This window comes from Blastococcus sp. TF02A-26 (genome assembly GCF_003319125.1).
GTDB lineage: Bacteria > Actinomycetota > Actinomycetes > Mycobacteriales > Geodermatophilaceae > Trujillonella.
This window is the reverse complement of record NZ_QOHG01000007.1, coordinates 55,433-170,775: the sequence shown is the minus strand read 5'-3', so window position 1 is coordinate 170,775 and position 115,343 is coordinate 55,433. Positions and strand designations below refer to the sequence as shown.

Here is a 115,343-nt window from a genome sequence, read left to right as displayed (position 1 = left end):
AGGACAACCGGTCGGTGCCCTTCGGCGTCTTCTCCGGCGGGGTGTGCGTGAGCACGAAGATCGGCACCTGGAACTCGTAGCCCTCGTCGGCCCAGGAGTCGGGGTCGCCGCCCATCTCGAACGTCCGCCGGCCCATGAGCACCGCGCCGGTCTCGTCCTGCATGGACGTCATGTAGTCGGACCGGCCCAGGACGTCGAAGTCCTCGTACAGCGGCCCGGAGCTGCCCTCGGCGTCCTCCACGAACCCGTCCAGCGACATGGTCATGCCCGCGATCACTCGTCCCATGGAGGTCATGACCGGGCCGGCGTGCGGGAGTCATCGGTCGACCGCCCCCCGGGGCGGGCGATCGGCGGACTCAGTCGTCCTCGAGGACGAAGTCGGCGGCCCGCCAGGCCATGGCCATCATCGGGGCGTTCAGGTTGCCCGAGATCATGGCCGGGAGGACCGAGGTGTCGATGACGCGCAGGCCCTGCACGCCGCGCACCCGCAGCCGGCTGTCGACGACGTCGGTGTCACCCGGGCCCATCGCGCAGGCGCCGGAGGCGTGGTAGCCCGGGCCGCCGTACAGGAAGCCCGACTCCAGGATGTCCTCGTCGCTCTTCACGACCGCACCCGGCTGGATCTCCATCATCACCTTGTCGGCGATCGGCGACTGCTGGATGACCTCCCGCATCTTCCGGAACATGCCGACCGAGACCTCGCGGTCGTGGTCGGAGGTGAGGTAGCCGGGGTCCAGCCGCAGCGGCATGTCCGGGTCGTCCGACTGGATGTGCGCCGAGCCCAGGCTCGTCGGGCGCAGGGCGAACCCGAGCATCGAGAAGCCGGGCCGGTTCTCGACGGCGAACTTGGTCGGCGCCCACCCCATGGTGAACGGCGTGACCAGCACCTGGGCGTCGGGCCGGGTGGCCGACTCCGTGGCCCGGAAGAACGCGAGCATCTCGTAGGCCGGGGTGCCGATCGGGCCCTGGCGGTCGACCAGGTACTTGGCACCGGTCACGCCCTGGCGGACGACGTTGGCGAGCACCTTGTTGTAGCCGATGTTGTCGGTGATCCGGACCTGCAGCGGGAAGCAGCGGTGCTCGCGCAGCCCCTCGCCGACCTGCGGGCTGTCGACGCGGACGTCGATCCCGACGCCGCTCAGCACCTCGCGCGGGCCGATGCCCGACAGCTGCAGCAGCTGTGGGGAGCCGAGGTTGCCCGCCGAGAGGATGACCTCCTTGCGGGCCCGGAACTCCGTCGTCGCGCCGTCGGCGCGGGCGCTGACCCCGACCGCACGATCGCCCTCGAACAGCACCTTGGTCACCTGGACACCGCTGCCCACGGTGAGGTTCGGCCGCTTCTCGACCGGGTGCAGGAACGCCTTCGCCGCGCTCTGCCGCAGGCCGCGCTTGATGCTGCCGGGGGTGTAGCCGATCCGCTCCTCGTCGGAGGAGTTGATGTCGTCGGTGCGCTTCACGCCCACGGCGCCGTAGGCGTCCATCAGCAGTTCGCTGAGCTCCTCGGGCTTCGTCCGCACCGTGACGCCGAGCGGCCCGCCTTCACCGCGCATCGGCGAGGAACCGAGGTTGTGGTCCTCCATCTGCTTGTAGATGGGGAGGATCTCGTCCCAGCCCCAGCCGGGGTTCCCCAGCTCGACCAGGTTGTCGAAGTCGGCCTGCGACCCGCGGTTGTAGACCATGCCGTTGACCGAGCTGGAGCCCCCGATCATCTTGCCGCGGGTCCAGTACTCGGTCTGCTGGCGCGGACCGAACGGCACGGTGGGGTTGATCCACATCTTGTCCGGGCCGAGGAAGGCCAGCCCCTTGGGCACGTGCACCCACGGGTTGCGGTCGCCGCCGCCGGCCTCGATCAGCAGCACCGACGTCCCCGGGTCGGCGCTCAGCCGGTTGGCCAGCACGCAGCCGGCGGAACCGGCTCCGACGATGACGTAGTCGTAGCGACTCATGGGACGTGCCTCCTCAGGACGTGCGGGAGGACGAATGTTCCACAACCATCGAACTGTTGTAAACGGGAGTGGTCGACGCGGACGGCCGATCGCCGCCGTACCGTCTGCGGCCGTACCGTCTGCGGCGTGGCGACCCGGTGGCTCGACGAGGAGCAGCAGCGGGCCTGGCGTGCGTGGCTGAGCGTCAGCGAGCTCGTCCCCCGCGTCCTCGACGCGCAGCTGCAGCGCGACGCGGGCCTGACGCACGCGGCCTACGTCGTCCTGGCGATGCTCTCCGAGGCGCCGGGCCGGGCCCGGCGGATGAGCGACCTGGCCCGCCGGGCGAACCAGTCGCAGAGCCGGCTCTCGCACACCGTCGGCCGGTTGGAGGAGCGCGGCTGGGTGCGCCGCGAGCGGGCCGCGGACGACGGCCGGGGCAACCTCGCCGTCCTCACCGATGCCGGCTGGGACGTCGTGCAGCAGGTCGCCCCCGGCCATGTCGAGGCGGTCCGCAGTGCCGTGTTCGACCCGCTGTCGGCGGACCGCACGCGCGCGCTGCGCGAGGCGCTGGAGCAGGTGCTCGAGGGCCTCGACCCCGACCACAGCCTGCGCGTCGAGCACGGCGCGGACACTGCCGAGGAGCGCTGACCCCTCGTCAGGTCAGGTGCCGGAGGAAGGACTGCGGGGAGCGGAGGAACTGGGCCCAGTTCGCGGTGAGCTCCAGCCCGTCCCACGTCGCCTCCCGCAGGCCCCAGGGCCCGACCTCGAGCAGGTGCGCCCCCGGGAGCGCGGCGAGCACGGGGGAGTGGGTGGCCACGACCACCTGCGCGCCGCGGGCCACCAGCTCGGTCAACGAGGCCACGAGCGACAGCGTGGCGGTGAAGGACAACGCGGCGTCCGGCTCGTCCAGCAGGTAGAGGCCGGGGCGGGTGGCGCGGTCGTGGAAGAGCGTCAGGAACGCCTCGCCGTGCGAGAGCTCGTGGAAGGTCGCCTCGGAGGGGTTGCCGTCGCTGCGGGTCTCCTCCAGGTAGCTGTACAGGCCGTGCAGCGTCTCGTCGCGCAGCAGGTAGGCCCAACGCGGAGCGCCGGGCCCCCGCTCCACGATCAATCCGAGCGAGCCCGGCTCGCTGGGGCGCGTGCTGTAGCGGGCGTTCACCGACCCGCCCTCCGCGTTCAGCCCGACCGCCGCGGCGACGACCTCGACCAGCGTCGACTTGCCCGAGCCGTTCTCGCCGACGAGCACGGTCGCGCCGGCCGGTAGCTCCAGGCCCTCGCGCAGCAGCTGGGCCACGGCCGGGACCGTGGCGGGCCACACGTCGGCCGGGATCGCCTCGGCGCCCGGGTCGGGGCGCAGTCGTCGGACGGGGCGGCGGTCCACGGCGGACATCCTCTCCGGCTCGCTCGTGCTCTGCTCCCGGTGGGGAGCAGAGCGCGAGCGAGCGGAGGAGACCTATCGGCCGAGGTGGCGGTAGCGGTGCAGACGGCTGCGGAAGCGCTCGTTGTCGTCGCGGCCCAGCAGCCCGGCCAGTTCCTCGCCGAGCACCCGGCCCAGCCGCAGGCAGAACTCCTGCGGCTCGTCGGCGGCGTCGGGGCGCTCCGGCACCACCCGGTCGACGATCCCGGCCCGCCACAGCTCGGTGGCCCGCACCCCCTGGTCCGCGGCCATCTCGTCGGCGCGGTCGACCGTCCGGTGCACGATCACGCTCGCGCCCTCCGGTGGCAGCGGCCCGAGCCAGCCGTTGGCCGCCGACAGCACCCGGTCGGCCGGCACCAGCGCGAGCGCGCCGCCGCCGGTGCCCTGCCCCAGCAGGACGGCGATCGTCGGCGCCTTGAGCATCACCAGGTCCTGCAGGCAGCGGGCGATCTCGGCGGCCAGCCCGCCCTCCTCGGCCTCCTGCGACAGGGCGGCGCCCGGGGTGTCGATGAGCGTCACCAGCGGCAACCGCAGCTCGGCGGCCAGCCGCATGCCCCGCCGGGCCTCGCGCAACGCCGCCGGACCGAGCGGGGCCGAGAGCGACTGCCCGCGCCGGTCCTGGCCGAGCACGACGCAGGGCGCCCCGCCGAAGCGCGCCAGTGCCAGCAGCAGGCCGGGGTCCTTCTCGCCGGCGCCGGTGCCGGACAGCCCGACGACGTCGGTGGCCGCGGTCCGCAGCAACCGGCGCACCCCCGGCCGGTCGGCGCGCCGCGAGGCGGTGACGACGTCCCAGGCCGAGCGTCCGTCCTCCGGGTCGTCCGTGTCCGTGCCGTCCTCGGCGGTCGGCCGCTCGGCGCCGGCGACGTCCTGGTGCCAGGTGCGCCGGGCGGCGAGCACGTTGAGCGCCCGGTCGGCGACGTCGGCGATGTCCTCGTGCGCCACGACCGCGTCGATCAGGCCCATCTCCGCCATGTGCTCGGCGGTCTGCACGCCCTCGGGGAACGGCTCGCCGTAGAGGGCCTCGTACACCCGGGGCCCGAGGAAACCGATGGAGGCGCCGGGCTCGGCGATCGTCACGTGGCCCAGCGACCCCCACGAGGCGAGCACCCCGCCGAACGTGGGGTGCCGCAGGTAGACCAGGTAGGGGAGCCCGGCCTCCTTGTGGCGCGCGATGGCGGCGGTGATGCCGATCATCTGCAGGAAGGCGACGGTGCCCTCCTGCATACGTGTGCCTCCGGAGACAGGAGCGGCCAGCAGCGGCAGCCCCTCCTCGGTCGCCCGCTCCACGGCGGCGATCAACCGCTCGGCCGCGGCCACCCCGATCGACCCGGCGAGGAAGCCGAACTCCCCGGCGACGACGGCGACGCGGCGGCCGCGCAGCAGCCCCTCGCCGGTGATGATCGACTCGTCCTGGCGGGTCTTCTCCGCGGCCCTCGCCAGCTCGGCGGCGTACTGCGGGCTGACGTCGCGCGCCGCGACGGGGGCGTCCCACGACACCCACGAACCCGGGTCCAGGACCCGGTCGCGGAGCGTGCGGGCGTCGGTGGTGCTCATGTGGTCCCCTCGGTCAGCCAGGCGCGGAGCTCGGAGTCTGACGCGCCCAGCAGCGGGGGAGCGGCGTGGTCCCGCCTCGTCGTCTCCGTCTCGCCCTCCGGGCCGGCGGCGAAGAACCGCAGCGGCGGGCCGGGCAGCTGCAGCCGGCCGAGGGTCTCGTGCTCGACGTCGACCAGCAGTCCCTGCGACCGGACCTGGTCCCAGCCGTAGACCTCGTCGAGGGTGCGCACCTTGCCGGCGGGGATGCCGGCGGCGTCCAGCCGGGCCAGCAGCGTGGGCGCGTCGATGTCGGCGAAGGTCCGCTCGAGCAGCGCGATCACCCGCTCGCGGTTGCCCACCCGCTCGCCGTTCGTGGCCAGCCCGTCGGCGTCGGGGTCCAGACCGAACTCCGCGCACAGCCGCCGCCACAGCGACTCCGACCCGCAGGAGAGCTGCACGCTGCCGCCGGCGCAGCGGAACAGCCCGTACGGCGCGATCGAGGGGTGGTGGTTGCCCTGCGCCCGGTTCACCTGGCCGCCGACCGTCCACGCCGTCCCCTGGAAGGCGTGCACGCCGACGATCGCGGCGAGCAGCGAGGTGCGCACCACCTGGCCGCGGCCGGTGCGCTCCCGCTCCAGCAGCGCCGCCAGCACGCCGTAGGCGCCGTAGATGCCGGCCAGCAGGTCGCCGATCGGCACGCCCACCCGCTGCGGGTCGTCGGGGCCGGGACCGGTCAGCGACATCAGCCCGGCCTCGCCCTGCGCGATCTGGTCGTAGCCGGCGCGGCCGCCCTCCGGACCGTCGTGGCCGAACCCGCTGATGGCCAGCGTCACCAGCCGCGGGTTGAGCTCGGCGAGCACGTCGGTGCCGAAGCCGAGACGGGCCAGCGTGCCCGGGCGGAAGTTCTCCAACAGCACGTCGGCGCGGCGGACCAGCTCCCGGAGCAGCTCCTTGTCGCCGTCGTCCTTGAGGTCGAGGGTCAGCGACTCCTTGTTGCGGTTGGCCGACAGGAAGTAGGTCGACTCCCGGTCACCACCGCCGTCGGGCTGCACGAAGGGCGGGCCCCAGCCCCGGGTGTCGTCCCCGCTCCCGGGGCTCTCGACCTTGATCACGCGGGCGCCGAGGTCCCCGAGCATCATCCCGGCGTGCGGGCCGGCCAGCGCCCGGGTCAGGTCGACGACGAGGACGCCGTCCAGCGGTCCGGGCACGGTCTGCTCCGATCGGTCTAGAGCCAGCCCGGCACGACGAACACCAGCCAGGCCAGGAACGGTCCGGCGGTGACGACGACGCCGCTGTAGGCCAGCAGCTGCTTGTAGAAGCGGTCACGGTCGACGTCCTGCGCGTTGGCCAGGACCAGCGCGCCGTTGGTCGAGAAGGGGCTGACGTCGACGATGGTCGAGGCGACCGACAGGGCCACCACCACCCCCACGGCGCCGATGTCCCCGGCGAGCAGGAACGGGACGGCGAGGGAGATGGCGACACCGATGATCGCCGTCGAGCTGGCGAAGGCCGACACCACCCCACCGATGTAGGCCAGCAGCAGGGCGACGACGAGCGGCACCCCCAGGCCGGTGACCGCCTCGCCGACGTAGTCGATCGTGCCGGCCTCCTGCAGCACGAAGACGAAGGTCAGCACACCGGCGATCAGCAGCACCGTCGACCAGCTGATCTGGGTCACCGCGCCCTTGTGCTGCTGCGCCGACAGCATGGCCAGCACCACGGCGACGGTGATCGACACCAGCCCGATGTCCAGGTCGAACACCAGCGCGAGGACGGCGACGGTGGCCAGCCCGACCAGCGTGAGCACCTGCTCGAGGGTCACCCGCGAGGTGTGCGGCAGGACGTCGTCGTCCCCCTCGCCGCCGACCGCGGGGCCGGTGGCGGCTCCGTGCCCGCGGACCACGGCGCCGTGCGGGTGGTCGGCGCCGACCTCGGCGTGCGTGTCGACCCGGCGGCCCAGCAGCTCGCGGCCGCCGAAGAGGACGAACAGCACCAGCGCGATGGCGAGGTTGAAGAACAGGCTGGCGAGGAAGACGGTGACCGGGCTGCTGGGCAGCCCCTCGTCCTCGACGATCGTGTTCACGGTGACGCCGTAGACGCTGATCGGGGAGAACCCGCCGCCCTGCGCGCCGTGCACGACCATCATGCCCATGAGCAGCGGGTTGATCCCGTACCGCGCGGCGAAGCCGAGGGCGATCGGCGCGATGATCGCCACCGCCGCGGGGGAGAGGGCGCCGATCGCCGTCAGCAGCGCGGTGACCGCGAACATGATCCAGGGGATCGCCGCGACGTAGCCGCCCACGATGCGTACCGCGCCGCGCACCATCAGGTCGACGGTCCCGTTGTTCTGCGCGATGGCGAACAGGTACGTGACGCCGATCAGGGTCACGACGAGCTCGGCGGGGAAGCCGGCGAGGATCTCGTCGGAGGTCAGGCCGACCGACAGCGTCCCGACCAGGAACGCCGCGACGAAGGCCAGCGCCCCCATGTTGATCGGCAGGAACGTCGCGACCGCGAAGATCGCCACCAGGGCCAGGATCGAGACGATCTCGGGGGACACGGGAGGGCTCCAGCCGTCGGGAACGGGCTGGCGCCACGGTGTCAGGTACTCGCGGGTAGCGCCTGCCAGCCGCCGGACGGGGTCACGACGGCGGCGACCCGCCGGTCGTGCGGCTCGACGGGGAGCTCGTCGAGCAGTTCGTCGTCGTGCACCAGCGCGACGAGCAGGGCGTCGGGGCGGGCGTGCAGCAGGGCCCGGTCGTAGTAGCCGCCGCCGCGACCCAGCCGCACCCCGGAGCGGTCCACCGCCACCGCCGGGAGCACGACCGCGTCCGCCGTCCCGACGGCGGTCGGCCCCAGCCGGGGGCCCACGGGCTCCATGAGCCCGTACCGGCCGGGGGTCAGACGCCCGGTGTCCACGGCCCAGCGCAGCTCGGGATCGCCCTCGTGGACGACGGGGAGCAGGATCCGGGCGGCGAGCTGGGTGTACGCCGCCGGGAGCCGGCCGTGCCCGGGCTCGTACTCGTCCGGGCAGAAGGCGGCGATGGTGCGGAACCCGGCCAGGCCCCGCAGCAGCGCCGTGGTCACCGCCGCCGCCGCGGCCGCCCGTTCCGGCGCCGGCCGCTGCTGTCGTCGCACCAGCAGCTGCTGGCGCAGAGCGGCCTTCGCCGCCCCCACCGGGCCGGGGGGAGTCACCGGCGCAGGTTAGGGCACCGGGCCGCTGGCTACGCTCGCGCCCATGTCTGTCCCGAGCGCGCGCGCCGCCCGCAAGGCCGTCATCCCCGTCGCCGGGATGGGCACCCGCTTCCTGCCCGCCACGAAGGCCGTGCCCAAGGAGCTGCTGCCGGTCGTGGACCGGCCCGCGCTGCAGTACATCGTCGAGGAGGCCGCCCGCGCCGGGCTCGGCGAGGTGCTCATGGTCACCGGTCGCAACAAGGCCGCCATCGAGGACTTCTTCGACCGGACGCCGGAGCTCGAGGCCGCGCTCGAGAAGAAGGGCGACCAGGGCCGGCTGGACGCCGTCCACGAGTCCACCGACGTCGCGCAGGTGCACTTCGTCCGCCAGGGCGAGGCCCGCGGGCTCGGCCACGCCGTCCTGCAGGCTGCGGCCTTCGTCGGGGACGAGCCGTTCGCCGTCCTGCTGGGCGACGACCTCATCGACGCCCGCGACCACCTGCTCGAGCAGATGCTCGCGGTGCAGGCCGAGCACGGCGGCTGCGTGGTCGCGCTGCTCGACGTCGGGCGGGAGAACATCGACAAGTACGGCGCGGTCGCGATCCGGGAGGACGTCCAGGAGGGCGTCGTCACCATCACCGGCCTGGTCGAGAAGCCGCCGGTGGACGAGGCGCCCAGCAGCCTGGCGATCATCGGCCGCTACGTGCTCGCCCCCGAGGTGTTCGGCGTGCTCCGGGAGACCGCCCCCGGTCGCGGCGGGGAGATCCAGCTGACCGACGCGCTGGCCACCCTCGTCGAGCGCGGTGAGCCGGTGCACGGCGTGGTCTTCGACGGCCGCCGCTACGACACCGGCGACAAGCTCGACTACCTCAAGGCCGTCGTCCGCCTGGCCGTCGAGCGCGACGACCTCGGGCCGCCGCTGCGGGCCTGGCTGACCGAGTTCGTGGCCGAGCTGCCCGCCGAGGGCGCGTCGCAGGCCTGACCTCGGCGCCGCAGGGGGGAGCATCGACCGTCGTGATGGGTGTGGACGACGACAGCTCTGCGACGACCGTGCGGCAGCACCGGGAGACGACGGCGCTGGACCTGCGCTCCGGAGCCGTGACGCCGGCCGGCGGCGGGGTCCAGCACACCGCGCAGATCGACCCCGGCGCGATGCCGCCGCCGCCCGGGCAGCCGGAGCTGCCGCGCACCGTGGAGTCCCACCTCGACGAGATCCTCGGCGTGGTGCCCCAGCCCGACCCGATCGAGCTGGCCGTGCTCGACGCCCAGGGGCTGCTGTGCGCCGAGGAGGTCGTCAGCAAGCGGGCGCTGCCCGCCTACGACCAGTCCGCGCTCGACGGCTACGCCGTCCGTGCCGAGGACGTGGCCGCGGCGGCGGTCCAGAACCCGGTCCAGCTGTCCGTGGTGGGGGAGACCGTCGCCGGGTCCGCCGGCCCGACCTCGATCGGTCCCGGCCTGGCGCACAAGGTGGCCGCCGGCGCGCTGCTCCCGGGCGGCGCCGACGCCGTCGTCCCCGCCGTCTGGACCGACGGCGGCGTGGTCACCGTGACCGTGCACGCCGGCGTGGCCCCCGGCAACTACGTCCGCCGCACCGGGGACGACGTCGCCGCCGGTACCCCCGCGGTGGCGGTCGGCACGCCGATCGGGCCGGCGCAGATCAGCCTGCTGGCCGCCGTCGGCCGCGAGCGGGTGCTGGTCCGCCCCCGGCCGCGGGTCGGGATCCTCTCCGGCGGCGGTGAGCTGGTCGACATCGCTAGCGACCCGGCGCCCGGTCAGGCCGTCGACGTCAACAGCTACGCGCTGGCCGCGGCCGCCCGGGACGCCGGCGCCGACGCCTACCGGTCGGGCATCCTCCCGTCCGACGCGCGCCGGCTCTCGGAGGTCCTGGAGAGCCAGACGCTGCGCAGCGACCTGATCCTCATCTCGGGCACCTTCCCCGACCAGGGCGACATGGTGCGCGAGGCGCTGGCCGCGCTGGGCGACGTGCGCTTCCGTCCCGTGACGATGCACCCCGGGTCCGTGCAGGCCTTCGGCCGGATCGGCCGGGACCCCGTGCCGGTCATCGTCGTGCCCGGAGAGCCGGTGGCGGCGCTGGTGGCCTTCGAGGTGTTCGTCCGGCCGGCGATCCGGCTGATGCTGGGCAAGCGGCAGCTGTTCCGCCGCACCGTGCAGGCGATCTGCGCGCAGCCGGTCTACTCGCCGCTGGGCTACCGGCAGTACCTGCACGGCCAGGTCATGCGCCACCCCGACGGCGGCTACGTGGTCGAGCCCCTCGGGGACGGCGACGAGGCGATGCTCGCCCGCATGGCCCGTGCCAACTGCCTGATCGTCGTCGACGAGGACGTCACCGAGGTGGCCGCCGGCGGGCTGGTCACGGTCATGCCGCTGCTGCTCGGCGGCTGAGGTGCTGGCCGATCCCGCGCTGCGCCCCGGCTGGCCCGCGACGCTGCGCGAGGGGGCCGTCGAGCTGCACCCGCTGCGCCGCTCGGACGCCGCGGAGTGGAGCCGGGTGCGGCTGGCCAACGAGGACTGGCTGACCCGCTGGGAACCCAGCGGCAACCAGCCGTGGGCCCGCCGGCACACCCCGACGGCCTACCGGGCGGTGCGCCGCCGTGTGCTCCAGCGCGCCCGCCTCGGCCTGACGCTGCCGTTCACCGTGCGCGTCGACGGCCGGCTCGCCGGGCAGGTCACCCTCGACAACGTGGTCCGCGGCGCGATGCGCTCGGGCAACATCGGCTACTGGATCGACCGGTCGGTGTCCGGCCGCGGCGTCGCCTCGCTGGCGGTCGCGCTGGTGTGCGACCACGCGTTCGGGCCGGTGGGACTGCACCGTGTGCAGGCCGACATCCGGCCGGAGAACGGGCCGAGCCAGCGGCTGGTGGAACGGCTGGGCTTCCAGCGCGAGGGGCTGTTCCGCCGGTACCTGGACATCGACGGCGACTGGCGGGACCACTACACCTACGCGCTGCTGGCCGAGGACCTGCCGGGGGGCGTGGTGGCCCGCTGGCGGGCCGGCGGCCGTGGTTGAGCGGCGGCGTTCGCGGGTATCCCTGGTGGCGCCGCCTAGCACGGAACCCACCGGTCCCCGTCGGTCGCCGTGTCGACACGCCGCCCGGACGGCACTCCAGTCACACAACACTCCGGCGACACACCGCGCGCCTCCCTCGAATGGGCGAGCGAGCTGCATAACCTGCCGCGGCAAGTTACTCGTGTGACGGGTGGTGTTCTCCATGGGATCAGGTGTGCTGCTCGCGGCTCTGGTCGTCCTCTGGTTCGTCGTGCTGGTGCCGATGGTGGTGACCCGCGGCGACGAGCGGACGCGTCCGGTGACGGGCGACTCCGGTCGCACGCTCCAGCGGCGCCGGGTCGTCGACCCGGTGGTGCACGCGGACACCGAGCGCGTCTCGGTCGACCGCGTGCGGCTGCTCGAGACCGGTGAGCTGAAGGTCGACGTGCACGCCGTGCGGCGGCGCACGCTGGCCGGCCTGGTCGCGCTGGCGGTGATCGCCGCCGTGGCCGCGCTCCTCGTCGCCCCGTGGATCTGGGCGGTGCAGGCGCTGCTGGACGTCGCCGTGGTCGGCTACCTCGTGGTGCTGCGCGCCGCGGCCCGTCGCGAGCAGGCCGCCGCCCGCCGCGCCGCGCGGATGGCCGCCCGCCGCGCCGCCCGCCCGGCGCCGGTCGAGGTGGCCGAGGAGTTCGTCGAGGAGTCGCCCGAGGTCGAGGAGTCGCACGAGGCCGCGCCGGTGCACCACACCGTCGGCCTGCGCCACCCGAGCCTCCCGCTGGCCCCGGTGCACCCGCTGCGCCCCGGCCGCGTCGTCGGCGCCCGCACCGGCGCCCCGGCCGGCTGGCAGAACAGCGCCGTCGTCGGCCTGGACGACGACGACATCGGTTTCGCCGACATCGACGAGTACCAGCCGCGTCGGGTCGCCAACCTCTGAGCGCGACACCCCGGCGCCGCCACCCCGTGGCGGCGCCGGGACCCGCGCGCGGTACTCTCGACTCCCGTCAGGGGCTGTAGCGCAGTCCGGTAGCGCACCTCGTTCGCATCGAGGGGGTCAGGGGTTCGAATCCCCTCAGCTCCACCCCGACACCCAGGGCGTCCTCCACCCGGAGGGCGCCCTGAGTCGTTCCGGGGGCGGGTGCGGTCGAGGAGGGACGGCGATGGTGCACGAGAACAGGGTGAGCGGCGGGGTGGAGACGGTGTCCGGTGACCGGCTGCTGCCCGAGGCCGCGCGGATCGCCGAGCACCTGCTGGCCGTGCAGCAGCGGGTCAACGACCAGGTCGACCTGCTCCAGGCGAGCCTCATGCCCGACGTCCGGCGCCGGCTGGGGCTGGGCGAGGTGGAGACGGTCGACGTCTCCGACCTGGTCAACGCGCGGATCGCCGGGCTCAGCGTCGTCGTCACGCCCGAGGCGGTGGCCACGGTGCTGCCGCTGTCGGCGGCGTCGGCCGCCACGACGCGCGCCGGCCGGCGGGCCATGACCGGCATCGTCACCGGCACCGACCGGCGGCTGGCCGTCATCGCCGGCCCCTGCTCGATCCACGACCCGGCGGCGGCGCTGGAGTACGCCGCGTTCCTGGCCCGGATGCGGGAGCGGCAGGCGGAGGACCTCGAGATCCTCATGCGCACCTACACCGAGAAGCCCCGCACCGAGGTGGACTGGAAGGGCTTCGCCTACGACCCCTACCTCGACGGGTCGAACCGGATCAGCGTCGGCCTGGTGGCCACGCGCATGCTCATGGGACGGATCACCGAGCTGGGGATCCCGGTCGCCGCCGAGCCGCTGAACGCGCTGACGCCGCAGTACGTGAACGGGCTGGTCACCTACAACGGGGTCGGCGCCCGCAACGTCACCGACCAGACCGCCCGCGAGCGGGTGTCGGGCTTCTCCGCCGTCGTCGGCTTCAAGAACTCGCCGGAGGGCAGCATCGAGGTCGCCGTCCAGGCGGTGGTGTCGGCCCGCGCGCCGCACGAGTTCCTCGGCGTCGACCGCCACGGGATGACCGCCCAGCTCTCCACGACGGGCAACGAGACCGGCCACGTGATCCTGCGCGGGGACAAGAACGGCCCCAACTACTCGGCCGAGCACGTCGCGGCGACCCGGGCGGCCCTGCGCGCCCGTGGCCTGCCCGAGGTGGTCGTCGTCGACGCCTCGCACGGCAACAGCCAGAAGAACCACCTGCGGCAGATCGACGTGGTGCACGACCTCGCGGGGCACATCTCCGGCGGCGAGCCGGCGATCCGCGGGGTGATGATCGAGAGCAACCTCGTCGCCGGCCGGCAGGACCTGGACCAGCGGGACCCGGGGTCGCTCGAGTACGGCAAGAGCGTCACCGACGCGTGCGTGGACCCCGAGACCACCGAGGCGCTACTGGCGGAGCTGGCGGCGGCCTCCCGCGCCCGTCGCGCGGCCGGCTGACGCCTAGCTCGCGCCGCGGAAGTCCGGCGTCCGCTTCTCGACGAACGCGCGGACGCCCTCGCGCCCCTCCGGGTCGGCCGCGGACTCGGCGATGAGCTGCGCCTCCTCGTCCAGCTGCTGCTCCAGCGTGCGGATGGCGGCCTGGCGCACCAGCGACCGGGTGCGGACCATCGCGCGGACCGGCCCGGCGGCCACCTGCTGTGCGAGCGCGGTGGTGGTGGCGTGCACCTCGTCGTCCTCCACCAGGCGCGCCACGAGCCCAGCGGCGTGCGCCTCGGCGGCGGTGAGCGAGCCGTTGGTCAGGCACAGGTCGAGGGTGCGCGGCGCCCCGAGCGCGCGGGTCAGCGCCCAGGACGTGCCGCCGTCGGGGGAGAGGCCGATCGTCCCGTAGGCGGGGCGGATCTTGGTCGAGCGCGCGCACACGACGATGTCGCAGGCGCCGATCAACCCGACCGCGGCGCCGGCGACCGCGCCCTGGATACCGGCGACCACCGGGACCGGGCAGTAGAGGACCGCCCGGACGACGCGGTGCCAGGCGTGCGCGAGGTCCCCGACGAACCGGCCGGGGTCGGCGGACTCGGCGAACAACCGCACGTTCCCCCCGACGCTGAACCGTGGCCCGTTGGCCAGCAGCAGCACCGTGCGGGTCGCCTCCGGCCGGCCCTCGAAGGCGGCGAGCAGCCCGTCGGCGAGCTCGGGGTCGATCGCGTTCCCCGTCTCCGGCCGGTCGATGGTGATCCGCCAGACGTCGCCGTCGGCCGTGGTGGTCACCGCGGGTCGTGCAGCGCTGGTCATCGTCGTCGTCCCCTCGTCGGCCGGTGCTGCCAACCTAGGGCGGACGTCAGGCGCGCGCCCGGGCGTGCTCGGCCTGGACCTCGCTGTCCACGGCAGCCGGGGCGCCGCCGAACTCGTCGCCCACCTCGCCGGCGACCTCCTCGCTGCCCTCGATCCCGAGCCGGGCGTCCGCGGCGGCGAGCATGCGGTGCCCGGTCGCGAGCACCGCGATGCCGAGGACGACGGCGACGGCGCCGACGACGAAGGGGACGTGGATGTCCCAGGCGTCGACCATCCTCCCCGCGACGTAGGGCGCCAGACCGCCGCCGATGAACCGCACGAAGCCGTAGGCGGCCGAGGCGACGGGCCGCTCGACCGGGGCGACCAGCATGACCGCCTGGGTCGTCAGCGTGTTGTTGATCCCGACCACGACGCCCGAGGCGATCACGCAGGCGATCAGCGCCCAGCGGGTGTCGGTGAACAGCCCGATGAGCAGCAGCAGGACGGCGAACAGGCCCAGCGCGCCGTACAGCGACGGGGCGGTGCCGAAGCGGGCCTGCAGCCGCGGGGCGCCGACCACGGAGAAGAAGGCGACGAGCAGTCCCCAGCCGAAGAAGACGAAGCCGAGCTGGATCGCGTCGAGCTCCATCGGGTACGGCGCATAGCCGAGCATCGTGAAGAAGCCCCAGTTGTAGAGCAGTGCGGTGACGCCCATCGTCAGGAGGCTGCGGTGCCGCAGCGCCTTCAGCGGCGCCAGCAGCGAGGTCTTCTGCGCGGGCTTCGGGATCTCGTCGAGCAGCACGACGGTGGCGATCAGCGCGATGGCCATGAGCGCGGCGACGCCGAAGAAGGGCCCGCGCCAGCTGATGTCGCCCAGCAGGCCGCCGATCAGCGGTCCCGCCGCGATGCCCAGGCCCAGGGCGGCCTCGTAGAGCACGATCGCGCCGGCGAACCCACCCGTGGCCGAGGCCACGATGACCGCCAGCGAGGTGGCGATGAACAGCGCGTTGCCCAGCCCCCAGCCGGCCCGGAACCCGACGATGCCGTCGATCGAGTCGGTCAGCCCGGCCAGGGCGGAGAAGACGACGATGACCGCCAGGCCGGTGACCAGCGTCTTCTTGGCGCCGATCCGGCTGGACACCCACCCGGTGCCGAGCATGGCGACGGCGGTGACCACCAGGTAGCTGGTGAACAGGAGGCTGACCTGGCTGGGCGTGGCGTCCAGTTGCTCGGACAGCGCCGGCAGGATCGGGTCCACCAGGCCGATCCCCATGAAGCTGACGACGCAGGCGAAGGCGACGGCGTAGACGGCCTTCGGCTGCCGGAAGGTGCTCGATCCCGAGCTGGCTGCGTGCGACACGTCTACTGGTTGTACTACCCAACCATCCCGGGGTGCCAGTGGACGATCAGAACCATGACGGGAACCACATCCGCGCCAGCCACTCGCCGTGGGACAGCGGCTGCCCGGTGAGCACCGGGTAGAAGTAGACGAACGTCGCCGCGACGACGCCGACGTAGAGGCAGACCACGCCGAGCCCCACCTGGCGGCGGAACCGGGAAGCGCCGGGGGGACCGAGCACGTCCTGCAGCGCCAGGACGACGGCGAGCACGAAGAACGGCAGGACCGGAGCGGCGTAGAAGGCGAACATCGTGCGCTCGGGGTTGAGGAACCACGTCCCCCACCCGGCGGCCACCATGACCGCGACCAGGATCGCGACCGGGTCCCGCCGCGCGACGATCCGCCAGACCAGCCACAGCAGCGCCGGCGCGAAGGCGAACCACAGCGTCGGCGTCCCGACCATGAGGATGTAGCGGACCACCTGGTCGCCGGCGGAGTCGGTGAGGCCCTGCGGGTTCCACAGCAGGATCGGCCGGCCGTTGACCAGCCACGTCCAGGGCCCGGACTCCCACGGGTGCGGCGAGGAGAGCCCGTTGTGGAACTCCAGCCACTCCGCGTGCTGGTGCCACAGCGACCGCACGGAGTCCGGCACCCAGCCGAACGCGGTGTCGGGGTTCTGCTGGGCCCATGCCTTGCCCTGCGAGGTCTCACCCAGGAACCAGCCGGTGAAGCTGGCGACGTAGGTGAGCACCGGGACCGCGGCCAGCGCCCAGGCGGCCCCCGGCAGGCCACGGCGCAGCGCCACCAGCGTGGGCCGGGGGACGCCCGCCTCGCGCCAGGCCGCACGGTCCCAGAACAGCGACAGCACGGCCGCGGCGGCGAGGAAGTACGCACCGCTCCACTTGACCGAGCACGCGCAGCCGAAGAGGAACCCCGCGGCGATCCGCCAGCCGCGGGGACCGAGCCGGAAGCCCGACCGGGGCACCTCGCCGAGCGCGCGGACCCGGGCCCGCACCCGGTCCCGGTCCACCACCAGGCAGGCCACCGCGGAGACGACGAAGACCTGCAGGAAGACGTCGAGCAGGCCGATCCGGCTGAGGCTGAACGCGAAGCCGTCCAGGGCCATCAGCAACCCGGCGAGCAGCCCGAGGAACGTCGAGCCGGTGAGCCGCCGGGTCAGCCGGACCAGGACGACGACGGCGATCGTGCCGGCCACCGCGGAGGGGAACCGCCAGCCGAAGGAGTCGTAGCCGAACGTCTTGATCCCGAGCGCGATCAGCCACTTGCCCAGCGGCGGGTGGACGATGAACGTGTAGCCGCGGTTGTACTCGTGGCCCCAGGTGAGCAGCTCCTGCGCCTCGGGCGGGTAGTAGGCCTCGTCGAAGAGCAGGTCGCGCGGGTAGCTGAGGTCCCAGAGCCGGGTGGCCAGGGTGAGGACGCCGAGGACCGCGGTCAGCGCCCAGGCCAGCCGGTTGTCGCCGGGCAGCGGGGGGATGCGGTCCAGCCGTCGTCCCGGCAGGCGCCGGCGTGGCAGCGGTGCCGGCGGTCCGGACTCCGCGCGTTCGGGAGCCAGCACCGCCATGGCGACAGGGTATGTGGGTCGCCCGGGCCGACCGCCGTGACAGGCTCGACGCCGTGAGTGGACGGTTGGTGCTCGGTGGGGCGCCGCTCGGGCAGCCCGGCGACGTCGGCCCGCGGCTGCGGTCGGTGATGGAGACCGCCGACGTCCTCGCCGTCGAGGACACCCGCCGGCTGCACCGCCTGGCCACCGACCTCGAGGTGACGCTCACCGGACGGGTGGTGACCTTCCACGAGTCGGTGGAGCGCGCCCGCCTGCCCGGGTTGCTGGAGGCGCTCACCGGCGGGGCCACCGTCCTGCTCCTCACCGACGCCGGCATGCCGTCGGTCTCGGATCCCGGCTACACGCTGGTCCGCGCTGCCATCGACGCCGGCATCGACGTGACCTCGGTCCCCGGCCCGTCGGCGGTGACGACGGCGCTGGCGGTCAGCGGGCTGCCCGTCGACCGGTTCTGCTTCGAGGGGTTCCTCCCGCGCAAGGGCGGCGAGCGGCGGTCGACGCTGACCGCGCTGGCCGGCGAGCGGCGGACGATGGTCTTCTTCGAGTCCCCGCACCGGCTGGCCGACGCGCTCACCGACGCCGCCGCGGCCTTCGGGTCCGACCGGCCCGCCGCCGTCTGCCGCGAGCTGACCAAGACCTACGAGGAGGTCCGGCGCGGTCCGCTGGCGGCGCTGGCGGAGTGGGCGGCCGAGGGGGTGCGCGGGGAGATCACGCTCGTCGTGGGCGGGGCGCCCGAGGTGGCCATCCCGCTCACCCCCGCCGAGCTGGCGGCGGAGGTGGCGGCGGAGGAGGCGGCCGGCGCCACCCGCAAGGACGCGATCCGCGCCGTCGTCGTCCGCACCGGGCTGCCGCGCCGCACCGTCTACGACGCCGTCGTCGCCGCGAAGGGGTCCTGACCGGCTGTCGAGGCATGGGAAGCGATCCCCGCGTCTTGAGGCCGCCGACGTGCGGATCGCTTCCCATGCCTGGCGGTTGTCAGCCCACGCGAAGCTGGGCGGCACGCGCCGCGTACACCTCGAGGACGCGGCGGCGCACCAAGTCCGGGTCGCGCACGACATCGGCGTAGGTGAAGCGGAGCACCACCCACCCCAGTGCGGCGAGAGCCGTGTCCCGAGCCAGGTCACGACGTCGGTCCTCGGGGGACGTGTGGTGCTTCGCGCCGTCCAGTTCGACGGCCAGCTTCACCTCGGGCCACGACCGGTCGAGCCGGACGGCGCCCTGCGGTAGGACGACGCGGTGCTGTCCGACGCTCCGGGGGAGCGAGCGGTGCCGGAAGACGTTCAGGACACCCAACGCCTCCAGTTCGCTCTGGCACCCGTCCGCGATCAGATCGATGGCCTGCGCCAACGCGCGATGACCGCCGACGTTGGGCCGCTCCGCGAGGGCTTGCTCGAGCCCCCGCGCGGTGACGAGACCGCGGCGGGCGGCGTCGAGGAGGAGTGGACGACGGTCGGGGACCGGCAGCAGCGGCCAGGCATCCACCAGGGTCCGCGGCAGGGCGGTGACCCGAAACCCGTTCCTCGTGACGCACTGTGGTCCGTCGGGGCGGAAGCGCAGCCGACGATGCACGACGAGATCCGTCGCTCCGGCTCTGCGCACGGCGTGGTCGACAGTGAGGTGTACCGGACGGCGGAAGGCCACGAGGCCCCACACCGCCAGCGCCGTCGTGTGACTCAGCGCGGCGACCGGGCCGGCATGGCGGAGGGCAGCTCGGAGCAGCAGGTCGTCAGTCGTCGGCTCGGCGACGCGGCAGTACACGTGCGGGAAGAGCCGGCGGAGCGCCCGGCGTCCGATGTAGCCGTCCACGACGGTCTCCGGGACGTGGGCGAGCAGTTCCCGCCGAGTCGCCAGACCGCCGTTGCGCTCGAGGACCTCGTTGATGTGTTCACGCCACTGCACCGCGGCAGCCTCACCGACGTCGTCCTCGGGCCGGCGTGGTCGACTCGACCTGTGGACAACCGGCGCGCTGATGGACAGCCGAGAACTCGACACGGGGGTCGAGGCATGGGAAGCGATCCCCATGTCCACGGCCGTCAGACGTGGGGATGGCTTCCCATGCCTTGGTTGTGCTCGCCCGCTACAGCCAGCCGTTGCGCTTGAAGCCGCGGTACAGCCAGATGCAGGAGACGGCGATCAGCAGCAGCACGAGCGGGTAGCCGATCCGCCAGTGCAGCTCCGGCATGAACTCGAAGTTCATCCCGTAGATCCCGGCGATCGCGGTGGGGACGGCGATGATGCCCGCCCACGCCGAGATCTTGCGCATGTCCTCGTTGTCGGCCATCTGGGTCCGGGCCAGCGACGCCTGCAGGATCGACGACAGCAGCTCGTCCAGCCCGGTGACGGCGTCACGCACGCGGATGGCGTGGTCCTGCACGTCGCGGAAGTAGGAGCGCATCGCGTCGGGGACGACGTCGATCTGCCGCTCGGAGAGCTTCTGCAGCGGCACCTCCAGCGGCGCGACCGCCCGGCGCAGCGCCATCAGCTCCCGCTTGAGCTGGTACAGCCGGCCGATGTCGTCGGTGCGCTCGGGGCTGAACACCGAGGCCTCGAGCTCGTCGACGTCGTCCTGCACGGCGTCGGCGACCTCCACGAAGGTGTCCACCACCAGGTCGGCCACCGCGTAGAGGACGGCGGCCGGCCCCAGGCACAGCAGGTCGCGCTGCTCCTCCAGCCGGTGGCGCAGCTCGGCGAGGTCGCCGTGCCGGCCGTGCCGGACGGTGATCACGTAGTGCTCGCCGAGGAAGACCATGACCTCACCGGTGTCGACGACCTCGCTGGTCGCCGTCAGCCGGTCGTGCTCCACGTAGGTCGCCGTCTTGAGCACCATGAACAGGTCCTCGTCGTAGCGCTCGAGCTTCGGTCGCTGGTGGGCGAAGACGGCGTCCTCCACCGCCAGCGGGTGCAGCCCGTACCGGTCGGCGATCGACTCCAGCTCGTCCTCGGTCGGCTCGTACAGCCCCAGCCACACGTAGCCGCCCTGCTCGACGGCGGCGGCCAGCGCCTCGCCGGGCTCCACCGGTGCCTGCCGGCGGCCGTCGACGTAGACGGCGCAGTCGACGACGGCGTCCTGACCCGGAGGCCGGCTCGGGGTCGTGCGCGGTGCCCCGGCCGGTCGTGGACGGGTCGTGGGGAGCTGCAGGTCCGGAGGGCCGGCGGTGGACGACGGCCCGTCGGGCGCGGCCTCGCGGGACGGGTCGGTCGCGGTCACGGCACGCCTCCACGCTCGCGGATCGGGGAGGTCAGCGTAGGCATGCGCGTCCGGCCCACCCGTGCCACGCTGCCCGGGACGAACGGGCAGCTCGTCCGGGGGGCCGGGAGGGACGTCGTGACCAGCAGCGCCGACCGCAGGAACACCGCCCGCGTGAAGTCCGTCGAGGACTCGATCCGCGACACCGAGGAACCGGAGCACCGGCTCAGGAAGAACCTCTCGGCGCTGGACCTCACGGTCTTCGGCGTCGGGGTGATCATCGGCACCGGCATCTTCGTGCTCACCGGCGAGGTGGCGCGGACGACGGCGGGGCCGGCGGTGCGCTCTCGTTCGTCATCGCCGGCGTCGTCTGCGCGCTGGCCGCCGTCTGCTACGCCGAGTTCGCCTCGACGGTGCCGGTCGCGGGGTCGGCCTACACGTTCAGCTACGCCACCCTCGGCGAGCTGCTGGCCTGGGTCATCGGCTGGGACCTCGTGCTGGAGCTGGCCCTCGGTGCCGCGACCGTGGCCCGCGGGTGGTCCGGCTACCTGAACCAGTTGCTGGGCGACGCCGGGCTGTCGCTGCCGACGTCCATCGCGGGGGAGGACGCGACGGTCAACATCCCGGCCATCGTCATCGCCCTGGTGATGACCGGGGTGCTGGTGCTGGGGATCAAGCTGTCCTCGCGGGTCACCGCGGTCATCGTGGCGATCAAGGTCGCCATCGTGCTGCTGATCATCGTGCTCGGCTTCTTCTACACGGAGGCCGAGAACTACAGCCCGTTCGTCCCGCCGTCGGAGGGTGCCGCGGACGGCGAGAGCGGCTGGCGCAGCCCGCTGATCCAGCTGCTCGGCTTCACCCAGGGGACCTTCGGCTGGGGCGGGGTCATCGCCGGCGCCTCGATCGTCTTCTTCGCCTTCATCGGCTTCGACATCGTGGCCACCGCCGCCGAGGAGACGAAGAACCCCAAGCGCGACCTGCCCCGCGGGATCCTCGGCTCGCTGGCGATCTGCACCCTGCTGTACGTGGCGGTGTCGCTCGTGGTGGTGGGCATGCAGCCCCTACTCCGAGCTCTCGACCGAGGCGCCGCTGGCGGAGGCGTTCTCGAGCGTCGGGCTCGACTTCGCCTCCACGCTGATCTCGGTCGGGGCGCTGGCCGGCCTGACCTCGGTGGTCATGATCCTGATGCTCGGCCAGTCCCGGATCCTGTTCGCGATGAGCCGCGACCACCTGCTGCCGCCGGGCCTGGGCGTGGTGCACCACCGCTACGGCACCCCCTACCGCATCACCATCGCCACGGGTGTCGCCGTGGCCCTGCTCGCGGGCTTCCTGCCGATCGGCACGCTCGCCGAGCTGGTCAACATCGGCACGCTGTTCGCCTTCGTGCTCGTCTCGATCGCGGTGATCGTCCTGCGCCGCACCCGGCCGGACCTGCCGCGGGCCTTCAGGGTCCCCTTCGTGCCGGTCCTGCCGATCCTCTCGGCGCTGGCCTGCCTGTACCTGATGCTCAACCTCCCGGCCGACACGTGGGTCCGCTTCGCCGGCTGGATGGCGCTCGGGTTCGTCGTCTACGTGGTCTACGGGCGGCGGTACAGCCGGCTGGCCGGCGCCGAGGGGGAGGCCGCGGCGGCGCGCGCCACCGCCGACCGCGGGGCGCGCGGCGGCTGACCCGATGGGGTGAGTCCGCGCCCGCGGCCGTACAGCGGGGCGGCGCGGGGGACGACCTGACCGGGGACCGACCGTCCCCGTCCCGAAGGCATCCCCGTGGCGAGCACCACCCCCGACGTCCGAGCCGACGCCGCACACCCGATCCCCCCGGTCACCGTGCTGGCGGCCGCGGGGATCGCGCTGCTGCAGGCGGTGGCCGTGGTCGCCGCCGCGCTCACCGGCCTCGACGGGCTGTTCCGGTCCTCCGGCGGGTCGTCCGGCGCCGTGGCGGCGCTGTGGCTCCTCGGGCTCGCGGCCTGGGCGGTGTTCGGCGCCGGCGGCGGACTGTTGCTGGTCGACGGCTCCGGGTCCCGCCTCCTGGTCGTCGTCGCCTGCACGGAACTCGCCGTCCTCGTCGTCGCGTTCCTCGTGGCCCTGGCGACCCCGTCCCTCGACGCGCTGGGTCCGGGCCTGCCCGTCCCCGCCCTGGCCCTGAGTGCGGTCGCGGTGCCGGTCGGCAAGATGCTGCTGGCCACCGCCCCCTCGGCGACGGCGTGGGTGGCCGCCGGCCCCCGGCCGCGGGAGCGGGCGCCCGAGCTCTCCGAGGACCAGCGCACGCTGCGCGTCGCCACGGTCGCGGTCATCGGCGTGGCGCTGCTCGCGGTGGTCCTCACGAACCCGGCCGATGCGGGCACGGGCACACCGTCCCCGGTCTCGACCAGCCAGCACTGAGCGGGGCTCCAGCGCGGCTCACTACTCTCGTGACGTGAGTGATCGTCACATCCTGACCGCGGTGGCCTGGCCCTACGCCAACGGTCCGCGGCACATCGGCCACGTCTCCGGCTTCGGCGTCCCCTCCGACGTCTTCAGCCGCTACCACCGGATGGTGGGGGACCGGGTGCTGATGGTCAGTGGCACCGACGAGCACGGGACGCCGATCACGGTGGCCGCGGACGCCGAGGGTGTCACCCCGCGCGAGATCGCCGACCGGAACAACCGGATCATCACCGGGGACCTGCAGTCCCTCGGGCTGAGCTACGACCTGTTCACGCGGACGACGACGGCCAACCACGCCGCGGTCAGCCAGGAGATCTTCCTCGGGCTGCTGAAGAACGGGTACGTCTTCCCGAAGACCACCCTCGGCGCGATCAGCCCCTCGACCGGCCGCACCCTGCCCGACCGCTACATCGAGGGCACCTGCCCGATCTGCGGCTACGACGGCGCCCGCGGCGACCAGTGCGACAACTGCGGCAACCAGCTCGACCCGACCGACCTGATCAACCCGGTCAGCAAGATCAACGGGGAGACGCCGAGGTTCGTCGAGAGCGAGCACTACTTCCTCGACCTGCCCGCGTTCACCCGCGCCCTGGGGGACTGGCTGGCGACCCGCAAGAGCTGGCGCCCGAACGTCCTGAACTTCAGCGTCAACCTGCTGGAGGACCTCAAGCCGCGCAGCTACACCCGCGACATCGACTGGGGTGTGCCGGTGCCCCTCGACGGCTGGCGCGACCGGCCCGACAAGCGGATCTACGTGTGGTTCGACGCCGTCGTCGGCTACCTGTCCGCGTCGATCGAGTGGGCCCGCCGGTCCGGGGACCCCGACGCCTGGCGGCAGTGGTGGCAGACGCCGGACGCCGACGCCTACTACTTCATGGGCAAGGACAACATCGTCTTCCACTCCGAGATCTGGCCGGCCCAGCTGCTCGGTTACAACGGCGAGGGCGACAAGGGCGGCACCCCCGGGTCCCTGGGCCGGCTCAACCTGCCCACCGAGGTCGTCTCCAGCGAGTTCCTGACGATGGAGGGGCGGAAGTTCTCCTCCTCCCGCCAGGTCGTCATCTACGTGCGCGACTTCCTCGCCCGCTACGACGCCGACGCGCTGCGCTACTTCATCGCCGCAGCCGGACCCGAGTCGCAGGACACCGACTTCACCTGGGCGGAGTTCCGCCGCCGCAACAACGACGAGCTGGTCGCCGGCTGGGGCAACCTGGTCAACCGGTCGGTCTCGATGGCCGCGAAGAACGTCGGCGCGGTGCCCACCCCCGGCGAGCTGACCGACGCCGACCGCGCCCTGCTGGCGACGACGTCCGGGGCCTTCGCGCCGATCGGCGACCTGCTGGCGCGCAACCGGCAGAAGGCCGCGGCGGCCGAGGCGATGCGCGTGGTGGGCGAGGCCAACAAGTACCTGTCGGACCAGGCGCCGTGGAAGCTCAAGGAGGACCCGGCCCGCCGGGACACGGTGCTGCACACCGCGCTGCAGGCGATCAGCGACTGCAACGCGCTGCTCACGCCGTTCCTCCCGCACTCGGCGCAGCAGATCCACGAGCTGCTCGGCGGCACGGGGGTCTGGTCCCCGGCCCCGCGGATCGACGAGGTCACCGACCTCGACGACGGGTCGCCCTACCCGGTCATCACCGGCGACTACGACTCCGCGCAGGCGGTGTGGACGTCCCGGCCGCTGCAGCCGGGGACGCCGCTCGCGCCGCCCACCCCGGTGTTCACGAAGCTCGACGAGTCGATCGTGGAGGAGGAGCTGGCCCGGCTGGAGGGCGGGAAGTGAGACTTTCGCGCGCGAAAGTGTCCTCGGGGCGGCTGTCGTGAGCCGGTCGTCGTCCTCCCGCGCGAACCGGCGCGGGGAGCTCCCGCCGGACCCGGAGCCCCTCCCGGCGCCGGTCGTCGACAGCCACACCCACCTGGACATCGCCGTCGGCGGCTTCGACCGGGCGCCCGACGCGGCGGAGGTCGACGCGCAGGTGGCGGCGGCGGAGGCGGTCGGGGTGCCCCGGCTGGTGCAGGTCGGCGTCGACGTCCCCTCCTCGCGGTGGTCGGCGGAGCTGGCGGCCCGGCACCCGAACGTCCTGGCCGCCGTCGCCGTCCACCCCAACGAGGCGGGGTCCTGGGTGGACGACGGCGGCGACATGGACACGGCCCTGGCCGAGATCGACCGGCTGGCCGCACAGCCACGGGTGCGGGCGGTGGGGGAGACCGGGCTCGACCGGTTCCGCACCGGCCCGGAGGGCTGGGCCGCCCAGGAGGCGTCGTTCCGCGCGCACATCCGGATCGCGAAGGAGCGGGGCAAGGCCCTCGTGATCCACGACCGCGACGCCCACGACGAGATCCTCCGGGTGCTCGACGACGAGGGGGCGCCCGAGCGCACCGTGTTCCACTGCTTCTCCGGCGACGCCGCGTTCGCCCGTGCCTGCGTCGCACGGGGGCACGTGCTCTCCTTCGCCGGCACGCTGACCTTCGCCAACGCCGGCTACCTGCGCGAGGCGGCGGCGCTCACCCCGCTGGACCAGTTGCTGGTCGAGACCGACGCCCCGTTCCTGACGCCCGTGCCGTACCGCGGCCGGCCCAACGCCTCCCGGCTCGTCCCGCACACCGTGCGCACGCTGGCCGAGGTCACCGGGGTCGACCTCGAGCAGCTCTGCGCCGCTCTCACCGCGACCGCCGAGCGCGTCTTCGGTCCCTGGGAGGACTGAGCGGCCGCGGCCGCCACCGCGGCGGCAGACAGGGGCACACTGGCAGGCGTGGGTCGCCTCATCGCCGTCGTGCTGTTCATCGCCGTGCTGGTGCCTGGTGTCCTGCTCGCCCGCGCCTGGGCCCTGGCCGGAGGCCGTCGGGCGGTCGCCTCGGCGTCGGTCGAGTTCACCTCGCCGACGGCGGAGGCGCGCGACACCGTGCAGCGGCAGGCCACCCACGGACGCCGCGTGCGCCGGATCGGGCTGCTGCTCGGCCTGGTCGCGGTGGCCGGCAGCGTGGCCGTCTTCGCGGAGGCCTCGGTCTTCCTGTGGGCGCCGGCCGTGGCGCTGGGGCTGCTGATCGGGGTCGTGCTGGCCGAGGCCACCCGCCCGCGGCCGCGCTGGACCACGGGCACCCCGCCGCGGCGTCCCCGCCGGTCCGAGCAGATCTCGCTGTGGTTGCTGTGGACGATGCGCGTCGTCGTCGCGGCCGAGGTCGTCACCGCCGTGCTGATGTGGCAGCGCGACGAGCTGCCCGACCGGGTCGCGTGGGTGGCCCTGGGGGCGCCGCTGGCCGCCTGGCTCCTCGCCGAGGTCGCCCTGCTGCGCGCCCTGGTCCGGCCGCTGCCGGCCGAGGGCGCCGACGTCCCGGTCGACGAGGCGCTGCGCACCTGGACGGCGCACCTGGTCAGCGCCGCCGCGAGCGTCGTCGCGCTGCTCCCGCTGGGCTTCCTGCTGCTGGTCGCCGGCGTGCGGCTCGGCGACCGGGTGACCGACGGCGTCGACCTCTCGCCGGTCGCGCTGGTGGCCGGCGGCTTCTCGGCCCTGGCCGCCGGGCTCGCCGTCGCCGCCTTCCTGGTGACCTGGCTGCGGCCGGTGCAGCTGTCGGAGCGGGCACTGGCCGGCTGACGGGTCTACCCGCCTGTGCCCGCGACCACGCGGTGACCTCTGTCACGCAGTGTCCGGCACGCCGAGTCGCCGATACCCGGTGCGACCCGGCCCGTCGATCACTGACCGTGTCGGCGCGCCTACATGTCGACGTGTCGTCCCCATGGTCCACTCCACACGCACCGTTGCCACCCGTATCGCGCCCGTTATCGTGTCGTGACCAGCCGGGGTGGGGACCGACCTCGGGCGGCGTCGCCCGGAGCCATCGCTGGCCCCGGGCAGGCCGTCCGGAGACGGGGCCGCCCGGCGGGCCGCCAGCCGGCGGCGCGCCGGTGGGCCGCCCTCTGCCCGGTTCCGTGACCCCGTGGAAGTGTCGTGCCTCGCAGCCTCAAGCTCCCCCTCCTCGCCCTGGTCCTGCTCGGGCTCGTCGGTGGCGTCGTGGCGTTCTACGCCGCGCAGAAGACGCTGACCCTGACCGTCGACGGGCAGGTCCAGGAGGTCAGCACCTACGCCGACACCGTCGGTGAGGTGCTCGAGGAGGAGGGCCTGGAGCCGCGGTCGCACGACGTCGTCCTGCCCGACACCGGCGCCTCGGTCTCCGACGGCGACACCGTCGTGCTGAACCGGGCCCGGCCCCTGCAGCTGACGGTCGACGGCCGGTCCAGCGAGGTCTACGTGACCGCCCTGTCCGTCGACGGGGCGCTCGAGCAGCTCGGCCTGCGCGCCGAGGGCCTGGTCGTCTCGGCCAGCCGCAGCGAGCGCCTGCCGCTGGACGGCATGGCCCTGTCGATCTCGACCCCCAAGCCGGTCACCCTCGTCGCCGACGGCCAGCAGCGCGTCGTGACGACGACGGCGCCGACCGTCGCCGACCTGCTCGCCGAGCAGGGCATCACGCTCGCCGAGACCGACCGCACCAGCATGTACCCGACCCAGCCGCTGCTCGCGGGCATGCGCCTGCAGGTCTTCCGCGTCCAGGTGAGCGACGTCGTCGAGACCGTCGCCATCCCGCACGGGACCGTCGAGACGCCGGATCCGGCCGCCTTCGAGGGCGACGACGAGGTCACGCAGGAGGGCGTCGACGGCCAGCAGTCGATCACCTGGCGCGTCACCGTCGTCGACGGTGTCGAGACCGGCCGCCAGCAGGTCGCCACCACCGTGACCGCACAGCCGGTCGACGAGCTCGTCACGGTCGGCACCAAGCCGCGCCCGGCCGCGTCGGTCGCCGCGGACGGCCTCAACTGGGCGGCGCTGGCGCAGTGCGAGTCCGGCGGCCGGCCGAACGCCGTCAGCGCCACCGGCCGCTACCGCGGCATGTACCAGTTCTCGAACGCCACCTGGGCGTCCGTCGGGGGCAGCGGGGACCCGGCCGCCGCCTCGGTCGAGGAGCAGACGATGCGGGCCCAGATGCTGTACGCCCGGTCCGGTGCCGGACAGTGGACCTGTGGGCACCACCTCTTCGACTGAGCCGACCCGCTGAGCACTCCGCCTCCCGACCCGTCCGACGGGCTGCTGGGCCCGGCCGCCATCCGCGACCTCGCCCAGCAGCTCGACCTGCGGCCGACGAAGTCGCTCGGGCAGAACTTCCTGCACGACGCCAACACCATCCGGCGGATCGTGCGCACCGCTGAGCTGCGCCCCGAGGACGTCGTCCTGGAGGTCGGTCCCGGCCTCGGTTCCCTCACGCTCGGGCTGCTGCCGGCCGCGGCGTCGGTGACGGCCGTGGAGATCGACCCGCGGCTGGCCGCGCGGCTGCCGCGGACGGTCGCCGAGCGTGCCCCCGGGCTGGCCGACCGGTTGCGGGTCGTGGAGGCCGACGCGCTACGGGTGCGGGAGCTGCCCGGGCCGCCACCCACCGCGCTGGTGGCCAACCTGCCGTACAACGTGGCCGTGCCCGTGCTGCTGAACCTGCTGGAGCTGCTGCCGACGCTGCGGCGCGCCCTCGTCCTGGTGCAGGCCGAGGTGGCCGAGCGACTGGCCGCGCCGCCCGGGTCGCCGGCCTACGGCGTCCCGTCGGTCAAGGCCGCCTGGTACGGGGAGGTGCGCCGAGCGGGCGCGGTCGGCCGGCGGGTGTTCTGGCCCGAGCCGAACGTCGACTCCGGGCTCGTGGCGCTCGACCGCCGTCCGCCGCCGCCCGGTGACCGTGCCGCCACCTTCGCCGTCGTCGACGCCGCCTTCGCGACCCGCCGCAAGGGTCTGCGCGCCGCCCTCGCCGGGTGGGCCGGCAGCCCGGCGGCCGCCGAGGCCCGGCTGCGGGCCGCCGGGATCGACCCCGCCACGCGCGGCGAGCGGCTGTCGGTGACCGACTTCGCCCGCCTGGCCGCCACCGCGGCGGACCCGGCCGGCGGCGGCTCGGCATGAGCCCCGCGTCGCACGGCGGCCCGGGGCGGATCAGCGGCGACGGCGCGGTCGTGGCCCGCGCGCCCGCCAAGGTCAACGTCCACCTGGCCGTGGCGCCCCTGGGCGCCGACGGCTACCACGAGCTGCGCACGGTCTTCCTCGCCGTCTCGCTCTTCGACACCGTCACGGTGCGCCCGGCCGGGGATCTCTCGATCGAGCTGACCGGCGAGTTCGCCGGCGGCCGGTCAGGGCCCGACCGGGTGCCGACGGACCGCCGCAACATCGTGTGGCGGGCTGCGGAGCTGCTGGCCGAGCACGCCGGGGTGCCGGCCGAGGCCGCCGTCACCATCGACAAGTCGATCCCCGCCGCGGCGGGGCTGGCGGGCGGCAGCGCCGACGCCGCGGCCGCCCTCGTCGCGCTGGACACGCTGTGGGGCACCCACGCCACCCGCGGGGACCTCGCGCGCCTGGCCGCCCAGCTCGGCAGCGACGTCCCGTTCAGCCTGCTCGGCGGGGTGGCCCTCGGCTCCGGGCGCGGGGACCGGCTGAGCCCGGTGCTCGCCCGACGCCGCTGGGACTGGGTGCTGGGCATCGCGGGCGCGGGGCTGTCCACCCCGGCGGTCTACGGCGAGCTCGACCGGCTGCGGGCGGCGGGGGAGCTGCCGCCGGGGGAGTTGCTCGCCTCGCCCGACCCGGTGGTCGCCGCCCTGCGCAGCGGCCCGGTCGAGGCCCTCGCCGCGGCGCTGGCGAACGACCTGCAGGCGCCGGCGATCAGCCTGCGGCCGGACCTGCAGCAGGCGCTGGACGCCGCGACGGACGCCGGTGCCGCCGCGGCGCTGGTCAGCGGCTCCGGGCCCACCGTCGCCGCGCTGGCCGCCGACGAGGACGGCGCGGCGGCACTGGCGGCCCGCATGGCCGACCGCGGTCCCTTCCGGACGGTGCGCGCCGTCCACGGCCCGGTCCCGGGCGCCCGCCTCGTCGGCTGACGGCCCCGGTGCAGGGGCCCGCCGCGAGCTGGCGAGCGGTGGGGGGCAGCGGGGTCCTCGCTCAGTCGGAGAGGCGGGGGCGGGACTCCAGGTGCCCCATGCCGTTCCAGGCGAGGTTCACCAGGTGCGCGGCGACGTCCCGCTTGCCGCGGGACCGGTCCTCCAGCCACCACGCGCCGACCAGCGCGACCATCCCGACCAGGGCCTGGCTGTAGAGCCCGGCCAGCCGGGGGTCGTAGCCGTTGCGGGTGAACTGCGCGGCGAGCAGGTGCTCCACCTGGTGCGCGGCCTCGCCGAGCAGGGACGAGTAGTGCCCGGCGGCGTCGCTGATCGGGGAGTCGCGGGAGAGGACGCGGAACCCGTCGGTGTCCTCCTCGATGTAGTCGAGGAGGACGAGGGCGGCCCGCTCCAGCAGCTCCCGCGGGTGACCGCCGGCGGAGAGGGCGTCGGCGAACCGGTCGAGCAGCCGGCGCATCTCCTGCTCGACGACGACGGCGTACAGCCCCTCCTTGCCGCCGAAGTGCCCGTAGACGACCGGCTTGCTCACCGAGGCCCGCGCGGCCAGCTCCTCGATCGAGGTGGCCTCGTAGCCGCGCCGGCCGAACAGCTCCCGGCCGATGTCGATGAGCTGCTGGCGGCGCTGGGCGCCGGTCATGCGCACCCGCGGCCGGGTGCCGCCGGACCCGAGTGCTCCCTCGGGGCGGCGCCGCCCGGGCGCCCGCGCAGCGGCGGGGCGCCCGGGCGGGGGGACGTTCGCGGGCGTGCTCAGCCCGCGGCCTGGACGGGCGCCCGCTTGGCCGCGAGCCGCACGGGGTCGGGCCACTTGACGCTGTGCGCCCAGCCGAGCTTCTCGAAGACCCAGATCACCCGGGCGCTCATGTCGACCTGGCCGCGCAGCACGCCGTGCCGCGCCGAGGTCGGATCGACGTGGTGCAGGTTGTGCCACGACTCGCCGCCGCTGAGGATCGCCAGGGGCCAGACGTTGGTGGCGCGGTCGCGCGAGGCGAACGGCCGGGAGCCGAGCACGTGGCAGATCGAGTTGACCGACCAGGTCACGTGGTGCAGCAGCGCCGTCCGCACCAGGCCGGCCCAGAAGAACGCCGACAGGGCCCCGGCCCACGTGCCGGTGACCAGCCCGCCGATGACGGCGGGCAGCGCCAGGCTGAGGAACGCCCAGACGACGAACAGGCGGCTGACGACCCGCAGGCCCTTGTCCTTGAGCAGGTCGGGGGCGTAGCGCTCGGGGTTGGTCTGGCGGCGGTCGAAGAGCCAGCCCAGGTGCGCGTGCCAGATGCCCTTCATCAGGGACCGGGTGTCCGTGCCGTATCGCCAGGGGGAGTGCGGGTCACCCTCGCGGTCGGAGAACGCGTGGTGCCGACGGTGGTCGGCGACCCACTGCACGACCGGGCCCTCGATGGCCATGCACCCGATGATCGCCATCCCGTAGCGCAGCGGCTTCCCCGCCTTGAACGAGCCATGGGTGAAGTACCGGTGGTAGCCGACGGTCACGCCGAGCAGCGGGATGAAGTAGAAGGCGACCAGCAGGCCGAGGTCCAGCCAGGACATCCCCCAGCCCCAGACGACGGGGACGATCGCGGCCAGTGCCAGGAAGGGGACGATGACGAACAGGTAGAGCGTGATCTGCTCGACCGCGCCCTTCTCCTTGCCGTAGGCGTTGGCCGGCAGGCCGGCGTCCGGGTCGGCCGGCCGGATCGGGGCCGAGGGCCGGGTGAGGGCGGGAGCGGACAGAACGGCCTCCAAGGGTGACGAACCGGTCGGCCGCCGCAGCGTCCCCGACCGTGGTTACGGCTCCGTAACCTACGTGCCGGTGGGAGGGTCCGCCCGGTGGGGTGGGAACCCCCTGTTCAGCGCCCCGGGGCCCCGCTGCGGGCGTGCCGCGGGCGCGCGATCGGTGCGGAGCGGGGGGCGCCGTCACCTAGGCTGCCCGTGGCGCCGGTGCCGGTGCCCCGCGGCGTCCGGACCGGCCGGCGCGGATGGGGGATGGGGTAATCGGCAGCCCGCCGGCCTTTGGAGCCGTGCAGTCTCGGTTCGAGTCCGAGTCCCCCAGCAGCCGTCATCGGCAGCACCGCGGCGAGTGCCCAGCGGTGCACCCGCCCGCCCCGCCGTCCCGAGGAGATCCGTGAGCCAGCCCCGCCCGGGAGACGACCGCCCCGACCAGACCGACGGGGAGGGGATCGCCGCCGTCGTCGTGCTCGCCGCCGGACAGGGCACCCGCATGCGCTCGGCCACCCCCAAGGTGCTGCACCCCCTCGGCGGTCGCAGCATGCTCGGCCACGTCCTCGCGGCCGCCGCGCCGCTGGGGGCCGGCCGCACGCTCGTCGTCGTCGGCGCGGGCCGCGAGGCGGTCGTCGAGCACCTGGCCGCCGTGGCGCCGCAGGCCCGGCCGGTGGTGCAGGAGGAGCAGCGCGGGTCCGGCCACGCCGCGCAGGTGGCGCTGGACGCCGTGCCGGACCTCGAGGGTGCGGTGCTCGTCTGCAACGGGGACTCGCCGCTGCTCACCGCGCGGACGCTCGCCGCGCTGGCCGCCGCGCACCGGGAGGCGGGGAGCGTCTTCACCGTGCTGACCGCGGAGGTCGAGGACCCGACCGGCCTCGGCCGAATCGTCCGCGACGGCGACGGCCGGCCACGCGCCATCGTCGAGGAACGGGACGCCACGGAGGAGCAGCGGGCCATCCGCGAGGTCAACGCCGGCGTGTACGTGGCGAACGCGGGCACTCTGCGCCGCGTGCTGGCCGGGCTCTCGACCGACAACGCGCAGGGCGAGCAGTACCTGACCGACGCGCTGGCGCCGCTGGTGGAGGGCGGCGCGCCGGTCGCCGCGGTGCGGGCCGACGACCCGGTCGACGTGCTCGGCTGCAACGACCGCCGCGAGCTGGCCGCGCGCCGCCGGGTGCTCAACGACCGGGTGCTGGACGAGCTGATGGTCGCCGGTGTCACCGTCGTCGACCCGGCGACGACGTGGGTGGACGTCACGGTGACCGTGGACGCCGACGCGGTGCTCCAGCCGGGGACCCAGCTGCACGGGACGACGCGGGTCGCCGGGGGTGCGGTGGTCGGACCGGACACCACCCTCACCGACTGCGAGGTGGGGGAGGGGGCGTCGGTCGTCCGCTCGCACTGCAGCGGCGCCGTCATCGGCCCGGCAGCGACTGTGGGCCCGTTCAGCTACCTCCGGCCGGGTTCCCGGCTCGCCCGGGGCGCGAAGGTGGGCGCCTTCGTCGAGACGAAGAACGTCGAGCTCGGCGAGGGCTCGAAGGTGCCGCACCTGTCCTACGTGGGGGACGCGACCATCGGGACCGGCTCGAACATCGGTGCCGCGACGGTCTTCGTGAACTACGACGGTGTGGAGAAGCACCGCACCACCGTCGGGGACCACGTGCGCATCGGCTCCGACACGATGCTCGTGGCGCCGGTCACCGTGGGCGACGGCGCCTACACCGCGGCCGGGTCGGTGATCACCACCGACGTCCCCCCGGGGGCGATGGGCGTCGCACGGGCCAAGCAGCGGAATGTGGCAGGCTGGGTGGGCCGCCGCCGCCCGGGCACCGCAGCCGCGCAGGCCGCAGCGGCGGCCGGGGATGCAGGTGCCGCGCCAGCGGAAGACACTCGTCCCGGGACCGGCGAGGGCCGGCCCACGGCCTCCGGCACGACTCTCGACCAGTAGGGGCACCGATCCGATGAGCGCCATCCGGCAGTCCACCAACAAGAGCCTCATGCTCTTCTCCGGCCGGGCGTTCCCCGAGCTGGCCGACGAGATCGCCGGGCACCTGGGCGTCACCCCCACCCCGACCGCGGCCTACGAGTTCGCCAACGGCGAGCTGTTCGTGCGGTTCGAGGAGTCGGTACGCGGCTGCGACGCGTTCGTGGTGCAGAGCCACACGGCGCCGCTGAACACCTGGCTGATGGAACAGCTGATCATGGTCGACGCGCTCAAGCGGGCCTCGGCCAAGCGGATCACCGTCGTCGCGCCGTTCTTCCCCTACGCGCGGCAGGACAAGAAGCACCGCGGCCGCGAGCCGATCTCCGCCCGCCTGGTGGCCGACCTGTTCAAGACCGCCGGCGCCGACCGGCTGATGACCGTCGACCTGCACACCGCGCAGATCCAGGGCTTCTTCGACGGCCCGGTCGACCACCTCTTCGCCCTCGACCTCCTGGTCGAGCACGTCTGCGCCCGCTGGGGCGACCGCGACATCACGGTGGTCTCGCCCGACGCCGGCCGGGTGCGGGTCTCCGAGCGCTGGAGCGACAAGCTCGGCGGCACCCCGCTGGCCTTCATCCACAAGACCCGCGACCCGATGCGGCCCAACGAGGTCGTCGCCAACCGCGTCGTCGGTGAGGTCGAGGGCCGGGTCTGCATCATCGTCGACGACATGATCGACACCGGCGGCACGATCGTGAAGGCCGCCGAGACGCTGTTCGAGGCCGGCGCCGCCGACGTGATCGTCACCGCCACCCACGGCGTGCTCTCCGGCCCGGCCGTCGACCGGCTCAAGAACAGCCGGATCAGCGAGGTCGTCGTCACCAACACGCTGCCCATCGAGCCCGAGCGCCAGTTCGACAAGCTCACCGTCCTCTCGATCGCCCCGCTCCTGGCGCGCGCGATCAAGGAGGTCTTCGAGGACGGCTCCGTGACCAGCCTCTTCGACGGCGCCTCGTGATCTGCGGTCCTCCGGACCGCACCGCGGCCACGTGCCGTCCCGACCTGCGCTGAGCCCCTCCCGTCCCGTCTCGGGGGACCCTCCGGGCCCCCACTCGGCGGAACCCGCTTCACGGAGTGCTTCGCCGGCCCTGCGTCGGGAGCCCTCCGGGCCCCGCTCCGCAGGACCGAGTACGCTTGACCGGCCCGGCGAGGGAGATCCGATCTCCGTTATCGACGTGCGTGTGCTCCGGAAGGTGTGCCGCGCTCGTGTGCGCCGGCCCCAGACCCGAGAGATCCAGGAGCACACCACCGTGGCTGACTACCGCCTCGTCGCCGAGGCCCGCACCGAGTTCGGCAAGGGCAGCGCCCGCCGCACCCGTCGTGCCGGTCGCATCCCCGCCGTCCTCTACGGGCACGGCCAGGACGTCGTCCACCTGTCGCTGCCGGCCCGCGAGTTCGCCGCGGTGCTGCGCAACGGCGGTGGCAACGCGCTGATCACCGTCGTCCTCGACGGCACCGAGCACCTGGCCCTGACCAAGGCCGTGCAGCGCGACCCGCTGACCCGCGAGCACGAGCACGTCGACCTGCTGACCGTCCGCCGCGGCGAGAAGACCACGGTCGACGTCCCGATCGTGGTCGTCGGCGAGCCCGGCGTGGACGCGATCCCGAACCACCAGCTGAACACCGTCTCGATCGAGGCCGACGCGACCCGTCTGCCCGACTCCATCGAGGTCGACGTCACCGGCCGGACCGCCGGTCAGAACATCACCGCCGCGGACCTGGTCCTGCCGGCCGGTTCGACGCTGGTCACCGACCCGGAGGCGCTGGTCATCGGCTTCCTGGGCGCGCCGACCGCCGAGGCCCTCGAGGCCGAGCTCGCCGAGGCCGAGGCCGAGGCCGGCATCGAGCGCGAGGAGTCCGACTCCGCCGCCGAGGGCACCGGCGAGGGCGACGTCGTCCCCGAGCCGCAGGACCAGGGCAGCGGCGAGTCGATGGACGCGGCCGAGAACAGCTGAGGCATCCGCTGACCGAGAGCACGACCCGCAGGGGCGCCGGCACCGCCGGCGCCCCTGTGGCGTCTCCGTCACCAGCACCGCCCTCCGAGGGCCCCTTCCTCGTGGTGGGCCTGGGCAACCCCGGTCCGGCCTACGCCGGCAACCGGCACAACGTCGGCGCGATGGTGCTCGACGAGTTGGCCGCCCGCGCCGGCGTGAAGCTCTCGCCGGGCAAGGGCGCCCGGTCCCGCGCCCTCGTCGGCGAGGGCCGGCTGGCCGGGCGGCGGGTGGTCCTGGCCCGGCCCACCTGCTACATGAACGAGTCGGGCGGTCCCGTGCGCGGGCTGCTCGACTACTCGAAGATCCCGGCCGACGACCTCGTCGTCGTGCACGACGAGCTCGACATCCCCTTCGCGGCCGTGCGGCTCAAGCGCGGGGGAGGCGAGGGCGGTCACAACGGGCTCCGGTCCATCAGCCGGTCCACCGGCACCAAGGACTACCTCCGGGTGCGGGTCGGCATCGGCCGGCCACCCGGGCGGCAGGACCCGGCGGACTTCGTGCTCAAGGACTTCTCGGCGACCGAGCGCAAGGAGCTCGAGCTGCTGATCGCCGAGGCCGCCGACGCCACCGAGGAGCTGCTGGCCCGGGGCCTGGAGGCCGCGCAGAACGTGGTGCACCCCCGCACCTGAGGTCACCGGTCACGCTGCGTGGTGAACGGGTGACGAGATCTGCCCCCCTTCGGGGTGAACGTCACCCTGCGGGTTGACCCTGAGATCACCGACTGTGATGGTCATCCGTGGCGCGGAGTCGCCGTGGACCGCAAACCCGCACGTCAGGCGCGTGTCCACGCGGTGACTCCGACCACACACTGTCACGTCGGTGTCCGGGGGGAACCGTGCTGCTGGATCGGGATCAGGTCAGGTTGGGAGCCACCTCGCTGCAGGCGGCCGCGGCCCCGTCGGTGCAGTTCGCACCGCGCGCCACCGTCCGCCGCACGCCCCCGGCGTGGGCCCGCCGCTACACGCTGGCCCTGGTCCTCCTCGAGTCCCTGGCCGCCGCGGTCGCCGGGGGCGCGGTGCTCCTCACCCACCGCGACTCGCTGTCGGCGCAGCAGCCGCTGCTCTGGGCCGTGGTCGCGCTGGTCCTCGGGTGGCCGGCGCTGCTGGCCGCCAACGGCGCCTACTCCGAGCGGGCGTACGGCACCGGCAGCGACGAGTACCGCCACGTCGGCCGGGCCGGGCTGCTGCTGATCGCCGCCCTGGGCCTCATCTCCTACGCGGCCGCTCTCGACCTCTCCCGCGGCCTCGTGGTCGTCGCCGTCCCGGCGCTGACCGTCGCGACCCTGCTCGTGCGGTTCGCCGCCCGCTGCTGGCTGCGCCGGCTGCGCGCGCTCGGGTCCTGCACGACCCGCGTGATCGTCGTCGGCCGCGGCGGGGCGGTCCTCGAGCTGGCGGAGCGGGTGCGCCGGGAGCGGTTCGCCGGCATGGACGTCGTCGCCGCCTGCGTCACGCCGGAGAGCCGCGACCTCGTCGCGGCCGGCCTGGGCGTGCCCGTCGGTGGCCTGGACGACGTCGTGGCGATGGCCCGGGACCTCGGCGCGGAGACCATCGCGGTGACCTCGGCGAGCGAGACCGCCGCCCAGTACCTCCGCCAGCTCTCCTGGCAGCTCGAGGGCACCGGCATCGAACTGCTCGTGGCCCCGGGTCTGATCGAGGTCGCCGGTCCGCGGCTGCACATCCGTCCCTTCGAGGGCCTGCCGCTGCTCGCCGTCGAGCAGCCTCGGTTCGAGGGGTGGCGCCGCGTCGTCAAGGGCGGCCTGGACCGCAGCGTCGCCGCGCTGGCGCTGCTGCTCATGGCCCCGGTCCTGCTGGGGATCGCCCTCGCGGTCCGGCTGACCAGCGCCGGCCCGGTGCTCTACCGGCAGGAGCGGGTGGGCGTGAACGGGCAGACGTTCACGATGCTCAAGTTCCGCAGCATGGTCGCCGACGCCGACCGCCAGGTGGAGGCGCTGAGCGCGGACAACATCTCCGACGGCCTCCTGTTCAAGATGCGCGTCGACCCGCGGGTCACCCCCGTGGGGCGCTGGCTGCGCCGGCTGTCGCTGGACGAGCTGCCGCAGCTGTTCAACGTGCTGGGCGGATCCATGTCCCTGGTCGGGCCCAGGCCGCCGTTGCCGGGTGAGGTCGCGCGCTACGACACGCAGATCAGCCGCCGGCTGCTGGTGAAGCCCGGGCTCACCGGTCTCTGGCAGATCTCCGGTCGCAGTGACCTGCCGTGGGAGGAGGCCGTTCGCCTGGACCTGCGGTACGTGGAGAACTGGTCGATGGCCATGGACCTGCTGATCCTGGTCAAGACGTTCCGGGCGGTGCTCAGCCGCGCCGGGGCCTACTGACCGGTTCACCCTCACCCCTCCGAGGGAGGAACCCCGGACGGGCCCGCTCCAGCATGAGGAGCTCCCTGCCGATCGGGTGGGGACACGCTGTCGACGAACGGATTCCGATGGACCGCATGAGCATCGCCATGGTCGGGACGCGTGGCGTCCCCGCGCGATACGGTGGCTTCGAGACCGCAGTCGAGGAGATCGGCCGCCGCCTGGCCGACGCCGGCCACCGCGTCGTCGTCTACTGCCGCACGGTCCCCGGTGTCACCGAGACCCGGCCCCGCCGGCACCTGGGCATGGAGCTCGTCCACCTGCCCGCCGCGCGGAAGCGCTCGCTGGAGACCCTCAGCCACACCGCGCTGTCCGTCGCGCACCTCGTCGCGCACCGCACCGACGCCGCCTTCGTGTTCAACGCCGCCAACGCCCCGCTGCTCCCGGTCCTGCGCGCCGCCCGGATCCCGGTCGCGACGCACGTCGACGGCCTCGAGTGGCGGCGGGCCAAGTGGGGTGGCGCCGGCCGGCGCTACTACCGCGCCGCGGAGAGCCTCGCCGTCCGCTGGTCCGACGCGCTCGTCGCCGACGCGCAGGGCATCGCGGACTACTACCGCGACGCCTTCGACGCGCCGACCACCCTGCTGACCTACGGTGCGCCGGTCATCGAGCCGGGATCGGACAAGCTCGCCGAGCTCGGTCTCGAACGGGGTGGCTACCACCTCGTGGTGGCCCGGTTCGAGCCGGAGAACCACGTCGACCTCATCGTCGACGGCTACACCCGCAGTGACGCGGCCAAGCCGCTGGTCGTCGTCGGCTCGGCTCCCTACGCCGACGAGTACACCCGCCGGGTGCACGCCCTCGCCGACGACCGCGTGCGCTTCCTCGGCGGGGTCTGGGACCAGGACCTGCTCGACCAGCTGTACGCCCACTGCGCCACGTACCTGCACGGCCACTCGGTGGGCGGGACCAACCCCTCGCTGCTGCGCGCCATCGGCGCCGGTGCCGCCGTCACCGCCTTCGACGTCTCCTTCAACCGCGAGGTCATCGCCGACGCCGGCCGCTTCTTCCGCACCCCCGAGGACGTCGCCCGGGAGATCGCCGCGGTCGAGGCCGATCCCGTCGGCACCCGTCGCGCCGGTCGCCGGTCCCGCGAGCTGGCCCTCCGCTACGACTGGGACGCGGTCGCCGCCGGCTACGAGGAGCTCGCCGCGACGCTCGCGGCCCGCCGGTTCCCGCGTCGCCGGCCCAGCGGACGCCGCCGGCCGACCGAGGCCGACCTGCCGCCGACCCGTCCGAGCACCACGCTGCCGGACAACGTGGTGCAGCTGCCCACCCCGGCCGGACCGTCGCACTGGGAGCACATGCCGGCGGCACAGCAGTGAGCCGCACCGCACGAAGCACCGATGAGCACGAGGTCGCCCCGACGGGGCGCGGGGGAGGGGACGACGTGGCGGTAGCCGATCGCAGGGGTGGTGGTTCCGAGCCTCCGGCACGGCGCCGGTGGCTCCTCGTCACCGGCGTGGCCGTGCTGGTGGCCCTCGTGGCCCTGGTCGTCGCGCTGGTCGGCGGCGGGGACGACGACCGCGAGACCGCGGCCGGCGACCCGGCCCCGACGTCGGCGACCGCCACCGAGCCCTCGTTGGGCGCGGGCGCTCCCGGCGCGGACGCGACCCCGCCGGAGGTGGCCCCGGAGTCCGGGGCCGACGAGCCGCCCGCCAGCCTGGCGCCGGTCGCCCTCGACCAGGAGGCCGACGCCGGTGACGGCGTCACCGCGAGGGTGATCGGGCTGGAGGCGATCGAGGGCACCGGTACCGGACGCGGGAACGTGTCCGGCCCCGCGTTGCGCCTGACGGTCGGCATCACGAACGGCTCCGGAGACGCGATCGACCTCGGCAGCGTCGCCGTCAACCTGGCCTACGGCGTCGATGCCGTGCCGGCCTCGCCGCTGAACGACCCCTCCCAGGCCCCCCTCTCGGGGTCGCTCGACACAGGGGAGACCGGCGAGGGCGTGTACGTGTTCAGCGTGCCGCAGGACGCCCGCGGCACCGTCTCGGTCTCCGTGGGCTACCGCGCGGGCGCGCCGTTCATGGTCTTCACCGGCGCCGCCGCCTGACCGTCCCCCGAACCGCACACCGCAGGGCCCCGGCGACCGCCGGGGCCCTGCGGGGTTTCCGGGTGCGTGTGTGTCACCCAGAGTGATGATCGTGACCGGCAACAGGCGGGCTGAGCAGGCTTGTCACCGCATCGGGGGATCCCAGGGCCACGTTCGTCACGCTTAGTGTTCACGGGCCTGGCCGCTGGACGGTCATGCGCACGACGCGACACAACGGGGGACATTTCGTCATGTCTGTACGCACGACCGCATCAGCCCGGGCCCTCGTGGCCGGGTTCCTGGCCACGCTCCTGTTCGTCGGGGTGCTCGGTGGCATCGTCCCGGGCACCGCCCGCGCGGATTCCGCGCCGGTCGACCCGGTGAACCCGACCACGCCCACCACCGTCACCGCCGACGCGCTGCCCACGGTGCAGATCAACGGTGTCGCCTGGTCCCAGGTCGTGGTGGGGAACACGGTCTACGTCGGCGGCAGCTTCACCACCGCCCGTCCCGCCGGCGCACCCGCGGGCACCGGAGAGGTGCGACGCAGCCACCTGTTGGCCTACGACATCCGCACCGGCGAGCTGATCACCTCCTTCGCGCCCACCCTCAACGCGCAGGTGATGTCGGTCGCGGCGTCGCCGGACGGTTCCCGCGTCTACGTCGGCGGCGACTTCGACGTCGTCGACGGGCAGTCGCGGCCGCACGTCGCCGCGTTCAGCACCGCCACGGGCCAGCTCGTCCCCGACTTCCGGCCCGTCGTCAACTCCCAGGTGAGCGCCATCGCCGCCACCAACTCCACCGTCTACCTCGGCGGCTGGCTGAGCGCCGTCGGCTCGGTCGCGCGCAACCGCCTGGCCGCCGTCCGTGCCTCGGACGGGGCGCTGCTGTCCTGGGCCCCCCAGCCCGGCGGCACGGTCAACACCGTCACCTCCCTCGTGGTGGCCGGCACCAACCAGGTCGTCGTGGGCGGCCGCTTCGCCTCCATGAACGGTGCCGCGGGCGCGGGTGTCGCGGCCGTCGACGCGACCTCGGGCGCGACGAAGCCGTTCGCGGTGAACCAGATCATCACCAACCAGGGCAACGCGGCCGGCATCACCAGCCTCACCGTGTCCGACGGCGTCGTCTACGGCACCGGCTACGACTTCGGTGGCCCGGGGAACCTCGAGGACACCTTCGCCGCGCGGGCGGACGGCGGCGCGCCCGTCTGGTTCTCCGACTGCCGCGGTGACCACTACTCGGCCTACGTGATGCGCGGCGTCGTCTACACCGCCTCGCACGCCCACGACTGCGCCAACATCGGTGGTTTCCCGCAGTTCGACCCCTGGATCCACATGTTCGGCAACGCCCGCACCGTCGCCGCGACCGGGACCAACCAGCGGATCAGCGACCTGCGCGGCAACACCCGCCTGGCCGGCCAGCCGGCGCCCTCCCTCCTCCCGTGGGACCCGACCTTCCAGTCCGGCACCTACACCGGTCAGGCCCAGGCGGGCTGGACGGTCACCGGCAACGGTGACTACCTCGCCTTCGGTGGCGAGTTCCCGACGGTGAACGGCGTGCCGCAGCAGGGCCTGGTGCGCTTCGCCGTGCCGGCCCTGGCCCCGAACAAGGTCGGCCCGGCGACGACGAAGCCGTTCGCGCTGACCGCCACGCCGGTGCCCGGTGCGGTGCGGCTGAGCTGGCCGTCGGTGGCCGACCGGGACAACGAGTACCTGACCTACCGCGTCTACCGCGACTCGGACGCCGTGGCGCCGGTCTGCGAGACCACCCGGCCGACCCGCTGGTGGAGCCTGCCCACGTTCGCCTGCGCCGACACCGGCGCCGCCGCGGGCTCGCACCGCTGGCTCGTGGCGGTCAGCGACCCGTTCGGCAACCGGCTCAGCTCCACCTGGGTCACCGCGAACGTCCCGGCCGCCAGCAGCGGCACGGCGCGGCCCTACGCCCGGGCCGTCATCGCCGACGGCGCGATCGACCACTGGTACCTCGGTGAGCCCTCGGGCAGCGTCGGCTACGACTACGCCGGCACCTCGGACCTGACCCTGGGCAGCGGCGTGAGCCGCGGGGCAGCGGGTGCGATCTCCGGCGACGCCAACACCGCGTCGACCTTCAACGGCACCTCCAACGGCCGCGCCTCCACCGGCACGGCGATCCCCGGCCCGCAGACCTTCAGCGTCGAGGCGTGGTTCCAGACCACGTCGCGCACCGGCGGCAAGATCGTCGGCTTCGGGACCTCGAACACCGGCCTGAGCACGGCCTACGACCGGCACATCTTCATGGACGCCGCCGGGAAGGTGCACTTCGGCATCTGGACCGGTGACTACCTGCAGCTCACCGGGGCCTCGACCTACAACGACGGCAAGTGGCACCACGTCGCCGCGACCATGAACTCCGCCGGCGTCTCGCTGTACGTCGACGGCGTCCTCGTGGCCTCGCGGGCCGGCACCTACCGCGCCCAGGTCATGAACGGCTACTGGCGGATCGGTGGCGACAGCGCCTGGCCCAACGCCGGCGCCGCGTGGTTCAACGGCCGCATCGACGAGGTCGCGGTGTACCCGTCGGCTCTCTCGGCCGGCCAGGTCGCCAGCCACAACGCGCTGGGTCGCGGGCAGAACCTGGCCCCGGCCGCGTCGTTCACGTCCTCGACCTCGGACCTGACCGCCCGCTTCGACGGCCAGGGCTCGACCGACCCCGAGGGCGCCGTCCAGGCCTACGCCTGGGACTTCGGTGACAACACCACGGGGACCGGTGCCACCGCTGCGCACACCTACGCCGCGGCCGGCACGTACACCGTGCGCCTCACCGTGACCGACGGCGGCGGCCTCACCGCCACGACGACCCGGCAGGTCACCGTGACCGCGCCGCCGACGGGTCCGGGCTCCATCGCCGCGGACTCCTTCGAGCGCGACCGCAGCTTCGGCTGGGGCATCGCCGAGCGCGGCGGGTCGTGGACCACGGCCGGGACGACGTCGGTGACCGGCGGCGCCGGGCAGCTCTCCGGCAACACCGGTCAGGGTGCGACGGCGACGCTGTCGGAGATCAGCCGCACCGACGTGGCCGTGCAGGCCGCGGTGACGTTGCCGGCCCTCTCCACCGGTGGCGGGACCTTCGTCTACCTGACCACCCAGCGGATCGGGACCACGGACTACCACGCGAACCTGCGGTTCCGTCCCGACGGCCAGGTCGAGGTGTTCCTCGCCCGGCAGGTGAACGGCGCGGAGACGATCCTCGGTGGCTACCTGCTGCCCGGTGGCTACGCCGCCGGCACGTCCCTCACCGTGCGGTTCGAGACCAGCGGGACCGCGCCGACGACCCTCAAGGTCAAGGTGTGGCGCACCGGCTCGACCGAGCCGACGGCCTGGGGTCTGACCCAGACCGACGCCACGGCGGAGCTGCAGCGTGCCGGTGCCGTCTCGGTGGGCATGTACGTCTCCGGTACCGCGACGGCCGTCTCCACGGTGCGCATGGACGACCTGCGGGCCGAGCCGGCCGGCACGGTCGTGGTCCGGCCGAACCAGGCTCCGACGGCGCAGTTCACCGCGTCGGCGACGGACCTGGCCGTGGCCGTGGACGGCTCCGGCTCCACCGACGACGAGGGCGTCACCGCCTACGCGTGGGACTTCGGCGACAGCAGCACCGCCACCGGGGCCACGACGTCGCACACCTACACCGCCGCGGGCACCTACACCGTGCGGTTGACGGTGACCGACGCCGCCGGGCTGACCGGCACCACCACGCGGACGGTGACGGTCACGGCCCCGCCGCCGCCGCCGGCCGGCGCGCCCCTCGCCGCGGACTCGTTCGAGCGCACCGTGGCCTCCGGCTGGGGCACCGCCCAGGTCGGTGGGGCGTGGACCACGGGCGGCCCCGCCTCGGTGACCGGCGGTGCCGGTCAGCTCTCCGGGGGTGCCGGCCAGGGCGCTGCTGCCCGGCTGCCCGGGCTGAACCGGACCGACGTGGTCGTGCAGACGACCGTGACGCTGCCGCAGCTGACGACCGGCAACGGGACCTATGTCAGCGTGGCCGCGCAGAGCGTCGGGTCCAGCGACTACCGGGTGAAGTTCCGGTTCCGCGCCGACGGCCAGGTCGAGATGATGCTCGCCCGCACCGAGAACGGGGTGGAGACCGTCCTCGGCGGGTCGCTGGTGACCGGCGGGTACGCCGCCGGCACGCCGCTGACCGTCCGGTTCGAGACCAGCGGCACCGCGCCCACGACCCTCCGGGTCAAGGCGTGGCGGACCGGTACCACCGAGCCGGCGACCTGGACCCTGACGGCGACGGACGCCACCGCTGCCCTGCAGCGCCCGGGGGGTCTGCTCCTGGAGACCTACACCTCCGGTGCCGCGACGGCGCCCTCGGTGGTCCGCTTCGACGACCTGCGGGTCGACCCGGCGGGCACCGTCGTGCCGAACCCGAACCCGAACCCGAACCCGAACCCCAACCCGAACCCGAATCCGAACCCGCAGCCGACCAACCAGGCGCCGGTGGCCGCGATCGCGGCGACCACCTCCGGCCTGACGGTGGCCGTGGACGGCGCGGGGTCCACCGACGACGCCGGCGTGACCGGCTACGCGTGGGACTTCGGTGACGGCAGCACGGGCACGGGTGCCACCGCGACGCGCACCTACGCCGCGGCCGGCACCTACACCGTGCGGCTGACGGTGACCGACGCCGCCGGGCTGACCGGGACCACCACCCGTGCCGTGACGGTCACGGCGCCGGTGCCCCCGGCCGCCGGTACCCCCGTCGCCGCCGACGCCTTCGAGCGTGCGGTGACCGGTGGGTGGGGGACCGCGGACGTGGGCGGCGCCTGGACCGTCGAGGGCGTCGCCGCCCACGCCTCGGTCGTCGTCGGGGCCGGGCAGCTGGCCAGCACGGCGGGTCAGACCACCACCGCGCAGCTCGCGGCCACCCCCGTCCAGGACACCGCCGTCCAGGTCGAGGTGGTGCTCCCGGAGGCGCCCACCGGCGGCGGGACCTACGTCAGCCTCGGTGCGCGCCGGGTCGGCGCCAGCGACTACCGCGTCAAGATGGGGTTCTTCCCCAACGGCACGGTGGACGTGATGCTGACCCGCTACGTGGACGGCGTGGAGACGGTGCTCGACGGCTACCGGTTGGACGGCACCTACGTCCCCGGCACCACGCTCGTCGTCCGCTACGAGGCGACCGGCAGCGGCACCACCACGCTGCGGGCCAAGGTCTGGCGGGCGGGCACCGACGAGCCGGCGGCCTGGGCGATGACCCGGACCGACACCACCGCTGCGCTGCAGCGGCCGGGCGCGGTGTTCTTCCAGCAGTACGCCTCGGGCAGCGCCACGGGTCCCATCGTGGTCCGGTTCGACGACCTGTGGGTCGGCGTCCCGGGCGCGGTGCCGCCGCGGCCGTGACCGACCTCGCCGCCGCCGCGCCGGTACCTCGGGTGCGGCGGCGGGGCCCGGGCCCGGGCGATGATCGTCCGATGCTCGGGGTGGTGGTGGTCAACTACGGGTCCAGCGGCCTGCTGCGGCGCAACCTCGCCGCGGCCGGTCCGCTCGGGCCCGACGTCCGTGTCGTGGTCGTCGACAACCTCAGCACCGTGCAGGAGCGGGCGGCGGTGGGGGAGCTGGCCGCCGCGCACGGCTGGGAGCTGGTCGGCCTGCCGGACAACCGGGGCTTCGGGGTCGCGTCCAACGCCGGCATCGCCCGCGCCCGGGAGCTGGGCTGCGTCACCTTCTGCTGCCTCAACCCCGACGCCTCGGTGACCCCGGAGGTGCTCGCCGCGCTGCGCGCGGCGAGCCTCGCCGAGCCGCGGGCCCTCCTGGCCCCCCGGATCGTCGACTCCTCGGGCGCCACGGTCTTCGCCGGGTCCACCGTCGGGCTGCGGGACGGGCGTACCGGCGCCCCCGGCAGCCCCGCCCGGTCGACGGGGCCGGTCGAGGACTGGCTGACCGGGGCCTGCCTGGTCGTGTCGGCGGAGATGGTGGACCGGCTGGGCGGGTTCGCCGAGGACTACTTCCTCTACTGGGAGGACGTCGACCTCAGCCACCGGGCGCTGGCGGCCGGCGGATCCCTCGTGGTCCGCTCCGACCTGGTCGCCGTGCACGACGAGGGCGGCACGCAGGGCGAGCGGGAGGGGACGGCGAAGTCCGACCTCTACTACCGCTACAACTGCCGCAACCGCCTCGTCTTCGCCGCCCGCAACCTGCCCCGGCGCCAGGTGCTCGGGTGGCTGGTGCGCACCCCGCGGGTCAGCTGGGAGATCCTGCTGCGCGGCGGGCGCCGGCAGCTGCTGCGGTCGCCGCGACCACTGCTGGCCGTGCTCCGCGGCAGCCTGGAGGGTGCGGGCGTCGCCCTCGCCGCCCTGGTCCGCCGGCCCTCCTCCCCGCCCGTTGGGGGGAGGCGCGCGCCGGTTCCGCGGTGATGGGATGGACGCGTGACCGTTGCGACCGCGTCCCCCGCGACTCCCGGGACGACCGCTGAGGGCCGGGTGCCGGTCACCGTCGCCGTGCCCACCTTCCGCCGTCCCGAGGACCTGCGCGATCTCCTGCCGCGGGTGCTCGAGCACGCGGCCGGGGTGACGGCCGCCGGCGGACATGCCGTCGACGTCCTCGTCGTCGACAACGACCCGGCGCGCAGCGCCGCGGCCGTGGCGGCCGCCGTGCCCGGCGTGCGGTACGTGGCCGAGCCCACGCCCGGGATCGCCGCGGTGCGCAACCGCGCGCTCGACGAGGCGGCCGGCTCCCGGCTGCTGGTCTTCATCGACGACGACGAGCGACCCCTCGCCGGCTGGCTCGAGACGCTGCTGGCCACCTGGGCCGCGTCGGAGGCCGCGGCGGTCGTGGGCCGGGTGTCGGCCGAGTTCTCCGGCCCCGTCCACCCGTGGGTCGTCGCCGGCGGGCTGTGGGACCGACCGCGGATGCCGACCGGCACCCCGGTGCCGGTCGCCGCGACGGGCAACCTGCTCCTCGACCTGGAGCAGGTGCGCGCCTCGGGCACGCGGTTCGAGTCGGCGCTCGGGCTCGGCGGCGGGGAGGACAACCTCTTCAGCAGGTCGCTGGTGGCGGCGGGACGGCAGCTGGTCTGGTGCGACGAGTCCGTCGCCGTCGACCGCGTGCCGGCCGAGCGGCTGACCCGCCGGTGGCTGCTCACCCGGGCCTGGAGCCACGGGAACACCGCCGCGCTCGTGGAGCTGCGGCTCGCCGGCGGCGCCGGGGCGCGCCTGCGGGTCCGTGCGCGCGCGCTCGGCGGCGGGCTGCTGCGGCTGGGCGGTGGCGCGGCGCGCTGGACGCTGGGCGCTGCGGTCCGCTCGGACCGGCACCAGGCCCGCGGCGCCCGTGCGGCGTTCCGCGGGGCCGGCATGGTCGGGGGAGCGCTCGGGGTGGTCTACGAGGAGTACGCCCGGCAGGGGCGGCGCTGGCGGCTGGCGCGGGTGGCGGCGCGATGACGCCGTCGGCCGGGAGCGTGCTGCGGGCCGCCCGCCGGGGCGCGCTGACGGCGGGCCGCCGCACCGCGGGGCGCGCGGTCGGCTCCGTCGTCGAGGTGCGCACGGCCGACCCCGTCGTGGCCCTCACCTTCGACGACGGGCCCGAACCGGGTGGGACCGACCGGGTCCTCGCCGCCCTGGCCGACGCCGGGGCCACCGCGACCTTCTTCGTGCTGCTGACTCGCGTGCGTCGGCACCGGGGCCTGCTCGACGAGCTGGTCGCCGCCGGGCACGAGGTCGCGCTGCACGGCGTGGACCACCGCGCCCTCCCCGATCTGCCGCCCGGGGAGGTCGCGCCCACGCTCCGCGCCGGCCGCGCCGAGCTCGAGGACGCCGCCGGTCGTGCCGTGCGCTGGTACCGGCCGCCGTACGGGCGGCAGACCCCGCGCACCTGGCGCGCGGCCACCCGGGCCGGGCTGACCCCGGTGCTGTGGGGGCCGACGACCTGGGACTGGCGTGAGGCGACCCACGAGCAGCGGCTGGCCAAGGCGCGAGAGGGCGCCCGCCGCGGCGCGGTCGTGCTGGCCCACGACGGCTTCGCCGGCCCCGAGGACGGCGCGTTCGACGGTCCGGCGCCGGACCTGGACCGCGGCCGGCTGGTCACCGACGTGCTCGCCGGGTACGCCGCCGACGGGTTGCGCGCCCGCTCGCTCGGGGAGGTCCTGGACGCCGGGACCGCCGTCCGCGAGGCGCGCTTCAGCCGCTGACGGCGGCGCGCAGGCCGGCCGGGTTCAGCGGCGCAGGGCGGCGCCCGCCCGCCGGTAGGCGGCCGCGTGCGCCCGGCCCGCGTCGACCCACTCGCGCCGGGACAGGTCCGGCGGGGCCGCCGGGGGCTGCGCGCGCAGCCGTGCGAGCGTCCCGGTCAGGTCGTCCCCGCTGAGCGGCGGGCGGAAGGTGTGGACCCAGCCGGGGCCCACCTCCTGGGCGAGCCGGCGGTTGGCCGCGTTGTCCGGCACCAGCACCGGGGTGTCCAGCGACAGCGCGGCCAGCGCGCCCCCGGAGTTGTGCATCTCCCGGTAGGGCAGCACCACCAGCTCGGCCTCGGAGACCTCGGCCACCAGCTCGGCGTCGGTCAGGAAGTCCAGGGCCAGCGTGATCCGCGGGTCCGGTCCGGCCGCCGACCGCAGCCGCGTCGCCAGCTCGGCCGAGGTCGGCCGGCCGGCGACGCGCAGGGTGAGCTCGTCGTCGGTCGTCTGCCGGAAGGCGTCGATCAACCCGTCCACGCCCTTGTAGTGCCGCACCTGGCCGACGAAGGACAGCCGGCCCCGGCGGCGCTCCCGCCGGGGGTGCGGCGCGTACCAGTCGCGGTAGTGGCCGTGCACGACCGTCTCGACCGGCGTGCCGCCGTCGAGCTCGGTGGTCTCGTTGATCCGGATGCGCAGCGTCGTCCAGCGCTCGGCCCAGCGCAGCAGCGCGACCTCGCGGCGGGAGATGCCCGCCGGCAGCTCGAGGTTGTGGACGGTCCGGACCAGCGGCCGGCGGGTGAGCCTCAGCCGGAGCAGGAAGAGGGCGAACAGCACCTGGCGGACGGCCTTCTTGACCGGGCTCGCCCCGTCGACCAGCACCTCGGGCCAGTGGGCGTGGAATGCGTCGTACCGGGCGGTCAGCGCGCGCCGCCAGGTGAAGGTCAGCACCCGGGTGCCCGGCACCTCGTCGAGGGCGTCCCGGAGCATGACGACGTAGGGGTTCGTGGTCGGCCGCGGTTCCGGGAACGACTGCAGCACGGTGAACGGCCGTCCGTCCGGCGGACTGCTCTGCACGGGATCTCCAGGAGCCTGAGGAACGACCCCGGCGGGGTCGGGCGGACCCGTCCATCCTGCCGCTCGGAGCGCCGCCGGTCCTCGCCCCTTGGGGTGAGCGACCGCCGCCGACCGGGCCCTTCCGGCACCGGGCCGTGCTTGTATGCGATCGCTCCCGAGGCCGGTGCGGCCGCGGTCCCGGACGAGAGACAGCGATGCCCACCCACGACCTCGGCACCCGCGCGGCACGGGGGATCGTGGTGTCGGTGGCCGGCCAGGGCCTCCGGATCGGCATCCAGGTCCTCTCCGTGCTCCTGCTCGCCCGCCTGCTGGCGCCCGGCGACTACGGCCTGCTCGCGATGGTCGTGGCCGTGATCGGCGTCGCCGAGGTCTTCCGCGACCTGGGACTGACCACGGCCGCCATCCGCGCCCGGCAGCTCTCGGCGGCGCAGCGGACCAACCTCTTCTGGATCAGCACCGCGCTGGGGGCGGTGCTCTCGACCGCGGCGTTCCTCGCTGCGCCGCTGGTCGCGGCGCTGTTCGACCGGACCGAGCTCGAGGACATGACACGGGCGCTGGCCTGGGTGTTCGTGCTCAGCGGGGTCGCCGCCCAGTACCGGGCGGACCTGACCCGCCGGATGCGGTTCGGGGTCCTCGCCCTGGCCGACGTGCTGGCGCCGCTGGCCGGCCTCGGGGTGGCCCTCGCTCTCGCTCTCGGCGGCGCCGGGTACTGGGCGCTGGTCACCCAGCAGCTGGTCCAGTACGGCGTCATGACCGTCGCGGTGGTCGTCGCGGGCCGCTGGCTGCCCGGCCGGCCGTCCCGCCGGACCCCGATGGACGACCTCCTGCGCTTCGGGGCCGGCCTGGTCGGCATCGAGCTGATCGGCTACGCCGGCCGCAACGCCGACAGCCTGCTGATCGGCGCCCGGTTCGGCGCCACCGACCTGGGTCTCTACAACCGCGTCCACCAGCTGCTGATGGTGCCGCTCGGGCAGCTGCGCGTGCCGACGACGCAGGTGGCGCTCCCGGTGCTCGGCCGGCTGCAGGACGACGAGCGACGGTGGGCGGAGTTCGTCCGCCGGGGCCAGCTCGCGCTCGGGTACACGTTGGTGGCCGGGCTGGGGATCGTCGTCGGGACGGCCGGCCCGGTCGTCGCCGTGTTCCTGGGGGACCGGTGGACCGAGACGGTGCCGCTGCTGCGGTGGCTGGCCGTCGGCGGGGCCTGCCAGACGCTGGCCTTCGTCGGTTACTGGGTCTACCTGTCCCGCGGGCTGACCGGTGCCCTGACCCGCTTCTCGCTGTTCGAGACCGGCGTCCGGCTGGTCGCCATCGCCGTCGGCAGCGCGTGGGGTGTCGTCGGCCTGGCCGCCGGGTTCGCGCTCGCGCCGGCCCTGACCTGGCCGATCAGCCTGTGGTGGCTGTCCCGCCTGGCCCCGATCCCGCGTGCCCAGCTGGTGGCCGGCGCGCTGCGGGTCCTGACGGTCACCGGGGTCGTGGCCGCGGCGTCGGCGGGGGTGACCGCGCTGCTGGGGGATGCCCCGGCGCCGCTCGTCCTCGTCCTCGCCGCCGGCGCAGGTGCCGCCGCCTACCTCGCGATCACCGTCTGGGGCCCGTTCCGCGCCGACCTCCGCGAGGTCCGGTCCGCGGTGCGCGAGGGCCTCCGCGGCCGACGGGCCCCGGCGCCGGAGCCCGGCTCCTCGCCCGACCCCGGCGCCGTGGCGGCGGTGCCGGCCGCGGCCGGGCTGCCGGTCGCCGCGTCCTCGGTCGCCGGTGCGGGGGAGGCGTCGTGCCCGGCCCGCTGATCGACCTCCTCGTCCCGCTCGCCGGCGCTGCGCTCGTGGTCGCCGCCGGGACCCTCCTGCTGCGGCGCAGCCCCCGGCTGGCCCTCGTCGTCTGGCTGGTCGTCCTCTGCTTCGTCCCCGTGTGGGCCGGATCGGACCTGGGCCTGCCGCAGGAGCCGCAGGTCGCGGCCACCCTGGGTCTGCTCGTCGCGCTGCTGTCGCTGCGCGGGTCGCTGCCGGTGCGGCTCACGGTCGTCGACCTGCTGGTCATGGGGTTCGTGGTGTCGGCGCTGCTGCCGGTCCTGACCGGGTGGGGCACCTCCCGGGAACTGGACGTCCTGGTCCTGCGCTGGGCCGGCGCCTACGCCCTGGGGCGGGTGGTCGGCCGGCGGGTGCGTCCCGAGCACGTCTACACGGCGGTCGCGGTGTGCTTCACCGTGGTCGCCGCCCTGACCCTCCTCGAGTGGCTCACCGACTGGAACCCCTTCCTGCTGGTGCCGGGGGAGGGACCGCTCGCCGACACCTGGGCCTGGATCCAGGAGCGGGGCGGGGTGGCCCGCGCGGAGGGGGCGTTCGGCCACTCCATCGCGCTCGGCGGGAGCCTGGCCCTCGCCGTGCCGATGGTGCTGGTCAGCCCGCTGCGGGTGCCCGTGCGCATGGCGATGGTGGTGCTGCTGGGCGCTGCGTCCGCGGTGACCTTCAGCCGGATCGGGCTGGGCACCCTGACCCTCGGCCTGCTGCTCGTCGTGGTCTTCCTGCGGACAGGGCTGTCGCGCCGGATGCGGGCGCTGGTCGCTGGCGGCCTGGTCGCCGGCGCCGCCGCGGCCGCGCCGCTGGTCAGCACGGTGTTCGAGGCGGCCGGCGACGAGGCGACGGGCAGCGCGGACTACCGCAGCGACCTGCTGGACCTGCTCGGCCAGGTGCGCCCGCTGGGACTGTCGCCCTCCTACTTCCTCGCGGCGACGGGCGAGTCCTCGTTCGGCACGTTCCGCTCCATCGACAACGCGCTGCTGCTGGCCGGGCTGAACTACGGCTGGATCCCGCTGCTCTTCGTGCTGGCCGCGCTCGCCGTCGCCGTCGGGGCCGTGCTGCGCCGCCGCGCGACCGCGGCCACCATCGCCGTCGTCGCGCAGCTGCCCGCGCTGGGCACGGTCGCCCTGATCACCCAGTACGCCTCCTGGCTGTGGTTCGTCGCCGGGCTGGCGGTGGCCACCCAGGTGCTCGCCACCGCGGGACGCCCGGACGGCGACCTGCGCGAGGACGCTCCGGGACCGGTCCCGGAGGAGCGCCGCGAGCCGTCACTCCTTGTGGGGAGCAGGGGCGAGATCGGTCGCCGGGGCCATTACCGTTCGGACGAGGCGTGACCGTGCAGGCCGCCGCTGCGGGGGGAGAGACAGACGTGGGTTTCGTCGGATACCTGATGCTGCTGCGCCGACGTGCGTGGGGCGTGGCCGCCTCGGTCGTCCTCGGCGTGGGCTCCGCGCTGGTGCTGAGCTTGCTGGCGACCCCGGTCTACACGTCGACCGCAACGCTGTTCTTCTCGCTGCAGAACGGGGACACCGCCAGCGACCTGGCCCAGGGCGGCACGTTCACCCGCGATCAGATCGCCTCCTACGCCACCCTGGCGACGACGCCCACGGTGCTGGACCCGGTGATCGAGCGGCTCGACCTCGACGTCGACGCGGTGGACCTGGCCGGCCGGGTGTCGGCCGCGGCGCGCAACGAGACGGTGGTGCTCGAGATCTCCGTGGACGACACCGATCCCGAGCAGGCGGCCGCCATCGCCCGCGCCGTCTCCGATCAGCTGATCGTGGCCGTCGAGGACGTCGCGCCGGAGGACTCCGAGGGCCGGACCACCGCGCGGGTGACCACCGTGAGCCCCGCGCAGGTGCCGACGGCGCCGTCCTCGCCCGACACCGCGTTGAACGTCCTCGCCGGCCTGGTCGGCGGTGTCGCCCTGGGCCTGCTGTACGCCTGGCTGTGCGAACGCCTGGACAACCGGGTGCGCTCCGCCGAGGACCTCGAGCGGATCACCGACCTGCCGCTGCTGGCGACGCTGGACACCCCGCCCGGCGCGGACGGTCGCCGCGACCTCGTGGTCGTCTCCGCGCCGCGCAGCGCCGCCGCCGAGGCGATCCGGTCGCTGCGCACCGCCGTGCAGTTCACCGCCCGTCCCGGGCAGTCGCTGACGCTGCTCGTCACCTCTGCCAACTCCGCGGAGGGCAAGTCCACCGTCGCGGCCAACCTGGCCGTCTCGCTGTCGGAGACCGGGCTGCGGGTCGCGCTCGTCGACGCCGACCTGCGCCGGCCCTCGGTCGCCCAGGTCTTCGACCTCGAGGGCGCGGCCGGCCTCACCACGGTGCTCATCGGGCAGGCCGAGCTCGACGACGTGCTCCAGGAGTGGGGTGCCTCCGGCCTGCACGTGCTGGCCACCGGTCCGCTGCCGCCCAACCCGAGCGAGCTGCTCTCGTCGCCGGGCATGGCCGAGGTGCTCGAGCGGCTGGGCCGGACCCACGACGTCGTCCTCGTCGACGGCGCGCCCCTGCTCCCGGTGACCGACTCCTCCATCGTGGCGCGGCTCGTGTCGGGCACGATCGTGGTCGGCGACGCCAGCCGTACCCGCCGGCCGGCGCTGGTTCGCGCGCTCGGCATCCTGGACCGGGTGGAGGCGCGCGTCGTGGGCGTGGTCCTGACCCACGTCCGCCAGCGGGCCGCCGAGGTCTACGGCTACGAGCCGCTGGAACCGGCGGAGGACGCCGAACCCCTGCTGTCCCGGCTGCGCCGCCGGGGTCGGGTCGCCCTGACCCTGCTCGCCGGCCGGTCCGGGCAGGCCGCGACCGCCGAGCCCGAGCAGGAGCCGGTCGCCGTGCCGCGGCCGACGACCACCGCGGGTCGGTGACCGGACCGACCCGGAGCGCGCGCGGCGAGGCCGCCGCCGCGGGGGTCGGGCTCCTCGTCGTCTGCACCGCGAACGTCTGCCGGTCCCCGGTGGCCGCGGCGCTGCTGGCGTCCCGGCTGGCCGAGGCGGGCGTCGTCGTGACCAGCGCCGGCACCCGCGCGCTGGACGGGGAGCCGGTGGACCCGCCGATGGCGGCGCTGCTCGAGACCGCCGGCCTGCCGGTCGGCCGCACGGCCGCCCGGCAGCTGCGGCCGGACCTCGCGCGCGGTGCCGCGCTCGTGCTGACCATGACCAGGGAGCACCGTTCCGCGGTCGTCCGGGAGGCGCCCGCGGCCGTCCGGCGCACCTTCCTGCTGACCGAGGCAGCGCGGATCGCCGAGTCCCTGGCCGCCACCGGATGGCCCGCCGAGGCGGGCACGGATCCCGGCAGCCGCCTGGCCGCGATCCCGTCGCTGGCCGCGCCGCACCGTGCCGCTGCTGCGGCGGCCGAGGAGGTGCCCGACCCGTACCGGCGCTCGGCAGCGGACTACTGGGCCTCGTACGCCCTCATCGCCGACACCGTCGACCGGCTGGTCCGCGCGGTCGGCTGAGCCGGGGGCGGGCGGGGACGCCGCGACGCTCGACGGGCTCAGGCGGAGACGTCGGCGGTGGAACGGCCGGGGAGCACCGCGTCCCGGAGCGCCGCCGCGTAGGCGGGCAGGGAGAAGCGGGCCCGGGCGTCGGCGCGACCGGCCGCGCCCAGCGCGGTGGCCAGCTCGGTGTCGGTCAGGAGCCGGAGGACGGCGTCGGCCAGCGCACGCGGGTCGTCGGGGCGCACGAGCAGGCCCGTCTCGCCGTCCCGGACGACCTCGGGGAGCCCGCCCACCGCGGAGACCACCACCGGGCGGCCGTGCAGCATGCCCTCGACCGCGACCAGCCCGAAGGGCTCCACACGCGAGGGGACGAGGACGACGTCGGCGGCGGCGACGTGCGGAGCCGGATCGCAGAACCCGGTGAACACGGTGGCGTCGGCGACGCCCAGGTCCCGCGCCTGGACCCGCAGCCCCTCCTCGACGTGCTCGTAGCCGGGGTAGCTGTCGCCGACCAGGGTGAGCGTCACGTCGTGCCCGGCCTCCCGGACCAGCGCGGTGGCGGCGACGGCGACGTCCTGCCCCTTGCGCTCGGACAGCCGGCCGACCACGACGAGGCGGCGCGGCCCGGCCGCGGCGGGGGCGGTGGTGGCCGGCGGCTGCGGCTCGCGCACGCCGTTGTGCACCACGCGGGTCCGGCGGGCGATCCGGTCGCCCAGCGCCGAGCGGATCCAGCCCAGGCAGTCACGGCTGTTGGCGACGACCGCCTGCGCGGCCCACAGGGGCGACAGCAGCACGGTGCTGGCCAGCCGGGGCCACTGCGGCTCGCTCTCGTGCACGTGGCAGACGACCCGGACCCCGGCCAGCCGCCCGGCGAGCAGCCACTGCGGCGCGGCGACGGTGCTGACGTACAGGACGGCGGGACGTTCCCGGCGCAGCCAGCGGGTCTGCGCGCCCAGCGACCGCAGGAACCGCACGCCGAAGACCAGCACCCGCCATGGGGAGCGCAGCTCCACCTTGCGCAGCACGGGGAACGGCCGCAGGAGGTGCGCGACGTCCCGCTCGGCGAGCGCGTCCACCAGCGGCCCCGGCTGCGGCAGGACCGCGAGGACGCCCGGCGCGAACGCCGCCACGCCCTCGAGGAACATCCGGTCGCTGCCGTACAGGTCGGTGTGCGGGTGGACGGCGATGACGTCCCACCCGCTGCCGCGGGTGGCCACGCTCAGCGGTTCTTCGCGGTGGCGCTGCCCAGGACGCGGGTCTTGATCCGGACCGCCCGGTCGTAGTGCCGCGCGAACGTCCGCTTGAACACCCCGGCCGCCTCCGGTGCCCAGCCGGTGGTGCGCGCGACGACGCTGCCCTCGGGCACCAGCTCGTAGGCGTAGGTGGCGATGGACTTGCGGGTCACCCCCGGCGGAAGGCTCATCCGCGCGAACCCGTGGTAGGTCCGGTCGTCGGTGACCATGATCAGGCCGCGGTTGAACAGCGGCTCGATCGCGCGGGTCTCGCCGTCGGCGCCGTTCTTCACCAGGAGCCGGCCGTCGTACTCGGGCCGCCAGTCCTCGTTGAGGTAGAGCAGGACGTTGAGCGTGCGCTTCCAGTCCGGGTGCAGCGGGTGCATGTTGAAGTCGACGTGGGTGTCGAGGAACCCGCCGTCCCCGCTCTGGTGGAAGCCGCCACCGTGGAAGGCCGGGTCGACGAACAGCTCGGTACCGGTCAGCGTCGAGATGAAGCGCTGGAACTCCGGGCCCATCAGCGCGTCGTAGAAGGCGCGACTCGTGGGGCCCTGCTCCGCGACGCTGGACAGCTCGTGCTTGTTGCCGAAGACGTAGTCCCGCGAGCGCGGCATCGCGTCCGGCGCCGGGAACTCGGCCAGCAGTGCCCGCGCGGTCGCGGTGTCGAGGAAGTCGTCGATCACCAGCAGGGGGAAGGGGGAGGCCGTCCGGAACCGTTCGGCGAGCTCCTCGGCCCGGTCGATCCATGCGTTGAACATCGAGCTACTCCCTGCTGGGCGACGTGCGCCACGGTCCTCCTGGCGCGCGAGGACGGGCCTCGCGGAGCCCGGACGGTAGCCCCGCCGGGGACCCGGTCACCACGGTCGCTGACCCCTTCGGGTGGGGCCGGGCGGGCCCCCGGGCGGCGCCCGGCCCCCGCACCGCCCCGATGGGGTGAGGCGTCCTCCGCGAGACCCCCGGTGCGGTCGCGAGCGGGGGAGACTCCCGGGACCCGACACCCGAGGACACCGGAGGACCCCGTGCTGCAGGACGACGTGGTGGCCGAGCAGGCGGTGCCCGCGGCCGCGCCGGCGCTGCGTCCGGCGCCGGGGGAGACCGTCGCCGACACCGTGCGCCGCCTGGTCGTGGCGCAGAAGGGGGCGAAGGGTGCGCCCGCCTACGGCCGCTTCGTCAACCGCCCGCTGGGCCGGGTGCTGGCCGCGCTCGCCTTCCACCGCGGGATGACGCCCGACGGGGTCACCGCCCTGAGCGCCACCGCCACCTTCTCCGGCATCGCCGCGATCGCACTGGCGCCGCACTCCGTGTGGACCGGCCTGCTCGTCGCCGCGGCCCTGGTGCTCGGGTACGCCCTCGACTCCGCCGACGGCCAGCTGGCCCGGCTCCGCGGTGGCGGCTCCCCGGCGGGCGAGTGGCTGGACCACATGGTCGACGCCGCCAAGATCGGCTCCCTGCACCTCGCGGTGCTGGTGGGCCTGTACCGCGACGGCGACCTGGACGACCGCTGGCTGCTGGTCCCGCTCGCCTTCTCCCTCGTCGCCGTCGTGCACTTCTTCGCCACGCTGCTCAACGAGGCGCTCCGGGCCGGGCACGGGGCGGTCACGCGAGCCGCCCCGACGGGGGAGCGGCCGAGCGTCGTCCGCTCCCTGGTCGTGCTGCCCACCGACTACGGGGTGCTGTGCCTGGTCTTCGCGCTGCTGGGTTCCACCACCTGGTTCCTCGCCGGCTACGGCGTCCTCCTGGCCGGGACGGCCGGGTACCTGCTGCTGGCGCTCCCGCGCTGGCGCGGGGAGATGAGCCGCCTCGGCCCTCGCCCGGCAGGCGCCTGAGCGCACCTCCCTTCGGGTGAACCCACCCCGGGAGATGGTGACGCAGCGTCATCTCCCCTGGTCGACTGGGCCTTCCAGCGACAACGGGGGATGGACATGACGCTGATCGGCTACGCACCGGGTGCCTACGACCTGTTCCACATCGGGCACCTGAACATCCTGCGGCACGCGGCCGAGCACTGCGACCGCCTGATCGCCGGCGTCGTGTCCGACGAGATGCTCCTCCGGACGAAGGGCCGGCTGCCGGTCGTGCCGCTCGCGGAGCGGATGGAGATCGTGCGCAGCCTCCGCTTCGTCGACGACGTCCACGCCGAGGTGGTCCCCGACAAGCTCGACACGTGGCGCGAGGTGCGCTTCGACGTGATCTTCAAGGGCGACGACTGGCGGGGCACCGCCAAGGGCGCGACGTTGGAGCGCGACTTCGCCCGGGTCGGAGTCGAGGTCCGCTACTTCCCGTACACGATGCACACCTCCAGCACGGTGCTGCGGCGCGCGCTCGACCTGCTCGAGGGGGTCGCCCCGGCTCCCGCCGCCGCCGTCCGTCGCGGAGCCGGCCGGTGACACCTCCCGTCCGGCGCGGGACGGCCGGCACCGGCCGATGACCGCGACCGACGTGGGGGCCCGGGTGCCGGGCGCGCCGGGTGCCGGACCCGTCCCCGCCGGACCGATCCGCGACGTCGCGCGGTTGCGGGCCCTCGACGGGCTGCGGGGCGTGGCGGCGCTCGTCGTCGTGGTGCACCACCTGCTGCTGGTCCTCCCGGCCGTCTCCGACGTCGTCGACGTCGACGGCACGGGGGCGGAGCAGCCCACGGCCTGGTCGGCGCAGTGGTGGCTGGCCCGGACCCCGCTGCGGCTGGTCTGGGCCGGCGAGGAGGCGGTGCTCCTCTTCTTCGTGCTCAGCGGCCTGGTCCTGACGCTGCCCGTGCTGCGCGGCTGGGGCCGCCGCGACTGGATGTCGTACTACGCGCGGCGCCTGGTCCGGCTCTACCTGCCGGTGTGGGCCGCGGTGGTGTTCGCCCTCGGCCTGGCGCTGGCCGTGACGCGCGACGTGACGGCGGAGAGCGGCTGGATGGCGATCCACCGCCCTCCGACCCTGCGGGCGCTCGCCTTCGACGGCACGCTGCTGTTCGGCACCTCCAACCTCGACAGCCCGCTGTGGTCACTGCGCTGGGAGGTCTGGTTCTCGCTCCTGCTGCCGCTGGTGGTGGCACTGGTCTGCGCGATCCGGATCGGCCGGTGGTGGCCCGCCGTCGTCACCGGGCTGGCGCTCGGCTCGGCCGCGGCGCGGCTGCCGGGCGTGGGGGAGGGCCTGCCGGCCGGTGAACTGGTGCAGGGCCTGCTGACCTACCTGCCCGTCTTCGGCATCGGCGTCGTCCTCGCCTCGGCGCTGCCCGAGGTGACCGCGCTGGCCGCCGGCGTCGGCGCCGCGGGGCGGGCACGTCCGGCCGCGCTGTTCGCCGCCGCCCTCCTGCTCACGGTCGCCCCCGCACTGGGGGACGCCGGCACCGCGCCGGCCCCCACCGCCGTCGCGCTCCGTGCCGCCGGGTTGCTGGGCGTCGTGGGACTGATCCTCCTGGCCCTCGGCTGGCCTGCCCTGCGGCGGGGGCTGGAGCGGCGTCCCGTGCAGTGGCTCGGGAGCCGGTCGTTCAGCCTGTACCTGGTGCACGAGCCGCTGCTGGTCGCCGCGGCGCTGCTCCTGGGCGGACCGTCGGTGGCCCAGTGGGGCCTGGTCGCCGTCCCCGTGCTCCTGCTCGCCCTGGTCACCGCCGAGGTGTTCCACCGCGCCGTGGAGGGGCCGGCCCACCGGCTGGCCCGGCGGGTGGGGGAGTGGCCGCGCCGGCCCGCGGCAGCTGTCGCAGTCGCGGACTAACCTCGACTGCCGGGCCCCCGCCGCACTCGGCGGCACTCCGCGGGGGCCGGCGATCCTGTGGGAGTTCGATCTCGTGTCCCTGCGCGGCGTGCTCGACGTCGTCCTGACCGACCCCGGCCTGGCCCGGGTGGTGGCCGCGGCCGGCTCGGCCGGGATGGCGGTCACCGCCCCACCGCCGGTGCAGCCCCTGGTCGCGGCGGCGCTCGCCGCCCCGGCACCGGGGGCCGGCGTCCCCGTGCTGGTCGTCACCGCCGGTGAGCGCGACGCCGACGCGACCGCCGACCTGCTGCGCTGCTTCGTCCCCGGCCGCCGGGTCGAGGTCTTCCCCGCGTGGGAGACGCTGCCGCACGAGCGCCTGTCGCCGCGCGCGGACACCGTCGGCCGCCGCCTCGCCGTCCTCCGCGACCTGACCCACCCCGGCGACCGGCCGCCGGTCGACGTCCTGGTGGCGCCGGTCCGCAGCGTCCTGCAGCCGCTGGCCCCGGGCCTGGGCGACCTGACCCCGGTGGAGCTGCGGCCCGGCCAGGAGGCCGACCTCGACGACGTCGCCCGGGCGCTGGCCGATGCCGCGTACACCCGCGTGGAGCTGGTGGAGAAGCGCGGCGAGTTCGCCGTCCGCGGCGGTCTGCTCGACGTCTTCCCGCCGACCGAGCCGCACCCGGTCCGCGTCGAGTTCTGGGGCGACGAGGTCGACGAGCTGCGCTACTTCTCCGCCGCCGACCAGCGCTCCCTCGACGAGCGCCCCGAGCGCCTGTGGGCGCCGCCGTGCCGCGAGCTGCTGCTCACCGACGCCGTCCGCGCCCGGGCGGTGGAGCTGGCCACCGAGCACCCGGCGCTCGCCGAGCTGCTGGGCAAGCTCGCCGAGGGCATCGCCGTCGAGGGCATGGAGTCGCTCACCCCGGCGCTGCTGGGCGACGAGCCGATGCAGCTGCTCACCGACCTCGTGCCCCGCGGCACCCACGTGCTGGTGTGCGACCCCGAGCGGGTGCGCAGCCGCGCGGCGGACCTCGTCCGCACCGCCGAGGAGTTCCTCGCCGCCAGCTGGGCCACCGCCGCGGAGTCCGGCGAGGCGCCCCTGGACCTGGGGGCCTCCTCCTTCCGCGACCTCGAGGACGTCGAGTCCGCCGCCCGCGGCCGCGGGCTGCCGTGGTGGACGACGGGGTCGTTCACGCTCGCGGCGGAGGACGACGACACCCACGTCACCCTCGACGCCACGACCGTCGACCGGTTCGCCGGTGACGTGCCGAAGGCGATCGAGACGATGCGCGGCTGGCACCGGGAGGGGTGGCGGGTCGTCGTCACCTTCGCCGGTCCGGGCCCCGCCCAGCGCGCCGCCGACCAGTTCGCGGAGGCCGAGCTGGGCGCTTCGCTGGTGCCGGGCATCGAGTCCGCGCCGGAGCCGCGGCTGACCACGGTCACCCAGGGGAACCTGGAGTCGGGCTTCGCCTTCCCCGGCGTGGGGCTGGCGCTGCTGACCGAGCACGACCTCACCGGCTCGCGCGGCACCACGATGCGCGACGCGGTGAAGATGCCGGCCCGCCGCCGCAACGCCGTGGACCTGGTCCAGCTGCAGCCGGGCGACCTCGTCGTCCACGAGCACCACGGCATCGGCCGGTACGTGGAGATGATCAGCCGCACCGTCAACGGCGGGCAGCGCGACTACCTGATCGTCGAGTACGCGCCGGGCAAGCGGAACCAGCCACCGGACCGGCTGTTCGTGCCCACCGACTCCCTGGACCAGCTGACCCGCTACGTCGGCGGCGAGGCCCCGGCGCTGTCCAAGCTCGGCGGCGCCGACTGGCAGAAGACCAAGGGCCAGGCGCGCAAGGCGGTCAAGCAGATCGCCGCCGAGCTGATCCGCCTCTACTCCGCGCGGATGGCCACGAAGGGGCACGCCTTCGGCCCGGACACCGTCTGGCAGCGCGAGCTCGAGGACGCCTTCCCCTTCCAGGAGACGCCCGACCAGCTGGCCGCGATCGACGAGGTCAAGGGCGACATGCAGAACCCGGTCCCGATGGACCGGATCATCTGCGGCGACGTCGGCTACGGGAAGACCGAGATCGCCGTCCGTGCGGCGTTCAAGGCGGTGCAGGACGGCAAGCAGGTCGCCGTCCTGGTGCCGACGACGCTGCTGGCCAACCAGCACTTCAAGACGTTCTCCGAGCGGTTCGCCCAGTTCCCGGTGACCGTCAAGGTGCTGTCGCGGTTCCAGTCCGACGCCGAGAGCAGCGAGACGCTGCGCCAGCTGGCCGCCGGCGAGGTCGACGTCCTCGTCGGCACGCACCGGCTGCTGCAGCCGACCACCCGGTTCAAGGACCTCGGGCTGGTGATCGTCGACGAGGAGCAGCGCTTCGGCGTCGAGCACAAGGAGTACCTGAAGACGATGCGGACGGCGGTCGACGTCCTCTCGATGTCGGCCACCCCCATCCCGCGCACCCTGGAGATGTCGCTGACCGGCATCCGGGAGATGTCGACGATCCTCACGCCGCCCGAGGAGCGGCACCCGGTGCTGACCTACGTCGGCGCGTGGGAGGACAAGCAGATGGCCGCGGCGATCCGCCGGGAGCTGCTGCGCGACGGCCAGGTGTTCGTGATCCACAACCGGGTGCAGTCGATCGACAAGGCCGCGGCGAAGATCCGCCACCTGGTGCCCGAGGCCCGCGTCGCCGTCGGCCACGGGCAGATGAAGGAGCACGAGCTCGAGCGGATCATGGTCGGCTTCTGGGAGAAGGAGTACGACGTCCTCGTCGCGACCACGATCGTCGAGTCCGGCCTGGACATCCCCAACGCCAACACCCTGATCGTCGACCGGGCCGACACCTTCGGCCTCTCCCAGCTGCACCAGATCCGCGGGCGCGTCGGCCGTGGGCGGGAGCGGGCGTACGCCTACTTCACCTACGACCCGACGCGGACGCTGACCGAGACCTCCGTCGACCGGCTGACCACGATCGCGAACAACACCGACCTCGGTGCCGGCATGGCGGTCGCGATGAAGGACCTGGAGATCCGCGGGTCGGGCAACCTGCTCGGTGGCGAGCAGTCCGGGCACATCGCCGGCGTCGGCTTCGACCTGTACGTCCGGCTGGTCGGCGAGGCCGTGGCCGACTACCGCGCCCAGGTCACCGGCGAGGAGGCTCCGGCCGAGCCGGTCGAGGTCCGGGTCGACCTGCCGGTCGACGCGCACCTGCCGCACGACTACGTGCCCGGCGAGCGGCTGCGGATGGAGGCCTACCGCAAGGTGGCCTCGGTGCAGGACGACGAGCAGGCGCAGGCCGTGCTCGACGAGCTGACCGACCGGTACGGCGCCCCGCCGGCGCCGGTGCTGAACCTGCTCGCCGTCGCCCGGTTCCGGGTGGCGATGCGGTCGCTGGGCATCACCGAGGTGTCGCTGCAGGGCCGGGTCATCCGGGTCGGCCCGGTCGACCTGCCGGAGTCCAAGCAGATGCGGCTGGCCCGCCTGGCCGAGGGCGCGACGTACAAGGCCGCGGCGTCGACCATCTCGCTCAAGGTGCCCGTGGGCCCGGACCGGCGGACCCCGCTGCGCGACGTCGCGCTGCTGGAGAACCTGCACGCGACGCTGACGGCGGTGCTGGACCGGCCCGTCGCGGTCGCCTGAGCGGCGACGCCGGTCAGACGGCCGCGGCGGGGGAGGCGGCGGGGGAGAAGGACTTCAACCGCCGGGCCGGGACCCCGCCGTACACCCCGTAGGACTCGCAGCGACCGGCGACCACGGCGCCGGCGGCGATGATCACCTCGGCCTCGATGACGGCGCCGGGCAGGACGACCGCCCGGGCCCCGATCCACACCTTGTCGCCGATGGTCACCTCGCGGCCCTCGGCGCCGAAGGTCCACGAGCCCGTCTCGTCGATCGGGTGGTGGCTGGTGAGGATCATGACCTCGGGGCCGAGGTGGCACTCCCTGCCGATGACGACCGGGGCCACTGCCTCGATGGACACCCGGTGGTTCATGTAGGAACCGCGGCCGACGCGGAGGTTGGCGTGCACGCCGGAGAACCGGAAGCCGCGGCCGGGCGCGGCCTCCAGCCGGGCACCGGCCCAGCTCATCAGGCGCTGCCGCCACCGCTTCGGCGTGTACGAGCAGCCGGCCAGCTCGGCCAGGGCGACCGAGCGCAGCTTCTTCAGGTCCACGTCGATCATGGTGGCCGACGGGGCGCCCCCCGCGGATCCCTCGTCAGGAGGAGAACCGCGTCCGGTCCGCGTCGCCCGGCCGGCTGCGACGGCGATCACAGGGGGTGTGGGAGTCTCGCCGTCGTGCGCACGCGTCGACCCGCCGTCCTCGCCCTCGCCCTGCTGGCCGCCGTCGGCCTCGCGGGCTGCCGGACCTCCCCGAACGTCGCGGCCTACGTCGGCGACGAGACGGTGACCGTCGACGAGCTGGACCGGGCGGTCCAGGCCCACCGCGAGGACCCCGACGTCACCGCCGGCGAGGGCTCGGACTACCGCCGGACGATCCTCACCGAGCTGGTCCGCAGCGAGGTGTTCTCCTCCGCGGCCGAGCACTTCGGCGTCCCGCGCGACCCCGGCGGGCTGGAGGACCTGCTCACCCGGCTCCTCGGCGGCACGCCCCCCGAGGAGTACTTCGCCCAGGCCGGCGCGCAGGGCTACAGCCGGGAGGACGCCCTCGAGCGGGTCCGGCAGGTCGCCGTGCTGCAGGCCATCGCGGTGGCCGAGGGGGAGGCGGAGGAGCCGACCGAGAACTCGCTGCGCGCGACCTACCAGCAGCGCCTGGCCGAGCAGCCGGCGCAGCTGGACCTGGGTTACGTGAACGTCCCGGACCAGGAGACCGCGGACGCGGTGGTCGCCGCTCTGCAGGCCGACCCGGCGAGCTACGCCGCCGTCGCGCAGCCCTACCTCGACCAGGCGACGCTCCCGCAGCCGAAGACGGTCGCCGTCGAGGAGCTGACGTCGGAGCTGCCGCCCGACCTCGCCGCCCGGGTGGCGACCACGCCGCCGGGCACCGTCTTCGCCACCCCCGTCGAGCAGCTGCCCGGGGTGCTGGTCGTCGTCGTCGCCCCGGCGACCGTCCCGCCCTTCGAGGAGGTGCGGGCGCAGCTGGAGGCCGCCGCGACGAACGCGGCCGCGGACGCCGGGGCGGCCCTGCTCGCCGAGTACGAGGCGACCCTCGACATCGACGTGAACCCCCGGTACGGCTCCTTCGACGAGGGCGGCGTCGTCCGCTCCGAGGGCGGCGTGGTGCAGCTGCTCGGGACCGAGGACTGACGCCGGTGCCGGTCGCACTCGTCGTCACCACCAGTCCGCGGCTGCCCGGGCTCCTGGGCCCGGCGGGCTGGCGGGCCGTCGCCGCCGGTGGCGTCCTGGCCGCCGTCCCCGGGGCGGCCGCCACCGCGGCCGCGCTGCGCGCCGAGGGGTTCGCGGTGATCGACGTCCCGGACCTCGCCGCGGCCGCGGCGCTGCCCGGCGACGTGGTCTGCCTGGTCCCGGTGGGGGAGGAGCCCGGCGGCGCGCCCGTCGTCGCGGGCACCCCGGAGCCGGCCGGGGTGCGGCTGCTGGACGTCGTCACGGTGATGGACCGGCTGCGCTCGCCCGGCGGCTGCCCCTGGGATGCCGAGCAGACTCACGCCTCGCTGCGCGGGTACCTGCTGGAGGAGGCGCACGAGGCCTACGACGCGATCGTGGACGACGACGCCGCGGCCATGCGCGAGGAACTGGGCGACGTGCTGCTGCAGGTCGTCTTCCACGCCCGGGTGGCCGCCGAGGGCGGGCCCGACCGCCGGTTCGACGTGGACGACGTGGCCGGCGACCTGGTCGACAAGCTGGTCCGCCGGCACCCGCACGTCTTCGGGGACGCCGGGCCGCGGGACGTCGCGCAGGTCGAGGCGGGCTGGGACGAGATCAAGAAGGCGGAGAAGCAGCGCCGGTCCCCGACGGAGGGCGTCTCCCGCTCGCAGCCGGCAGCCTCCTGGGGTGCCGCGCTCGTGCGCCGGGCGGGGAGGGCGGGCCTGCCCACGCCGGCGCCGGCCGAGCTGACGACGGCGAGCCCCGAGGAGCTCGGGGAGCGGCTGCTCGCCGTGGTCGCCGCCGCGACGGCCCGGGGCTGGGACGTCGAGGACGCGCTGCGCGAGGCGGTCCGCCGCTACGCCGGGGAGCTCGACGCCGAGGCCGCGGCCCGCTCGTCGGACTGACGCCGCCGGGGCTCGCCGGGCCGGCGGGCGGCACCGACGAGGGTCACCACGTGGGCCACCGTCACGCTGAGCGCGACCAGCTCACCGCCGTCCTCGAGCGTGCCGAGGACACCGGCCCAGGAGCCGTCCCGGCCCATGGCGTGCACCTGGTCGACGACGATCCCGCAGAAGGCGTAGACGGCGACCGGCACGGCCAGGCGCAGGCTCGCCCTCTGCGTCTCCCGGTCGCTGCGCCGGTGCAGCGCCACGAGCCACACCAGCGGCGCGACCGCGAGCAGCCCCCACACGACCAGCTCGCCCAGGTCGTCGGCCCGGAGCCCCGCCACCCCGTCGGGCAGACCCAGCCCATCGGCGGCCCGGTCCCCGAGCGTCTCGTGCAGGCGGACGCTGTCGTCGACCAGGACGAGCGCGAAGACCGCGGCCCAGGCGGTCCACACCCGCGCCCCGCCGAGCCGCGACACGGTCAGGAGGAGCACCACCAGGACGAGCTGGTGCAGGTACCCGACGTACTCGACCAGTCCGCCGTCGGTCTCGAGGGACAGCGCGCCGTCGCCCGGACCCGCGCCGGGGGAGTCGACGGCGGCGGACGCCGCGACCAGCGCCACGTCCACGGCGAGCAGCACGACCAGCACCACGGGGGACAGCCGCAGGCCCCGCACCGACCAGCGCGCCGGCCCGTCCGGGTGCCCGGTCTGCGTCTCGGCGGTCATCTGCGGCTCCTCACCACCCCGGCGTCGGTGCCGGGCCTCGGGGGAGTGAAGGGAACGGACGGGCACAGGGCAAGGCGCCCCGCCGTCCTCCTCCTGGCGAGGGGCGCGAGCGGCGGGCCCGGGAGTCGTTACGCTGCCCCCCGTGGCCAGCATCGACGCAGTAGGCGCGCGCGAGATCCTCGACTCCCGCGGGAACCCGACGGTGGAGGTCGAGGTCGCCCTCGACGACGGGACGATCGCCCGTGCGGCGGTGCCCAGCGGCGCCTCCACCGGTGCCTTCGAGGCGGTGGAGCTGCGCGACGGCGGCGAGCGCTACGGCGGCAAGGGCGTGACCAAGGCCGTCGACGGCGTCCTCGACGTCATCGGGCCCGAGCTGGTCGGCTACGAGGCCAGCGAGCAGCGCCTGGTCGACCAGCGGCTGCTGGACCTCGACGGCACGCCGGACAAGTCGCGCCTGGGCGCCAACGCCATCCTCGGTGTCAGCCTGGCGGTGGCCCGGGCCGCCGCGGAGTCGGCCAGCCTGCCGCTGTTCCGCTACGTCGGTGGTCCCTCGGCGCACCTGCTGCCGGTGCCGATGATGAACATCCTCAACGGCGGCGCCCACGCCGACAGCAACGTCGACGTGCAGGAGTTCATGATCGCCCCGATCGGCGCGGCGACCTTCGCCGAGGCGCTGGCCGTGGGCACGGAGACCTACCACGCGCTGAAGTCGGTGCTGAAGGGCCGCGGACTGTCCACCGGCCTGGGCGACGAGGGTGGCTTCGCGCCGGACCTGCCCAGCAACCGCGACGCGCTGGACCTCATCGCCGAGGCCGTCGAGAAGGCCGGCTACACGGTCGGCACCGACATCGCCTTCGCGCTCGACGTCGCCGCCACCGAGTTCCACTCCGACGGCGGCTACGACTTCGAGGGCCAGACCCGATCGGCGGAGTACCTCACCGACTACTACCGCGAGCTGGTCGACGCCTACCCGATCGTCTCGATCGAGGACCCGCTGTCCGAGGAGGACTGGGACGGCTGGATCGCGCTGACCGCCGCCCTCGGGGACCGCGTGCAGCTCGTCGGCGACGACCTGTTCGTCACCAACCCCGCCCGGCTGGCCGACGGCATCGAGCGCAAGGCGGCCAACGCGCTGCTGGTCAAGGTCAACCAGATCGGCACGCTCACCGAGACCCTCGACGCGGTCAACCTGGCCCACCGCAGCGGCTACCGCTCGATGATGAGCCACCGCTCCGGCGAGACCGAGGACACCACGATCGCCGACCTCGCCGTCGCCACCGACTGCGGCCAGATCAAGACCGGCGCCCCGGCCCGCAGCGAGCGCGTCGCCAAGTACAACCAGCTGCTGCGCATCGAGGAGGAGCTCGACGACGCCGCGCGCTACGCCGGCGCGGCGGCCTTCCCGCGGCTGGCCGCTCGCGGCTGACCGCGGCGACCGACATGGCAGGTCCCTCGGACCGGCGCGGTCCCCGGCGGGGGCCGCGCCGGGCGGGCACCGGCCGGCCGCTGGCGCATGCGGCGTCCCGGCCGCTGCCCACGGGCCGGGTCACCGGCGCCGGCAGCCGCCCCGAGGCGCGCCGTCCCGGCCGCCGGACCCGGCCGGCGTCGACGCCGGCCCGTCCGCGCAACCAGCTCTTCACCGGTCGCGGCGTCCTGCTCGTCGGGCTGGTGCTGCTCCTGGCGCTGACCCTGGCCGGACCGGTGCAGCAGTACCTGGCCGGCCGGGCCGAGATCGCCCGGCTGGCGGCCGAGGGCGCCGAGCTCGACGCGCGGATCGCCGAGCAGGAGGCCCGCCTCGCCGAGCTGCGCGACCCGGCGGTGCTGGCCCGCGAGGCCCGCGAGCGGTTCTTCTACGTGGCCGAGGGCGACCGGCTGGTGCGGGTGGTCGACGAGGCCGAGGCCGAGGGGGACGCCGGAACGGTCCCGGAGGCGGCCGACCCCGGCCCGCAGACCTGGTACGACGCGCTGATGGACTCGGTCGCGACGGCCGACGACCTGGGGGACGAGTGACGATCCCCGCCGGAGGGCCGGTGCGGGAACCGGTCACCGAGGAGGACCGGGACGTCGTCGCCCGCCAGCTCGGCCGGCCACCGCGGGCGCTCGCGGCGGTGGCGCACCGGTGCCCGTGCGGCCAACCCGACGTCGTCGAGACCTCGCCCAGGCTCGAGGACGGCACGCCGTTCCCGACGCTGTACTACCTGACCTGCCCGCGGGCCAACGCCGCCGCCAGCCGGCTGGAGTCGGCCGGCCGGATGCGCGAGTGGCAGGACGAGCTGGGCACCGATCCGGAGCTCGCCGCGGCCTACCTGGCCGCGCACGAGGCCTATTTGGCGACCCGCGACGCCGCCGCCCGCCCCGGCGAGGCGGTGCTCGAGACGCGCAGCACCGCGGGCGGCATGCCGGACCGGGTCAAGTGCCTGCACGCGCTGGCCGGGCACGCCCTGGCAGCGGGGCCCGGCGTCAACCCGATCGGCGACCGCGCGGTCGCCGAGATGGGGGAGTGGTGGGCGAAGGGGCCCTGCGCGCTCCCCGACCAGCAGGAGGACGCATGAGCCGGGTGGCGGCCATCGACTGCGGCACCAACTCCATCCGGCTGCTCGTCGCCGACGTGCCGGATCAGGGCGCGCACACCGACCTGCTGCGGCGGATGGAGGTCGTCCGCCTCGGGGAGGGCGTCGACGCCACCGGCCGGCTGTCCGACGCGGCGATCGAGCGCACCCGCCGCGTGCTGGCCGAGTACGCCGCGCAGGCCCGCGAGCTGGGCGCGACGGCGGTGCGGATGGTCGCCACCAGCGCCAGTCGCGACGCGGCCAACCGGGCCGACTTCGAGCAGATGGTGCTGACCACCCTCGGCCGGCTGCCCGACGTCGTCCCCGGGGCGGAGGAGGCGGAGCTGTCCTTCCTCGGGGCCACGGCCTCGCTCGACGCCGCGGTGACCGCGCACGGCGGGACCCCGCCGGCCGCCCCCTACCTGGTCGTCGACATCGGCGGCGGGTCCACCGAGTTCGTGCTCGGCGACGCCACCGGCGTGCGGGCGGCCCGCTCGGTGGACATCGGGTGCGTCCGGCTCACCGAGCGGCACCTGCACTCGGACCCGCCGGACTCCGAGGAGATCCAGCGGACCGAGGCCGACGTCCGGGCCGCGCTCGCCGACGTCCTCGCCGTCGTCCCGGTGGGGGAGGCCGCCACGCTCGTCGGGCTGGCCGGGTCGGTCACCACGGTGGCCGCGCTGGCCCTGGGGCTGCCGGAGTACGACGACACCGCCATCCACGGCTCGCGGATCCCGGTCGGCGCCGTCCGGTCGGTGACCGCCGGACTGCTCACCGCCACCCGGGCGCGACGGGCGGCGATGCCGGTCATGCACCCCGGCCGGGTCGAGGTCATCGGCGCCGGCGCCCTCATCCTGCGCGTGATCATGGACGCGCTGGCGCTGGACTCGGTGGTCGTCAGCGAGCACGACATCCTCGACGGCATCGCGATCCGGCTCGCCCGGGGATGAAGGCGCTCGACGACGGGGGCTTCCCGGTCACCCGCACGGCGGCGGGGGTCGCGCGGTCGGCGAGGGCGGCGGGTGACCTGGCCGTCCTCGACGCGCGCATCTCCGGCTGCCGGGCCTGCCCGCGGCTGGTCGCCTGGCGGGAGGAGGTCGCGCAGGTCAAGCGCGCGTCCTTCCGCGACGAGGACTACTGGGGCCGCCCGGTGCCCGGCCTCGGCCCGGCGGACGCGCGGATCGCGGTCGTCGGCCTGGCCCCGGCGGCGCACGGCGGGAACCGCACCGGCCGGGTGTTCACCGGCGACCGCAGCGGGGACTGGATCTTCGCCGCGCTCTGGCGGGCGGGACTGGCGAACCAGCCGACCTCCACCCACGTCGGGGACGGCCTGGAGCTCACCGACGTCCGGGTCGCCGCCGCCGTCCGCTGCGCGCCGCCGGCCAACGCCCCCACCCCGGAGGAGCGCGACACCTGCTCGCCCTGGCTGGCGCGCGAACTGGCGCTGCTGCCCCGGCTGCGGGTCGTCGTGGTGCTCGGCGGCTTCGGGTGGACGGCGCTGTGGCCGGTGCTCGCGGGCGCTGGGTACGCGCTGCCCCGCCCGCGACCGGCCTTCGGGCACGGCGTGGAAGTGACCCTCGAGGGGCCGCGCGGACCGCTGACCCTGCTGGGCAGCTACCACGTCAGCCAGCAGAACACGTTCACCGGCAAGCTGACCGAACCGATGCTCGACGCGGTGCTGAGCCGGGCCACGGAGCTCGCCGGCGGTTAGCCTCGGCTCCCGCGCCCCCGTAGCCCAACCGGCAGAGGCAGGCCCCTTAAAAGGGTCCGAGTGTGGGTTCGAACCCCACCGGGGGCACCCGCGCGAGGGACCTCCGCCGACTCAGGAACGCGGCGGGCACCTGCGGCGTTGTAGAAACCGAGTGGGGTGCAGGACCGTCGGCCCCACGACCGCCAGTCACCTCGAGGAGATGACGATGCCCAGCTCCAACCCGGCCTTCGGTCGGGGCTTCGCGAACGCCACCAACGGCGCCGCGGGCCAGCAGTACGCCAACTGGGGTGCCCCCCAGCCGTACGGCGCCCCGACCCAGGACCCGTACTCCGCGCCGGCTCCGTACGCGCGCACCACCACCCGCTACATGACGATGGACGACGTCGTCCAGAAGACGGGCCTGTCGTTCCTCGTCACCGTCGTCTCCGCCGCCGTCACCTGGGCGTTCCTGCCGCAGGACACCGCCCTCGGGCTGGCCCTGCCGGCGGTGCTGATCGCGTTCGTGCTGGGCCTGGTGATCGCGTTCAAGCAGATCGCCAACCCGGCTGCCACCCTGGCCTACGGCGCCCTGTACGGCGTCGCGCTGGGTGCGATCAGCGAGGCCTTCAACGACCTGTACCCCGGCATCGTGATGCAGGCGGTGGTCGGCACCTTCGGTGTCTTCGCCGGCATGCTCGTCGTCTACAAGACCGGCGCCATCCGGGTCACCCCGAAGCTGACCCGCTGGATCGTCGGCGCGATGTTCGGTGTCCTGGCGCTGATCCTGGTCAACTTCGTCGTCAGCATCTTCGCCGGCGGCGACGCGCTCGGCCTGCGTGACGGCGGCCCGGTCGCCATCCTGTTCAGCCTCGTCGTCATCGGTGTCGCGGCGTTCTCGCTGCTGCTCGACTTCGACATGGCCGACGAGGCGATCCGGCGCGGCGCCCCGGCGAAGTTCGCCTGGTACATCGCCTTCGGCCTCCTGGTCACGGTCGTCTGGCTGTACCTGGAGATCCTGCGCCTGCTGTCCTACCTGCAGAGCGACTGAGTCCAGCAGCTCTCCCCGGTGGCCCGGTCCCCTCGTGGGGCCGGGCCACCGGCATGTCCGGGGTCTGCGCCTCCGCGTGCGACGAACTCGTGGCCATGCCCCGCTCATCGCCCCGTGTTCGTCGCACTCGGCGCGCGCCGCACCCCGGACGCACGACGGCCCGGCTCCCGCGAGGGGAGCCGGGCCGTCGTCGTCAGGCGGGGGAGAGCGTCAGGAGAGGCGCTCCAGCACCATCGCCATGCCCATGCCGCCACCGACGCACATGGTCTCCAGCCCGAAGGTCTTGTCCTTGGTCTGCAGGCCGTTGATCAGCGTGCCGGTGATGCGGGCGCCGGTCATGCCGAACGGGTGGCCGACGGCGATCGCGCCGCCGTGCACGTTCAACCGGTCGATGTCGATGCCCAGGTCGCGGTAGCTCGGGATGACCTGCGCGGCGAACGCCTCGTTGATCTCGACGAGGTCGATGTCGCCGATGCTCATCCCGGCCCGCTGCAGGGCCAGCTCCGAGGCCGCCACCGGGCCGTAGCCCATGATCTCCGGCGACAGGCCGGTGACCGCGGTGGAGACGACCCGGGCCAGCGGCGTCAGGCCCAGCTCGCGGGCCTTCGTGTCGCTCATGACCACGACGGCGGCGGCGCCGTCGTTGAGCGGGCAGGAGTTGCCGGCGGTGGCCCGGCCGTCGGGGCGGAACACCGGCTTGAGGCTCTGCAGCCCCTCCAGCGTCGTGCCGGCGCGCGGGCTGTCGTCGGTGCTGACGACCGTGCCGTCCGGCGTGGTGACCGGGGTGATCTCCCGCTCCCAGAAGCCCTCGGCGGCGGCCTGCGCGTAGAGGGTCTGGCTGCGCAGGGCGAACTCGTCCATGTCCGCGCGCGAGACGTCCTTGTACAGGGCCAGGTTCTCGGCGGTCTGCCCCATGGCGATGTAGACCTCGGGGACGTCGCCGTTGTCCCGCGGGTCGGTCCAGGAGTCGGCGCCGCTCTCGGCCACCTTGGCCACGCGCGCCTTGGCGGCGTCGAACACCGGGTTCTCGGTGTCGGGCAGCGAGTCGCTGTTGCCCTTGACGAACCGCGACACGGTCTCCACACCGGCGGAGATGAAGACGTCGCCCTCGCCGGCCTTGATCGCGTGCATGGCCATGCGGGTGGTCTGCAGCGACGAGGAGCAGTAGCGGGTGATCGTCGTCCCCGGCAGGTGGTCCATGCCGAGCAGGACGCTGACGACGCGGCCCATGTTGTGGCCCTGCTCGCCGCCGGGCAGGCCGCAGCCGAGGATCAGGTCGTCGATGTCGGTGGGGTCGAGCGCCGGGACCTTGTCCAGCGCGGCGCGCACGATCGTCGCGGCGAGGTCGTCGGGCCGCAGGTCCTTGAGCGAGCCCTTGAACGCCCGTCCGATGGGCGAGCGCGCGGTGGCGACGATGACGGCTTCGGGCATGGGTCCTCCACGGCGAGGGGATGGTGCGGTCCTCGCGAAACTACCCCTGGGTACGCCGCCCGGCTGACGCGCACCCTCCGCGGCCTGGTGCCGTGGCCGGACGGGTCACCCCAAGGGATGGCACCCCCTCCGCGGACGGGCCGCATGCGGAGGATCCGCCTCTAGCCTTCCGGCATGCGCGCACCCATCCGAGGCATCCGTGGTCGCTGGCCGGCATGGCTGGAGCAGCGGCAGCCCCGGCTCTTCCGCGTCGATCCGCGCGTCCTGCTGGACGAGGCCCCCTCCGCCGAGGCGTTCCGCGACGTCATGTCGTCGATCCACGTCGGCGCCACGATCAAGATCACCGGCATCGACCGGCACGGTCCCGCCGACGACCTCCTGCTGCAGCACGTCGACCTCGACGGCGCGCGGATCGTCGACATCGGTGCGTCGGACGGGTCGACGTCCGTCGACCTGGTGCGCCGCCTCCCGGGCTTCTCCTCGTACGTGATGGCCGACCTCTACCTCCGGCTCGACGCCGTGTCCGTCGGCCGTCGCGTCGTCTTCACCGACCCCGACGGCCAGTGCGTCCTCGTGGCCGGCCCCCGGGTCGTCGCCTGGCCGTCGCTGTCACGGACCGTCCGGTTCGCGTACGCGGGCGTGATCGCCCGTGCGCGCCGGGGGGTCCCCCGCGAGGTCCTCCTGCTGGGGCCCGACGCGCGTGAGCTGATGCGCACGGACGACAGGGTCAGCGCCCGCGTCCACGACGTCTTCCAGCCGTGGTCGGGCGAGACCCCGGACGTCATCAAGGTGGCCAACGTGCTGCGCCGGCTGTACTTCAGCGACGCGGAGATCAGTCGCGCCCTCCGCGCGCTGCTGGCGAGCCTGGCGGACGGCGGTCACCTGCTGGTCCTCGACAACCCCCGGATCCCCGGGGTGGCGATCCGGGCGGGGCTGTACCGGCGGACGGGTGACCGGTTCTCGCTGGTGGCCCGGACCGAGGACGCGCCGGAGATCGCCGACCTGATCGAGACGTCGGAGCTCGTTCCCAGCTGAGCGCCGCGGGCGTCAGCGCGCGGGCACCTGCTCCGCCTGCTCGGCCTCGTCCGAGGTCGGCAGTTCCGGGGGCCGCCGCAGCCGCAGCCGCGCCCAGGGCCCGCGCGGCCCGGTCCCCGAGCCGCGGACCTCCGTCGGCTGCACCTCCGTGCCGGGGCGGTCGGCGGCGCGCGCGGCGGCCCGCTCGACCGGGCGCACCGTGTCGCGGCGCAGCTTCCGCAGCCCGCGGTCGGCGGCGGCCGGCCAGACGCCCAGCGCATCGGCCAGCGAGGGCAGGATGACCGCCGCCGCCGCGGCGTAGCCGTGCGCGCTCGGGTGGAACTCGTCGTCGCCGAACATCGCGTGGTCGCGGGCGAACGTGGGCCCGAGGATCGAGCCGAGGGAGACGGTCCGCCCGCCGGCCTCGACCACCGCGACCGTCTGCGCCGCAGCCATCTGCCGGCTCCAGTGCCGGGCGAACTGCCGCAGCGGCTGGGCGATCGGACGGATCGTGCCCAGGTCGGGGCAGGTCGCGACGACGACCTCGGCGCCGATCTCCCGGAACCGCCGGACTGCGTCGGCCTGGTAGGCCACCGACACCGCCGGCGCGGTGCGGGTCGTGACGTCGTTCGCGCCGATCATGATCAGGACGGCGTCGGGCTTCTCCACCAGCGCCTTCTCGACCTGCTCCGGCAGCTCGCGGGACTCCGCGCCGGAGACGGCGACGTTGACCAGCCGCACCGGCCGCTCGGCCAGTTCGGCCAGCGCCGCGGCCAGCAGCACCCCGGGGGTCTCGGCGGCGCGGTGCACGCCCAGGCCGACGCCGGTCGAGTCCCCGAGCACCGCGAGCACGAGCGGCTTGCCACGGCCCCGCCCGTAGACGCCGTTGCCCGACGGCGGCAGCTCCTTGGTGGTGCGGGCGGCGATGGCCCGGCGGGCCATCTTGGCCTCGCCGCGCAGGAGGAGGACGAGCCCACCGAGCGTGGCCCCGAGCCCGCCGCCCAGACCGGCGGCCGCGGTCAGCCGACGTGTCGTGCCCGCTCCGCTCACCGCCGCCCCCGATCGCTGTCCCCGTGCCACGACTGTCCCGCAGGTTAGCCGCCGCCTACGGTTCCCCCGTGCCAGATTCCCCCTTCGGGGTCACCGCCAGCGGAACCGCGGGTGAACGCTCGCAGCTCATCGTCGACACCCTCGTGGAGGCGTTCTCCGACCTCATGCGGGCCGACGCCGACGCCTTCCGGACGAAGTTCCGCAAGATGGCCGCCGACCCGTTCGCGTTCTACCGCGGCAGTGCCTGCCTCTTCTACGCCGACATGGCGCGGTTCGACGACCGCTGGAGCGACGAGCGCACCAGCCGCGTCTGGATCCAGGGCGACCTGCACGCGGAGAACTTCGGTACCTACATGGACGCCCAGGGCCGGATCGTGTTCGACGTCAACGACTTCGACGAGGCCTACCTCGGCCACGTGAGCTGGGACCTGCGCCGGTTCGCGGCCAGCTTCGCCCTGATCGCGTGGAGCAAGGCGCTCGGCGACGAGGTGATCGGCGAGCTGCTGCGCACCTACCTGACCGCCTACCTCGACCAGGTCGAGGCGTTCACCCGCTCCGACGACGACCGGTCGTTCGCGCTGACCCGCGACAACACCGAGGGCGCCGTCCGCGACACGATCCTCGCGACCACCGCGCGCAGCCGGCTCGGCCTGCTGGACCGCATGACCGTCGTCGAGGGCTTCGAGCGGCGGTTCGCCGACACCGGCCGCAACCGCCGGCTCGACGACGACGAGCGGGGCCGGGTCATGGCGGCCCTGGAGCGGTACCGGACGACGCTCGTGCCGCCGCGGCGCCGGCGCGACGTCACCTTCGACGTGAAGGACGTCGTCGGCACCGGCGGGTTCGGCATCGGCAGCGCCGGGCTGCCCGCCTACAACGTGCTGCTGGAGGGCTACGACCAGGCGCTGGAGAACGACGTCGTCCTGTCGCTGAAGCAGGGCAACGTCGCCGCGCCCAGCCGGATCGTCCGCGACCCCGAGGTGCGCGACGCCTTCGAGCACGAGGGCCACCGCACCGCGGTGAGCCGCCGCGCCCTCCAGGCCAACGCCTCGCAGTTCCTCGGCTGGACCGAGGTCGACGGCGTCGGCTTCGTCGTCGCCGAGCTCTCGCCCTACGAGGTCGACCTGGAGTGGGACGACCTGACCGAGCCCGAGGAGATGGCGCCGGTGCTGACCCAGCTGGGTCGGGCGACGGCGAAGATGCGCTGCGTCGGGGACGCCGACAGCGACCACACCCTGGTGCCCTTCCAGACGGAGGAGGCGATCACCGCCCTCGTGGGGGACCGGCGGGAGGAGTTCCTCGCCGACCTGGTCGAGTTCGCGCACGGCTACGCGCGGCGGGCGCAGGAGGACCACCGGCTGTTCGTCGACGCCTTCCGCGCGGGCGCCATCCCGGGCATCAGCTCCAGCGGCGCGCACCCGCTGCGCTGAGCCCCGCCGCGGCCGCCGTTCACCCGGCCAGGTGACGGCTCCGGGTGGCCTCCCGGCTCCGCCAGCCGACGTCCTGGCCACGGGATAGCGTGGGCGCGACCAGGGGCTCGAGCCAGCGACCAGGAGGACGGCACCGGTGTCGGACGACCAGGACCACCAGCGCCCCGACGGCCAGGAGCGCGCGGGTGCGCCGGTGCCGCCGGCGGAGCCGACGCGGGAGGTCAGCCTCCGCCCGGGTCCGGCTCCCGGTCGCCCCGCGGAACCGCAGGCCGGCGAGCCCGCCTGGCAGCAGCCCGGGTGGTCGGCGCCGAACGGGTCCGGCGAGCCGCCGGCAGCCGGCGAGCAGCCCGCGTGGCAGACCGGTCCGGCCGGTCCCGCGCCGTGGGAGCAGTCCGCACCCGGCGCGCCGGCGTGGGAGGGCCCCGCCTGGACCGGCCCGGCGGCCGCGCCGCAGCAGGTGGCGCCTCCGGCTCCCCAGCAGGCTCCTCAGCAGCAGTTCGTCCCGCCGGTGCCGCCGCAGCACGCACCGCCGCACCTCCAGCAGGTCCCCGTGCAGCAGCCGCCGTTCCCCGGCCCCGGGGTGCCCGCCGGTCCGCCGCCGGAGCTGACGAGCGCGACGCTGCTGCGTCCGGCGCCCGAGGCGCCGCAGCGCGGCTGGCGGCGGTTCGTGCACCGGATGACCGGCGGCAGCGTCAACCCGGGGCTGTCCCCGGCGGAGATCGCGCACCGCGAGCTGCTGGCCCGGGTCCGGACGCCGGTCCGGGGCAGCAACCGCATCGCCGTCGTCTCCCTCAAGGGCGGCATCGGCAAGACGACGACGACCTGCTGCCTCGGCCTCACCCTCGCCACCCACCGCGGCGACCGCGTCGTGGCGGTCGACGCCAACCCCGACGCCGGCACGCTGGCCGAGCGGCTCACCAACGTCACCGACGTGACGGTGCGCGACCTGCTCGCCAACCTCGACCGGATCAGCTCGTTCACCGACGTGTCGGCGTACACCTCGCTCGCCGGGCGGCTGCAGGTCCTGGCCAGCGACCAGGACCCCGCGGCGTCGGAGGCGTTCAGCGAGGACGAGTACCGCCGCGTCGCCGAGGTCCTCGCCCGCTACTTCAACATCATCCTGACCGACTCCGGCACCGGCCTGCTGCACTCGGCGATGTCGGGCACCCTCGCGCTCGCCGACTCGCTGGTGGTCGTCGGGGCGCCGTCGGTCGACGGCGCCAGCCGGGCCAGCAAGACGCTGGACTGGCTGGTGGCGCACGGGCACGAGGAGCTGGTGGCCCGCTCGGTCGCGGTCATCTCCAGCGTGCGGCCGCGTACCGGGGACGTCGACGTCGACCTGCTGCGCCGGCACTTCGCCGCCCGGTGCCGGGCGGTCGTGGAGATCCCCTACGACGAGCACCTGGTCAGCGGCGGACTGGTCGACCTGGAGCGGGTCGGGGCACCGGCGCGGCAGGCGTACCTGGAGCTGGCGGCCGCGGTCGCCGACGGGTTCGCGCTGCCGCCGCTGACCCGCGCGGCCGCGGCCGGCTGAGGCGCGTCCACCCGACAGGGGGACGCGTCGGCCGCCCGCCGGGGGGAGGGCGCCCGCGGGCCGTATCTTCGGAGCCGTGACGCAGCCGCCCGCCCCCGGCCGGCCGCCGCACCCCACGCCGGCGGAGCCGACTCGGCCGGTCGTGCTCCCCAGCCCCACGGCGCCGGCCGCGCCTCCCGCTCCTCCGCAGGCGCCACCGCAGGGCCCGCCGCCGCAGGGCCCCCCCATGGCACCGGTGCCGCCGCAGGGACCGCCGATTGCCGGTCCGCTGCCGCCTCCCGGGGCGCCGCACCTGGACCCGGCGATCGCCGGGCTGACCGCCGTGCCCGCCCGGCGCCGCCGGCTGTTCGGCCGCGGTGTCGACGACCTGGACTCCGAGCCCTCGCCGGCCGAGCTGGAGGTCCTGCGCGCCAGCCTGGCCACGCCGGTGCCCTCCCCCCGACGGATCGGGGTGGTGGCGATGAAGGGCGGGGTCGGCAAGACGACGCTCGCGGTCCTGCTGGCCTCCACCCTCGCCCGGTCCCGGCCCGACCCGGTGCTGCTGTTCGACGCCGACACGACCTTCGGGTCGATGGCGCTGCGCACCGGCGCGCCCCAGGCCGCCGGGGTGTCCGACCTCGCCCGGGCCGGCGACCCGGGCCGCTTCGACGTCCTCGCCACGGCGCTGGGTCGCTCGCCCGACGGCGTCTTCGTGCTGCCCAGCGGCCGGGACCCGGAGCAGAGCGCGGCGCTGGACGAGCCCACCTACGTGGCCGCGATGAACGCCGTCTACCGCTGGTTCCCGGTGATGGTGACCGACTGCGGCGCCGGCGTCGCCAGCCCGCTGATGCGCCGGGTCGTGTCGGGCTGCCACACGCTGGTGCTGGCCACCTCGCCGAGCATCGACGGGCTGCTGGCCACCCACAACGTGCTGCGCTGGCTGGTCGAGCGCGGCTCGGCGGACCTGGCGCGGCGCAGCGTCGTCGCCCTGACCGACGTGCCCGCGCAGGGCGCCGTGGTCGACCTGGCCGAGGCCCGCCGCCGGTTCGCCGGCGCGGTCGGTGACGTCGTCACCGTCCCCAGCGACCGGGCGTTGACCGTCGGCGGGCCGGTGCAGCTGGACGCCCTGGCGCCGCGCACCCGCGCCGCGGCCGTCCGGCTGGCCGCGGGCGTGCTGAACGCCGCGCTGACCGCGCCCTGACGGCTCAGCCGGTGGCGGCGAGGACGTCGTCGGCGGTGAGGGCCCGCAGCTCGTCCAGCGTCGGCCGGCGACCCAGCCCGCGCAGCCGGGAGGACTGCTCCTTGCGCAGCCGCTCGAAGAGCTTCCGGGCGTCGCGGGCGTTGCCGAAGTCCGCGCCCCGCTGCATCGTCGCGAAGTGCCGGTACAGCAGCGGCTCGGCGTCGTCGTCCAGCACGTAGTCCCCGGCGGTCACCATCCGGCTGATGATCAGCACGAGCTCCTCGGGCGAGTAGTCCTCGAACTCGATCGTCTTGACGAACCGCGAGGCCAGGCCGGGGTTGGCGTCGAGGAAGTCCTGCATCTCGGCGGTGTAGCCGGCGGCGATGACCGCGAGGTCGTCGCGGCGGTCCTCCATCAGCTTGACGATGGTGTCGATCGCCTCCTGGCCGAAGTCCGCACCGCCGCCCCCCGCCTGCCGGGACAGCGTGTAGGCCTCGTCGAGGAACACCACCCCGCCCACCGCGGAGTCGAAGACGGCGGCGGTCTTCTCCGCCGTGTGGCCGATGTACTGGCCGACCAGGTCGCGGCGGGAGACCTCGCGCAGCGGCCCGCCGGGCAGCGCGCCCAGCGCCGCCAGCAGCTGGCCGTAGATGCGCCCGACGGTCGTCTTGCCCGTCCCGGGAGCGCCGGCGAAGACCAGGTGGTGGCTGCCGCCGCCGACGGCCAGCCCGGCCGCGCGGCGCCACTCGTTCACCTGGATCTCGTCGATGATCGCGCGGACCTCCGCCTTGACCCCGGCGAGGCCGACCATGGCGTCCAGCTCGGCGAGCAGCTCCGCGACCCGCTCGGGGTCCCCGCCGCTGCCCCCGGAGGCACCCACCCCCACGGCGGCGGCCGCGGGAGCGGAGACGACCTCGACCTCGGCGTCCGGGTCGACGTCGACCTCGGGGCCGCCGGTGGTCTCCACGCGGCAGGCCTCGACCCGGCCCGACGTCCCGGCGGCGAACGCGATGCCCGCCGCCCCGGTGTCGTGCACGTGGCAGCGGACCAGCTGGACGCTGCTGCCCTGGGCCACCGCGACGCCCGGGCCCGTGCTCCGCCCGATCTCGCAGGACTCCAGGGTGGGCCGGGCCGACTGGTAGGCGTACACCCCGCGGCTGCCCGCACCGGACACCACGCAGTCGCGCAGCACGGGGTCGGCGCCCAGGCGCAGCACCACCGCGTCGTCGGCGCTGTCGCTGACCGTGGTGCCGCTGATCGTGCCGCTGCAGTCCTCCAGGACCAGCCCCTGCTGGGCTCCGGTGACGGTGCAGTCCTCGACGGTCAGCCGGCAGCGGTCGGTGGCACGCAGGCCGGCGCCCCACCCCGCCTCCAGGCGGCAGCCGGCGAGGGTCAGCTCGGCCTCGGCGGCGTCGACCACGTGCGCCTCGGCGCCGGCCAGCACCAGTCCACGGAGGACGACGGTGCCGCGGCGGGCCCGCACGGTCGGCTCGTAGCCGGTGCCGGAGATCCGCACCACGGCGTCGCCGTCCAGGGCGGTGCCCTCGGCGGCGACGACGGCGACGTCCCGGCCGGTCAGGTCGAGGGTCTCGGCGTAGGAGCCCGCGTCCACCACGACGGTGTCGCCGTCGGCGGCGTCCAGCAGCGCCTCGCCGAGGGTCGGGTAGCAGCCGGGACGGGTGGCGGACACCTGCAGACGTCGACTCATCGGGCTCGCAGTCGTCGGGAGCAGCGGACCCGTCGACCCTACCGGCCCCTAGGGTGGGGCCCGATGGACGAGCACGGAGGCAGCGGGCCGGACCCGGACGCCTTCGCGCCGGCCTGGGCCGCCGCCGCGCGGGCCGGGGACGACGCCGCCCGCCTGGCGCTGCTCCGCGGGGCCGACCTCCTGCTGCCGCTGCCGCCCGGAGGGGCGCCCGCGTGGGTCACCCTGCCGGTCGCCGACCGCAGCTGGGTGCCGGCCTGGACCTCCGTCGAGGCGATGGGAGCCGCGCTCGCCGGCACCCCGGCGGCGGAGTGGACCCGGACGCCCCGGGTGGCCGGCTTCCTCGACCTGGCGGCGGGGTGGCCCGACCCGCGGTTCGGGCTGGCCGTCGACCTCGGTACCGAGCACCCGCTGTTCCTGGAGCCGGGCGCGCTGGCCCGGCTGGCCGTGCCGGACCTCGCCGACGAGCTGGCGGCCGCCCCGGGGACGGTGGCCGTCGTCCAGCAGCTCGTCCCCCTGGGCGGCATCGACCCGCTGCTGTCGGGTCGGCACACCCGCGTCTCGGGGTACGTGCAGGCGACCGTCGACGTCGCCCACATCGGCGCGCCCACCGTGCTGCTGGCCGCGCTGGGCCGGGCGGCCGAGGAGCGGGACCTGGTCACCGCCGACGGCTCGGTGCACCTGCTCCGCTGGCCGGTGCTCGGGCCCGAGCTGTACCCCGTCGCCCGTGGCGGGCTCGACGAGGAGAGCCGCGACGCGGTGGCCGGGTGGCTGGTGGAGGAGCCGCCGTTCGGCGGGCTGGGGCTGTCGCCGGGCGGGCGGGTGCCGGTGCGGGAGTACCGGGTGGACGGCGTGGCACTGCCGCACCGGACCGGGCTGTACGAGCTCGACGTGCACGGCCGCGAGACCTGCCGCGCGCGCTACGACGCGGTGCGCGGGCTGTGGCAGCTGGTCGTTCCCGCAGGGGGAGCGCCGTGACGCCCGCGGGGTACCGGGCGCGCTGGCGGGGGCTGGACCACCGCGCCGCGCCGGAGCTGCGGGAGGACGGCTGGTGGGTGGTGCTGGTCGACGAGAACCCGGCCGAGGACTTCGAGCCGCTCGGCCCCGACGGGCCGTGGGTCCGCGCGGTGCCGGTGCGCGACTGCGACGCCGTGGTGCACGTGCGTCGCGTCGGCACGTGGCGCGGGGTGCCGTGCTCGGTCCACGACGAGCGGTCCGGCGAGCTGCTGGTCCACTACGCCGGCGGCTCGGTGCCCGAGGCGCAGGCCCTCGGGTTCACCCGCCTCGCCCGCGGGGTGCACGCGCGCTGGGTGTCCCGCGACGAGGTGCGCGGTCAGCGCGAGGAGAGCGTCCCGCTGTCCTGCTGACGCGGCCCGGCGGTCAGGACGGCGCGCCGCTGGCGGCGGTCAGCCACTGCTCGACCGAGGTGACGGAGTGCCGGACCACCACGGCGCCGGCCCGGGCGGCGACCAGGAGCCGGTCGCCGGTGGGGGGCACCCGCAGTGCCGTCTCCTCCAGGTTCAGCGCCCGCGCCAGCCGTCGGACCTCGGCGCCCGACAGTGCTCGGGAGACGATGACGTCGGCGCCGGCCAGCGCCGCCTGGCTCCACTCGCTCGCGCCGTCCACGCAGGTCAGCACGGCCGACCAGCGGCCCAGACGGCGCGGCTCTCCGGCGGCCGCGGCGTCGTGGTCCAGCACCAGCAGCCGCGGCGCCTCCGGCGTCCCGGCCAGCTCGTCGGTGGGGTGTTCCCCGGGCGCCGGCGACGGCGGCGCCGACTCCCCGCCGCGCTGCTCCAGCACGGTGACCAGCCCGCTGGTCCCGGCGGCGAGCCGGGCGAAGGCCTGCCACGCGCTCGGCCGCGAGCTCTCGACCACCACGCGGGCCCGCAGCGCCAGCGCGCGCAGCACCAGCCGCTGGGCCAGCGCCAGCCCGCCCACGCACACCGCCGACGTGGGCTCGGGGCGGAACAGCACCAGCGGCACGGGGGCGCCGGCCTCGTCCGTGCCGATCAGCAGCCCGCCGCCCCCGGTCGAGGCGGTGAGCCCGGCGCCGGCCACGGCGTCGCGGTGCACGGCGGGGAGCCGGGGCGCGGGGACGGTCCCCGGCGGCGCGCCGGCGGTCACCGGAGGAACCCGCCCAGCGGCAGCGTCGCGGCCACCCCGGCGGCCTGCCGACCGTCGAGCCGGCCCAGCGGCACGCCCGCGGAGGCGAACGCCGCGGCCACGGTGGCCGGGTCGTCCCCGTCGGCCAGCGCGGTGCGGACGACGGCCTGCAGCTCCAGCGAGCTCTCGTCGGGACGGCGGGCGGCGACGGTGATGGTGGTCGCGACCCCGGCCCGCCCGGCGCCGTCCCGGGCCCGGGTCAGGACGGCGGCCGGGTCCACGTCGCCGCCGAGGTCCAGGGAAGCGGTCTGCCAGCGGCGCGGGCCGGCCTGCCAGTGCCGCCAGCCGTCGGTCACGCGGTGCGGGAGCGGCCCGGCGTCGGGACCCAGCAGCCCGAGCACACCGAGGACGGCGTCGTCGGGCCCGACCGGGACCGCGCGCAGCCCGTCCCGGCGCAGCCGCCGCAGCACCCGGCGGGTGGCGTTGACCAGGTCGGTGCGCAGCGTGTCGGGGTCGTCGTCGGCCGGGGTGCGTAGGACCTGCAGGGCGACCCAGCAGCGCCGCTGCGCCGGGACCGAGCCGCCGGTCAGCTCCTGGTAGGACAGCGACGCCGGGTCCTGCGCGGCACGCGAGGGGACCAGCGTCTGCTCGAGGACCTGCACGGTGAAGCGCGCGCCGCCCTCGTCCGCGGCGGGCAGCAGCTGGGTCAGCGCGGGCAGCTCGCGGCGCGCGGACACGAACGGCAGCGGTCCGGCGGGGGACACCTCCACCGCCACCGCCAGCCCGCCGGCCGAGGTCCACAGCGCGGCGGTCCCGCCGTCCAGCTCGACCCGGTCCAGCCAGGCTCCGTCGGCGACGGCGTCCAGCAGGGCGTCCGCGGTCGCTGCGGGGTCGCCGACGGGCAGCAGCACGCTGCGGCGCCGGCCGAACCGGTGGCGCAGCCACAGGTCGGCCCACTGCCAGGCCCACCGCCCCCGCAGCCGGACGACGGCGAGCAGCACGACGACCAGCGCGACCGCGGCCACCGGCACCAGCACCGCCGGCGGCTGCCGGTGCACCGCGAGCACCGCGGCGACGGCGCCCTGGACCGCGAGCAGCTGCCCCGTGGCCGCTCCGCCGGGCACCCGCCGGCGCACGTCCGGACGCCGCACCGGGGGCCGGGACGGCGGGGTCGGGGTGCGCGCGGCGAGCGGCGGACCGTCGGGCGGGGCGGCGGCCGCGGCCGAGACGGCGGCGGACGCGGCGCGGGGCACGGTCCAGGCGGCGGTCGAGCCCTGGCCGATGACCCCGGCCGCGGCCTGCCCGGCGGCGGTCCTCGTCGGCGCCGCCGCCGCGGTCCGCGCTGCGGTCGGCGCCGGACCCGCGGCCGCCGGGGCCCCCGGCGGAGCCGGGACGGCGGGCCGGGGCGCGGCGGTGGGCGTGCCGGCCGGGGGCGCCCAGGACGCGGGCGGCCGGGGAACGGCGTCGGGGGAGCTCACGAGCGCTCCGCGCCGAGTGCGGGGCCGGGCCGGCCGGCCGGGTCGCGCTCGGCCGGCCGGGACACCACGCCGGTGCCGGCGTCGTCGACGTCGAAGAGCTCGGCGTCGCCCACCTGCTCGGCCGGCCGTTCGGCGTCGGTGCGCGGGCGGGCGGGTCCGGAGGTGCGGGGACCGGTCGAGGGAGCGGGGCCGGCGGCCCGACCGTCCAGCCCGGGGCGCACGGCCGACTCCCCGGCGCCCCGCACGGGTGCGGCGCCGGCGCGACGGCCGGCCAGGCCGGGGGAGGTGGCGCGCTGCGCGCCCTGCGGACCGCCGGGCGGGGGACCGCCGGCGGAGGTCGTGCCCGGAGGGAGGCCACGGCTGCCCTGCAGGGGGCGGGGCACCGCGCCGCCGGGGGGCGGTGCGGCGCCGGGGCCGGCCGGGGTCCCGCCGGGGGGCCCGCCCGCGGTGCGACCGGGCAGGGCCGGCGCACCGGGCGGCGCCCCGGGCGGCCCGCCGAGGGAGCCGGGACGGGCCGGGGCCCCGCCGCCCGGGCCGGTGCGGCCGGGCAGCTGGGGTGGCGCGGCCGCGCCGGGACCGGGTGGAGGAGCGGCCGGACCGCCCCGCCCGGGCAGCTGCGGGGTACCGGCGGGTCCACCGCCGGCAGCACCCGGGAGCGGCGGGGCCGGAGGACCGGAGACGCGCCCGGACAGGCCGCGGGGCACGCCGGGGGGTGCGGCGGGTGCGCCCGGGGCGGGCGCGGGCCGGGGACCGGCGGCCGGCGCCCCGGCCGGTGCCGGCGGGGGTGCGGCGACGGGCACCCGGGCGCCGAGGGGCACGCCGACGGGGGGCGCGACCGGAGCCGGGCTCCCGGCCGGCGGGCTCGCGGGGGCAGGGGTCGCCGGCGGCGCGGTGGGGGCCTGGCCGGGGCGGGCGGCGGGAGGGACGGCCGGCGGCGGCGCCGGAGGCGCCGGAGGCGCCGGCGGCCGGACGACCGTGGCGGGCGGGGTGCCGGGGGCGGGTGCCGGCGGGGGGACGCCGGGAGCGGCGCCCGGCGGGGGAGCCGGGGCCGGTGCGGGAGCCGGCGGCGGCGCCGGAGCCGCCGCCGGCGGCGGTGCGGGGGCCGGTGCGGGCGCGGCGCCGGGCGGCGCGGGGCGCCCACCCGGCGCGCCGGGGGGTGCCGGCGGGGCGTTGCCGAAGAGCCCGGCCAGTGCCGCGTCGGAGGGGACGGCGGCGTTGGTCAGGTGCGCCGGGAAGGCCGGGCCGGCGTCCTCGAGGGACGACGCCGCGGTGCTGTAGTCGTTGAGCAGCGGCTCGACGACCTTCCGCTGCGCCTCCTCGGTGAAGGCGCGGTTGTTCTTCTCCAGCCGGTCGTCACCGATGTCGGAGAAGCTGATGCCGAGGCCCCACTCCTCGTTGTCGGTGCGCTGGATCTCCTGCGCCCGGGCGTCGAAGCGGTTCCAGATCTCCTGCATGGTGACCTGCGCGTCGCCGACCCCGTCGGCCAGCGCCCGGAGCACCGAGGCGGTGTCCCGGGCGTGCTGGGCGCGGTCCTCGAGACTGGTGACCGCCTCGGCGACGCGGAGCTGGAACAGGTCGGCGGCCTCGGACGTCCACTGCGGGTCCAGCGTGCGGGCGGCCCGGCGCAGGTCCGCGGCGTGCGCGACGAACTGGGCGTGCAGGTCGTCCCAGCCGTCGGCGGCCTGCTCGATGGAGGCGACGTCCTCCATCATGACCCGGGGGTAGAGGTCGGCGATCGTCAGGAGGCGGAGGTCGACGCCACCGCCCCCGTCGGCGGATTCGGACATGCGTCCGGTCAGGCCACCGTGCCGGCGGAGGTGCCCGAGGTGCCGTCCAGCGGGCCCGGCGCCAGGATCACCGGCTGCTCGGCGGCCGGGTCGTACTGCTCGTCGCGCACGGCGTCGCTCTCGCGCCAGTCGTCGCGGTCGTCGCCGTTGAGCTCGGCCAGGTCCTGGTAGTGGCTCTCGACCTGGCTCTGCGCCGCGGTGAAGGGGTCGACCTCGCACACCTCGGCGTCGCCGGTGCTGGGAACCGGGACGACGTCGTCGGTCCAGGAGGGCTCGCGCTGCTGCGACAGGGCGCCGGGGGGCAGACCCATCTGGCGCTCGAGCCGGGCCAGGCGCGCCGCCTCCGCGGCGGCGGCCTGCTCGGCGGCGGCCTGCTGCGAGGCGATGGTCGGCGTGCCCGGGGGCGGGGTGAACGAGCCCTGGACGCTGGCCATCTGCGCCTGCTGGCTGGTGTCGCCGGCCTCGTAGTTCGCCGCCACGGTCGCCGCGGTGTAGGAGAGGGCGAGGAGGCCGCTGCCGACGTCGGCGATGTAGGCCGCGGCGGCCTCGGCGGCCGCCGAGTGCGCGCCGGCGGCCGCGCGGGCCTCCGACGCCCCGCTGGCGCCGAGGTTGGCGCCCAGCACCGGCATCGCCGCGCCCTGGACCGCCTCGGTGAACCGGGGGCCCTGCTCCATGGCGCTGCGGCCGAAGGTCCGCACGGCCTCCGGGACGACCTCCGTACCGTCCGCCACGTCGCCTCCTCCAGCACTCGCCGCCCAGGCGCCGGGCGGCTCGGTCGGGGCCGATGCTAGTCGGAGCACCCCACCGCCGCCGGTCCGCGCGCTCAGCCGGGCGGCTCGGACCAGGCCAGTTGCACCAGCTGGGTGCCACCCCGACGGGTGACCAGCCAGCCCCGGCCGGGCGGCATCGGCTGCGGCTTCACCGTGCCGACGAGCGCGCCCTCCTCCTTGGCGCCGGAGAGGACGATGCCGGGGCCGGCGAGCTCGCGCAGCCGCATGAGCACCGGCTCGAACAGCGCCCGGCCGGCTCCGCCGCTGCGCCGGGTGACCACCAGGTGCAACCCGACGTCCCGGCCCTGGGCGAGGAAGTCCAGCAGCGGTGCGAGGGGGTTCTGCGCACCGGTGGCCACCAGGTCGTAGTCGTCGACCAACAAGTAGAGCTCGGGCCCGGTCCACCAGCTCCGGTCGCGCAGCTGCTCGGCGGTGACGTCGGGCCCGGGCAGGCGGCCGCGCATGACGCCCGCGACCTCGGTGATCATCTCCTGGGCGCTGGCCGACGAGGTGCCGTAGGCGAGCAGGTGCTCCGGGCTGATCGCCCCCAGCAGGCTGCGCCGGTAGTCCAGGGCGATGACCCGGACCTCGGCCGGCGTGTGCTGCTCGGTGAGCCGCCGGGCGAACGACCGCAGGAAGGCGCTCTTGCCCGACTCGGCGTCGCCGAAGACCACCAGGTGGGGATCGCTGGACAGGTCCAGGTGGACGGTGGACAGGTCGTCCTCGGCGATGCCCACGGCGATGCCGCGGTTGGGGTCGGCGAGCAGGTCGCCGTAGCCCACCTCGGGCGGGAGCAGCCGGACCGGCGGCGCCCCGGGGCCCCGCCACGCCCGGGCGACCTCGTCGACCAGGTGCGCCGTGCCGTCGGCGAGGTCGTCGGTCTCCTGGACGCCGTCCAGCCGGGGCAGCGCGGTGAGCACGTGGAACTTCTCGGCGTTCAGGCCGCGGCCGGGGGCGTCGGCCGGCACGTTCGTGGCCGTGCGGCGGTCCAGCAGGGAGTCCGAGGGGTCGCCGAGCCGCAGCTCCAGCCGGGTGCCGAACAGGTCCCGGATCCCGGGGCGCAGGTCCATCCAGCGGGCGGCCGCGGCGACGACGTGGATGCCGTAGGACAGGCCGCGGGTGGCGAGGTCGGTGATCAGCGGCTCGAGGTCCTCGAACTCCCCGCGGACGGTCGCCCAGCCGTCCACCACCAGGAAGACGTCGCCGAACGGGTCGTCGGTGACCCGGCCCTGGCGCAGGCCGCGCCGGTAGGCGGCCATGCCCTCGATCCCGAGCCCGGCGAATCGGGCCTCCCGCTGGGCCAGCAGGGTCCGCAGCTCGGCCACGGTGCGGCGGACGACGTCCACGTCGGTCCGGCCGGCGACGGCGCCGACGTGCGGCAGCCCGCGCAGCGCGCCCAGCGCCCCGCCGCCGAAGTCGAAGCAGTAGAACTGCGCCTCTCGCGGGGTGTGGGTCAGCGCCAGCGAGGCGACCAGCGAGCGCAGCAGGGTGCTCTTGCCGCTCTGCGGCCCGCCGACGACGACCGCGTGCCCACCGGCGCCGGACAGGTCCAGCACCAGCGGGTCGCGCCGCTGGTCGGCCGGGCGGTCGACCACACCGACGTGCGCCCGCAGCGTGCCGGTGACGTCGGGGTTGTCCACGGTCAGCCCGCGCTGCGGATCGGTCACCAGCGGGGGCAGCAGCTGGTCCAGCGTCGGGGGCTCCCGCAGCGGCGGCAGCCACACCGGGTGGGCCGGCGCGCCGCGGCCGTCGAGCCGGTCGACCAGGATGTCGAGCAGGCTCTCGCCGAGGGCCTCGGCCTCGGCCGGCGACGGCTCCTCGTCCTCGGGCGCGGTGTCGACCGGCGGAGCGAGGTACTGGGTGTCGAACGGCAGCACGGCCAGGCCGGGGGAGCGGCCGTCGGGGTCGCGCCGCTCGGTCGCCCGCCGGTAGGTGCCCGAGACGTAGGCCGCGCGGAACCGCTCCAGCGGGTCGGTGCCGAACTTGACGTAGCCGTAGCCCGGGGCCCGCGGCAGCTCGAACGCGTCGGGTGCGTTGAGCACCACGCGGCTCTCCATCGCGGAGTTGGTGCGCAGGGCGATGCGGTAGGACAGATGGGTGTCCAGGCCGCGCAGGCGGCCCTCCTCGAGCCGTTGCGAGGCCAGCAGCAGGTGGACGCCGAGGGACCGGCCCACCCGGCCGATCTGCACGAACATGTCGATGAAGTCGGGCTTGGCCGACAGCAGCTCGCTGAACTCGTCGCAGATGATGAGCAGGCTCGGGACGGGCGCCAGCGGGACGCCGGAGAGCCGGGCTCGCTCGTAGTCGCGCAGCGAGGCGTAGTTGCCGGCCGACCGGAGCAGCTCCTGCCGGCGGACCAGCTCGCCGTTGATGGCGTCGGTCATGCGGTCGACCAGCGGCAGCTCGTCGGCCAGGTTGGTGATCACCGCCGAGGTGTGCGGCAGCCGCTCGAGCCGGCTGAACGTGGCGCCGCCCTTGAAGTCGCTCAGGACGAAGTTCAGCGTCTCGGAGTCGTGGGTGCAGGCCAGCGCGAGGACCAGCGTCCGCAGCAGCTCCGACTTGCCCGACCCGGTGGCGCCCACGAGCAGCCCGTGCGGTCCGACGCCGTCCTGCGCGGACTCCTTGAGGTCGAGCTCGATCGGCGCGCCGTCGGGGCCCACCCCGATCGGCACGCGGAGCAGGTCGCGGTTGGGCCGGGGCGCCCAGCCGGCGGTGACGTCGAAGGCGAACGGGTCGCCGATGCCCAGCAGGTCGGCGAGGTCGGTGGTGGTGCTCATCGACTTCTCGCCGCGGCCGCCGGTGGAGAGGCGGAGCGGGGCCAGCTGGCGGGCCAGGGCCTCGATCTGCGCCTCGCCGAGCGCGTCGGCCCGGCCGATGAGGGTCTCGCCGTCGGTCGTGCGGCTGGTCAGCGCGCCGGAGTCGTCGACCTGCAGGACCAGGGTTCCGCGGTCGAGCAGCCGCGGGGCGGGGCTGCTCAGGTCCAGGACGGTGACCCCCTCCATCCCGCCCTCGGTGGCCAGGTGGTCGGAGCCCGCCGTCTCCCCGCCGTCCAGGACGACGACGACGTGCGGGCCGCCCACCGTCCCGACCGGCCCCGTCGGGTTGAACCGCGGCCGGGTGGCCAGCAGGTCGTCGAGCTGGGCCTCCAGCGCCGGCAGCGTGGGGGCGACCAGCCGCACCCGCCCCAGGGCGTCGGAGCGCTCCGGGTGCAGCGCGTGCGGCAGCCACTTCGCCCACTCCCACGCGGCACGCTGCTCGGGCCCGGCGCAGACGGCGACCAGGACGTCGTCCGGGCTGTGGTGCACCGCCAGCTGGGCCACGACGGCACGGACCAGCGCCCGGACGCGGTCCTCGGGACCGAGCAGGTGGACCCGTCCGAAGCCGTTGACCGCCATCGCGACCGGCAGCTCGGGCACCGCCGACCAGGTGAGCACGAACCGCCGCAGGGCGCCGGCGCACAGCGGCTCGAGCTCCTCGAGCGGTCCGGTCTGCGGGGGCACGACCGGCGTGGCCAGCGCCTGCGGGCCCAGCCCGATGCGGACGGCGCCGAAGTCGGCGTGGTCGGCGCGGCGTTCCCACAGCCGGTGGCTGGCCGCGGTCGTCCAGAGCTGGTCGGGCTCGGGGTGGCGGTAGAGCATGGCCCGCCGCTGCTGGTCGGCCGCCCGTTGCGCGGACCGCCGCTGCAGGGCCAGGTGGCGCATGTAGGCCCGGCGCTTGGCCGCCATCTCCTTCTTGCCGGGGCCGCCGCCGTTGAGGAAGCCCATGGCGACCATGCCGAGCGCCGAGACGCCGAACAGCCCGCCGGCCATGTAGCCGAGCGGGCCGCTTCGGCCGCCGGTGAACAGCAGCGCCATGGCGCCGGCCCCGGCCAGCATGGGCAGCACCATGAGCATCTGCGACCAGCGGCGGCCGGTGTCGGCGGGCAGCTCCGGCGGCGGGTCGAGGACGATCTCGCCGGCGGGCAGGTCCGGGGCCTCGCGGCGCGGTCGGCGGTGCACGACGACGGTGCTCACCGGCCGGATCACCTCCCCGGAGGAACTTCCCGTGCGGCGGGCTGCCGGCTCGGACCCCGCCGTATCGTAGGCGAGCTGTCGCCCGCCGTAGTCCCTGACGAGGAGAGCCGATGTCGCCCGAACAGGGGATCCCGGGCGCGCGCGGGGCCGGCCGGTGACCCGCGCGATCAGCGGCGGGCTGGCGCGGATCACCGTGGCCGCGCCCGACCGTCGGGTGGACGTCGCGCTGCCCGACGCCGTGCCCGTCGCCGAGCTGCTGCCCACGCTGCTGCGGCACGCCGGCACCGGCCTGGCCGACGCCGGCCAGGAGCACGGCGGCTGGGCGCTGCGGCGGGTCGACGGCACCGTCGTCGACCCCGGCCGCTCGCTGGCCGGCCAGGAGGTGCGCGACGGCGAGGTGCTCCACCTCGTGCCGCGCCAGCGCGAGTGGCCCGAGCTCGACTACGACGACGTCGTCGACGCGATCGCCCGCAGCGCGCGCGAGCGCAGCCGGACGTGGGGCAGCGCGGCCACCCGCCGGGCCGGCGTGGCGGTCGCGGCCGTCGCGCTGGTGCTGGCGCTCCTCGCCGCGCTCGGCGCCGGGACCGACCGGACGACGGCCGGGAGCGTCGCGCTCGGGGTGGCGGCCCTGGCGCTGCTGACCGCCGGGGTGCTGGCGCGCGCGCTGGGCGACGCCGGCGCCGCGGTGGTGCTCGGGGTCGTGGCCATCGCCGGTGCGGCGGCCGGTGCCGCCGTCGTCGGGCTGGGGGACCGTGGGCTCATCTCGCCCGGACCCTGGCAGGTCGTCGCCGGCTCGGTCACCGGCGCCTGCGTCTCGCTCCTGGTGCTGGGCCTGGTGTCGGTGCACGCCCAGTACGCCGTCGCCGGGGCGACCGCGGGGCTGCTCGGGGCGGTCGCCGGCCTCGCCGCCGTCACCGACGCGGTCGACGCCGTCGACGCCGCGGCGCTGGTCCTCGTGCTGGCGGTGGCGGCCATCCCCGCCGCCCCGCTGCTGGCCGTCCGGCTGGGCAAGGTCCCGATGCCGGTGCTGCCGGCCACGACCGAGGAGCTGCTGACCGACCGGCCGCAGGTGTCGCGGGCCCGGGTGGCCGCGCAGGTGCGGCGGTCCGACGAACTGCTCACCGGCATGCTCGCCGGCGCCGGGCTGGTCGCGGTGGTCGCCGCGGCCGTGCTGGTGGCCGACCGCCGCTGGACGGCACTGCTGCTCGTCGGGCTGGCCGCGGTCGGCACGCTGCTGCGGGCGCGGCTGTTCCCCGCCGTCCGGCACCGGGTGAGCCTCCTCGTCCCCGGCCTGGTCGGGCTGGGCCTGCTCGCCGCGGCCGGGACCTCGCTGTCGGCGTCGACGCGGCTGGCGGTGCTCGTGCCGGCCCTGGTGCTGGCCGCGCTCGTGTCGCTCGCGGCGGGGCTGCGCTTCGCCGACCGACGGCCGAGCCCGTACCTGGGACGGGTGGCCGACGTGCTGGAGGTGCTGGTCGTGCTGGCGCTGGTGCCGGTCGCCTGCCTGCTGGTCGGTCTGTACGGGTACCTCCGCGGGCTCTACGGCTGAGGCGCGGGGATGGCGAGCCGTCGGGACCTGTTCCAGGCCCACCAGTTCATGGTGCAGCGGGTGGTCTCCGGGCTGGTGCTCCGGGAGAGCGACCCCCCGCAGAGCCCACTGCGCCGGATGGGCGGCACCGTCTTCGCCGGCGTGATGGTGGCGGTGCTGTCGCTGGCGGTCGCCGGCGTCATCGGGGTGATCTCCCCCGGCGGCAACACCACCTGGCAGGAGTCCGGCGCGGTGATCCTCGAGGAGGGCACCGGCGCCCGGTACGTCTGGCTGGCCGACGAGGACGGCGTGGAGCACCTGCACCCGGTGGTCAACTTCGCCTCCGGCGCGCTGCTCACCGGCGGGACCGACGTCGTCTCGGTGTCCGCGGCGTCCCTGGCCGACGCCCCCCGCGGGCGCCGGCTCGGCATCGTCGGTGGTCCCGACGGGCTGCCGGAGCCCGGGCGGCTGGCCGACGGCGGCTGGACGCTGTGCTCGGCTCCCGCCCGGCTGGACAGCGGTGAGCAGCAGCCCCTGACCGCGGTGGTGGTCGGGAGCACGTCGTCGGGCGGAGTGGCCCTCGGCGAGCGGGCGGTGCTCGTGCGGGACGTCGAACGGGGGACGTTGCACCTGGTGTGGCAGGGCCACCAGTACCCGGTGCCCGACGAGGACGCCGTCCTGGAGGGGCTCACGCTGCGCACCCAGCCGCAGGTCGAGGTCGGGACGGCGTGGCTGTCCGGACTGCCCGCGGGGGAGCCGCTCCAGCCGGAGCCGGTGGCCGGCCGGGGCGCGGCCAGCGCGGCGGTGGCCGGTGCCGTCGTCGGCCAGGTGCGGGTCGTGCGGTCCGGGGACGGCGCGCAGTACTACCAGGTGGCGGCCGACCGGATCGTCGAGATCACCGAGGTGCAGGCGGCGGTGCTCCTCGCCGCGCCGGAGACCGCGGCCCAGGCGTACGGCGGTGCGGTGGCCGAGGCGCTGCCCCTGACCGCGGCGGAGGCCAACGCGGCGCCCCGCGAGGAGCTGCCCGACGCGGTGCCGACCGATCCGCCGGCCGCCCCGCCGGCCATGGCCGAGGTCGTCGGTCCGGAGGACACCGTGTGCGCCGGCTTCTCCGGCGCCACTGCGACGCCGTCGATCGCCGTGGGCGCCACGGTGGACACCACCGGTGCGTCGCCGAGCCCCCGGCAGGCCGACGCCGGGACCGTGCTGGCCGACCTCGTCGTCGTCGCGCCGGGCTCCGGGGCGCTGGTCGAGGCGCGGCCGTCCGGCGAGGCCTCCCGGGGCGCGCTGTTCCTGGTCACGGACGAGGGCTGGGCCTACCCGGTGCCCTCGGAGGACGCCGCCGCACGGCTCGGGTACGGCGGGGTGGAGCCGGTGGCCATGCCCGACCAGCTGGTCGCCCGCGTGCCCACCGGACCGGCCCTGACGGTGACCGCGGCGGGAGCACCCGCCCTGGGCTGACGCACCCGTTCGGGGGACGGCGGGACCGGCGCTCCGGTCGTCGGACGCCGGAGCGCCGGGTAGGTTCGCGATCGCTGAGGAAGCCGGGAGAGGTCGCGGACACCGATCCGACGCTCGCCCGGACCGATCGAGCGGTGCCGCACGGCGTCGCACACCGAGGGCAGGAGCGAGGCATGGCACAGGGGACGACGACCGACTCGGCCACGATGGCCCAGTTCGCCAACCGGGCGACGGAGGTCTCGGCGAGCCTGACGCAGATGCTCACCACACTGATGAACAACCTGTCCGGGCTCGAGGGCTCGTGGCGCGGGCTGGGTGGCACGGCGTTCGCCGCCACCAAGGCCACCGTGCAGACCGAGACGACCCGGCTGAACACCGCGCTCAGCGGGATCGCGGCCGACGTGGGCACGGCCGGCACCAACTACGCCAACGCCGACAGCGAGCAGCAGTCGCAGATGAGCTCGGTCAACAACCAGACCAGCGGCATCACCAGCGGCCTGACCGGCGTCTGAGTCCGAGCAGCGAGAGGGAGAGCAGCGATGAGCAGCGGCGGCGTCTACGCGGTCAACTGGGGCCAGCAGCAGGAAGCGGCCTCCATGGTCAGCAGCGCGGTGTCCACCATGGACGCCCAGCTAGCCGACCTCAACAACCAGGTCAACAACCTGATCGGCACCTGGGACAGCGACGCGCGCGAGGCCTACCTGGCGCGCCAGCAGCAGTGGAACAGCGCCTCGGACAACATCAAGGCGGCGCTCCAGCAGTTCGTCACCGGACTCAACTCGGCGGCCGACACCTCCTCGAGCACCGAGTCCACGAACGTGGGCGTCGTCAGCGGCTGACCGACCGGTCCCCGCTCCGCACGGGCCGCCCCGGATCTGTCCGGGGCGGCCCGTGGCGTCTGCGGGGCGGCTCAGCTCCGCGCGTCGGTGCGGTCGAACAGCGCCGACGGCGGTACGAAGCCGGGTGGCTCGTCCGGCGCCGCGGCCGGCGGCCGCACGCCCACCCGCCAGCTCCGCCGGCGCGCCCGGGGGAGGGCCCAGCCGGCCGCGGCGGCCAGCGCGCCCGCCCCCACCACGCCGAGCACCACCCACGTCGAGCGGTCGTCGGCCGCCTCCCGGGCCTCGGCGGCGGCCTCCGCGGCCGGGTCGCGGGGCGGCGGACGGTAGGGGGCACCGGCCACCGGACCCACCTCGGTGGTCGGCTCGGTGAGCGCGCGGCCGGGCGCGAGCAGTCCCGCGCCGTAGCCGGCCTCCCCGGGAGCGGGCAGCGCCGTGGCGGCGAGCCGGTCGGCGACCGCGGCCACCCGCGCCGGACCGCCCGGCAGCCCGAGGTCGGGGTCGGCGACGAGCAGCGCCGCGGTGGCCGCGACGAGGGCCGCGGCGGGCGCGGTGCCCGAGTACACCTGCTGCGCCGTCGTCCCGGTGGAGACGACGTCCCCGCCGGGCGCGGCCAGGTCGACGTAGGGCCCGATCGCCGAGGTCGGGAGCCGCAGGCCGGTGGAGTCGACGGCCGCCACCCCGAGCACCCCCTCGTAGGCCGCGGGCAGCGGGACGAACGGCGTCGGCCGGGTCTCGCCGTCGCGCTCGCGGTCATGGGCGTCCCCGACCGGCGCGACGACGACGACCCCGGCGGCCACCGCCCGGGCGACGGCCGCGGCCAGCTCGGGGGAGTCGGTGTAGGCGACGACGCCGAAGAGCACGACCTGCGCACCGGCGGCGACCGCGGTGTCCAGGCCCACGGCCAGCCGCACCGGGTCGACCGGCTCGTCGCCGGGCGTGCCGACCGGCTCCTCGGTCACCTGGATCGGCAGCACCTGCGCGTCGGGCGCCAGGCCACGGAGCCCGACGCCGGTCGAGGCGCCGGCGACGACCAGCCCCGCCAGCCCGCTCGCCGACGGCGTGCAGTCGACGTCGGCGGCGCCGCCGTGGACCAGGTCCAGGCCGGGGAGGACGCGCCCGGCCAGCTGCGGGTGCGACGCCTGGACGCCGGTGCCGAGGATCGCCACCGTGACCCCGGCGCCGGTGCTGAACGGCCACACCTCGCCGGCCGGGTCCCAGTCCAGCTGGGACCAGGGCACGTCCTCCACGAGGGAGTCCGCCCGTGGCGGCTGCTCGCAGACCTGGGTCGCCGCGGCGGGGGAGGCGACCAGCGGTGCGGAGGTCGACAGCGCCGCCGTCACGGCCGCGACGACCGCCCACCGCGACGTCGTCGGCCCGCTCCGGCGCGGGGAGCGACGGTTCACCCCATCGGGCACGAACGTCTCACCTCCCCGTCGCGGGCGTCCCGTTCGCGCTGTCGCGGGCGGGTGCAGTCAGTATCGTTCGACGGGCACGTCCGCGAAGGTCAGGGAGGGGGCGACCGTGAGCCAGCCCGAGCGTGGCGAGGTCGCGGCCCTCCGCGAGTACGCCGGACAGCTGCAGGACCGGCTGCACCGGATGATGGAGCAGGGGCCCCGTCTGGCCGAGCGGGCGCGGGCCGTGCAGGCCACCGAGACCTCCGACGACGGGCTGGTGTCGGTCACCGTCGGCCCCCGGGGCGACCTGCTGCGGCTGGACCTGGACCCCCGGATCTACCGCCGTCCCGACTCCCGCCGGCTGGCCGACACGATCACCGAGACGGTCCACCGCGCCGCGCGCGCGGCGCAGGACCGGGTGGTCGAGGTGTTCGCCCCCGTCGTCGGCGAGGAGCAGCTGCGCGCGACGCTGGACGGCGACACGGAGACGCTCACGTCGATCATGACCGAGCAGATGCGGGGCGGGAGGTGATGTCGGATGTCCTATGACGAGGTGCGCGTGGACCCCGCCGTCGCGGCGGGCGGCGTGCTGGCCTGGCAGGCGGCCGCCGAGGCGCTCCAGGCGCGGGTGCGCGAGGCGACCAGCGCGATCGAGTCGGCCCACGGCACGCAGCCGTGGGGTGGCGACTCCGCCGGGGAGCAGTTCTCCGGCGCCTACCTGGAGAGCGCCCCGACCGTGGCCCAGGGCGTACCGGCGACGGCCGACCAGCTCGTCGAGCTGGGCGACGGCGTCGAGCTGGCCATCCAGAGGTCGCTGGACTCCGACGCCGAGCAGGCGGCGGAGGTGACCGTCGAGGTCGAGAGCGGCCTGTAGCGACCCCGCCCCGCCGTCGGCGGGGCGAGCGGGCCGGGGCCATCGGGGCGCGGGCTCGTCCCGGACGAGTCAGGAGGTGGAGTGGAGCACCCCGGCGACGTCGAGAGCCCCTTCGCCTGGCTCGGGGGCTCCGACGGGTGGTGGAACGACCTCCTGTCGATGATCTTCGCCGGCAGCACGTGGCCCGAGGGCAGCGAGTCGGCCATGTGGGAGCTGTCCGACCAGTGGCGGGAGCTCGGTGAGGCGCTGGCCGCGAGCTCCGAGGAGCTGCAGGCGGCGGCGACGCAGCTGATGGCCGGCTGGGACGCCCCCGCGACCGAGACCTTCGCCGACCTCGCCCAGCAGCTCATCGCCTCGCCCGACTCCGGCCTGGTCGCGCACATGCAGAACGTCGCGATGATGGCCGAGCAGACCAGCGGGTTCGCGCTGGAGACGCAGTACGCCAAGATCTCGATCAACGTGGCCGTGGCGGTGGCCGTCGCCGCGGCCTTCGTCGCGCTGATGACCGCCTGGCTCGGCGGTGTCTCCCTGGCGGCGCTGGGGCCGATCGCGCTGACCGGGCGGACCGCGGTGTCGGCGGCGGTGCAGAAGCTCGTGGCGGCCGCGGGTCGCAGCTTCGCCACCCGGGCGGTCACCCGGGCCACGGCCCGGGGGCTCGGCACGCAGCTGGCCGGTGCTGCGGGTCGCGGTGCGGTGCAGCGGGTGGTCACCCACCGCCTCACCCACGAGGTCGTCGAGGAGGTCCTCGAGGAGACCGCCATCGACGTCATCAGCCAGGGGATCCAGGTCGTCAACGGCGACCGCACCGACTGGAACTGGACCTCGACCGGCATCTCGGCCGTCGCCGGAGGCACCGGCGGGCTGATCGGCGCCGGCGCGGTCGCCCCAGCGCTCGCCCGGCTCCGGGGCACGCGTGGCCTGAACCGGGTGGACGACCTGGGTCGGGACGCGGCCGGCAACTCGCTGCCGGGGCTGCGCAACTCCGGGCTGCGGACGATGGACGGCCTGGCGACGACGGCGGCGACCAACACCGTCGCGTCGCCGGCCGGCAGCGTCGTCGGCAACCTCGTGGTGACCGGTCAGCTGGTGCTGCCGACCGGTGGCGACTTCCTCGGCGCCGCGCTCGGTGCGGCCGGCCGGTACGGCACGATCAGCCCCTTCAACCCGTCGGTCATCCGGGCGGTGGTGGACCCGGTCGGCGCGCTGTCGAACCTGCAGATGGACACGGCGGCCGGCCTGCTCGGCCGCGCCGACGCGGCGCCGTCGACGGCGCCGGGGGTCGGCGCCGCTCCTCCCGCCGGTGGCGCCGGCTCGGGCTCGGGTCCGGTGGGCCCGACCGGCTCGGGCCCGGGTTCGGCGGGCTCGACCGGCTCGGGCTCCGGTACGGCCGGCTCGACGGGCTCGACCTCCGGTGCCGGCCCTGCGTCGTCCGGTGGCGCGACCGCGCCGGGCTCCCAGGGAGCCGCCTCCCCGGCGCCCGCCCACGGCGGGGCAGCGGCGGCACCCGACGCCGCACCGGCGCAGTCGCAGGCGCCGGAGTCCGCTCCCGCGCAGTCGGCGGCGCCGGCGTCCACCGCTGCGGACGCCGGTCCGTCCCCTGCGACCGCGCCGACGGCGGAGACGCCGTCCCCGGGGACGGCGACCGCGTCGGACGCGGCACCGTCGGCGAGCCCGCCGGCCGCTGCTCCGTCTGACGCTGCTCCGTCGGATGCCGGTCCGGCTGCGACCGCCGCGCCGGTCGACGCGACCGCGCCCCCGACCGCGACGGGCGCCGACACCGCCGGTCTCCCAGCGCCCGTGGCGGCGGCGTCGACGGACGCGGGCAGCCCGGTCGTCGCGTCAGGTCCTCCCGCCGAGGGCACTGGCGCTCCTCCCGCGACGGGAGCCACCTCGACGCCGGCCGCAGGGACCACCCCGGCCCCGGGCGGGACGGCGCCCGCGAACCAGGGGAGTGGCGCGACGCCCGGCGCGCAGCGCACCGACGGCGGTACCGGCACGCCGGCCTCCGACGGCGCTCCGGTGGAGACGTCGCCGAGCACTCCCGGCGAGGTCGGCCACACCGCAGCGGACAGCGCCCCCGCCGACAGCGCCCCCGCCGACACGGCGCCGGCCGACAGCGCCTCCACCGACTCGGCGCCGGCCGACAGCCCGGCGGGCACCCCACCGGCCGGGCCGCCTCCCACGCCGTCCACCCTCGCCGACGGCAGCCCCGCCGACGGCAGCCCCGCCCCGGCGCCGCCGACCCCGGCCGCGGCGCAGGCCCAGATCGCCGCGGCGGTGTCGGTGGACGCCCTCGTCGACCGGCTGGCCGAGCAGAGTGCCCGCGACGGGACCCGCACGTTCTCCCGGGCGGAGGTCGAGGCCGCCCTGCGCGCGCGGGTGGCCGGCCAGCGCAGCGCTCCGGTCATCCCGGACGACGGAGCTCCCTCCGGCGACCCTGCGGGGACCGGACCGGTCAGCGAGTCCGGTGGCCAGGTGCGACCGAGGAACGTGCTGGACCCCGACGTCCAGGAGGAGTGGGCGGGGCGGGTGTACGCGGCCCTGGTCGCCGACCCCTCCGTCGTCCCGACGATGGAGCAGGCGCTCCGGGACACCGCCCGGCTCGACGGCAGCACCGGCTTCTCGCGGGCCGAGCTCGAGCAGGTGCTCCGGCACGTCGTCGTCGACGAGCACCTGCTCAACGACCCGGAGACGAACCTGCCCACCCGCGTGGCCCGGTTCGACCCCGACGCGGACATGGCCGAGGCGTTCCTGCGGGTGCTGCGCGGCCGGCCGACGCCCGCCGACGTCCTGCTGCTCGAGCACGAGGTGGCCGAGGCGCAGTACCTGGCCGCGCAGCCGGATGCCACCTACCGGCAGGCCCATGCCTACGCGAACCGGCGGGCCGACTGGGAGGCCCAGACCCGGGAGCGCACGGGCGAGACGATCGAGGGATGGGAGGTCGCCGGTGGCGATCCACGTGGTGTACCGCAAGGTGGCCGAGACGCCGGAGTCGGTGGAGTACCGGTACGGCCCGACCGAGGACCAGCTGGAGACGACGCTGGTGATCGACCCGCGTCGGCCGACGGAGACACCGACGGTCGGGGCGGACGAACCGCTGATGCCGCCGGTGGTACGCGGGCTGGTCAAACGGCAGCGGGCGACGGGGACGTGGCCCGAGCGCGGGGTGATCGAGCACTAGGCGAGGCCGGCCGGCCCCCGGGGGACCCGGCTGCGACGAGGGGTCCTGGCGAGCTGGGAGCAGCTCCTCGGAGCGGAGCCGAGGTCGGCGGCGACCCGCGGGGAGAGCGGACCCGCGAGTCGGGAGCCGGCCGCTGGTCCGTGGACGACCCGGCCGTCTGGGAGCGGGCCGAGCAGGCCTACGACCGGTTCCGTGCCGACGACTCCGACATCGACCGCATCGCGGCGAACCTGGCGGGCACCCTGCGGGCCGACGGCGTCCGGCGCTTCGACGCGGCGGACGTCGCGGTGGTCAAACAGCACGTCATGCGCGACGAGCACACCTTGATCGACCCGGACACCGGCGCTCCGACACGGCGTCGGTTCGACGCCGACCCGAAGATCGCCGAGGCATGGCTCCGGATGCAGTCGGGTGCGCCGGCACCCAGCGACGTCACGCTCCTCGAGCACGAGCTGCTCGAGGCGTCCCTCATGCGCGCCGATGCCGACCTGACCTACCGCGCGGCTCACGCGCGTGCCAACGTCGATCACGACTGGGAGTCGCTGGTCTACCCGGAGCCGGCCCGCGGGCCCGGCGGAACAGGAGCAGAGCGTGGCGGTTCTCGTGTTCTGGACGAAGGCGGAGGAGACCGCGACGGCGGTGAGCTACACCTTCGGCCCGAGCCCCGAGGAGCAGCCGGCGCGGCTGACGGTCGACAAGTCGACGGGGGAGCTGACGTCGGTGACCGGTCCGTTCGACCACCTGGCTCCGGTGGTGGTCGGGAAGTCGCGCGCGACGGTGTCGCGGACGGGGAGCTGGCCGGACCGGGGCGGGCACCAGGGCTGAACCTCGGCCGCGACGCCGGAGGTGCTGATGCGGCCGCCGCCGGGGCCGACGAGACCGGCCCCGACCCGGGCTCCGGCCCCGGCTCCGGCCCGACCGGTCGCTCGGGCGACGTCCCGGTCCGGCTGGTGGACGGCACGCTGCACACCCCGAGCACGGGGCTGGACACGGTGCAGCTGCCGCCCTCGTTCTCCGACTCGGTCGCCGACCACCTGCCCGACGGCATGACCGCCGCGGAGTTCGACCGGCTCCGGGTGCAGCGCGCCGAGGATCTGACCGAACTGCAGCGGGAGCAGCTGCGGAGCATCCGCGAGAGCGTGCGGTTCCCTCCCGACACGCTGGTCCAGCGGGTCATGCCGCGTGCCCACGCCGACAGCTACCTGTCCGGTGCCACGTTCACCGACGCGCAGGGCACCGTCACCTTCCGGCACACCCACGCCGCGGGTTTCGTCGCGCGGCTGGGGGACGTCGCGGACCTGCGGACGGTGCCCGACGTGATCGAGGGCCTGCGGCTGGACTACGAGCCCGGTCCCTTCCTGGGCAGCGTCGAGTCGGTCGCGACCCTGCGCTTCCCGCTCCCGCCCACCGCCCGGGTCGCGGCGCCCTACGCCCCGGTCATGGGCGGGGAGCACGAGCAGCCGGCGCCGTTCACCGGGAACGGCTTCACCATGAGCGCGCGGCACCGGGTGCCCGAGGCGGTTCCTGCCGCGCCGGTCGAGCTGCCCGACGGCGCCGAGCTGTGGTCCGTGGCCGCCGACGGCACCGAGACCCTGCTCGGGGTCTACGACGGCTTCGAACGGACCTGGATCGGCGTCGCGCCGGACCAGGACCCGCATCCCGACCCGCAGGAGGATCACGACGGTGGAACCGCAGCACCCGGACGGCCTGTACGTGGAGTGGCAGGGACGGACCTATCGGGGCTCGAACAGCGGGGACCCGGCGACCCTGCTGGTGTTCTCGGAGAGCCAGGAGGACCCGCAGTTCACGCCGGGTCGGGGCGGCCGGGGATGGCGCCGCCTGGTGCCGACCAGCGAGGCGCGCCTGGTGCAGCTGAGCTCGCGGTGCCGGTGGCGGGGCGAGGTGTTCTGGGTGCTGTCCCGCAGCAGCCCGCCGGGTCACCTGCGGCTGAGCTGGACCGGGACGGACCCGGCGCGGGCCGACGCCCTGGGGCTGACACGGGTGGACAAGTTCGCGTGGGAGGTGACGGTCCCCGAGTCGGAGGTGACCGACATGGAGCAGGTCCGCACGACGGCCTGAGCCCGGACGACGGATCGGGGCCTGACGCCGGCGCCTGGCAGGCCCATCAGCAGGGGGACGATGGCAGTGCGCTACTCGGTCCGGGAGACGTTCCCGGCGATGACGGGCGGGCCGAGGGTCCTGGGCGTGCTCCTCGACGGGACGACCCCGGACGGGGTGACCCTGCTCCTCGAGGCGACCGGAGCGCCGATCCGGGCACCCTCCTTCGATCGGCACACGCGGAGCACGGAGGAGGAACTCCGGATGGGGCTCCTGCTGCACCCGGAGGACGCGCTGACGCCCGGCTCGACGCTGGTCAGCCCACCGGAGGCCTGAGCGACCCCGCTCCGCAGGACGGCTCGCGCGAACCCGGTCCCGCCGACCCCACCGGCGTCCCGCGGCCGGTCGTGGAACCGGGCCGGTACCTCGACCCGGGGGACGAGGTCGCGGCCCGCCTGCGGGAGGCGCACGAGCGCGCGAACGACGTCCGGCAGTGGCTGGGCGGCATCAACCCGAACTGGACGGCCATCCCGGCGCAGGACCCGGCGGCCGGGCCGTGGCGCTACAACTGCGGGGACTGCTCGCGGCGCTTCGCCGACGCCTACCAGGGGCTCGACGTGTCGCCGGCGTGGGGCGACACGCGCCTCGGCGAGACCGCGGAGATGTGGCAGTGGGCCGGCGCCGAGCCGGCGAGCACGCTCTCCGACGACGACGGCAGCGACCCCGCGGAGTTCACCCGCCGGGCCTGGGACGCACTCGAGCGGTCGCTCGCCGACCTGCCGCCGGGCACGGTCGCCATCGTCGGCGTCGACTGGTCCGACGGCGGCGGGCACTGGTTCGACGCCGTCCGGACCGAGGCGGGCACGTGGTGGGTGGACGCACAGACCGGCGAGGCGAGTCCGTGGCCGCCCGGTTACGGGGACCCGATCCGGGTGCTCGAGGCAGTGGCACGGCGTCCGGGTGGGCGCTGGGAGGGAGTGGACGTTGTCCGAGCCGCAGGGACCGGAGGAGGCCGCGCTGACAGCGGTCCGCGAGTGGCTGCGGTCGAGCGAGACGCCGCAGCAGTTCCGGGAGGCGTGGGTGACCCGGCCGTACCGGGACGCGACGCTGGTCGCCCCGGCGCAGCCGAAGCGGGGGGCGCCGCTGTTCCTGGTCCTCGGGAGCGTCGTCCAGATGGTGCCCTCGGCCCGGACGCAGTCGATGGAGCAGCACTACGACGAGCTGGTGGGCCGGCAGACAGGGGCTCCCTGACCCGACCGTCGACGGACGCGGCCGTCGCGCTGGCCCGGCAGCTGGAGCAGCAGGCCCTCGCGGCCCTGACGGCCGAGCAGCGTGCGGAGCTGGACGCGTCGGTGCGGCAGGTCGAGGCCGTCGCCGACGAGGTGACCGCCCGGCTGGGCGCCCTGGTCTCGGCCGCCGCCACCGCCACCGGCGTCGGCATGCGACTGGAGGGGCTGGGACACCGCGTCAAGACGGCGGCCTCGTTGGCCAGGAAGGTCGAGGCCGACGTGCACGCCGGGGTCCCGCTGGCCGAGGCGCTGGAGGAGATCGGCGACCGACTCCGCTTCACCGTCGTGACCTCCGCGGAGGACTACACCTCGGCGGTCACCGAGGTGGTCGGCCGGCTCCAGGACCTCGGGTCCCCGTCGGTGAAGAACCTCTGGCGGGAGGGGAACCGGTTCCTCGGCCTGAACGTGACGGTGCAGCCGGCCGACGGCCCCGCCTTCGAGGTGCAGTTCCCGACCGAGGAGTCCTACCGGGTCGGCGCCGCGACCCACGGCGACTACGAGGTGTTCCGCCTCGGACACGAGGTGGCCGGTCCGCTGGCGCTGCCGCCGGCCCTGGGCCGGATCCTCGACGCCAACCGGGCGGCGGGGCTGGACACCGCGATCCCGGCAGGGGTGGAGGATGCGTTCGGCGCCGCGGTCGACACGGGCGCCGCGCGGACGGTCCGCCGTCAGCCGGACATGGTCGCGCGGTACGTCGCCGCGGTCGCCGCGCTCGGCACGTCGATCGAGGCGCACCTCGAGTCGGAGGGCGTGACCGCCGGGACGGCGACCGAGCTCGCCAGGGTGATCCGGGGAGAGGACGAAGGTGCGGACGAGAGCACGAGTGGTCTACCGGGAGGTCCGGGGAGCGCGGAGCCGGACGCTGCGGAGCATCCACGTGGTCCACCCGGGACCCTGGTCACGCGCGATGCTGCTGAACCCGGCCGAGGGCAGGTGGGTGTTCGATCCGGGAGTGGTGCAGCGGGCACTGATCCAGGACCTGGACGCCGGGACGGACGCGATCACCGAGGTGGACCGGACGCGGGCCGAGGAACTGGCCGCGGAACTGGGGACGACGCTGCCCGGCGAGCAGGAGCTGATCGACCGGATGGAAGCGGAGGACACCCGGGACCGGCAGCTCCCGACCGACTGACCGGCCGGGAGGCGGACTCCCGCGCCGAGCTGGCCGAGCTGCGGCAGCGCATGACGGCGCTGTCGCCGCTCACCCGCGTGCGGGCCGGCGGCCGAGCGGCGGCGCTGCTGCGGTCGCTGCAGCTGGTCCAGGGCGTGGCGGATCCGGCCACCGGTCAGGTCTCCGGCGCCTCACCCGGCTTCGCGGAGCGGCTGGCGGCGCTGCCGCCGGACACCCGCGCCGACGTCCTGACCCTCAACCAGGCGCTGGGCTGGTCCGGGGTGCCCGACGCCGTCGCCGGGCGCTGGGCCACCGCGGTCCGCGTCGTCTTCGGTGGCGGTGCCCCCGCCGTGCTGGCGCAGGTGCCCGCGCTCGCCATCGGTCTGCTGTCCGGGGACGCCGGCCGGGCGCTGACCGCCGTCACCAGCGCGGCGGCCGGGCTCGCCGGATCGGTGGGCGCCGGCTTCGCCGACCGGGCACTGGCCCGGCAGACCGCCCGCCTGCAGGCCCACGACCTCGCCCGCCAGGGGCTGACCCCGGCGGTCCGCTCGGTCCTGGCCGCGGCGCGGGCCCGGCTGGACGGCGACCTGACGACGGCCGCGGCGGAGCTGGCGCAGCTGGAGACCCGGCGATCCACCGCCCCGGCGCGACCCCGCGGCCCCCGGCGCCTCGCCGGCCGGTGGACCGGCGGCCGGGTCCCCGGGGCACCCGCAGCCGCGTCCGGCCCGGTCGCCGCCCAGCTGGCCGCCGGACCGACGGGCGCCCCCGGTCTCGACGCGGACGCGCGGCTGCCCCGGCTGGGCGCGTGGCTGGCGAAGGCGGCCGCGGCACCGGCCTTCGGCCTGGTCGGTCTCGGCGTCCTCGCCGTCACCGCGCTGCCGGTCTCGACGACGCTGGCGGCGGGTCTGGGGGTGTCGCTCGGCGCCGCCGCGTTCGCCTCGGTCGCCCAGCGGGCCCTGGCCGCCCAGGCGGCGCGGCTGGACGTGGCCCGGACGACGCTGCTCGACGCCCGGACGGCGACGCTGGCCCGGGCCACCGCGGACCGGGAGATCGCCGACGCCGTGGCGCAGCGGGACCGGGCGCGGTCCCGGTTGGACGCCGTCGACGGGCGGCCCGTCGGGCCCGTTCCTCCGCCGGCCCAGGGGGACCGGCTGGTGCCCGGCCGGACCTCGGGGGTGATCACCGAGGCCGACCTGACCCCCGCCGACCGGCAGCGGCTCCAGCGGGTGGAGGCCGACGCCCGCGCTCTCGCCGAGCTGCCGCCCGGTGCCTCCCGCGCCACGGTGACCGCGCTGACCGAGCGGCTGCGGGCCTCCGCCGCCGAGGCCGGGATGACGAGCGACGCGGCGGTGGACACCGGCGGCGATCCGGACCGCTCCGGCTGGCCGCGGCGCCGGGTGCTCCTGGCCCCCGCGCTGCTGGACGTCCTGCAGCGCCTCGACGAGGTCCCCTCCGCCGTCCCCGGGCTCGCCGCCCACCTGGGCGCCGCCGCCGTCGGCACCGCGCTGCCCGGCGCGCTCAGCGCGACGATCGCCGCGTCGGCGGCGGTCGGGCTCGGGCCGCTGGCCCTGATCACCATCGGGCTCGCGCCGGCCGCGGCGGCCGCGGCCTCGGCGGTCCGCACCCACCGGGCCGCGGTCGCCGTGGAGACCGCGAAGAACCGGTCCCGCAGCGCGGACCTGCCCGGCCCCGCCCGGGCGTTGCTGGACACCGAGCTCGCCGACCTGCGCGCCGAGACCGCCACCCTGGTCGAGGCGGCCGACGCGCGCGCGGAGTCCACCCCGCCCCCGGGCGACCGGCGGGAGCGGGCGCTGGCCCGGGCGCGCACCACGCTCGGCCCGGACGCCGCCGCCCGCCTCGCCCGCCGGCCGGCGGACCCCCCGCCCGCGCCCGTCCCCGTGAAGCCGCCGGTCACCGCGCCCTGGCTGGAGTCGACCGCGACGGCGGTGGCCGGGCCCGTGGTCACCGCGACCGCCGCCCTGGCCGCCTGGCAGGTCCTGCACGCGGCGCACTTCGGGCCGATCTGGTCGCCGGCGACCTGGACCGCCCTCGTCGCCGGCACCCCGGCCGCGACCAGTGCCACGGTGGTCGCGGCCACCGTCGTCGCCGTCGGCGCGACCGCCCTCACCGACAGCACCGAGACCCTGCTCAGCCGGTCGAAGGCCCGCGCCGAGCAGCAGCGGTCCGCGGCCCTGACGGTGCACGAGCACGTGCTCGCGCGGGCCGCGCGCGACGCCCTGCTCGACGCCGACCGCGTCCGGCTCGGCGAGCTGCGGCGACAGCTGGCCGAGCGCCGTGCCGAGCTGGGTGCCGGCCGGATCGCCGCCGAACTCGGCAGCGGCGCCGCGTCCGACCCCGGCACCGCGCTGTTCACCTGGGCACGCGCGGTCGCCTGGCTCGCGGGCCAGGTCGAGGGCGTCGTCCGTCTCGTCGCCCGGCGGGCGCCGGCCGGCGGACCGGTGCACCGCGCCGCCCTGGACCGGCTCGCCGCCGGGCTGCCGGCCACACGCCCGGCCGACGCGGCCGGCACCCTCGCCGTGGTGCTCGACGAGCTCGAGCGCACGCCGCCGGCTCCGGCCGACGGCGGCCTCCCGACCGGGCCGGAGCTGCAGCGGGTGGTCGACGCCGCCGCCACGGTCGGGTCCCCGGCCCGCGCCGGGCGGACCGGCATCGACTGGGCGTACGTCACCGCGGTCGCCAACGCCACGGGCTGGTGGCGGGACGACGAGGAGGCGGTGGGGCTGCGCCCGGTGCGCCCGGTGCCGGGGTTCCGGCCGCCGCCCCAGCAGTCGAAGCCGGAGCCGTCGAAGCCCCAGCCGGCGCAGCAGGAGCAGTCGGCGCCGTCGGAGCGCCAGCCGTCGGAGCCCCGGCCGTCGGAGCCGGAGCAGGCCGAGCGGGGACCGTCGGCGCCGTCGCCCGCCCCGGGGCCCGCGGCGGCGCCGCGCGCGTCGACGCCACAGGCACGACCGGCACCGGCAGCAGCGCCGTCCCCGCCGGTGCTGGACGAGCCGTGGTCCGACGGCACCGGCCACACCCGGACGACGCTGGTGACCGTGGTGTCGCCGGGCGGTGCGGTCGTCCCGCTGGTGGTCAGCTGGGTGGAGGCCGTCGGTTCCCCGCCTGCCCTGGTGCTCGCCGAGCTGCCCGGCCGGCCCTTCTGGTGGGGCGTGCCGGTGGCGCTGCAGCAGGCCGTCGACGCCGCCCTCGCCGCGCTGACCCCGCCGGCCGACCGGTTGCCGCACGCGGTGGTGCTCGGGCAGCGCCAGGGCGACCCCGACCCGTCCCGGTCGGGTCGGCTCCCCTTCGAGCTGGCCGTCCTGCCGGTCGAGGTCGGCGGTGGGACCGCCGTCCCGGTCCCGGGGCGGTCGGTGCGGCCGCTGCCGGCCGGTGACGTCGCCATCGCGGCGACCGCCTGGCGGCTGCGACCGGCCGCCGAGCTGCTGTCCGCGCTGAACCGGCCGAGGACCCCGGCCGGCTGACCTACCGCGCGGCCGGCTCGCCGACGTCGAGGTGCCCGCACCCGGCGGCGAGGAACCGCGGGACGACGCTCCACAGCCGGGCCAGCGGTCCCGCCCGCTCGGCGGCGGTCGCCACCGTCGTCCGGTCGGGGTCCTGGAACGCGCGGAGCACGGCGGCCGCGGACCACAGGTCGGCGGCGTACACCGCGGCGAGCCAGACCTCGGCGTCCGCCGCGGACACCGTCAGGCCGGCGCCGCCCGGGACCCCGAACACGAGCGCGTCCGCCCGGCTGCCGGCGCACGAGCCGAGCGCCCGGGCACGCACCCGCGCGGACACCGGGACCACCGCGGGGTCCTCCGGCCGGACCCGGACGAGGAGGTCCCGGGCGAGCAGCCGGTCGACGTGCTCGGGCTCCAGCCGGGCGCGGGCCACCCGCTGCTCGAGGAGGGCGGCGTCACCGGGGAGCGGGTCGTCGGGCCGGGGCCGGGCGAGGTCCCAGACGGCGGCCTCCGCCGGGTCCAGCAGCTCGGCGGCGTCCCCCCGGCGGACCACGCCCGGCACGGGACCGGAGCCGTCGAGGCCGTGCAGCGGGCCCAGTCGGTGGCCGACGGGGAGCACGAGGCCCGGCCAGCTCATCGGACCTCGCCCGCGGGGTGCAGGGCGACCACCGACGAGCCGCACAACCGGGGGAGCGCGCCCGCCAGCCGGCGGAGCAGGGCGTCGCCGTCGGCGTCCTCCGGCGCGGGGACGCCCGCCTGCCGGGCCAGCGCGGCCAGTTCCGAGCAGGCGGTGCGCAGATCGGGCCAGCGCCCGGCCAGCGACACGGCGTCGTACAGGACGCGGGGGAGGCGGGCGAGCTCGGTGCCGCCCAGCCCGTAGCGGAACACCGTCGGCTCCTCGGGGGTGTTGCCCCAGCCCTCGGCGAGCGGCAGCAGGGTCAGCCGCTCGGCGGCCGGTCCGGGGTCGGCCGGGTCGATGCCGGCCACGAGGTCCAGCGCGGCCAGGCTCGCGAGCACGTCGTCGACCTCGGCGGCGGGGAGGTCGACCGCGGCGGCGACGTCGGCCGCCGTCCAAGGGGCGCCCTCGGGGTGCACCGGGGACCCGTGCGCGGCCCGCCAGACGCGCAGCTGACGGGCGTCCAGGACGCGGATGCTGTGCCCGGTCAGCACGCCGGCGCCGTCCGGCCAGAGCTCGGCGCACCAGCCGAGGGCCAGCACCCCCGGCCCGGGCGCCCGCGTCACGGTGCGGTTCCGGGCAGCCGGACGTCCAGCCAGCCGGCGCCGACGCAGAGCAGGTCGTGCAGCCAGCCGACGAGGTCTCCGACGACGGCGGCCGGGTCGGTCTCGGCCGGCACCGGGTCGGGGTCGTCCGCGGCCGCCCCGGCGAGGAACTCCGCGGCGGCGCGCAGGTCCCCGAAGAGCGGGGCGAGGCTCCAGAACTCGTAGACCCGGGGCGCGACCTCCCGGATCGGCGCCGAGCCGACGAGCCCGATCGCGCCGTTGCCGGACTGCTGGTAGCCCAGCCCGCCGAGCAGGCTGTACCAGCGGTGCCCGCGGGCGAAGCCGCTGGCGTCGGCGGGGTCGACCAGTGCCAGCAGCCCGCGGCCGGTCAGGTCGGTCAGGATCCGGGCGACCTCCGCCGGCTCGATCGCCGAGGCCAGCCGGGTCAGCTGTGCGCTGTCGGTGGGGAGCAGACCGGCCAGCTGCGGCACGCCGTGCGCGAGGCTCCACACCTCGAACTCGGGGCCGTCGGCGAGCAGGTGCACCTGCTCGCCGACCCGCACGCGGTGCCCCCGGACCGGCGCACCGGCGGCGGGGACCAGCGCGCCGAGGTACTGCCCGACCGGCAGCACCAGCCGGGCGTCGTCCGCGGCGGTCACGCTGCTGCCGTCCGGGGAACGGCCCGGTCCAGGTGCACGGCGCCCACCGACAGCAGCGTGGGGAGCGCATCGAGCACCCGCCCGAGCAGGACGACCGGATCACGGACGTCGTCGGCGGACGGGCGCGGCGCGGCCGCCACCTGCTGCACCGTCGTCCAGAGGTCGGTGTCGAGGTGCCCGAGCACGACCACCTCGTACACCGCCTCGTCGACGTGCACGAGCGGCTGGCCGGGCAGACCCAGTGACCAGGCGGCGGGCTCCTCCGCGCTGTTGCCCAGCGGCAGCAGCGCGACCATGACGCGGACCCGCTCGGCCAGGGCGAGGGCTCCGGCGGCGTCGGCGGGGGCCTCGACCACCAGGCCGTCGTCGGCCAGGCCGGTCAGGACCTCCCGGGCGTCGGGGAGACCGGCGGCGGTCGCCTGCAGCAGCACGTCGTCCGCCGTCCACGGACCGGAGACCCCCGGCAGCCCGTGCGCCAGCGCCCACACCGCCCACTGCACCGGGTCGACCTGCCGCAGCTCGTCACCGACCCGGACGTCGAACACGAGGCCGCCGTCCCGCTGGCCGAGCGACTGCCCGAGCGGGAACAGCGCGCGGCCTGCCCGCGATCCGGCCTCCACGCTCATCCAGGCGACCCTAGCGAGGGCGGCGTGGCTCAGCCGAGCAGGTCGGGCCGGGCGGCGCGCACCCAGGCGCCCAGCTGCCCGCTGCGCCAGTCGTCCTCGAACAACCCGACCACGACGACGGCGCGCCCCCGCGGGTCCGGCGCGAACAGCGAGCGGTGCCCCGCCTCCACGGTGGTGGCGCCCGCGCCGGCGAGCGCGTCGGTGCGCCGCGACATGGTCGCGCGCGCGAACCGCGCCGCGGCCCGCCCGGTGTCCCCGATGCCCCGGGCGGTCGGGCCGGCCACGTCCCCGGCGGTCAGCTCGGTGATGCCCGACCACGGCAGGGTGGTGGCGGCGTGCGGCTCGCGGACGTGCAGGCCGACGGCCGAGACGGTCAGCGCCACCCCGTCCCACTCCGCGGCGAACTGCCGCTGCCTGACGCGGTCCATGGCGACCACCACGGCGCCACCGACGGCGACCCCGACGAGCACGGGGGCCACCCCGTCCAGCGCGGTCGCGCTCAGCCGCCCGGCCAGGAAGAACGCCAGCAGGAACGCGACGGCCAGGACGGGGAGCCCGCGACGCCGGATGTCGCCGTAGGCGAGCACCACCGGGAACACCTGCGTCGCGGGCAGCCGGGGACCGGTCATCGGCCGCGGCGCCCCCGGCGGGTCCGCAGGTAGTCCGCGACCACGTACTCGCCCAGCTTGTCGCCGTCCGGGGTGAACACCCGCCCGCCGGCGCGCTGGGTGATGTCGTGGACGAAGTGCACGAGTGCGGGCTCGGGGTCGAGGGCGAAGACGTTCATCGTCGCCCCGGACCGGGCCACCTTCTCCACCTCGGCGACGGTGCGGGCGATCGTCTCCGGCATGGGTGGCCAGCAGAAGAACGGCGTCCCGTCCGGCTCCAGGTGCGCGGTCGGCTCGCCGTCGGTGACCACGAGGACGACCGGCTCGGCGTCGCGGTGCCGGGCGAGGAAGCGGCGGGCCAGCATCAGCCCGTGCTGCAGGTTGGTGCCCTGCAGCGTGTCCACGCTCAGCTCGGCGAGCGCCTCCGGCCGCAGCACCTGCGCCACCGACGAGAAGCCGATGATCTGGATCGCGTCCTGCGGGAACTTCGTCGTCACCAGCGAGTGCAGCGCCATGGCCGTCGACTTGGCCGCGCCCCACGTGCCGCGCAGCGCCATCGAGTACGACAGGTCGACCAGCAGGGCGACCGCGGCGCCGGTGCGCCGCTCGGTCTCGACGACCTCGAAGTCCTCGACGGCGATGCGGACGGCCCGTCGGCCGCCCGGTCGCTCCTCGCCGGCGTTGCGGAGGACGGCGTTGCGGACCGTCCGGACGACGTCCAGCGGCTGCTCGTCACCGAACTGCCACTCCCGCGAGCTGCCGGTGAGCTCACCCGCGGACCCCGCGTCGGCGACGTCGTGGTCGCCGCGGCCGGCCGAGTCCAGCCGGGCGAAGACCCGCCTGAGCGCGGTCGCCCCGAGCCGGCGGACCGCCTTGGGGGAGAGCTCCAGCTTGCCGTCGGTCCGGTTGAGGTAGCCCTGCCGCTCGAGCTCGCGCTCCAGCTGGCGCAGGGCGGCGAGGTCGTCGACCGCCTCGCGGCCGAGGGCCTGCTCGAGCAGCTCCTCGTCGACGTCGGCCAGGGAGGCCCCCGCGTACCCCTGGGAGAGCTGGCTGGACAGCGCCTCCAGGTCGGCGAGCTCCGCGACGGCGCTGGTGGCGTCGCCGAGCCCGAGCGACTGCTCGCCGTCGGGCACCTGCCCGCGCTGGCCCCACGGCAGGTCCGGCCGCGCCTGGCGCAGCGCGTCCTGCAGGTGGGCCATCTCGCTGGCCAGGCCCATGTCCTGCATCGTCTGCGCCATCAGGTCCGACAGCTCGGCCCGCTGCTCGGGGGAGAGGCCGGCCATCATCCGTTCCTGGGCGGCGGCCCGGCGGGCGAGGGAGTCGATCAGCTCCTCGACCGACTGCGGGTCGTCGGGGAAGAACTGCCCGTGCTTCTCCATGAACTGCTGGAACTGCTCGTCGGTGTCCTCGCCGCGGTTGTGCGCGTCGACCAGCCGGGAGAGGTCGGCGACCATGTCGCGGACGGCCTGCATGTCCTGCTCGGTCGCGTTCTCCAGCGCCTGCTTCATCGAGGCGAAGGAGCTGTCGAGCACCTCGCGGCGCAGCGTGTCCTGGATCTGCTGGTAGGCCTGCCGGGCCTCCTCGCTGCGCCACTGGTAGTCCTTGAGCTCCCGGACGGCGCCCGCGGTGTCCTGCGGCAGCGCGTCGAGCTCGGCCTCGGCGAGGCGGGCCGAGTCGTCCGGGTCGGGGAACAGCTCGCGGCGCTCGGCCTCCAGCGCCCTGTCCAGCAGCTCCCGGACCTCCTGCAGCGTGCCGTCCATCCGGCCGGCCTGGCGGGCCTGCCGCAGCCGGTCGCGCACGCTGCGGCGGAGTTCGTCGAGCCCGCGCCGGCCGTTCATGCCGCGGCGCAGCAGCTCCCGCATCGCCTCCTTGACACCGCTGCCGGCGAGGACGGAGTCACCGATCTCGTCGACGGCGTCGCCCAGGTCGTACGGCGCCGCGAGCGGGTCGGGCCCGCCCCGCCAGCGGCCGTACCGGTACCCCTTGCCGGGGCGGGGACGCGACACCTCAGGCCCCGTACACGGTGCGGGCGCCGTCGGTGTCCTTGGCGAGCCGGCGGGTCAGGTACAGCCCCTCGAGCGCGAACTCGACCGCGGCGGCGGCCTGCTCGGCGGACTGCTCGCCCTCGGGCACGCCGAGCCGGCCCAGCAGCTCGGCCAGCTTCGGGATGGTGCCCAGCTGCCCGAGCAGGGCCGCGGCCGGCACCAGCTCGCCGGACTCCACGGTCTCCCCGCCGGTGAAGTGCTCCTGCAGGCCGGTCAGGTCCAGCCCGGCGCAGCGGGCGCGGAAGGTCTGCGCGGTGGCCTGGCGGAGCAGGTGCTCGAGGACCTCCAGCTCCCGGTCGTCGTCCGGGTCGCTGCCGGCGTCGGCGAACTCGACCTTGCCGCGGCTGGCCGGGACGACCGCGGGCAGGTCCACCACCCGCGCGACCGGCCGGGTCTCCCCGGCGACGGCGGCGCGGCGGACGGCGGAGCCGGCGAGGGTCTCCAGCGCCGCGATCGCGAACCGGGCGCTGACCCCGGAGCGCTGGTCGACCGAGCCGGACTCGCGGACCAGCCGGGTGAACCGGGCGATGATCTCGACGAGGTGCTCCGGCACGACCGGGTTGTCCAGGCTCGGCTGGTCGTCCGGGGCGCCGAGGCCGCTGGTGTGCGCCTCCTGGTGCAGCAGCCGGATCTCGTCGGCCAGCTCGATCGGGTAGTGCGTGCGGACCTCGGTGCCGAAGCGGTCCTTGAGCGGGGTGATGATCCGCCCGCGGTTGGTGTAGTCCTCGGGGTTGGCGCTGGCGACCAGCAGCAGGTCCAGCGGCAGCCGCACGCGGTAGCCGCGGATCTGGATGTCGCGCTCCTCGAGCACGTTGAGCAGCGCGACCTGGATGCGCTCGGCGAGGTCGGGCAGCTCGTTGACGCTGAAGATGCCGCGGTTGGTGCGCGGCACCAGCCCGTAGTGCACCGTCTCCGGATCGCCCAGCGTGCGGCCCTCGGCGACCTTGATCGGGTCGACGTCGCCGATCAGGTCGCCGACGCTGGTGTCGGGGGTGGCGAGCTTCTCGCCGAAGCGCTCGCTGCGGTGCAGCCAGGTGACCGGGGTGGCGTCGCCGTGCTCGGCGATCTGCCGGTGCGCCCACACCGAGATCGGGTGCAGCGGGTGCTCGTTGAGCTCGCTGCCGGCCAGCACCGGCGTCCACTCGTCGAGCAGGCCGACCAGGGTGCGGATGAGGCGGGTCTTGCCCTGGCCGCGCTCGCCGAGCAGGACGAGGTCGTGGCCGGCGATGAGGGCCCGCTCGACCTCGGGGACGACGGTGTCCTCGAACCCGACGATGCCGGGCAGCGAGGGCTCGCCGGCGGCCAGCCGCGCCAGCAGGTTGGCCCGGATCTCGGCCTTGACCGGCCGGAAGGCGGCGCCGCTCGCGCGGAGCTCGCCGAGGGTCGTCGGAGCAGGGGCGTCGGGGGCGGGGGGAGCGGGTGCCGTGGAGGCGGGGTCCGTCACCCCGCCAAAGGTACGACTCCGCAGGTGGTCGCGGCCACGGGTCGGCAGCGCCCGATGAGTTCCGGCGTCGGCCGCGGTCGGACCGGGCATGCAGTGGACACGCGTGCCGCGGAATCGGTTCGGGAACTGTCGGTGCCTCGCCCTAGCGTGCGGCGCATGACTCCCGCCATCGTCGTCGAGGGGCTCGTCAAGCGCTTCGGTGCCACCACCGCGCTGGCCGGCGTGGACCTCAGCGTCCCCGAGGGCAGCGTCCTCGGTCTGCTGGGCCCCAACGGGGCGGGCAAGACGACCGTCGTCCGCACCCTCGCCACGTTGCTGCAGCCCGACGAGGGGCGCGTGGAGGTGGTCGGGCTCGACGTGGTCCGCGACGCCGCGCAGGTGCGGGCCGCGATCGGGCTGACCGGCCAGTACGCCGCGGTCGACGAGTACCTGACCGGCGCCGAGAACCTGGAGATGGTCGGCCGGCTCTACCGGCTGGGCCGGCGGGAGGCCCGGTCACGGGCCGCGGAGCTGCTGGAGCGCTTCGACCTCGTGGGCGCCGCGTCGCGCCCGGCGAAGACCTACTCCGGCGGCATGCGCCGCCGGCTCGACATCGCGGCCTCGCTCATCGCCCGCCCACGGGTGCTGTTCCTCGACGAGCCGACGACCGGGCTGGACCCGCGCAGCCGGCTGGGCATGTGGGAGTTCATCGCCGACCTCGCCGACGGCGGGACGACGATCCTGCTCACGACCCAGTACCTGGAGGAGGC

General features: G+C 75.6%; 91 protein-coding genes, 3 tRNA genes and 1 pseudogene (2 of these 95 running past the window's edge). 60 read left to right on the top strand and 35 right to left on the bottom strand.

Translation table 11 applies throughout. The features are described from left to right. Both DQ240_RS10250 and DQ240_RS10245 read right to left on the bottom strand, forming a co-directional pair. Window positions 1–265: the start of a dihydrofolate reductase family protein gene (locus DQ240_RS10250; RefSeq protein ID WP_233498619.1), read on the bottom strand. It extends 266 nt beyond the left edge of the window; the window shows 265 of its 531 coding nt (coding positions 1–265); its start codon is at window positions 263–265; its stop codon lies beyond the left edge, outside the window. A 91-nt stretch (window positions 266–356) separates the two neighbouring features. Further along, window positions 357–1,946 (bottom strand): GMC family oxidoreductase, encoded by a 1,590-nt coding sequence (locus DQ240_RS10245; RefSeq protein ID WP_113839496.1) that lies wholly within the window; start codon window positions 1,944–1,946, stop codon window positions 357–359. A gap of 126 nt (window positions 1,947–2,072) precedes the next feature. Here DQ240_RS10245 and DQ240_RS10240 point away from each other — a divergent pair, with 126 nt between their 5' ends. Next, window positions 2,073–2,573 (top strand): MarR family winged helix-turn-helix transcriptional regulator, encoded by a 501-nt coding sequence (locus tag DQ240_RS10240; RefSeq protein WP_113839495.1) that lies wholly within the window; start codon window positions 2,073–2,075, stop codon window positions 2,571–2,573. 7 nt (window positions 2,574–2,580) lie between these two features. Here DQ240_RS10240 and DQ240_RS10235 read toward each other — a convergent pair whose 3' ends face one another. The 5 genes from DQ240_RS10235 to DQ240_RS10215 all read right to left on the bottom strand — a co-directional run bounded on the left by DQ240_RS10235 (window position 2,581) and on the right by DQ240_RS10215 (window position 8,067). Then, complete coding sequence (locus DQ240_RS10235) at window positions 2,581–3,303, bottom strand: AAA family ATPase (protein ID WP_199589226.1); 723 nt, start codon at window positions 3,301–3,303, stop codon at window positions 2,581–2,583. A 72-nt stretch (window positions 3,304–3,375) separates the two neighbouring features. Continuing rightward, entirely contained in the window at window positions 3,376–4,893 is a 1,518-nt protein-coding gene (locus tag DQ240_RS10230) for a carboxyl transferase domain-containing protein (protein WP_113839493.1), read from the bottom strand. Further along, entirely contained in the window at window positions 4,890–6,080 is a 1,191-nt protein-coding gene (locus DQ240_RS10225) for a CaiB/BaiF CoA-transferase family protein (RefSeq protein ID WP_113839492.1), read from the bottom strand. The genes DQ240_RS10230 and DQ240_RS10225 overlap by 4 nt, the downstream gene beginning before the upstream one ends. Before the next feature lie 17 nt (window positions 6,081–6,097). Beyond that, on the bottom strand, window positions 6,098–7,477 hold the full coding sequence (locus DQ240_RS10220) for an SLC13 family permease (protein WP_113839561.1): 1,380 nt from the start codon (window positions 7,475–7,477) through the stop codon (window positions 6,098–6,100). After that, window positions 7,474–8,067 (bottom strand): 5-formyltetrahydrofolate cyclo-ligase, encoded by a 594-nt coding sequence (locus tag DQ240_RS10215; protein ID WP_113839491.1) that lies wholly within the window; start codon window positions 8,065–8,067, stop codon window positions 7,474–7,476. The genes DQ240_RS10220 and DQ240_RS10215 overlap by 4 nt, the downstream gene beginning before the upstream one ends. A gap of 43 nt (window positions 8,068–8,110) precedes the next feature. On the opposite strand from DQ240_RS10215, the gene galU reads away from it, so the two are divergent. The 6 genes from galU (at window position 8,111) to DQ240_RS10185 (ending at window position 13,470) form a co-directional block, all read left to right on the top strand. Next, window positions 8,111–9,028 (top strand): UTP--glucose-1-phosphate uridylyltransferase GalU, encoded by a 918-nt coding sequence (gene galU, locus DQ240_RS10210; RefSeq protein ID WP_113839490.1) that lies wholly within the window; start codon window positions 8,111–8,113, stop codon window positions 9,026–9,028. A gap of 35 nt (window positions 9,029–9,063) precedes the next feature. After that, a complete protein-coding gene (glp, locus tag DQ240_RS10205; protein WP_113839489.1) occupies window positions 9,064–10,449 on the top strand; it encodes a gephyrin-like molybdotransferase Glp in 1,386 nt (461 codons plus the stop codon). 1 nt (window position 10,450) lies between these two features. Further along, window positions 10,451–11,074, top strand: coding sequence for a GNAT family N-acetyltransferase (locus tag DQ240_RS10200; protein WP_233498617.1), 624 nt, complete (start codon window positions 10,451–10,453; stop codon window positions 11,072–11,074). A gap of 214 nt (window positions 11,075–11,288) precedes the next feature. Further along, window positions 11,289–11,987, top strand: a complete 699-nt coding sequence (locus DQ240_RS10195) for a hypothetical protein (RefSeq protein WP_233498616.1) — start codon at window positions 11,289–11,291, stop codon at window positions 11,985–11,987. A gap of 70 nt (window positions 11,988–12,057) precedes the next feature. Next, window positions 12,058–12,131 (top strand) — tRNA-Ala (locus DQ240_RS10190). Between the two features lie 79 nt (window positions 12,132–12,210). Then, window positions 12,211–13,470, top strand: a complete 1,260-nt coding sequence (locus DQ240_RS10185) for a 3-deoxy-7-phosphoheptulonate synthase (protein WP_113839487.1) — start codon at window positions 12,211–12,213, stop codon at window positions 13,468–13,470. Window positions 13,471–13,473: 3 nt separating this feature from the next. Here the strand turns inward: DQ240_RS10185 and DQ240_RS10180 are convergent, their stop codons facing one another. From DQ240_RS10180 to DQ240_RS10170, 3 genes are read right to left on the bottom strand one after another with little or no spacing between them, the layout of a single operon-like run. Then, entirely contained in the window at window positions 13,474–14,265 is a 792-nt protein-coding gene (locus DQ240_RS10180) for an enoyl-CoA hydratase/isomerase family protein (RefSeq protein ID WP_113839486.1), read from the bottom strand. 46 nt (window positions 14,266–14,311) lie between these two features. Further along, window positions 14,312–15,604 carry an MFS transporter gene (locus DQ240_RS10175; protein ID WP_113839485.1) on the bottom strand — a complete coding sequence of 431 codons (1,293 nt, stop codon included), beginning with the start codon at window positions 15,602–15,604 and terminating at the stop codon, window positions 14,312–14,314. Between the two features lie 46 nt (window positions 15,605–15,650). Continuing rightward, window positions 15,651–17,165 carry a dolichyl-phosphate-mannose--protein mannosyltransferase gene (locus DQ240_RS10170; protein WP_113839484.1) on the bottom strand — a complete coding sequence of 505 codons (1,515 nt, stop codon included), beginning with the start codon at window positions 17,163–17,165 and terminating at the stop codon, window positions 15,651–15,653. 53 nt (window positions 17,166–17,218) lie between these two features. Here DQ240_RS10170 and rsmI point away from each other — a divergent pair, with 53 nt between their 5' ends. Beyond that, a complete protein-coding gene (gene rsmI, locus DQ240_RS10165; protein ID WP_113839559.1) occupies window positions 17,219–18,058 on the top strand; it encodes a 16S rRNA (cytidine(1402)-2'-O)-methyltransferase in 840 nt (279 codons plus the stop codon). A gap of 79 nt (window positions 18,059–18,137) precedes the next feature. Here rsmI and DQ240_RS10160 read toward each other — a convergent pair whose 3' ends face one another. Further along, a complete protein-coding gene (locus tag DQ240_RS10160; RefSeq protein WP_233498630.1) occupies window positions 18,138–19,184 on the bottom strand; it encodes a DUF559 domain-containing protein in 1,047 nt (348 codons plus the stop codon). Window positions 19,185–19,239: 55 nt separating this feature from the next. Further along, window positions 19,240–20,370 carry a magnesium/cobalt transporter CorA gene (gene corA / locus DQ240_RS10155; RefSeq protein WP_233498615.1) on the bottom strand — a complete coding sequence of 377 codons (1,131 nt, stop codon included), beginning with the start codon at window positions 20,368–20,370 and terminating at the stop codon, window positions 19,240–19,242. On the opposite strand from corA, the pseudogene DQ240_RS10150 reads away from it, so the two are divergent. From DQ240_RS10150 to DQ240_RS10115, 9 genes and pseudogenes are all read left to right on the top strand, one after another. After that, window positions 20,262–21,344, top strand: a pseudogene (locus DQ240_RS10150) (APC family permease); the annotation flags it as partial. The gene corA and the pseudogene DQ240_RS10150 overlap by 109 nt on opposite strands. A gap of 94 nt (window positions 21,345–21,438) precedes the next feature. Further along, window positions 21,439–22,017: an amino acid permease gene (locus DQ240_RS24250; protein WP_255410889.1), complete on the top strand. Its 579-nt coding sequence runs from the start codon at window positions 21,439–21,441 to the stop codon at window positions 22,015–22,017. A 96-nt stretch (window positions 22,018–22,113) separates the two neighbouring features. Next, window positions 22,114–22,728, top strand: coding sequence for a hypothetical protein (locus DQ240_RS10145; protein ID WP_113839482.1), 615 nt, complete (start codon window positions 22,114–22,116; stop codon window positions 22,726–22,728). A gap of 34 nt (window positions 22,729–22,762) precedes the next feature. Beyond that, on the top strand, window positions 22,763–24,556 hold the full coding sequence (metG, locus tag DQ240_RS10140) for a methionine--tRNA ligase (protein ID WP_113839481.1): 1,794 nt from the start codon (window positions 22,763–22,765) through the stop codon (window positions 24,554–24,556). 37 nt (window positions 24,557–24,593) lie between these two features. Further along, window positions 24,594–25,478 (top strand): TatD family hydrolase, encoded by an 885-nt coding sequence (locus tag DQ240_RS10135; protein ID WP_113839480.1) that lies wholly within the window; start codon window positions 24,594–24,596, stop codon window positions 25,476–25,478. Between the two features lie 48 nt (window positions 25,479–25,526). Continuing rightward, entirely contained in the window at window positions 25,527–26,366 is an 840-nt protein-coding gene (locus DQ240_RS10130) for a hypothetical protein (RefSeq protein WP_113839479.1), read from the top strand. Window positions 26,367–26,720: 354 nt separating this feature from the next. Beyond that, window positions 26,721–27,809: a resuscitation-promoting factor gene (locus DQ240_RS10125; RefSeq protein WP_113839478.1), complete on the top strand. Its 1,089-nt coding sequence runs from the start codon at window positions 26,721–26,723 to the stop codon at window positions 27,807–27,809. Between the two features lie 150 nt (window positions 27,810–27,959). Continuing rightward, window positions 27,960–28,703, top strand: a complete 744-nt coding sequence (gene rsmA / locus DQ240_RS10120) for a 16S rRNA (adenine(1518)-N(6)/adenine(1519)-N(6))-dimethyltransferase RsmA (protein WP_233498614.1) — start codon at window positions 27,960–27,962, stop codon at window positions 28,701–28,703. After that, window positions 28,700–29,668 (top strand): 4-(cytidine 5'-diphospho)-2-C-methyl-D-erythritol kinase, encoded by a 969-nt coding sequence (locus DQ240_RS10115; protein WP_113839476.1) that lies wholly within the window; start codon window positions 28,700–28,702, stop codon window positions 29,666–29,668. Before rsmA ends, DQ240_RS10115 begins: the two co-directional genes overlap by 4 nt. 61 nt (window positions 29,669–29,729) lie before the next feature. Here DQ240_RS10115 and DQ240_RS10110 read toward each other — a convergent pair whose 3' ends face one another. Together DQ240_RS10110 and DQ240_RS10105 are read right to left on the bottom strand one after the other, a co-directional pair. Then, entirely contained in the window at window positions 29,730–30,323 is a 594-nt protein-coding gene (locus DQ240_RS10110) for a TetR/AcrR family transcriptional regulator (protein WP_113839557.1), read from the bottom strand. Between the two features lie 110 nt (window positions 30,324–30,433). Beyond that, window positions 30,434–31,429 (bottom strand): acyl-CoA desaturase, encoded by a 996-nt coding sequence (locus DQ240_RS10105; RefSeq protein WP_233498613.1) that lies wholly within the window; start codon window positions 31,427–31,429, stop codon window positions 30,434–30,436. A 234-nt stretch (window positions 31,430–31,663) separates the two neighbouring features. Between DQ240_RS10105 and DQ240_RS10100 the strand changes: the two genes are divergently transcribed. From DQ240_RS10100 to DQ240_RS10045, 12 genes are all read left to right on the top strand, one after another. Next, window positions 31,664–31,736, top strand: a tRNA-Gln gene (locus DQ240_RS10100). A 72-nt stretch (window positions 31,737–31,808) separates the two neighbouring features. After that, a complete protein-coding gene (gene glmU / locus DQ240_RS10095) occupies window positions 31,809–33,353 on the top strand; it encodes a bifunctional UDP-N-acetylglucosamine diphosphorylase/glucosamine-1-phosphate N-acetyltransferase GlmU (protein WP_233498612.1) in 1,545 nt (514 codons plus the stop codon). 13 nt (window positions 33,354–33,366) lie between these two features. Continuing rightward, window positions 33,367–34,347, top strand: coding sequence for a ribose-phosphate diphosphokinase (locus tag DQ240_RS10090; RefSeq protein WP_113839475.1), 981 nt, complete (start codon window positions 33,367–33,369; stop codon window positions 34,345–34,347). A 292-nt stretch (window positions 34,348–34,639) separates the two neighbouring features. Then, entirely contained in the window at window positions 34,640–35,344 is a 705-nt protein-coding gene (locus tag DQ240_RS10085) for a 50S ribosomal protein L25/general stress protein Ctc (RefSeq protein ID WP_113839554.1), read from the top strand. A gap of 101 nt (window positions 35,345–35,445) precedes the next feature. Beyond that, window positions 35,446–36,012, top strand: a complete 567-nt coding sequence (gene pth / locus DQ240_RS10080; RefSeq protein ID WP_233498611.1) for an aminoacyl-tRNA hydrolase — start codon at window positions 35,446–35,448, stop codon at window positions 36,010–36,012. Between the two features lie 233 nt (window positions 36,013–36,245). After that, window positions 36,246–37,715, top strand: coding sequence for a sugar transferase (locus DQ240_RS10075; RefSeq protein WP_233498610.1), 1,470 nt, complete (start codon window positions 36,246–36,248; stop codon window positions 37,713–37,715). A gap of 116 nt (window positions 37,716–37,831) precedes the next feature. Then, window positions 37,832–39,079, top strand: a complete 1,248-nt coding sequence (locus DQ240_RS10070) for a DUF1972 domain-containing protein (protein WP_199589225.1) — start codon at window positions 37,832–37,834, stop codon at window positions 39,077–39,079. A 137-nt stretch (window positions 39,080–39,216) separates the two neighbouring features. After that, window positions 39,217–39,810 (top strand): hypothetical protein, encoded by a 594-nt coding sequence (locus tag DQ240_RS10065; protein WP_113839471.1) that lies wholly within the window; start codon window positions 39,217–39,219, stop codon window positions 39,808–39,810. 230 nt (window positions 39,811–40,040) lie between these two features. Continuing rightward, window positions 40,041–45,173, top strand: coding sequence for a PKD domain-containing protein (locus DQ240_RS10060; RefSeq protein ID WP_113839470.1), 5,133 nt, complete (start codon window positions 40,041–40,043; stop codon window positions 45,171–45,173). A gap of 71 nt (window positions 45,174–45,244) precedes the next feature. After that, window positions 45,245–46,186: a glycosyltransferase family 2 protein gene (locus DQ240_RS10055; RefSeq protein ID WP_147261972.1), complete on the top strand. Its 942-nt coding sequence runs from the start codon at window positions 45,245–45,247 to the stop codon at window positions 46,184–46,186. A gap of 12 nt (window positions 46,187–46,198) precedes the next feature. Further along, a complete protein-coding gene (locus tag DQ240_RS10050) occupies window positions 46,199–47,209 on the top strand; it encodes a glycosyltransferase family 2 protein (protein WP_113839468.1) in 1,011 nt (336 codons plus the stop codon). Continuing rightward, window positions 47,206–47,955: a polysaccharide deacetylase family protein gene (locus tag DQ240_RS10045; protein ID WP_113839467.1), complete on the top strand. Its 750-nt coding sequence runs from the start codon at window positions 47,206–47,208 to the stop codon at window positions 47,953–47,955. The genes DQ240_RS10050 and DQ240_RS10045 overlap by 4 nt, the downstream gene beginning before the upstream one ends. Before the next feature lie 24 nt (window positions 47,956–47,979). On the opposite strand, the gene DQ240_RS10040 is transcribed toward DQ240_RS10045, so the two are convergent. Next, a complete protein-coding gene (locus tag DQ240_RS10040; protein WP_199589224.1) occupies window positions 47,980–49,008 on the bottom strand; it encodes a glycosyltransferase in 1,029 nt (342 codons plus the stop codon). 194 nt (window positions 49,009–49,202) lie between these two features. Between DQ240_RS10040 and DQ240_RS10035 the strand changes: the two genes are divergently transcribed. From DQ240_RS10035 to DQ240_RS10020, 4 genes are read left to right on the top strand one after another with little or no spacing between them, the layout of a single operon-like run. After that, the gene (locus DQ240_RS10035) at window positions 49,203–50,789 is read left to right on the top strand and encodes a lipopolysaccharide biosynthesis protein (RefSeq protein ID WP_113839466.1); all 1,587 of its coding nucleotides are present in this window, start codon (window positions 49,203–49,205) and stop codon (window positions 50,787–50,789) included. Beyond that, window positions 50,774–52,132: a hypothetical protein gene (locus DQ240_RS10030; protein ID WP_113839465.1), complete on the top strand. Its 1,359-nt coding sequence runs from the start codon at window positions 50,774–50,776 to the stop codon at window positions 52,130–52,132. The genes DQ240_RS10035 and DQ240_RS10030 overlap by 16 nt, the downstream gene beginning before the upstream one ends. A 35-nt stretch (window positions 52,133–52,167) precedes the next feature. Next, complete coding sequence (locus tag DQ240_RS10025; protein WP_113839464.1) at window positions 52,168–53,667, top strand: polysaccharide biosynthesis tyrosine autokinase; 1,500 nt, start codon at window positions 52,168–52,170, stop codon at window positions 53,665–53,667. Further along, window positions 53,664–54,257, top strand: coding sequence for a low molecular weight phosphatase family protein (locus tag DQ240_RS10020; protein WP_113839463.1), 594 nt, complete (start codon window positions 53,664–53,666; stop codon window positions 54,255–54,257). The genes DQ240_RS10025 and DQ240_RS10020 overlap by 4 nt, the downstream gene beginning before the upstream one ends. A 38-nt stretch (window positions 54,258–54,295) precedes the next feature. On the opposite strand, the gene DQ240_RS10015 is transcribed toward DQ240_RS10020, so the two are convergent. Both DQ240_RS10015 and DQ240_RS10010 read right to left on the bottom strand, forming a co-directional pair. Then, complete coding sequence (locus DQ240_RS10015) at window positions 54,296–55,456, bottom strand: glycosyltransferase family 4 protein (RefSeq protein WP_199589223.1); 1,161 nt, start codon at window positions 55,454–55,456, stop codon at window positions 54,296–54,298. A 2-nt stretch (window positions 55,457–55,458) separates the two neighbouring features. Continuing rightward, on the bottom strand, window positions 55,459–56,229 hold the full coding sequence (locus DQ240_RS10010; RefSeq protein WP_113839462.1) for a 2OG-Fe(II) oxygenase: 771 nt from the start codon (window positions 56,227–56,229) through the stop codon (window positions 55,459–55,461). A 261-nt stretch (window positions 56,230–56,490) separates the two neighbouring features. Between DQ240_RS10010 and DQ240_RS10005 the strand changes: the two genes are divergently transcribed. The 4 genes from DQ240_RS10005 to mfd all read left to right on the top strand — a co-directional run bounded on the left by DQ240_RS10005 (window position 56,491) and on the right by mfd (window position 62,783). Continuing rightward, the gene (locus tag DQ240_RS10005) at window positions 56,491–57,297 is read left to right on the top strand and encodes a CDP-alcohol phosphatidyltransferase family protein (protein WP_233498609.1); all 807 of its coding nucleotides are present in this window, start codon (window positions 56,491–56,493) and stop codon (window positions 57,295–57,297) included. A 96-nt stretch (window positions 57,298–57,393) separates the two neighbouring features. Further along, window positions 57,394–57,858 (top strand): adenylyltransferase/cytidyltransferase family protein, encoded by a 465-nt coding sequence (locus tag DQ240_RS10000; protein ID WP_113839550.1) that lies wholly within the window; start codon window positions 57,394–57,396, stop codon window positions 57,856–57,858. 37 nt (window positions 57,859–57,895) lie between these two features. Further along, entirely contained in the window at window positions 57,896–59,167 is a 1,272-nt protein-coding gene (locus DQ240_RS09995) for an acyltransferase (protein ID WP_113839461.1), read from the top strand. A gap of 73 nt (window positions 59,168–59,240) precedes the next feature. Beyond that, complete coding sequence (gene mfd, locus DQ240_RS09990) at window positions 59,241–62,783, top strand: transcription-repair coupling factor (protein WP_113839460.1); 3,543 nt, start codon at window positions 59,241–59,243, stop codon at window positions 62,781–62,783. 13 nt (window positions 62,784–62,796) lie between these two features. On the opposite strand, the gene DQ240_RS09985 is transcribed toward mfd, so the two are convergent. Continuing rightward, window positions 62,797–63,315 (bottom strand): DapH/DapD/GlmU-related protein, encoded by a 519-nt coding sequence (locus DQ240_RS09985; RefSeq protein ID WP_158548629.1) that lies wholly within the window; start codon window positions 63,313–63,315, stop codon window positions 62,797–62,799. Window positions 63,316–63,438: 123 nt separating this feature from the next. Between DQ240_RS09985 and DQ240_RS09980 the strand changes: the two genes are divergently transcribed. Both DQ240_RS09980 and DQ240_RS09975 read left to right on the top strand, forming a co-directional pair. Next, window positions 63,439–64,407, top strand: coding sequence for a peptidylprolyl isomerase (locus DQ240_RS09980; RefSeq protein WP_158548627.1), 969 nt, complete (start codon window positions 63,439–63,441; stop codon window positions 64,405–64,407). A 5-nt stretch (window positions 64,408–64,412) separates the two neighbouring features. Continuing rightward, complete coding sequence (locus DQ240_RS09975; RefSeq protein ID WP_113839458.1) at window positions 64,413–65,330, top strand: MazG family protein; 918 nt, start codon at window positions 64,413–64,415, stop codon at window positions 65,328–65,330. On the opposite strand, the gene DQ240_RS09970 is transcribed toward DQ240_RS09975, so the two are convergent. Beyond that, on the bottom strand, window positions 65,282–66,040 hold the full coding sequence (locus DQ240_RS09970; RefSeq protein WP_113839457.1) for a hypothetical protein: 759 nt from the start codon (window positions 66,038–66,040) through the stop codon (window positions 65,282–65,284). The two genes, DQ240_RS09975 and DQ240_RS09970, sit on opposite strands and share 49 nt — an antisense overlap. 142 nt (window positions 66,041–66,182) lie before the next feature. Between DQ240_RS09970 and eno the strand changes: the two genes are divergently transcribed. The 7 genes from eno to DQ240_RS09935 all read left to right on the top strand — a co-directional run bounded on the left by eno (window position 66,183) and on the right by DQ240_RS09935 (window position 71,327). Next, on the top strand, window positions 66,183–67,466 hold the full coding sequence (gene eno, locus DQ240_RS09965) for a phosphopyruvate hydratase (protein WP_113839456.1): 1,284 nt from the start codon (window positions 66,183–66,185) through the stop codon (window positions 67,464–67,466). Between the two features lie 14 nt (window positions 67,467–67,480). Next, entirely contained in the window at window positions 67,481–68,050 is a 570-nt protein-coding gene (locus DQ240_RS09960) for a septum formation initiator family protein (protein WP_113839455.1), read from the top strand. 20 nt (window positions 68,051–68,070) lie between these two features. Then, window positions 68,071–68,592 (top strand): DUF501 domain-containing protein, encoded by a 522-nt coding sequence (locus DQ240_RS09955; RefSeq protein WP_113839548.1) that lies wholly within the window; start codon window positions 68,071–68,073, stop codon window positions 68,590–68,592. Further along, entirely contained in the window at window positions 68,589–69,539 is a 951-nt protein-coding gene (locus tag DQ240_RS09950) for a Ppx/GppA phosphatase family protein (protein ID WP_113839454.1), read from the top strand. The genes DQ240_RS09955 and DQ240_RS09950 overlap by 4 nt, the downstream gene beginning before the upstream one ends. Continuing rightward, entirely contained in the window at window positions 69,536–70,300 is a 765-nt protein-coding gene (locus DQ240_RS09945) for a uracil-DNA glycosylase (protein WP_113839453.1), read from the top strand. The genes DQ240_RS09950 and DQ240_RS09945 overlap by 4 nt, the downstream gene beginning before the upstream one ends. 13 nt (window positions 70,301–70,313) lie before the next feature. After that, a tRNA-Leu gene (locus tag DQ240_RS09940) sits at window positions 70,314–70,387 on the top strand. A gap of 118 nt (window positions 70,388–70,505) precedes the next feature. Further along, complete coding sequence (locus tag DQ240_RS09935; protein ID WP_113839452.1) at window positions 70,506–71,327, top strand: Bax inhibitor-1/YccA family protein; 822 nt, start codon at window positions 70,506–70,508, stop codon at window positions 71,325–71,327. A gap of 210 nt (window positions 71,328–71,537) precedes the next feature. Here the strand turns inward: DQ240_RS09935 and DQ240_RS09930 are convergent, their stop codons facing one another. After that, on the bottom strand, window positions 71,538–72,758 hold the full coding sequence (locus DQ240_RS09930) for an acetyl-CoA C-acetyltransferase (RefSeq protein ID WP_113839451.1): 1,221 nt from the start codon (window positions 72,756–72,758) through the stop codon (window positions 71,538–71,540). A 174-nt stretch (window positions 72,759–72,932) separates the two neighbouring features. Here DQ240_RS09930 and DQ240_RS09925 point away from each other — a divergent pair, with 174 nt between their 5' ends. Next, window positions 72,933–73,793 carry a hypothetical protein gene (locus tag DQ240_RS09925; protein WP_113839450.1) on the top strand — a complete coding sequence of 287 codons (861 nt, stop codon included), beginning with the start codon at window positions 72,933–72,935 and terminating at the stop codon, window positions 73,791–73,793. A gap of 12 nt (window positions 73,794–73,805) precedes the next feature. Here the strand turns inward: DQ240_RS09925 and DQ240_RS09920 are convergent, their stop codons facing one another. After that, a complete protein-coding gene (locus DQ240_RS09920) occupies window positions 73,806–74,822 on the bottom strand; it encodes an SGNH/GDSL hydrolase family protein (protein WP_113839449.1) in 1,017 nt (338 codons plus the stop codon). Window positions 74,823–74,890: 68 nt separating this feature from the next. Between DQ240_RS09920 and DQ240_RS09915 the strand changes: the two genes are divergently transcribed. The 3 genes from DQ240_RS09915 to DQ240_RS09905 all read left to right on the top strand — a co-directional run bounded on the left by DQ240_RS09915 (window position 74,891) and on the right by DQ240_RS09905 (window position 78,966). Beyond that, the gene (locus DQ240_RS09915) at window positions 74,891–76,252 is read left to right on the top strand and encodes a DUF2252 domain-containing protein (RefSeq protein WP_199589222.1); all 1,362 of its coding nucleotides are present in this window, start codon (window positions 74,891–74,893) and stop codon (window positions 76,250–76,252) included. Window positions 76,253–76,388: 136 nt separating this feature from the next. Next, the gene (locus tag DQ240_RS24405) at window positions 76,389–77,786 is read left to right on the top strand and encodes an AAA family ATPase (protein WP_113839448.1); all 1,398 of its coding nucleotides are present in this window, start codon (window positions 76,389–76,391) and stop codon (window positions 77,784–77,786) included. Between the two features lie 76 nt (window positions 77,787–77,862). Then, window positions 77,863–78,966 (top strand): MinD/ParA family protein, encoded by a 1,104-nt coding sequence (locus tag DQ240_RS09905; protein ID WP_147261971.1) that lies wholly within the window; start codon window positions 77,863–77,865, stop codon window positions 78,964–78,966. Between the two features lie 4 nt (window positions 78,967–78,970). Here the strand turns inward: DQ240_RS09905 and DQ240_RS09900 are convergent, their stop codons facing one another. Then, window positions 78,971–80,653: a right-handed parallel beta-helix repeat-containing protein gene (locus DQ240_RS09900; protein WP_113839446.1), complete on the bottom strand. Its 1,683-nt coding sequence runs from the start codon at window positions 80,651–80,653 to the stop codon at window positions 78,971–78,973. A 63-nt stretch (window positions 80,654–80,716) separates the two neighbouring features. Here DQ240_RS09900 and DQ240_RS09895 point away from each other — a divergent pair, with 63 nt between their 5' ends. Together DQ240_RS09895 and DQ240_RS09890 are read left to right on the top strand one after the other, a co-directional pair. Continuing rightward, window positions 80,717–81,628 carry an SseB family protein gene (locus tag DQ240_RS09895; RefSeq protein WP_113839445.1) on the top strand — a complete coding sequence of 304 codons (912 nt, stop codon included), beginning with the start codon at window positions 80,717–80,719 and terminating at the stop codon, window positions 81,626–81,628. After that, window positions 81,625–82,017: a hypothetical protein gene (locus tag DQ240_RS09890; RefSeq protein WP_113839444.1), complete on the top strand. Its 393-nt coding sequence runs from the start codon at window positions 81,625–81,627 to the stop codon at window positions 82,015–82,017. Before DQ240_RS09895 ends, DQ240_RS09890 begins: the two co-directional genes overlap by 4 nt. Before the next feature lie 13 nt (window positions 82,018–82,030). Here DQ240_RS09890 and DQ240_RS09885 read toward each other — a convergent pair whose 3' ends face one another. From DQ240_RS09885 to eccCa, 5 genes are all read right to left on the bottom strand, one after another. Further along, entirely contained in the window at window positions 82,031–82,774 is a 744-nt protein-coding gene (locus tag DQ240_RS09885; protein ID WP_113839443.1) for a hypothetical protein, read from the bottom strand. Beyond that, window positions 82,771–84,231, bottom strand: coding sequence for a hypothetical protein (locus DQ240_RS09880; protein ID WP_113839442.1), 1,461 nt, complete (start codon window positions 84,229–84,231; stop codon window positions 82,771–82,773). Before DQ240_RS09880 ends, DQ240_RS09885 begins: the two co-directional genes overlap by 4 nt. Then, window positions 84,228–86,018 (bottom strand): WXG100 family type VII secretion target, encoded by a 1,791-nt coding sequence (locus DQ240_RS09875; RefSeq protein ID WP_113839441.1) that lies wholly within the window; start codon window positions 86,016–86,018, stop codon window positions 84,228–84,230. Before DQ240_RS09875 ends, DQ240_RS09880 begins: the two co-directional genes overlap by 4 nt. An 8-nt stretch (window positions 86,019–86,026) precedes the next feature. Then, window positions 86,027–86,749 (bottom strand): hypothetical protein, encoded by a 723-nt coding sequence (locus tag DQ240_RS09870; protein ID WP_113839440.1) that lies wholly within the window; start codon window positions 86,747–86,749, stop codon window positions 86,027–86,029. A 92-nt stretch (window positions 86,750–86,841) separates the two neighbouring features. Next, the gene (gene eccCa, locus DQ240_RS09865) at window positions 86,842–90,801 is read right to left on the bottom strand and encodes a type VII secretion protein EccCa (protein ID WP_113839546.1); all 3,960 of its coding nucleotides are present in this window, start codon (window positions 90,799–90,801) and stop codon (window positions 86,842–86,844) included. A gap of 154 nt (window positions 90,802–90,955) precedes the next feature. On the opposite strand from eccCa, the gene eccD reads away from it, so the two are divergent. The 4 genes from eccD to DQ240_RS09845 all read left to right on the top strand — a co-directional run bounded on the left by eccD (window position 90,956) and on the right by DQ240_RS09845 (window position 94,626). After that, window positions 90,956–92,347 carry a type VII secretion integral membrane protein EccD gene (gene eccD, locus DQ240_RS09860; RefSeq protein ID WP_158548625.1) on the top strand — a complete coding sequence of 464 codons (1,392 nt, stop codon included), beginning with the start codon at window positions 90,956–90,958 and terminating at the stop codon, window positions 92,345–92,347. 9 nt (window positions 92,348–92,356) lie between these two features. After that, a complete protein-coding gene (eccB, locus tag DQ240_RS09855; RefSeq protein ID WP_113839438.1) occupies window positions 92,357–93,787 on the top strand; it encodes a type VII secretion protein EccB in 1,431 nt (476 codons plus the stop codon). 173 nt (window positions 93,788–93,960) lie between these two features. Further along, complete coding sequence (locus DQ240_RS09850) at window positions 93,961–94,299, top strand: WXG100 family type VII secretion target (RefSeq protein WP_113839437.1); 339 nt, start codon at window positions 93,961–93,963, stop codon at window positions 94,297–94,299. A gap of 27 nt (window positions 94,300–94,326) precedes the next feature. Then, window positions 94,327–94,626, top strand: coding sequence for a WXG100 family type VII secretion target (locus DQ240_RS09845; protein WP_113839436.1), 300 nt, complete (start codon window positions 94,327–94,329; stop codon window positions 94,624–94,626). Window positions 94,627–94,697: 71 nt separating this feature from the next. Here DQ240_RS09845 and DQ240_RS09840 read toward each other — a convergent pair whose 3' ends face one another. Then, the gene (locus DQ240_RS09840) at window positions 94,698–96,041 is read right to left on the bottom strand and encodes a S8 family serine peptidase (protein ID WP_113839435.1); all 1,344 of its coding nucleotides are present in this window, start codon (window positions 96,039–96,041) and stop codon (window positions 94,698–94,700) included. A gap of 106 nt (window positions 96,042–96,147) precedes the next feature. On the opposite strand from DQ240_RS09840, the gene DQ240_RS09835 reads away from it, so the two are divergent. The 3 genes from DQ240_RS09835 to DQ240_RS09825 all read left to right on the top strand — a co-directional run bounded on the left by DQ240_RS09835 (window position 96,148) and on the right by DQ240_RS09825 (window position 108,012). Then, window positions 96,148–96,552, top strand: coding sequence for a YbaB/EbfC family nucleoid-associated protein (locus DQ240_RS09835; protein WP_199589221.1), 405 nt, complete (start codon window positions 96,148–96,150; stop codon window positions 96,550–96,552). Between the two features lie 6 nt (window positions 96,553–96,558). Continuing rightward, complete coding sequence (locus tag DQ240_RS09830) at window positions 96,559–96,894, top strand: hypothetical protein (protein WP_113839434.1); 336 nt, start codon at window positions 96,559–96,561, stop codon at window positions 96,892–96,894. An 81-nt stretch (window positions 96,895–96,975) separates the two neighbouring features. Continuing rightward, entirely contained in the window at window positions 96,976–108,012 is an 11,037-nt protein-coding gene (locus DQ240_RS09825; RefSeq protein ID WP_113839433.1) for a toxin glutamine deamidase domain-containing protein, read from the top strand. Window position 108,013: 1 nt separating this feature from the next. On the opposite strand, the gene DQ240_RS09820 is transcribed toward DQ240_RS09825, so the two are convergent. From DQ240_RS09820 to DQ240_RS09790, 7 genes are read right to left on the bottom strand one after another with little or no spacing between them, the layout of a single operon-like run. Then, complete coding sequence (locus tag DQ240_RS09820) at window positions 108,014–108,628, bottom strand: hypothetical protein (RefSeq protein ID WP_113839432.1); 615 nt, start codon at window positions 108,626–108,628, stop codon at window positions 108,014–108,016. Beyond that, window positions 108,625–109,233 (bottom strand): hypothetical protein, encoded by a 609-nt coding sequence (locus DQ240_RS09815; protein WP_113839431.1) that lies wholly within the window; start codon window positions 109,231–109,233, stop codon window positions 108,625–108,627. The genes DQ240_RS09820 and DQ240_RS09815 overlap by 4 nt, the downstream gene beginning before the upstream one ends. Continuing rightward, complete coding sequence (locus tag DQ240_RS09810; RefSeq protein ID WP_113839430.1) at window positions 109,230–109,871, bottom strand: hypothetical protein; 642 nt, start codon at window positions 109,869–109,871, stop codon at window positions 109,230–109,232. Before DQ240_RS09810 ends, DQ240_RS09815 begins: the two co-directional genes overlap by 4 nt. Continuing rightward, window positions 109,868–110,497, bottom strand: a complete 630-nt coding sequence (locus DQ240_RS09805) for a hypothetical protein (RefSeq protein ID WP_147261970.1) — start codon at window positions 110,495–110,497, stop codon at window positions 109,868–109,870. The genes DQ240_RS09810 and DQ240_RS09805 overlap by 4 nt, the downstream gene beginning before the upstream one ends. A 29-nt stretch (window positions 110,498–110,526) precedes the next feature. Beyond that, a complete protein-coding gene (locus DQ240_RS09800) occupies window positions 110,527–111,126 on the bottom strand; it encodes a hypothetical protein (RefSeq protein WP_113839428.1) in 600 nt (199 codons plus the stop codon). After that, entirely contained in the window at window positions 111,123–113,111 is a 1,989-nt protein-coding gene (locus tag DQ240_RS09795; RefSeq protein ID WP_113839427.1) for a hypothetical protein, read from the bottom strand. The genes DQ240_RS09800 and DQ240_RS09795 overlap by 4 nt, the downstream gene beginning before the upstream one ends. 1 nt (window position 113,112) lies before the next feature. Then, window positions 113,113–114,594 carry a sigma 54-interacting transcriptional regulator gene (locus DQ240_RS09790; protein ID WP_113839426.1) on the bottom strand — a complete coding sequence of 494 codons (1,482 nt, stop codon included), beginning with the start codon at window positions 114,592–114,594 and terminating at the stop codon, window positions 113,113–113,115. Between the two features lie 156 nt (window positions 114,595–114,750). Between DQ240_RS09790 and DQ240_RS09785 the strand changes: the two genes are divergently transcribed. Beyond that, window positions 114,751–115,343 carry the 5' portion of an ATP-binding cassette domain-containing protein gene (locus tag DQ240_RS09785; RefSeq protein ID WP_113839544.1) on the top strand. The gene runs 418 nt beyond the window's last position, so the window shows 593 of its 1,011 coding nt (coding positions 1–593); it begins with the start codon at window positions 114,751–114,753; its stop codon lies off the right edge, out of view.

Excerpts from the sequence above, each read along its gene's own strand:
- DQ240_RS10245 (WP_113839496.1), bottom strand. The coding sequence starts at position 1,946 with ATGAGTCGCTACGACTACGTCATCGTCGGAGCCGGTTCCGCCGGCTGC.
- DQ240_RS10230 (WP_113839493.1), bottom strand. The coding sequence starts at position 4,893 with ATGAGCACCACCGACGCCCGCACGCTCCGCGACCGGGTCCTGGACCCG.
- galU (WP_113839490.1), top strand. The coding sequence starts at position 8,111 with ATGTCTGTCCCGAGCGCGCGCGCCGCCCGCAAGGCCGTCATCCCCGTC.
- glp (WP_113839489.1), top strand. The coding sequence starts at position 9,064 with ATGGGTGTGGACGACGACAGCTCTGCGACGACCGTGCGGCAGCACCGG.
- DQ240_RS10185 (WP_113839487.1), top strand. The coding sequence starts at position 12,211 with ATGGTGCACGAGAACAGGGTGAGCGGCGGGGTGGAGACGGTGTCCGGT.
- DQ240_RS10180 (WP_113839486.1), bottom strand. The coding sequence starts at position 14,265 with ATGACCAGCGCTGCACGACCCGCGGTGACCACCACGGCCGACGGCGAC.
- DQ240_RS10170 (WP_113839484.1), bottom strand. The coding sequence starts at position 17,165 with ATGGCGGTGCTGGCTCCCGAACGCGCGGAGTCCGGACCGCCGGCACCG.
- DQ240_RS10160 (WP_233498630.1), bottom strand. The coding sequence starts at position 19,184 with ATGGGGATCGCTTCCCATGCCTCGACCCCCGTGTCGAGTTCTCGGCTG.
- DQ240_RS10115 (WP_113839476.1), top strand. The coding sequence starts at position 28,700 with ATGAGCCCCGCGTCGCACGGCGGCCCGGGGCGGATCAGCGGCGACGGC.
- DQ240_RS10110 (WP_113839557.1), bottom strand. The coding sequence starts at position 30,323 with ATGACCGGCGCCCAGCGCCGCCAGCAGCTCATCGACATCGGCCGGGAG.
- DQ240_RS10090 (WP_113839475.1), top strand. The coding sequence starts at position 33,367 with ATGAGCGCCATCCGGCAGTCCACCAACAAGAGCCTCATGCTCTTCTCC.
- DQ240_RS10070 (WP_199589225.1), top strand. The coding sequence starts at position 37,832 with ATGAGCATCGCCATGGTCGGGACGCGTGGCGTCCCCGCGCGATACGGT.
- DQ240_RS10060 (WP_113839470.1), top strand. The coding sequence starts at position 40,041 with ATGTCTGTACGCACGACCGCATCAGCCCGGGCCCTCGTGGCCGGGTTC.
- DQ240_RS10055 (WP_147261972.1), top strand. The coding sequence starts at position 45,245 with ATGCTCGGGGTGGTGGTGGTCAACTACGGGTCCAGCGGCCTGCTGCGG.
- DQ240_RS10045 (WP_113839467.1), top strand. The coding sequence starts at position 47,206 with ATGACGCCGTCGGCCGGGAGCGTGCTGCGGGCCGCCCGCCGGGGCGCG.
- DQ240_RS10035 (WP_113839466.1), top strand. The coding sequence starts at position 49,203 with ATGCCCACCCACGACCTCGGCACCCGCGCGGCACGGGGGATCGTGGTG.
- DQ240_RS10010 (WP_113839462.1), bottom strand. The coding sequence starts at position 56,229 with ATGTTCAACGCATGGATCGACCGGGCCGAGGAGCTCGCCGAACGGTTC.
- DQ240_RS10000 (WP_113839550.1), top strand. The coding sequence starts at position 57,394 with ATGACGCTGATCGGCTACGCACCGGGTGCCTACGACCTGTTCCACATC.
- DQ240_RS09995 (WP_113839461.1), top strand. The coding sequence starts at position 57,896 with ATGACCGCGACCGACGTGGGGGCCCGGGTGCCGGGCGCGCCGGGTGCC.
- DQ240_RS09970 (WP_113839457.1), bottom strand. The coding sequence starts at position 66,040 with ATGACCGCCGAGACGCAGACCGGGCACCCGGACGGGCCGGCGCGCTGG.
- DQ240_RS09960 (WP_113839455.1), top strand. The coding sequence starts at position 67,481 with ATGGCAGGTCCCTCGGACCGGCGCGGTCCCCGGCGGGGGCCGCGCCGG.
- DQ240_RS09950 (WP_113839454.1), top strand. The coding sequence starts at position 68,589 with ATGAGCCGGGTGGCGGCCATCGACTGCGGCACCAACTCCATCCGGCTG.
- DQ240_RS09945 (WP_113839453.1), top strand. The coding sequence starts at position 69,536 with ATGAAGGCGCTCGACGACGGGGGCTTCCCGGTCACCCGCACGGCGGCG.
- DQ240_RS09935 (WP_113839452.1), top strand. The coding sequence starts at position 70,506 with ATGCCCAGCTCCAACCCGGCCTTCGGTCGGGGCTTCGCGAACGCCACC.
- DQ240_RS09930 (WP_113839451.1), bottom strand. The coding sequence starts at position 72,758 with ATGCCCGAAGCCGTCATCGTCGCCACCGCGCGCTCGCCCATCGGACGG.
- DQ240_RS09925 (WP_113839450.1), top strand. The coding sequence starts at position 72,933 with ATGCGCGCACCCATCCGAGGCATCCGTGGTCGCTGGCCGGCATGGCTG.
- DQ240_RS09900 (WP_113839446.1), bottom strand. The coding sequence starts at position 80,653 with ATGAGTCGACGTCTGCAGGTGTCCGCCACCCGTCCCGGCTGCTACCCG.
- DQ240_RS09895 (WP_113839445.1), top strand. The coding sequence starts at position 80,717 with ATGGACGAGCACGGAGGCAGCGGGCCGGACCCGGACGCCTTCGCGCCG.
- DQ240_RS09875 (WP_113839441.1), bottom strand. The coding sequence starts at position 86,018 with ATGTCCGAATCCGCCGACGGGGGCGGTGGCGTCGACCTCCGCCTCCTG.
- eccB (WP_113839438.1), top strand. The coding sequence starts at position 92,357 with ATGGCGAGCCGTCGGGACCTGTTCCAGGCCCACCAGTTCATGGTGCAG.
- DQ240_RS09850 (WP_113839437.1), top strand. The coding sequence starts at position 93,961 with ATGGCACAGGGGACGACGACCGACTCGGCCACGATGGCCCAGTTCGCC.
- DQ240_RS09845 (WP_113839436.1), top strand. The coding sequence starts at position 94,327 with ATGAGCAGCGGCGGCGTCTACGCGGTCAACTGGGGCCAGCAGCAGGAA.
- DQ240_RS09830 (WP_113839434.1), top strand. The coding sequence starts at position 96,559 with ATGTCCTATGACGAGGTGCGCGTGGACCCCGCCGTCGCGGCGGGCGGC.
- DQ240_RS09820 (WP_113839432.1), bottom strand. The coding sequence starts at position 108,628 with ATGAGCTGGCCGGGCCTCGTGCTCCCCGTCGGCCACCGACTGGGCCCG.
- DQ240_RS09805 (WP_147261970.1), bottom strand. The coding sequence starts at position 110,497 with ATGAGCGTGGAGGCCGGATCGCGGGCAGGCCGCGCGCTGTTCCCGCTC.
- DQ240_RS09800 (WP_113839428.1), bottom strand. The coding sequence starts at position 111,126 with ATGACCGGTCCCCGGCTGCCCGCGACGCAGGTGTTCCCGGTGGTGCTC.